Origin of the sequence: Microbacterium sp. NPDC059771 (assembly GCF_042732495.1) — a bacterium.
Lineage (GTDB): Bacteria > Actinomycetota > Actinomycetes > Actinomycetales > Microbacteriaceae > Microbacterium > Microbacterium sufflavum.
Window position 1 is genome coordinate 1463857 of record NZ_JBHWHK010000001.1, and the last position, 113326, is coordinate 1577182.

Here is a 113326-nt window from a genome sequence, read left to right on the forward strand (position 1 = left end):
AGCGGGGTGAGCACCGGGCCGGGGGCGACCGCGTTCACGCGCACGCCCGCGGTGGCGAGCTCGATCGCGGCGGTGCGGGTGAGGGCGTCGACCGCGGCCTTGGTGGCCTCGTAGTGCCCGAGGCCCGGGGTGGGCTGTCGGGCGCCGATGGACGAGATGTTGACGATGCTGCCGCGTCCGGCCGCCGCGAGCAGTGCGCCGAACACGCGGAGCATGAGGAACGTGCCACGCACGTTGACGCGCAGGGCCGCATCGACCGCGTCGACCGGGACCTCCTGCAGCGTGCCGCCGCCCGCGACGACCCCGGCGTTGTTCACGAGCACGTCGAGCCCGCCGGCGGCCGTGACGCGGTCGGCTGCGGCCAGGACGGAGGCCTCGTCGGCGATGTCGAGGGGGAGGGCGGTGGCGCCGATCTCGGCCGCGACCGCGGCGGCGGCGTCGGCGTTCACGTCGCCGAGGAACACCTCGTCGCCCGCGGAGCGGAAGGCGGTGGCGATGCCGCGGCCGAGGCCGGACGCCCCTCCGGTGACCAGGATGCGGCGCGGGGATGCGGTCATGTTCGTCCTCACTGACGGTGCTCTGACGGGATGAGTCCGTTATATTCTACAACCATAGAAAAACACAACCCCGGTTGCTGAGCGGCGAGCGCAGCGACGAGACGAAGCACGCGAAGGAGCGTCATGCCCGATTCGACCCACCCCCGCCGTCCGCTGCAGACGGGCGGTGCCCCGGTGCCGCCCCTCGCCCTCGGCTCCTGGAACACGTGGGACCGCATGGCGCCGGAGGAGGCGGTCGCGCTGATCCGCCGCGCGGTCGAGCTCGACGCCGGGTTCTTCGACGTCGCGTACTACAACATGGGGCCGCACGCCGAGAACTCGACGACCGACATCCTGTTCGGGCAGGCGCTGCGGGCGAGCGGTGTCGACCGCGACGACATCGTGCTGTGCGGCAAGCTGTGGCTGTGGGACTGGCCGAACCAGGGGTTCCGCGCGCAGCTCGTCGAGTCGCTCGAGCGGGCGGGGCTCGACCGGTTCGACACCCTCGTGGTGGGCGACTACCTCGATGCGCCCGACCTCCCGCGGCTCGTCGCCGACGTGAACGCCCTGATCGACGAGGGTCTCGTCGGCTCGTGGGGCATCAACAACTGGCGCATCGCCGACACCCGCGCCGCGCTCGCCGAGGCTCGGACGCGCGGGCTGGCCGGCCCCGCGTTCGCGCAGCTGAAGTACGGCATCGCGCGGCGGTCGATGGCCGAGGGCGACGCGTACGGGCCGCTGTTCGCCGACGGCACCCTCACCCTGCAGGCGTCCGACGTGTTCGAGGGCGGCATCCTCGCCACGGGCCGGACGCCGCAGCGCAAGATCGGCGCCGACGTGGGCGGCATCCGCGAGCAGATCGCGGCCCTGTACCCCGAGGTCGCGCGGGTGGCGGGGGAGTTCGGGGTGACGCCGGCCGCGCTCGGCATCGCCTTCTGCCTCGCGAATCCCGCCACCGCGAACGTGCTGTTCGGCGCCTCACGGCTCGAGCAGCTCGAGCAGAACCACGCCGCGCTCGCGCTCGTCCGCGACCACGGCCCCGAGGTGCGGGCGGCCCTCTCCGACGTCGCCGTGGACCGCGACGTGCGCGCGGACGGGGTGTGGTGACGGGAGTGGCGAGACGGGATGCTGCGCGCAGAGACAAGCCGGGTGCGCCCGGTGGCATGAGCTGTGCCCGTTGCCGCGGGAAACATGCTTGCGCTCTTTTTCCACACATGTAGACTAACCAGCACGACACATCGAGGTGGCGTCGATCCGGTCTCCCGGTCAGCGGCTCTTCGAACCTTCTTCACCACCCCTGCACCCGAGAGAAGGAACCATGAAACGAATGCCCCTCGCGCTCGCCGCAGCCGTGGCCGCGACCCTCGCGCTCACCAGCTGCAGCGGCGGCGGAACGCCATCGCCCTCCGAGGGCGGCGGCGCCGAAGGCCCCGACGCGCTCAACATCGGCAACTTCCTCGACATCACGTCGTGGGATCCGTCCCTGGCCGACATCGGGTTCGACGGCCCGTACCTCTCCGCGGTCTACGACGCCCTGATCGCCCTCGACGCCGACGGCGACCCGATCCCGTCGCTCGCCACCGAGTGGACCGTGGCCGACGACGACCTGAGCATCGACCTCGACCTCCGCACCGACGCCGTGTTCAGCGACGGCACCCCGGTCGACGTCGACGCCGTGCTCGCGAGCCTCGAGTACCTCAAGGCCGGCGCCCGCTCGGGTGAGGCCTACGTCAACGTCGACAGCTTCGAGAAGGTCGACGACGACACCGTCCGCATCAACCTCACGCAGCGCGACGACACGATCCTCTACTTCATGGGCCTCGGGCGCAGCTACATCGCGTCGCCCGCGTCGATCGAGGCCGGAACGCTCGGCAGCGAGCCGGTCGGCTCCGGTCCCTACGTGCTCGACAGCGCCACCAGCGTCCCCGGCGCGGAGTACCACTTCACCAAGACCGAGGACCACTGGGACGCGAAGACCTACCCCTTCGCCGAGCTCGCGATCTACCCGATCACCGACGCGACCGCCCGGCACAACGCCATGCTCAGCGGCCAGATCAACGTGCAGTACGGGGACGTCGCCAACCTGGAGCAGGCCGAGCAGCAGGGCTGGAACACCGCGCAGCGCGTGTCCGGCTGGGCGGGCCTGGTCATCACCGACCACACGGGGGCCAAGAGCGAGCCCCTCGGCAAGCTCGAGGTGCGCCAGGCCCTGAACTACGCGTTCGACGGTGCCGCGATCCTCGCCGCGGTCGGCAGCGGCGCCGGTGTCGCCACCAACCAGGTCTTCCCCGACGGAGGGCCGATCAACGACCCGTCCCTCAACGACGCCTACGCGGTCAACATGGACAAGGCGAAGGAGCTGCTCGCCGACGCCGGGTACCCAGACGGCTTCGCGATCTCGATGCCCATGTCGCCCATCTTCGAGATGTGGAAGCCCTCGGCGGAGCAGGCGCTCACCGAGCTCGGCATCACCGTCACGTGGGACAACATGCAGATGCCGGACTACCAGCTCAACGCGCCGAACTACCCGATGTTCATCTCGTTCCTCGCGATGGACGGCAACGACGTCGCCACGGTGGCCCGCCAGGTCACGAGCGTCCAGTGGTTCAACCCGGAGCCCGACTACGCCGAGAACGACGTCATCGCGCCGCTCGTCGAGAAGGTGCAGACCGAACGAGGCGACGCCCAGACCGCGGCCGTCAAGGAGCTCAACGAGGCCCTCGTCGACCAGGCGTGGTGGTCGGTCTGGTACCAGGCGAACAACATCTACTACACGGCGCCCGGCATCCAGCTGCAGCCCGTCGTGGGCATGATGTTCCCGACCCTGCGCTACATCACCCAGGGCTGATGCCCGCCCGGGGCGGCCACCCGACACCGGCCGCCCCGGCACCCTTCCCCCTCCGACCCTCCTCACCCCGAGAGGCCCCCATGCTCCTGTTCACGGCGAAGCGGGTGCTGTCCGGCATCCTGCTGCTCGTCGCGGTCTCGATCGGCACCTTCTTCCTGGCGCACCTCGCGATCAGCGACCCGACCGCCTCGCTGCTGGGCACCACCGCGAGCCCCGCGCAGCAGCAGGCCCTGGCCGAGAAGATCGGCCTCGACCGCCCCCTGATCGTGCAGTTCTGGGACTGGTTCTCGCACGCCGTGCTCCTCGACTTCGGCGAGTCGTGGCGCAACTTCCAGCCCGTCGGCGCCCAGCTCGCGATCAAGGTCCCCGTGACGCTCTCGGTGGTCACGTTCGCGACGCTCATCACGGCCGTGATCGGCATCGCGTTCGGCATGATCACCGGGCTGCGCCCCGGCACCTGGTTCGACCGGATCATCAAGGGCATCTCGGTCGTGCTGTTCGCGCTCCCCGGATTCTGGGTGAGCCTGGTGCTGGTCATGTGGCTCGCCGTGCAGCTGAAGTGGTTCCCCGCGGTCGGCTACGTGCCGCCGACGCAGTCCGTCGAGGGATGGCTGCGCTCGATCACCCTGCCGGCGATCTCCCTCGCGCTCGGCGGCATCGTCGCCGTGTCGGAGCAGCTGCGCAACGCCGTGATCGCGCAGAGCAGGCAGGACTGGGTGCGTACGCTCCGCAGCCGCGGGCTCTCCGCCGCGCGGGTCAACCTGCACATCCTCCGCAACGCCTCGCCCGCCGCGCTCACCGTGATCGCCCTCATGTTCGTGGGACTGCTGTCCGGCGCGATCGTGGTGGAGCAGATCTTCAGCCTCCCCGGCCTCGGCCAGCTCACGAACCAGTCCTCGCAGAACGGCGACATTCCGATGCTCCTGGGCATCACGGTCATCTCCATCGTGTTCGTCGTCGTGATCAACCTCCTGCTCGACCTCGTGCTCGGCTGGATCAACCCGAAGGTGCGCGTCGCATGACCACGACCGACATCCGCGTCGCATTCGACCGCGCCGCCCAGAAGCGGCGCTCGAGCCTGTTCCGGCGCTTCCTCCGCCACCCCGGCGGCTACCTCCCGCTCGCGATCTTCCTGCTCATCGTGCTGGTCGGCGTCTTCGCGCCGCTGCTGGCGCCCATGGACCCGAACCTCGTCGACCTCGCCGCCGCCAAGGCGCCGCCCTCGCCCGAGCACCTCCTCGGCGGAGACTCCACCGGCCGCGACATCCTCAGCCGCCTCATCTACGGCACCCGGACGACCCTCTGGGGCGCGCTCATCACGATCGTCACGGCCCTCGTGATCGGTGTGCCCACCGGCGTCGCTGCGGGCTACTTCGGCGGCGTGTTCGACCGGGTCGCCACCTGGATCAGCGACGCGCTGCAGTCGATCCCCGGCATGATCATCCTGCTCGTGGTCGCCGCCGGCAGCCGCAACAACTTCGAGCTGCTGATGGCCACGGTCGGCGTGTTCATGGTGCCCGGGTACTTCCGCATCGCCCGGTCGCAGACGCTCGCGGTGCGCGGCGAGCCGTACATCGATGCCGCCCGCGTCTCCGGGCTCTCCGACGGGCGCATCATCTTTCGCCACGTGATCACCGCCGTGTACCCGCCCGTGATCATCCAGACCGCGCTCACCGCCGGCATCGCGATGGGAATGCAGGCGGGACTGCAGTTCCTCGGCATCGGCGACTCGAACGTCCCCAGCTGGGGCGCCATGATGCTCGAGGGCTTCCGCCTGATGCTCACGTACCCGCTGATGCTGCTGTGGCCCTCCGCCGCCCTCGGCCTCACGATCGCGGTGCTCGCGATCATGGGCTCGACCCTCGCGGAGCTCGTGCAGGTGCGCACGCCCCGGGCCCACCGCCGGAAAGACGCCGCGGTGGTCGCCGCCGCCGACGCCCCCGCCCCGACCGGGGCCGCGCAGCACGAGGCCGCCTCGTCGGCGCTGCGCGTCGAGAACCTGCGTGTCGTGCACGCCACGCCGAACGGCGAGACCGAGGTCGTCCACGGGGTCACCCTCGACGTGGCCCCCGGCGAGGTGGTCGGCATCGTGGGCGAGTCCGGATCGGGCAAGTCGCAGACGGTGTTCTCGGTGCTCGATCTGCTGCCCTCCACCGGCCGCGCGACCGCCGACGCGATCTGGGTGGGCGGCACCGACGTGACCGCGGCGACGCCCGCCCAGCGGCACGCACTGCTCGGGCGCACGATCGGCTACGTGCCGCAGGAGCCCATGAGCAACCTCGACCCCTCGTACACGATCGGGCACCAGCTGGTCGAGCCGCTGCGCCGCGTGCACGGACTCAGCCGCGCGGCCGCGACCGAGCGGGCGCGCGCCGTGCTCGTGCGGGTCGGCCTCACCGACCCCGACCGGGTCATGCGCAGCTACCCGCATCAGGTGTCCGGCGGCATGGCGCAGCGCGTGCTCATCGCGGGCGCGATCGCCGGGCGGCCCTCACTGCTCGTGGCCGATGAGCCCACCACGGCGCTCGACGTGACCGTGCAGGCCGAGGTGCTCGAACTGCTGCGCGAGCTGCAGGCCGAGTACGGCATGGCGCTGCTGATCGTCACGCACAACTTCGGCGTCGTCGCCGACATCTGCGACCGCGTGATCGTGATGCGCGGCGGCGACATCGTGGAGTCCGGACCGGTCGACGACCTGTTCGCCGCGCCCGCGGAGCCCTACACGCGCGAGCTGATCGCCGCCTCGCTCGACGACGCCGCCGGCCGCGCCGAGCTCGACCGCCACCGTACGGAGGTGCCCGCATGACCGCCGCGACCGACACCGCGACCCGCCCGCTGCTCGAGGTGAGCGACCTGGTGGTGGAGTACGGGCGCGGGCGCACCGCGTTCCGCGCGCTTCACGGGGTCTCGCTCGACATCGCGCCGGGGGAGTGCCTCGGGCTCGTGGGCGAGTCCGGGTCGGGCAAGTCCACGCTCGGCAAGGCCATCCTCGGCCTGGCCCCGGTGACCGAGGGGAGCATCCGCTTCGACGGCCGCGAGATCAGCCGCCTGGGCGGTCGTGCCCGCCGCGCGCTCGCCGACGACGTGCAGGTCGTGTTCCAGGACCCGTACGGTTCGCTCAACCCCGCCCTCACGATCGGCGACATCCTCACCGAGCCGCTGCTCACGACCGGCCTCGGCGCGAAGGCCGCCGAGGCGAAGGTGCGCGAGATGCTCGACCGGGTGCGGCTGCCCTCGGCGAGCATGGACCGCTACCCGAGCGAGTTCTCCGGCGGTCAGCGGCAGCGCGTCGCGATCGCCCGCGCCCTGGTGCGCGGACCGCGGCTGATCGTGTGCGACGAGCCCGTGAGCGCGCTCGACCTCACCACGCAGGCCACCATCCTCGACCTGTTCATCGAGCTGCAGCGCGACACCGGCGTGGCGTACCTGTTCGTGTCGCACGACCTCGGCGTCGTGCGGCGCGTGTGCCACCGGGTGGCCGTGATGTACCGCGGCGAGCTGGTGGAGGTGGGCGAGGGCGAGCAGGTCACCCGCGCCCCGCGGCACCCCTACTCCGAGCGGCTGCGCCTCGCCTCGCCCGTGGCCGACCCGGTCGCGCAGCGGGAGCGCCGGGCGCAGTGGCTCGCTCTGCGGGAGGTGCCCGATGCGGCGGTACGGTAGCTCCAGGCCGGAACTCGCACTCACCCGGACCCGGCCGGAAGGACGCCATGCCGAAGATCATCGACCACGACCAGCGGCGACGGGACATCGTCGAGGTGGCCAAGAGCATCATCCTGAAGGGCGGCTTCGAGGCTGCGACGATGCGCAGCATCGCCGCGGAGGCGGGGTTCGCGAACGGGGCTCTGAAGCACTACTTCCCCGGCAAGGAGAGCATCGTCGCGGCCACGTTCGAGACGATCCTGCAGCAGATGTCGGAGGGCGTGCAGGCGGCGGGCGAGGAGCCGGTCGCGGCCGACGATGCGCTGCGGGGCTTCCTGCAGGCGACCATCCCGCGCGACCGGGAGCAGATCGCCGCGGGGCGGGTGCTGCTGGCGCTGTGGGAGTACGCGATGGCGAACGAGGCGCTCGCGGAGCTGTATCGCGGGCACCTGGCGTCGTGGCGGCGCTCGCTGATCGAGCGGATGGAGGCGGCCCGCGACGAGGGGTCGATCCGCGAGCAGGACTACGGCTCGCTCGCGGACGAGTTCATCTCGGCGGCGGTGGGCGCGACCGTCATCAATCTCATGTATCCGGACGGCGACCGCATCGCCGACTACGAGAGCTACATCGACCGGTTCCTGGCGCGGCTGCGCTGATCGCGGGGCGCCGGTCCGCACAGGGAGGCGCCGCATGACCGCACAGACAGCTCGACCCGTGGTGTTCCTGCACGGCCTCGCCTCGCGCGGCTCCCAGGACTGGCCGGAGACGGAGTGGACGGGCGTGCTCGGCGACCGCCCGCGCGTCGTGATCGACCTCCCGGCGCACGGTGAGGCGGAGGCGCTCGGCGTGGTCCCGACCTCGGCCGTGCTCGACGCGCTCGCCGAGACGATCGGACCGGACGAGATCGATCTGGTCGGCTACTCGCTGGGCGCCCGGCTCGCCTGGGACCTCGCTCGTCACCCGCGCGTGGCGGTGCGCCGCCTGGTCCTCGGCGGGCTCAGCGCGGGGGAGCCCTTCGCGCTGGTCGACCTTCCGGCTGCCCGTGCCGCCGTCGGGGGAGGGGCGGCACCCGCGGATCCGCTGACCGCGATGATCGTGCACATGGCGACTCTTCCCGGCAACCGCGCCGGCGAGCTGCTCGACCTGATCGAGGGGCTCGCCACTGAGCCGTTCGCGCCCGAGGGTGGCGTGCCCGCGCAGCCGGTGCTGCTGCTGGGCGGCGCCGACGACGCGATGGCGGCGGGCATCGACGGCCTCGCCGCACTGCTGCCCGACGCCCGCGTGCAGCGGGTGCCGGGGGACCACCTCACGGCGCCGCACACGCCGGAGTTCCGCGCGGCGGTCCGCGACTTCCTCGCGGACTGAGCCGGGGCCCGTCGGACGGCCCGCACCCTGACCTTTATTTCCCACGTTCGTAGACAATCGAAAGGCACCCCATGACCGACACCTCCACGCCGGACGCCGCGCGGATCCTCGACATCGCCACCGGCTACATGGCCGCCAAGCAGCTGTTCCAGGCCAGCCGGATCGGCCTGTTCGCCGCCGTCGCCGACGGCGCAGACACGGTCACCGCGATCGCCGAGCGCTGCGGGGTGAGCGAGCGCATCGCGCGCCTGCTCGCCGACGCGATGGCGGCCAAGGCACTGCTCGTGCGCACCGACGGACGCTACGCCCTCGCCGACGACGCCGCGGCCTACCTCACGGGCGACGCCGCCGCGATCGACCTCGCGCCGTTCCTCACCTTCCTCGACGAGATCAGCTACCCGCACTGGCTGCAGTTCGCGCACACCGTGGACACCACCCAGCCGGGTGACCTGCAGATGGACGACGCCCGCTGGGGCACGTTCATGGCGGGCGTCATGACGTACAACCGCCTGCACGCGCAGGAGTTCGGACGCCTCGTCGACCTCTCCGGTGCCACGAACGCCCTCGACTTCGGCGGGCTCTCGGCCGAGTTCGCGCTGTCGGTCATGGCGCGCAACCCGCAGCTGCACACGACCTTCGTGTATGCGCCAGGGTTCGAGGACGGCCTGGCCGAGGCCGTGCAGTCCGCGGGCGTGGCCGACCGCACGACCGTGGAGGTGGGGGAGACCGCGACCGCGACGCCCGAGGGCTCGTACGACGCCGTGTTCGCCAACCACGTGATCCACCGCTTCTCGGCGGAGGAGAACGCGCAGATCTTCCGCAACCTGCGGGCGGCCGCGGCCGACGGGGCGACCCTGACCGTGCTCGACTTCTTCCTCGACGACGACGCCGAGCAGCGCGCGCTCGACGCCCTCCACGCGGGGGAGTACCTGGTGATCGACGGCACCGTGGTGTACCCGGAGTCCGAGGTGCGCGGCTGGCTGAGCGACGCCGGCTGGTCGGTGCGCGACACGATCGCCCTGCCGGGGAGCCCGCGGGTACTGGTGGCCACCGCGGTGTGAGAACCGCGGTCTGAGACTGGTCCGAGGGGGATCAGAGGCGGGCGGCATGCGTGAACATGCCGCCCGCCGTTATCGCGTGTCCCGGTCGCGTGTCGTGCGGGGATGCGGGCGCGAAACCGCGCCTTCCCGGCGGGTTTCCGGCACGTTTTCGATCCCGCTACCGGGGGCCCGGGCGGGGGAGCCGCCGCCTCAGTCGCGCGCGAAGACCGTCCGGCCGTCGACGACCGTGCGCTCCACCGTGACGGAGGTGAACGCCCGCCCTGGTTCGAGCGGATCCTCGTCGAGCACCGTGAGGTCGGCGACGCGACCCGGCTCGAGCGTGCCCTTCCAGTCGGCGGCGCCGTCCTGCCGCGCGGCCTCCACGGTCATCGCGCGCAGGAGTCGTCGCCGCAGCTCCGCGTCGTCCGCCCCGCCCGCCGCGGTCACGAGCCGCAGTGAGGCGTCGAGGCTCGGGCGCCAGTCCGGGGTCGCGATCGGGGCGTCGCTCGTCAACGTGGTGAGGGCGCCCGAGCCGAACATCTCGGCGAGCGGCCAGGCCGCGGCGACCCGTGCCTCGCCGAGCTGGACGGCGGCCCACGAGTGGGTGTGCGCGGCGATCAGTGGCTGGATCGCGAACCCGGCGCCGATGTCGCGCATGCGGGCGATCTGCGCGGGCGTCGCGAGGTCGCCGTGCACGACGTAGTGCGGTCCCGGCGCGGCGGGTGCCGGGTCGAGCCGTTCCAGCACCGCGAGGAACTCGGCGATCGAGCGGTCGCCCGTGGCGTGCACCGCGATCTGCAGGCCGCGCGCGGCGGCGAGCTCGATCATGCGCTGGAACGCCGACAGCGGATCGCCGCCGCCGCGCGTGAGCAGGTGTCCGGTCGTGCCGTCGGCGTAGGGCTCGTCCGTCCAGGCGGTGGCCATCGGCGGGATGCCGTCGGCGAAGATCTTGACCCCGGGGATCGCGAGCCAGCGCGCGTCGGTCGAGGGCGGCGGGGTCTGGAGCCCGCGCTCGAAGTCGTCGAGCGTGCTCTCGCCGTCGATCGTGCCGAACAGGCGCAGCAGCGTGACGCGGGAGGTCTGCGCGCCCTCGCGGTGCAGCTCCACGTAGGCGTCGAGCATGTCGCTGCCGAAGCATCCCGTCTCGCCGTCGTCCTCGCCGGGGCCGATGCCGGGTTCGGTGTAGCTGGTGATCCCGAGCTCGGCGAGCAGCCGCCATGCCCGTCGCAGGGTGGCGCGTCGCTCCCCGGCCGTGGAGACCAGGCGGCCGGACGGCTGCTGCTCCGGCGGGGTGTCGGAGAAGAAGAGGTGGGGCCAGCGGGCGCCGAGCCAGGCGGCGTGCAGGTGGGCGTCGTTGAGGCCGGGCACGACCGTGCGGCCGTCGAGCTCGAGCGTGCTCCGGGCGGGGAGCGCCTCGGCATCCGCACCGGTGGCGACGATCACCCCGTCGCGCACGGCGAGGGCCGACGTGGTGGTGTCGCGCGGGTCGAGGGTGTGGATGCGGCCGCCGCGGATGATCAGGTCGGCGCCGTCGCCGGAGAGTGCAGTGCTCATTATTCCACCAGTGTAGACGAAAAGAACGGACGGGCGGGACCCCGGACACCCGATTCGGCGCTGCCCTCGCCCGGCTTGTACGCTGGGGGCATCCCCCGAATCCACCGGCAACCTCGCGCGAGCCGGCGACCTCGGCGCGCGCTCACACATGCAAGGACGCAGATGAACGATTCCGCGGCACCCCGCGACGAATGGACGGCGAGCGAAGAGCTGGCGGAGCGGATGATCCCGCTCGTCGGAGCGCTCAAGCGGGAGCACGACGTGGTCACGTCGTTGCACGGGCACCGGCTGCTGGGCCTGTCGGCGACCGGTCTCGTCGAGGTGCACGACCGCGTCGCGCAGCTCGGCCACGAACGACTCTCGATCGACGACACCCTCGCCGTGCTCGAGGCCATCCACGCACTCGGACCAGGAGCCTCCTCGCTCGACGTGGCCCGGCTCGCGGAGGGCCACGCGTCGAGCGGCCGCCCGCTCGACGAGTACCTGGCAGAGGCGCTGGCCCCCGCGATCGGTGCCGTGCCCGCCGACCCGACCGACGTGGTGCTGTACGGCTTCGGTCGCATCGGGCGTCTGCTCGCGCGCATCCTCATCGCCCACACCGGCGGCGGCAGCGGACTGCGCCTGCGTGCCATCGTCGTGCGCCGGGGCTCCGACAACGACCTCGTCAAGCGCGCCTCGCTGCTGCTGCGCGACTCGGTGCACGGCCGCTTCGCCGGCTCGGTCACGGTCGACGAGGAGGCCGAGCAGATCATCGCCAACGGCACCCGCATCCAGGTGATCTACTCCGACGACCCCGCCACGATCGACTACACCGCCTACGGCATCCACCACGCGATCGTCGTCGACAACACCGGCCGCTGGCGCGACGAGGCCGGGCTCTCGCAGCACCTGCGGTCCGCCGGGGTCGCGCGCGTGCTGCTGACCGCGCCGGGCAAGGGCGCGCTGAAGAACATCGTGCACGGCATCAACGACGCCGACGTCACGCCGGAGGACCGCATCGTCTCGGCGGCGTCCTGCACCACCAATGCGATCACCCCGGTGCTCGCCGCGATCGACGAGGCCTACGGCGTGGTTGCCGGGCACGTGGAGACCGTGCACTCGTTCACGAACGACCAGAACCTCATCGACAACTTCCACAAGGGCGATCGCCGCGGCCGCTCGGCCGTGCTCAACATGGTCATCACCGAGACCGGTGCCGCGAAGGCGGTCGCCAAGGCGCTGCCGCAGCTGGAGGGCAAGCTCACCGGCAGCTCCATCCGCGTGCCCACGCCCGACGTGTCGCTCGCGGTGCTGCACCTGACCTGCGAGCGCCCCGTGGAGAAGGAGCAGGTCAACGACTACCTGCGGCGCATCTCGCTGCACTCGAAGCTGCGCCAGCAGATCGACTACGTCGAGAGCCCCGACGTCGTCTCCACCGACTTCGTGGGATCGCACAGGGCGGGCATCGTCGACGGGCTCGCGACCGTCGCCCACGGCAACACCCTCATCCTCTACGTCTGGTACGACAACGAGTTCGGCTACTCGTGCCAGGTCATCCGGGTGCTGGAGGTCATGGCCGGGTCGCACCCGATCGTGCTTCCGGAGCGCCGCGAGGTCACGCTGCAGGCCTGACCCGCGAATGGGGGAGGCACCCGCCATGATGGGGGCATGACTCCCGCGGCCCTGCTGTCCGAGCGCCTCCGCTCCCACCGTCTGACCGCGCCGGCGCCGACGGTCGCCGACGCCGCGCGCCACCTGCTGGCCGTGCAGAGCCAAGACCTCACGGCCGGCCGGTGGGCGCTGGCCTGCCGCGCCAGGGGCGCCGTCCGCCTGCGCGATGTGGACGCCGCGTTCGCCCGCGGGGAGCTCGTGCGCGCGTGGACCATGCGCGGCACGCTGCACACCGTGCCCGCGCGCGACCTCGGCTGGATGCTGGAGGTCACGGCCGAGCGGCAGCGGCAGCAGGCGGCCTCCCGGCAGCGGCAGCTCGGGATCGACGCGGAGGTCACGGCGACCGCGGTGAAGGCGCTCGTCCCGCGACTGCGCGACGGCGGGCTCACGCGGGCCGAGGTCTTCGCGGTGTGGGAGGCTGCGGGCATCGACCCATCGGGCCAGCGCGGCATCCACCTCCTGTTCGACCTGACCATCGATGGGCTCGTGTGCCAGGGGCCGATCGTGCCGCGCTCCGGCATCACGCGCGACCAGCGGTTCGTGCTCGTCGAGGAGCACATCCGTGCGCACGAGCGGCCGGACGACCCGCTGGCCGAGCTGTTCGTGCGCTACATCGACGGACACGGCCCCGCGGGCGTCGCGGACTTCGCGTGGTGGTCGGGGCTCACCCTCGGGCAGTCGAGAGAGGCCGCGGCGCGCGCCGCCGGGCGCGTGACCGAGGTCGCCGAGGGCCTGCTCACCGCGGTCGCGCACCCCCGCCGGGCGCCCGCCGCGCCGTCGGTGCAGGCGCTGCCCGCGTTCGACGAGTACTACATCTCCTACGCCGACCGCACGCCCGTGTGCGACCCGGCGTACCTGGGTCGCGTCGGCCCGGGCAAGAACGGCATGGTGCGCGCGACGATCGTGGAGGACGGGCGCGTCATCGGCTGCTGGACCCACGCGGCCGCCGCGCACACGGCCGATCCCGAGCTGTTCACCGAGCCGGACGACCCCGATGCCGTGAGCGCCGCGCTCGCCCGGTTCGCCGCGTTCATCGACGGCTGACCCGCCCGGAGCGGGCCCGGCGTCAGCCCGCGACCGGCACCGGGGCGAGCAGTGCGGCGATCTGCGGTGCGAGCGCGATGAGGCGATCGTTCGCCTCGGTCTCGGCCACGGTGGCCCGCAGGCCCTCGCCGGGGAACGGGCGCACGAGCAGCCCGTGGTGCTCCAGCAGCTCGGCGACTGCGGCGGTCGTGTCGCCCAGCGGCAGCCAGACGAAGTTGCCGCGGCTCTCGGGCACGGTGATCCCGGCGGCGGCGAAGGCGGTGACGACGCGCTCGCGCTCCTGCACGAGGGCGTCGACGCGCTCCTGCAGCTCGTCCTCCGCAGCGAGGGAGGCGACCGCGGCGGTCTGGGCGAGGTTCGTGACGCCGAACGGGATGGCGACCTTGCGCAGCGCGATGCCCAGCTGCTCGGGGGCGATGGCGTAGCCCACCCGCATGCCGGCCAGCCCGTACGCCTTCGAGAACGTGTGCGCGACGGCCACGTTGGGGTAGCGGCGGAAGTACTCGATGCCCACGGGCGAGTCGGCGCGGTCGTTGAACTGCACGTACGCCTCGTCGATCACCACGACGATGTGCGCCGGCACCTGCGACAGGAACCGGTCGAGCTCGGCGTCGCCGACGGTCGTACCGGTCGGGTTGTTCGGGTTGCACACGAGGATCAGGCGCGTGCGGTCGGTGATGGCGGCGAGCATGGCGTCGAGGTCGTGGCGGTGGTCGGCGGTGAGCGGCACCATCACGGGTACGGCTCCGGCGGCCCTGGCCAGCATCGGGTACGCCTCGAACGAGCGCCAGGCGAACAGCACCTCGTCACCCTCGCCGGCGGTGGCCCGCATCAGCTGCGACACGACCTCGACCGAGCCGCTGCCGAGCACCACGTTGACGGGCTCGACACCGAAGCGCGCGCACAGCTCGGTGGTGAGGGCGGTGGCCGCGGTCTCGGGGTAGCGGTTGATGGTGGCGAGCTCGTCGGCGATCGCGGCGGTCACCGAGGGGAGCGGGGGATAGGGGTTCTCGTTCGACGAGATCTTGTGCACGGGCCCGGTGGTCTCGGTCTGCGGTGCCGCCTTGCCCGGCTTGTAGCCGGGGATCGCGTCCAGGTCTCCCCGCAGTCTCAGCTCCGACATCCGATGGCCCTTCTCTCGTGTGCGCTCCTGCGGCCGTGTCCGTTTGACAGGCCCGAGCGGACTTCATACTATCGCAATTGAATATAAAGAATGTTGTCAATCCGATCCGCGGCGATCGGATGCGACGGAAGGAGCGGAGCGAGGGTGCCCCACACTGCGGTCGATTCCCCGGAACAGCGCCTCGCCCTGCGCGTGCGCGCCATGCGCCAGGAGGCGAAGGACGTGCTGTCCCTCGAGCTCGACGACCCCACCGGCGCCGAACTGCCGGCCTGGGAGCCGGGAGCGCACATCGACCTCCGCTTCGCGAACGGCGTCGAACGCCAGTACTCGCTGTGCTCCGACCCCGGCGACCGCACCGCCTGGCGCATCGCGGTGCTCGCCGAGAGCCCGAGCCGCGGCGGCTCCCGCTACGTGCACCAGACGCTGCGCGTCGGTGACCCCGTCACGGCCTCCGCCCCCATCAACCACTTCGCACTCGCGCCGGCGGACGACTACGTCTTCGTGGCCGGCGGCATCGGCATCACGCCCATCCTGCCGATGCTGCAGGAGGCCACCCGCCGGGGCGTCCCGTGGCGGCTCGCGTACCTCGGCTCGGCGGGGGAGCGCATGGCATTCCTCTCCTCGACCCAGCTCGCGGGCGGCGAACTGCTGCTCGTGCGCGGCGACGTCGACGACCGGCTCGACCTGGCCGCCTGGATCGGTGCGCCCTCCGCCGAGACCGGTGTGTACGCGTGCGGTCCGGAGCGCATGCTCGATGCGCTGGAAGAGCTGAGCGCCGGATGGCCGCGCGGGGTGCTGCACGTCGAGCGCTTCCAGGCGAAGACCTTCGGCGAATCGCAGGGCGCCGAGTCGTTCGAGGTGGTCGCCAGCCGGTCCGACCTCGTCGTCACGGTGGACCGCGGGTGCAGCATCCTCGAGATGCTCGAGAACGCCGGTATCGGCGTGCCCAGCTCCTGCCTGGAGGGCGTGTGCGGCACGTGCGAGACCGCCGTCGTCGACGGGGCGCCCGAGCACCGCGACTCGATCCTCACCCCCGACGAGCGCGAGAGCAACGAGACGATGATGATCTGCGTCTCCCGTTCGCTCGGCGACCGTCTCGTCCTCGACATCTGACCCCCCCACGAACGGAGCGACCATGGACACCGGAACCGCATACGGGCTGCGCCTCGGGCAGCCGCTGAACGAGCTCGCCCAGGTGGGTCCTGGCACCCCCTACGGTGAGGTGCTGCGCCGCTACTGGCACCCGGTCGCGAAGGTCGAGGATGCGACGACACGACCCCTCTCGCTGCGCGTGCTGGGCGAGGAGCTCGTGCTGTTCCGCACCCGCAAGGGCAAGGCGGGTCTGCTGCACCCGCGCTGCATCCACCGCGGCGCGTCGCTGTTCTACGGCGGGGTCGAGGACGAGGGCATCCGCTGCTGCTACCACGGCTGGGTGTTCGACACCGAGGGGCACTGCCTGGAGCAGCCGTGCGAGCCCGACCTGGGACTGCACCGCGATCGCGTACGTCAGCCGTGGTACCCCGTCGAGGAGCAGTACGGCCTGATCTGGGCCTACATGGGCCCGCCCGACAAGAAGCCGGTGCTGCCGCGCTACGACACGCTCGAGGAGCTGGCCGCCGACGAGCAGCTCATCGTGAACGACCAGGGCGTGGGCGGAGGCGGCCCGGCACAGCTCGACTTCAACTGGCTGCAGCACTGGGAGAACGTGATGGACCCGTTCCACGTGCCGATCCTGCACGCCCGGTTCAGCGGCAACCAGTTCACGCCGGAGATGGCGCTGATCCCCGAGGTCGAGTACGAGTACACGCCGCTGGGCGTTCGGAGCATCCAGATGCGCGACCTCGGCGACGGCCGGCAGCTGCGCCGCGTGACCGAGGTGATCTTCCCGAACCTGCGCGTGGTGGCGAGCCCCAAGCTCGCCTCCGGACAGACGAACATGATCGGCTGGGTGGTGCCGATGGACGACACCAACTTCCGCATCTTCACGGTCGCGCGCGACAGCGACCCCGACTTCCTCACCAAGCTGCGCTCCACCCACGAGGGCAAGCCGTGGAAGGAGCTCACCGACCTGGAGCACCAGCGGCTGCCCGGCGACTACGAGGCGCAGAAGTCGCAGGGCGCCATCTCGCTGCACTCCGAGGATCACCTCACCACCACCGACCAGGGCATCGCGATGATCCGGCGCATGATGGCCAAGCAGCACCGGGCCGTGGCGGGCGGCGGCGACCCGGTGGGCGTGTTCTTCGACGAGTCGGAGCGGCTGATCCGCATCGAGAGTGGCAACTACTTCGAGGGCGCGCCCGACGCGCCGCTGCTCGCCGACGCGGTGGACGACTGACATGGCCAAGTACACGGCGCGGCCGCCCCGCGGGGACCGTCCGGTCCTCGTGCTGGGCATCAGCGACGTCGTCGTGATCGAGGGCGAGCCGGCCGTGCCGGTGAGCACGCACCACCTGTCGGCGTGGGGGCGGTGGGTGCGCGACGTCGCCATCCCCGACGCCGCGGCGCAGCGGCTGCACGAGCTGGCGGAGCACTTCGACATCGTGTGGGCGTCGGAGTGGGGCCACAACGCGCACACCGCGTTCCGCGAGCCGCTCGAGCTGCCGGAGGAGCCGTGGCCGTTCCTGCCCGTGCAGTTCGACAAGCTCGCGCACATCCGCCGGTACGCGGACGGTCTGCCGTGGATCTGGGTCGACGATCCGCTCGTCGACCTGAGCGGCGAGCCGCCCCGGTGCGACGACGGCATCGTGGTGCGCGTGGACCCGGCCGCCGGCATCCTCAGCCTGGACGTCGACGAGCTGCTGACGAAGACGCGCGAGCTGGTCGAGCGTCGCGCCGAGGAAGACGAGGAGAACGCATGACGGATGCCGTCGCGATCGTGGGAGGGCGGGTCGTCACGGGCCTGGGCGAGGAGATCGAGAGCGGCACCGTGCTGCTGTCCGACGGGCGCATCGAGGCCGTCGGCACAGGGCTCGCCGTGCCCGAGGGCGCCCGGGTGATCGACGCCGCCGGATGCTGGGTGCTGCCCGGCCTCATCGACCCGCACAGCCACATCGGCGCGCACGAGGAGGCCAACGGCCCCGCCGGGTTCGACGGCAGCGAGGTCTCGTCGCCGGTCACCGCCGGCGTGCGGGCCATCGACGCCGTCAACATCGAGGACATCGCCTTCCGCGACGCGCTCGCCGGTGGCATCACCGCCGTGGTCGTGAAGCCGGGATCGGGCAACCCGATCGGCGGGCAGAGCGTCGCCATCAAGACGGCGGGAGGGCGCTCGGTCGACGAGCAGGTGATCCGCGCGGCGCTCGGCATGAAGTCGGCGCTCGGCGAGAACCCCAAGCAGGCCTACGGGGAGCGCAAGCAGCTGCCGTCGACCCGGCTCGGCATCGCCCTCGTCATCCGTCAGGCGCTGCACGACGCGCAGGACTACGCGGTCCGGCGTGACAAGGCCCGCGCCGACGGCACGCCGTTCGCCGTGGACCTCGGAAAGCAGGCGCTCACGGAAGCCCTCGACGGCACGCTCACGTGGGAGCAGCACGCGCACCGGCACGACGACATCGCCACGGCGCTGCGCATCGCCGACGAGTTCGGGCTGCGCCTCGTCCTCAATCACGGCACCGAGGCGCACAAGCTCGCCGGCATCCTCGCCGCGCGCGACGTGCCCGTGATCTACGGACCCATCCTGTCGAGCCGCTCCAAGGTAGAGGTACGCGAAGCCGATCCCGCGAACCTCGCCGCGCTCGCCGCGGCGGGTGTGCGCGTGGCGCTCACCACCGACCACCCGGTCGTGCCCATCGGCCTGCTCGCGATGCAGGCGGCCGTGGCCGTGCGGGCCGGGCTGCCGAGGGAGACCGCGCTCGCGGCGATGACCTCGACGGCCGCGGCCATCGCCGGCATCGACGACCGGGTCGGCGCGCTGGAGCCCGGCCGCGACGCGGATGTGGTTCTGTGGACCGGAGACCCGCTCGACGTCGCCTCGACCGTGCGGGAGGTGCTCATCGACGGGCGCACGGTGTACTCGGCGCCATCCGCGGCGCAGGAGGGGAACGGATGACGCTGCACGACGACGCCGCACGCCTGCAGCCGGAGCTGGTGGAGCTGCGCCGTCGTCTGCACCGCATCCCCGAGCCCGGGTTCGACCTGCCGCTGACGCAGCGCGCCGTGCTCGACGCGATCGACGGCCTGGGCCTGGAGATCACGACCGGATCGGACCTCAGCTCGGTCACGGCCGTGCTGCGCGGCGCGACCGACGGCCCGTCCGTGCTCCTGCGCGGAGACATGGACGCGCTCGCCATCGTCGAGGAGACCGGCCTCGAGTACGCGTCGGCGAACGGGGCGATGCACGCGTGCGGGCACGACCTGCACGTGGCCGGACTCGTGGGGGCCGCACGCCTGCTCGCCGGGCGGCGCGACCGCATCGCCGGCTCCGTCGTCTTCATGTTCCAGCCCGGCGAGGAAGCGGGCGGCGGGGCTCCGCTCATGATCCGCGACGGCGTGCTCGACGCCGCGGGCACGCGGGTCGAGGCCGCCTACGGCATCCACGTGGGTCCGGGCGCGCGCGGCACGTTCCAGCTGAAGTCCGGGACGATCATGGCGGGCGCCAACGTGCTGCGGGTGCGCGTGCACGGGAGGGGAGGGCACGGGTCGAGGCCGCAGCAGGCCGTCGATCCCGTGCCCGTGGTGGCCGAGCTGATCCTCACCCTGCAGTCCTGGGTCACGCGCCGCATCGACGTGTTCGATCCCGTGGTGCTGTCGGTCACGACGCTGTACGCGGGGGAGATCACGAATGTGATCCCCGAGGACGCGGGCTTCGCGGCGACCCTGCGCACGCTGTCCGAGGCGTCGATCGCGCAGGCGCAGGCCGAGCTCCCGCCGCTGATCGAGCGCATCGCCGCGGCGCACGGCTGCACGGCCGACGTCGAGGTGATCGTCGGCTATCCGGTCACGGTCAACACGGTCGAGGAGACGGCGGCGGCGGCAGCGGTGCTCCGCGCCGAGTTCGGCGAGGACCGCGTGGAGGAGATCGATGCGCCCTGGATGGCGTCGGAGGACTTCTCGTTCGTGCTCAGGGAGGTGCCAGGCACGTTCCTGTTCCTGTGCGCGACCCCGCCGGATGTGGACCAGGACGACATCCCGATGAACCACTCGCCGCATGCGCGGTTCGACGACGCGGTGCTGGGCGATCAGGCCGCGGCTCTCGCGGCGCTCGCCTGGCGCCACGTCGGAGTCGGCGACGCGTAGGCGCCCGTCGTCTCGTCGCCGGGGTGCTGCCTGAGTGAGCGGAGCGAGACGAGGGGCGCGCGTGTCAGCGACCGAGCGTGCGGTGGTCCAGCACGGCCTTGCGGCCGACCTTCACATCGCCGGAGCGGATCGCGTCGATCAGGGCCTCGTGGATGCGCAGGCGCTCGTCGGTGTCCTGCCGGAAGCCCGGCACGGCCAGGGCGTCGTCGGTCGCGGCCCCCGCGGTCTCACCCTCGATGTAGTCGACGAGGTTGAGGTAGAACGTGCGCAGCACGGCGTTGGGGGAGATCTCGGCGATCCGCCGGTGCAGCCGCCAGTTGCCGTGCAGGCCCTCGATGGGGTCGTGCCAGTGCTCGGTCAGCTCCGCCATCACGGCTTCGAGATCGGCGATGTCGGCGTCCGTGCGGTGCTGCACCGCGTCCTGCATGACGGCCTCGTCGAGCGCGTCCAGCACCTTGATCACGTCGTTCACCGGAGCGCCGGTCTGCCGCAGCCGCAGCACGCTGTGCGCGAGGCGGATCAGCGGGGACTGGTCGGCGACGAAAATGCCGCCACCGGGACCCGGGCGCAGATCGACCGAGCCGCGCGCCCGCAGCACCCGCAGCGCCTCGCCGAGCGTGGCCGGCGCCACACCGAACTGCTCGCACAGCTCCTGGCGGGTGCCGATGCGATGACCCGGCTCGAGACCCTCCGTCTTGATCATCGCCTCGACCTCGGTGACCACGCGGTCGGCGACGGACTGCGCGGGCGCGACGCGCTGGAACGTGCGCGCTTCTTCCTGGGTGCTGGCCACGGGGATCCTTCGGTCGGAGCGGGGCTGTGGAGCGGATCTCTCACATCCTAAGGAGCGCCTGCCGCGCCGGGGCGGTGGCGGCGGGCGATTCTCCTATTTGCAGTAATTGAATGTATCTAATACAGTCAATCACGCAATGCTGCTCACGAGAGGAAACAGATGACCGACCCCACCGGTGGCGATCTGCTCGCAGACTCCCTCATCAACCAGGGAGTCTCACGGATCTTCGGCATCCCGGGCGTCCAGCTCGATGCCGCCGCAGACGCCCTCCACGCCCGCACCGACCAGGTCGACTTCATCTGCGCGCGCAACGAGCAGGCCACGACCTACATGGCGGACGGCTACGCGCGGAGCACCGGCGACGTCGGTGTCGCGATGGTCGTGCCGGGCCCCGGCGTGCTCAACGCCCTCTCCGGCGTCGCGACCGGCTACTCGGCCAACTCGCCGATGCTCCTGATCGCGGGGCAGATCGACTCGCAGGCCATCGGCCGCGGACTCGGCGCCCTGCACGAGATCCCCGACCAGACGGGCATCCTGCAGCGACTCACGAAATGGACGGGCACCGCCCGCTCCGCCGATGAGATCCCCGGGCTCGTGCGCGAGGCGTTCACGCAGCTGCGCAGCGGCCGCCCTCGCCCCGTCGCGCTCGAGGTGCCGCCGGACGTGCTGGCCGCCACCTCGCGTGCCGTCGCGGCCGAGCGTGTCGCCGACGCGCCCCTCGTGCCGGAGGAGCAGCAGATCCGCGACGCCACCGCCCGCCTGCTCGCGGCCAAGCGCCCGATGATCGTGGTGGGCGGGGGAGTGCTCGCCGCGAACGCATCGGTCGCCCTCCAGGCACTCGCCGAGGCACTGGAGGCCCCCGTGCTCATGACCGAGAACGGCCGCGGTGCGCTCGACGCCCGCCACCGTCTGGCCTTCGACGCGCTCGCCCTCCGCGCGTTCCGGGAGGACGCCGACCTGGTGCTCGCCGTCGGCACGCGCTTCGTCTCGACGTTCGGCACCCAGGTCGACACGAACGGCGCCCCCGTGATCCTCGTGAACGCGGAGGCCGCCGACCTCGAGGGCCCGCGTGCCGCCGCGCAGACGCTGCACGCCGATGCCCGCCTCGCCCTCGCCGCCCTGGCCGCCGAGGTCGGCACCCCGGCGCGCGACTCGCGGGAGAGCGAGTTCGCCCGCGTGCGCACCTGGCTCGCCGCGCAGTTCGCCGACATCGCCCCGCAGCGCGAGTACCTGTCCGCGATCCGCGGCGCGCTCCCCGAAGACGGCGTCTTCGTGAGCGAGTTCACGCAGGTGGGCTACGCCGCCAGCGCCTGCTATCCGGCGTACCAGCCGCGCACCTACATCGGCCCCGGTTACCAGGGCACGCTCGGCTACGGCTTCGCCACGGCCCTCGGCGTCAAGGCGGCCGACCCCGACCGCGCCGTCGTGTCGGTGAACGGCGACGGCGGCTTCTCCTGGACGCTGCAGGAGCTGTCCACGGCCAAGCGCTACGGTCTCGGCCTCGTGACGATCGTGTTCCACGACGGGTTCTACGGCAACGTGCGCCGCATCCAGAAGAACCGGTACGGGGCACGCTACTTCGCCAGCGACCTCACCAATCCGGACTATGGCACGCTCGCGGAGGCGTTCGGCATCCGCTCCGCACGGGCCACCACCCCGCAGGAGCTCTCGGGGGTGCTGGCCGACGCCGTGCCCGCGAACGAGCCGATCCTCATCAACGTGCCGGTCGGCGAGTTCCCGTCGCCGTGGCACCTGATCCACGAGGGTGTGCCGCGCCCGGCGCCGCTCGCCCCCGATGCGCATCTCGTGCGGCAGGCGGGGGTCTGACATGGTCATCGGGCACGACATCGCCGGCATCAGGGAGGATGCCGCAGGGCAGGCCTCGATCGATGTCGTCAGCCCGGCCGACGGCACCGTGATCGGTGCCGTCGTGGCAGGCGGCCCCGCCGATGTGGATCGTGCGGTGGCTGCGGCCGCGGGCGCGTTCGGCACCTGGTCGACGACGCCGATGTCGCAGCGGATCGCTCATGTCGAGGCGCTCGCCGAGGGGTTGGCGCGCCACCGTGAGCTGCTCGCTGCGACGTTGAGCGCGGAGATGGGCTCGCCGATCGCGTTCGCGCGCTCCGCGCAGGTGGGGGTCGCGATCGCCGACCTCGCCCGGCTGGTCGAGGCCGCCCGCGCGCACGTCGAGCGCGAGGCAGTCTCGAACTCCCTCGTGGTCGCGGAGCCGGTCGGTGTGGTCGCCGCGATCACGCCCTGGAACTTCCCCCTGCACCAGATCATGCTCAAGGTGGGCGCCGCGATCCTCGCCGGCTGCACCGTGGTGCTCAAGCCCAGCGAGGTCGCGCCGCTGAACGCCGCGATCGTGGGCGACATCCTCCGCGAGACCGGGCTGCCGGCCGGCGTCGTGAACATCGTGCACGGCGACGGCGCCGGTGTCGGCTCGCCGCTGGTGGCGCACCCCGGCGTCGACATGGTCACCTTCACGGGTTCGCGCCAGGTGGGGGAGCAGGTGGCGCGCGCCGCCGCCGCGACCATCAAGAAGGTCGCGCTGGAGCTCGGGGGCAAGTCGGCGGCGATCGTGCTCGACGACGCGCCGCTGGACGAGTCTGTGCGGGGGGTCCTCGCCTCGTGCTTCGCGAACGCCGGACAGACCTGCGCGGCGCAGACGCGCGTGCTGGTGCCGGAGGGCATGCGGGAGGCGTGGGAGCGCGCGGCCGTCGAGGCCGCGGCGGGCTGGGCGCCCGGCGACCCGCGCGCGGAGGGGACGGCCACCGGGCCGGTCGCCTCGGCGCTGCAGCGCGAGCGGGTGCGGTCGCACATCGAGACGGCGATCGCCGAGGGTGCGCGCGTGCTGACCGGCGGCCTCGATATCGTCGAACCGACGGCCGGCGGCGCCTACGTGCAGCCCACGATCTTCGCCGATGTGACACCCGACATGAGGATCTTCCACGAGGAGGTCTTCGGTCCGGTGCTCACGATCACTCCGTACGCCACGGTCGATGAGGCTGTCGACCTGGCGAACGACAGCGTGTACGGCCTGTCGGGCGGCGTGTGGTCGAGCGACCCTCGACGCGCCCTCGAGGTCGCGCTGCGCATGCGCACCGGCACCGTCGGCATCAACGGCGCCGGGCTCGACGTGGGGGCTCCCTTCGGGGGGTACAAGCAGTCGGGCGTCGGCCGGGAGTGCGGCGTGCACGGCTTCGAGGAGTTCCTCGAGCTGAAGTCGGTGATGGGCGCCGCCGCCCTTCTCGACGACCACTCGTGACCGGTAACAAACCCGAAACACCGCCGACACGAGGCAATAAAGAGCAATTCATAATATTCAATGAGTTGGAACCCGCCCGAGGGTTCCGTGAAGAGAGGACACCCATGAGACGCAGCATCGTAGCCGCGGTCGTCGGCGTGACGGCACTCGCCCTGACCGGCTGCGCCGGCGGGGGAGACGGGTCAGGAGGCGGAGCGGTCGAGAAGGCCACCATCGCCATCGCCGCCGACCCGGGTTCGCTCAACCCGATCACGAACGCGACGCAGGCGGGGCAGGAGGTCTCGGCCTACCTGTACGAGACCCTCATGTCGTTCGCCCACGGCAAGGACGCCGAGGGCCTGCTCGCCGAGAGCTGGACGGAGTCGACGACCGAGGTGTCGTTCGTGCTGAAGGAGGGGATCGTCTGCACGGACGGCTCCGAGCTCACCGCCTCCGACGTCAAGGCCTCGTTCGACTACGCCGCAGACCCCGAGACGGCATCGCCCTACTCCGGCGTCTACTTCCCCGCCGAGGGCCTGACCGTCGAGGCCGACGACGCCTCGCGCACCGTCACGTTCACCAGCGCGCAGCCGCAGAGCTTCCTGCTCAGCAACATCGGCCAGATGCCGGTCGTGTGCGCAGCCGGCATCGAGGACCCCGCGTCGCTCGACTCCACCCCCGTCGGCACCGGCATCTACACGCTCGAGGACTCCTCGCCCGGGCAGACCTACACGCTCGCCCTGCGCGACGACTACACGTGGGGTCCCGGCGACGTCACGAGCGACACCGAGGGGCTGCCGAAGACCGTCGAGCTGGAGGTCGTCGACACCGAGCCCACGCGCGCGAACATGCTCCTGTCTTCCGAGATCAACGTCGCCGAGGTCGGCGGCACGGATCGCGACCGGCTGGAGAGCGGCGATCTGTTCACGATCGACGTGCCCGCCCGTCCCGGCCTGATGTTCTTCAACCAGTCGGAGGGACGCCCGACCAACGACCTGCTGGTGCGGGAGGGCATCGCCGGCGGCATCGACCGCGACGAGGTCGCCTCGGTCTCCACCGGTGGTCGCGGCGAGCTGATGACCTCGCTCGTCTCGTCGTTCACCGCGGTGTGCGTCGGGGCGGATGCCACCACGTCGCTCATCGGCTACGACGCCGACGCGGCGGCCGCATCGCTCGACGAGGCAGGCTGGACCGTGGGCGCCGACGGGGTGCGGGAGAAGGACGGCGCGAAGCTGGAGCTCACCTTCGTCTACCCGTCCACCGAGGCGCAGTCGGTCGTGGCCGGCATCGAGCTCATCCAGCAGCAGTTGGGCGAGATCGGCGTCGAGGTCACTCCGGCACCGTCGTCGTCGTACACCGACGTCATCTTCCAGGGCGGCGACTGGGACCTCATCTGGGCCCCGATCTCCACCACGCTGCCCTCCACCTGGGCCGGCATCCTCTCGGGTCCGTTCCCCCCGGACGGCGGCAACTGGACGTACAACACCAACCAGGAGTTCTTCGACCTGACGGCCGAGGCGCAGCAGCTGGCGGGCGAGGACAGCTGCGACGCGTGGACCGCCGCGCAGGCCTCGGCGATCGGTAACCTCGAGGTGATGCCGTTCGCGGAGTCCACGAGCACGCTGTACGGAGCGGGCGTGGAGTTCGAGGTCACCACCAACGGACTGCTGATCCCGACGAGCCTCCGAGGCTAGGAGCCGCATGCTGGACCACGCGTCCGCCAGGACGGACACCGTGGCGGTGTTTCTTCGGAAGCGCCGCCACGGCAACCCCTGGCTGAGATTCCTCCTCCGCCGCGCGCTGCGCATGCTGGTGGCGATGTTCGTGATCATCGCGGTCGCGTTCTTCGTGCTCAGGGCATCCGGCGGCGACCCCGTGCGCGCCGCACTCGGCGCGACGGCCGACGAGGCCGTGGTCCAGGCCCGGCGCGATCAGCTGGGTCTCAACGACCCGCTGATCGTGCAGTTCTGGAACTATCTCACCGGCATCCTCCAGGGTGATCTGGGCTCGTCCCTCATCACCGGACGGTCGGTGTCGGAGCTCGTGCAGAACCGTCTCCCGGCCACCCTGGAGCTCGCCGGCATCTCGTTCGTGATCGTGCTGCTGGTGGCCGTGCCCGTGGGCCTCGGCATCGCGATCCTCACGCAGGGCAACCGACGCCGCGGCGTCGAGGTGACGTTCACCGGCATCACCGGCGTGATCGCCGCGATCCCGGAGTACCTCCTGGGCGTGGCACTGGTCGTGATCTTCGCGGTGGGGCTGCACTGGTTCCCCGTGGCCGGACGCTCGGGCCCCGCGTCGTACGTGCTGCCGGTGCTGGCCATGACGGTCGCCTCGTGGGCGTCGCTGTCGCGCATCGCCCGCGTCGAGGCGCTGAACACGCTGTCCGACGACTACGTGCGCACGGCCCGCTCCAAGCGCATCCCCGCGTCGTGGGTGTACTTCCGCCACGCGCTGCCCAACATGCTCACCGCCACGCTGACGATCGGCGGCACGCTGCTGTCGACCATGGTCGCCTCCAGCGTGCTCGTGGAGAAGGTGTTCAACTGGCCGGGTCTGGGCTCGGCGTTCGTCGACGCCATCGCCACGAAGGACTACGGCATCGTGCAGGGCCTCGCGCTCGTGTACGCGGCCATCATCCTCGTCATCACCCTCGCGGTCGACATCGTGCTGTCGCTCCTCGACCGGCGCACCACCCTCCTGGAGACGACCTGATGCGCTCGATCCTCACCTTCCTGCGCAACCCGCTCGGCGCGATCAGCACCGTCATGGTGCTCGTGCTGGTGTTCCTCGCGCTGTTCGCCCCGGAGATCTGGGGCGCGCAGGCGAACCAGACCGACACGTCGGCGCTGCTGCAGGGACCCAGCGCCGCGCACCCGCTCGGTACCGACGGCCTCGGGCGCGACCTCCTGCTCCGCACGCTCGTCGCCGCACGGCTGTCGCTGGGGATGGCGCTGATCGCCACCGTCATCGGCCTCGTCTTCGGTCTGCTGCTCGGTGCCCTCCCGTCGGTGCTCGGACCGCGGGTGCAGCGCCTGTTCAGCTCCGTCATCAGCACGTGGCTGGCGTTCCCGGTGCTGCTGGTGGCGATGCTGACCGTGATCCTGCTCGGGCCCAGCTCGTCGTCCGCGGTGATCGCGCTCGGCCTCACGATGGTGCCGTCGTTCGCCCGCCTCGCCCAGACGCTGTCGTCGCGCGTCGGCGGATCGGAGTACCTGGCGGCGGCGCGCATGATGGGCGTCTCGCGCGGACGGCAGTTCACGCGCTACGTGCTGCCGAACATCGCCGAACCCATCATCGTCAACGTCACCCTGTCGATCGGCGGCGGCCTGCTCGCGCTCTCCAGCCTCAGCTTCCTCGGCGTCGGCGTGCAGCCGCCGGACTACGACTGGGGCCGCATGCTCAGCGAGGCGTTCGACCAGGTGTACACCAACCCGACCGCGGTGGTCGGCCCCGGAGTCGCCGTCGTGTTCGCCGGCGTGGCGTTCGGCACGCTGGGCGAGTCGCTCGCCGCGCACCTGCGCAGCCACGGCAAGGGCAGCGTGCTCTCCCGGCGCAAGCTGGGCTCCGCGCCGCGCGTCGAGGCCCGCGAGCGGGTAGCCGACGACGACGCGCTGCTCGTGGTCGACGGCCTGTCGGTCTCGTTCCCCTCGCCGTCCGGGTGGGTGCGTCCCGTGCAGGACGTCTCGTTCTCGGTCGCACCGGGGGAGATCGTCGGCGTCGTCGGCGAGTCCGGCAGCGGCAAGTCGGTGGCGCTGATGGCGGTCGCCCAGCTGTCCGCCGCGGGCGCCGCCGTGACCGCGCAGGAGCTGCGCTTCGACGGCGACGACGTGCTCGACCTGCCGCCCGCCGTGATGAAGAAGCGGCTCGGCACGAAGATCGGCGTCGTGTTCCAGGATTCGCTCACGGCGCTCAACCCGGCGCTGCGCGTGGGCACGCAGCTCGCCGAGATCCCGCGTTTCCACGCCAGGGATGCCCGCGGCGCCGCACATCAGAAGGCCGTCGCCGCGCTGAAGGACGTCGCGATCGACGAGCCGGAGCGGCGCTCCCGGCAGTTCCCGCACGAGTACTCGGGCGGCATGCGGCAGCGCGCGCTCATCGCGATGTCGCAGATCGGCAAGCCGCGACTCATCATCGCCGACGAGCCCACCACGGCCCTCGACGTCACGGTGCAGCAGCGTGTGCTCGCGCTGCTCCGCCGCGAGTGCGAGCAGACCGGGGCGGCCGCGATCGTGGTGTCGCACGACATCGCCGTGCTCGCCGAGCTGTGCCAGCGCATCCTGGTGATGTACGCGGGACGCATCGTGGAGGACGTGGATGTGCGCCTGCTCGCGACGCCCGAGAAGCTCGCGCACCCCTATACGCGTGCGCTCGCCGAGTCGCTGCCCGACCTCGACACCGATCGCACCCAGCCGCTCGCGACGATCCCCGGCGAGCCGCCGGACCTCTCGCTGCCGCTCGTGGGCTGCGGGTTCGCTCCGCGCTGCCCGTTCGCGACCGAGCAGTGCCGCACGGTCACCCCGGAGCCGGTGACCCACGGTCACGGCGGTCGCGTGGCCTGCTGGCACCCGCAGGACGGCGTGCCGATCGAGGGCATCCTCGGGGAGCCGGTCGTGCTCACCGGGTCGCAGACCACGCAGACCACGCAGGAGGTGCGCTGATGGCCGAGCTCGTCGTCGACGATCTGGTGGTGACCTTCGGGCACGGCGACTCGTCGTTCAACGCCGTGGACGGCGTGTCGCTCACGGTGCCGCACGGCAGCATCGTCGGACTGGTCGGGGAGTCCGGCTCGGGCAAGTCCACCATCGCGCGCGTGATCGCCGGTCTCCAGCCGGCCACGGCCGGACGCCTGCTGCTCGACGGCGAGGAGCTGCGACCGGCGACCGGGCGGCAGCGCCTCGCGCGCGCCCGCGACGTGCAGATGATCTTCCAGGACCCGTACTCCTCGCTGAATCCGCGCATGACCATCGGCGACACGCTCGACGAGGCGCTCGCGCTGCACGGCAGCGGCAACGCCAAGGCGCGCGCCGACGGCGTGAAGGAGCTGTTGCGGCTGGTGCGCCTGAAGCCGGGCACGGTCGACCAGTATCCGTCTCAGCTGTCCGGCGGCATGCGGCAGCGCGTCGCGATCGCCCGCTGTCTGGCCGTGAAGCCGCGGCTCATCATCGCCGACGAGATCACGTCGGCGCTCGATGCGTCGGTGCAGGGTGCCGTGCTGAACCTGGTGCGCGATCTGCAGCGCGAGCTGGAGCTGTCGGTGCTGTTCATCACCCACAACCTCGCCGCCGTGCGGTACATCGCCGACACCACGGCCGTGATGCGCAAGGGGCGGATCGTCGAGCACGGCGACGCGGACGAGATCGTGTCGAATCCGCAGCACGCCTACACGCAGTCCCTCGTCGCCGCGATCCCGCGCATTCAGAACGCCGGCACCGACCACCTCCTGCACGCGATCGGACACTGATGACCCTGCTCCACCCCACCACCGGTCTGCGCGACGACGCCCGCGATCTGCTCCCCGGTCTGGTCGGCCTGCGCCGCGCGATCCACGCCGATCCGGAGCTCGGGCTCGAACTGCCGCGCACGCAGCGGCGGATCCTCGATGCGCTCGAGCCGCTGGGCGCCGAGGTGACCCTCGGTGCGGGACTGAGCTCGATCGCCGCCGTCATCCGCGGCGCGCATCCCGGCCCGACCGTGCTGCTGCGCGCCGACATGGACGCACTGCCGCTCACCGAGGAGACCGGTCTCGACTATGCCGCCACCGGGGAGCGCATGCACGCGTGCGGACACGACCTGCACGTGGCGGGTCTCGTCGGCGCGGCGCAGCTGCTCGCCGCCCGTCGCGACGAACTGCACGGCGACGTGCTCCTGATGTTCCAGCCGGGCGAGGAGCTCGGCGACGGTGCCACCCGCATGCTGGCCGAGGGACTGCTCGACGTCACCGGCTCGCGGCCGGTGGCCGCGTTCGGCATCCACGTGGTCCCCGGTGAGTTCGGAATGTTCTCCACGCGACCCGGTGCGCTGATGGCGGGCGCGATCGAGGTGGAGGTCACGATCACCGGGTCCGGGGGACACGCGTCGGCCCCGCACCTCACGCGTGATCCCGTGCCGGTGGCCGCGGAGCTCGTGACGGCGCTGCAGGCGTTCGTCACGCGGCGCTTCGACGTGTTCGACCCGGTGGTGCTGAGCGTCACACAGCTGCACGCCGGCGGACCCGCCCGCAACATCATCTCCGAGACGGCGTCGCTCGTGGCGTCGGTGCGCGTGCTCTCGCACGAGAACAGCGCCCGCGTGCAGAACGAGATCCCCGCCCTGGTGCAGGAGATCGCGGCGGCGCACGGCTGCACGGTCGAGGTCGACGTCACCATCCTGTGCGCGCCCACCGTGAACGACCCGCAGGCCGTCGCGCACGTGCGCAGCACCCTGAGCGGCCTGTTCGGCGAGGAGCGGGTGTGGGAGACCGCACACCCCGTGATGGGGTCGGAGGACTTCTCGTTCGTGCTGGAGCAGGTGCCGGGCGCGTTCCTGTTCCTGCGCGCCACCCCCGACGAGGTCGACCTGGAGACGGCGTCCCCGAACCACTCGCCGACCGTCGTGTTCGACGACGCGGTGCTCGCGGATCAGGCCGCGGCGCTCGCCGCCCTCGCCCTCGGCCGCCTCAGCGCCTGAGACCTGCCTCAGGCCGTCAGGAACGCGCGGAGGTCGGCGTTCAGCTGCGCCGCGACCGCCGGGTCGCTGTACATCATGTGCCCGGCCCGGTACCAGTGCGAGGTGGTGCGTTCGCGGGGCAGGCCGAAGTGCCGCAGCAGATGGTCGGCGGCCCCCACGGTGGTCAGCGCGTCGTACACGCCCGTGCCGAGGAAGAGCCGCGCGTGCGGGTTCTGCTTCATCCACCGCGAGAGCCGCGCCGGGTAGGGGTAGGTGTGGAACGGCGACGGTCGGCCGTAGGTGGGGAACGCGGCGCCGCCCTGCTCCTGCCAGTCCCAGTCACGGCCGGCCTCCGTGTCGACGACCCGGTACGGTCGCGCGGAGCCGTCACCGAACACGTCGAGCCGCAGACGCGACAGCCCGGTGACGTAGCGCGGGGAGAGCGCGGTGTCGGCAGGGTCGTGGCCGAGCTCGCCGACACGGCGGTCGGCGGCGGGGGCGCGGTAGCGACTGTCCGTGACGCCCAGCACCTGGCCCTCGAGCAGCCGTTCGCGGAAGTCGGTCTTGCTGATCCACAGTCGGTCGCGCACGAGCTCGTCGGCGGGGAGGCCGATCATGGCGGACAGCCGCTCGGCGACCGCGTCCCGGTCGCCCGCCGGCAGCTCGTCGCCCTGCAGCATGGCCGCGGCCAGGTCGCCGCGCGCGAAGTCGAGGGCGTCCGCGATGGCGCCCTCGACCGTGGCGTGCCCGCGCGACCCCGTGCCGTGGTACCAGGCGGTGGCGGCCTTGTAGGGCAGGTTGGCGAGGGCGCCGACGATGCTCCCCGGCCGGTCCTGCGTCTCCTGGATGTTCACCGCCTGACCGAGCAGCGCGATCCCGGCCAGCGGCGCCGTGTCCATGCTGTGCGGGTTCGTCGCCAGGAACGCCGCGCGCAGCGTGCCGTAGCTCTCGCCGAGGAAGTACGTGGGCGCGTCCCAGCGGCCGTGCCGGTCGCGCCAGTCGCCGATCGCGGCGGCGACCGCGTCGGCGTCGCCCTCCACGGTGCGGAAGAGCGAGCGGTCGGCGTCGTCCGCGAACGTGCCGAAGCCGGTGCCCGGTGCGTCGAGGAACACGAGGTCGGCGACGTCGAGGATGCTCGACGGGCTCTCCTCGATGCCGTACGGCGGCTGGCCGGCGTCGTCCGGGTCCACCGGGACGCGCGCCCGCCACGGTCCGATGCCGCTCAGGTGCAGGTAGATCGACGAGACGCCGGGCCCGCCGTTGGTGAGGAACAGCACCGGCCGGCCGGGTGCGTCGACCGTATAGCTGAACGCCGACAGCGTGCCCTGCGGCGTGCCGTCGGAGCGCCGCAGCGGCAGCTCCTCCACCCGCGCGACGTACTCCCGCTCTCCGAGTCGGCCCGTCGTCTCGCGTGCGCTCATCAGCGCGCGGTGGCGTCGCGGTAGAAGTCGTCGAGGTCGCTCTTCATGCGCACGACGGCATCTTCGTCCACGAACGTCATGTGGCCGGACTCGTAGAACGCGAAACGGATGTTGTCGCGCAGCGCGGGGGCGAGGTACAGGTGCGCCACGTCGACCTCCGGCCCGAAGAACGGGGTCGCGAGGTCGTAGTACCCGCCCATCACGAACACGCGGAGGTTCGGGTTGCGCCGCACCGCCGCCGACAGGTCGAGCGACACGTCGGGCACGAGCTGGGGGGCGTCGACGCCCGGCGCCTTGTGCTTCCAGTCCCAGGCCCGCGAGATGGGCATGTTGTGCAGGTGCCGGTAGTGCAGGTCGCTGGTGTAGCCGATGTCGTCGACGAGGTGCGCGCGGTAGGTCGACAGGTGCGCGCTGTTCACCCCGGCGGTGGCGGCGTCGTCGGTGGCGGGGTCGTGCGAGCCGCCGCCCACCACGTACTGGTGCTCGGCGGTGAAGCGGGTGTCGAAGCGGCCGATCACGCGACCCTCGTCGGCGAGCAGCGCGTAGCGGTACTGCTCCATGCCGATGCGGAAGTGGTGCTTCTTCAGGTCGTCGGCATCGAGACCGACGAGGGCGCTCATGCGCGCGGCGACCTCGTCTTCGACCTCGGACGGGATCAGGTCGCCCTGCAGCAGGGCGGCCGCGAAGGGTCCCTGCGCGAAGGCCCTGGCCTCCACCAGGAACGGCTCCAGCTCGGTGTGCTCGGTGCGCGCCCTGCCGTGATACCAGGCGGTCGCGGCGAACGAGGGCAGCAGGTTGATGTACTCGCGCGGACCGCCGAGGTTGCTCTCGCCCCAGTTCAGCACGGTGGACAGCAGCACGACGCCGTTGAAGTCGAGGCCCTGGTTCTGCAGGCGGTGCACGAGGGATGCGGCGCGCGTGGTGCCGTACGACTCGCCGAACAGGAACCGCGGGGCGTTCCAGTTGTTCGTGAGGGTGAGCCACCGGGTGATCGCCTTCGCGAACGCGTCGACGTCCTGGTCGACGCCCCATACCTGCGCGGGCGCGGTGTCTCCCAGCAGTCGCGAGTAGCCGGTGCCGGGGGCGTCGATGAAGACGAGGTCGGACTCGGTGAGCAGCGTGTGCGGGTTGTCGCCCCACGCGTAGGGAGCGGGTGGGGTCGCCTTCGGCGTGTTGGTGGGGGTGCGCTTGACGCCGAAGCCGCCGATGTTGAGCCACAGGCTGGCGGAGCCGGGTCCGCCGTTGAACAGGAAGGTCACCGGGCGCGGCGCAGCGCCCTCCTCGCGGTCGGCCACGTAGGACGTGTAGAAGACGCTGGCGAGCGGGGTGTGCTCGTCGTCGCGCACGATCACGGTGCCGGCGCCCGCCGTGTAGTCGAGCGTGCGTCCACCCGCCGTGATGCGGTGGCGGCGCGAGGTGAACGTCTCGGTCGCTGCGGTGTCGGCGGCGGGGGTCTGCTCGGTCACGGGGCTCCCTGGGAGGCTGGCAATGAGTGAATTGAATATATCTTAATCACTCGCTCGCGTGCCGCGCGAGGAAGTCGTACACCTCGTTGTCGTCCACGCCGGGGAAGGCGCCGCGGGGGAGCGGCGAGAACATGTGCGTGTGCACGCGGGCGCTCGGCCACGCCCGCCCCTGCCAGCGCTCGGTCAGCTCGGTCGAGGGGCGCCGGCAGCACGCCTCGTCGGGGCAGGTCGACACGGCGCGGTCGCTCGTCTCCCTGCCCCGCCACCAGCGGGCGTCGTCGAACGGCACGCCGACCGTGACGGAGAACTCGCCGTCGGTGGAGGAGCCGGTCTGGGTGGAGCACCAGAACGTCCCGGACGGGGTGTCGGTGTACTGGTGGTGCTCGACCGTGCGGTTCTGCTGCGTGAAGGCGGAGCGCGCCTGGAACTTGCGGCACACGCGCTGGCCCTCGACGGCGCCGGTGACGTCCATCGGCAGCGGCAGCCCGTCGTTCTCGTAGACGCGGGTGATGGCTCCGGTCGAGTCGACGCGCAGGAAGTGCAGCGACATGCCCAGGTGCTGCGTCATCAGGTTGGTCATCCGCATGCCGGCGGCCTCGTGCGTGACGCCGAAGCCGTCGCGGAAGTCCTCGACGGCGAGGTTGCGGTCCTTCTTCGCCTGCTGCAGGAAAGCGACGGCGGCGGTCTCGGGCATCAGGCAGCAGGCGGCGAAGTAGTTGATCTCCAGGCGCTGCTGCAGGAAGTCGGCGTAGTCGGTGGGCGGGGTGTGCCCGAGCAGGCGGTGGGCCATGGCCTGCAGTGCCATCGAGCGCAGGCCGTGTCCGCCGGGGATGGAGGCGGGCGGCAGGTAGATGCGGCCGTTCTCGAGGTCGGTCACCGAGCGGGTGGAGTGCGGCAGGTCGTTGACGTAGATGAGCTCGAAGCCGAGCTTCTCCGCCATGATGCTCACGGTGCGGTGGGTGAGGGCCCCCTGCGTGTGCCCGGCCGCCTTGAGCTGTTTCTCGGCGAGCTTCTCGATCTCGGGCAGGTAGTTGTTCTGTGCGCGCATCCGCAGCCGCAGCTCGGTGTTCGCACGCCTGGCCTCCTCGGGGGTCGCGATCGCCTCGCGCTCCCTCCGCTGCAGCTCGTTGTGCAGCCCGAGGATCGACTCGATGGTCTCGTCGCTCATGCCCTTCGTGACGCGCACGGGAGCGACGCCGAGCTGGCGGAACACCGGGCTCTCCTGCGCGCGCTCCAGCTCGATCTCGAGCGCCGCACGGCGGTTGGGCGGCTCGCCGGAGATGAGGTCGGTGACCTCGGTGCCCGTGGCGTGCGCGATCGCCTGGAGCAGGGAGAGCTTGGGTTCGCGCTTGCCGTTCTCGATGAGGCTGAGCTGCGAGCCGGCGACCCCGACGACGGCGCCGAGCTCGTCGAGCGTGTACCCCTTCTGCAGGCGGTGGTGGCGGATGCGGTGACCGAGCGTCGTGAGGTGGAGTCCGGAGGGCGGCATGGTTTTGAGTGTAGCGAAAGAACATCGATTCTTTCGGCCCGATTTGTCCGAAAGTCGGGGTGGAGGCGGAAGAAGATAGGTGCAACGCCCCACACTTCTAAGGAGCAGTCATGGCCATGGCCGAAGTCATCACCCCCCGCACGTCTCCCGTCGCGACGATGCGCACGTTCGGCACGGCCCCCTCCTCCGACACCCCCGCGATGGCCGAGCTGCTCGCGTGGGTCGAGGAGATCCGGGCGCTCACCCAGCCCGACGCCGTGCACTGGGTCGACGGCTCCCGCGCCGAGAACGACTGGCTGCTGCGCGGGCTGGTCGACGAGGGCAAGCTCATCAAGCTCAACCCGGAGTGGCGTCCCGGCTCGTACCTCGCCCGCTCGCACCCGAGCGACGTCGCCCGCACCGAAGGGCGCACCTTCATCGCCTCGGAGCGCGAGGAGGACGCCGGTCCCACCAACAACTGGGCGGACCCCGCCGAGATGCGCGCCACCATGACCGAGATCTTCGCGGGCTCGATGCGCGGTCGCACGATGTACGTCGTCCCGTTCTCGATGGGTCGCGTCGGCGGACCGCTCTCGCACATCGGCGTGCAGATCACCGACAGCGCCTACGCGGTCGCCTCGATCGGCATCATGACCCGGGTGGGCGACGCCGTCACCCGCCAGATCGCGGACGGGGCGCCGTGGGTCAAGACGGTCCACTCGGTGGGCGCTCCGCTGGCCGCGGGCGAGCCCGACGTCGAGTGGCCGTGCAACGACGAGAAGTACATCGTGCACTTCCCCGAGACGCTCGAGGTCTACTCGTACGGCTCGGGCTACGGCGGCAACGCGATCCTCGCGAAGAAGTGCTTCGCGCTGCGCATCGCCTCGGTGATCGCCCGCGACGAGGGCTGGCTCGCCGAGCACATGCTGCTCATCCGCGTGATCGATCCGCAGGGCACGGCCTACCACGTCGCTGCCGCGTTCCCCTCGGCGTGCGGCAAGACGAACCTCGCGATGCTGCGTCCGACGATCCCGGGATGGCGGGTCGAGACACTCGGCGACGACATCGCCTGGATCCGTCCGGGCGAGGACGGGCGCCTGTGGGCCATCAACCCCGAGGCCGGCTTCTTCGGTGTCGCGCCGGGCACGGGCGAGTCCACCAACGTCACGGCCGTCGAGACGCTGTGGGGCAACACGATCTTCACGAACGTCGCGCTCCGGCCCGACGGCGACGTGTGGTGGGAGGGGCTGACCGACGAGGCGCCCGCGCACCTGATCGACTGGGAGGGCAACGACTGGACGCCCGACTCGGGTCGTCCGGCGGCGCACCCCAACTCGCGCTTCACGGTGTCGGCGGCGCAGTGCCCGCAGATCTCGGAGGACTGGGAGGAGGCCGTGCCGCTCGACGTGATCCTGTTCGGCGGGCGTCGCGCGAGCAACGTCCCGCTCGTGGTGGAGGCCACCGACTGGACGCACGGCGTGTTCCTCGGCTCGAACATCTCGTCCGAGCGCACCGCGGCGGCCGAGGGCACCGTGGGCGAGCTGCGCCGCGACCCGTTCGCGATGCTGCCGTTCTGCGGCTACAACATGGCCGACTACTTCGGGCACTGGCTGAAGGTGGGCCGCGGCCTGCGCTTCGACCGGGCACCGCGCATCTTCCAGGTCAACTGGTTCCGCCGCGGGGCGGACGGTCGCTTCCTGTGGCCCGGCTTCGGCGACAACTCCCGCGTGGTCGACTGGATCATCCGCCGCATCTCGGGCGCCCTGCCCGCCGTGGACAGCCCCATCGGACGGCTGCCGCGTGCGGAGGATCTCAACCTCGACGGGCTCGACCTGCCGGCGGAAGACCTGGAGGAGCTCTTCTCGGTCGACCCGGAGGCATGGAAGGTCGAGGCCGACCTGACCGAGGAGTTCTACGACACCTTCGGCGACCGCGTGCCCGCGGCGCTGCGCACCGAGCTGGCCTCGCTGCGCTACCGGCTCGCGAAGGCGTCGTAGCCCCCAGACCGGTGCCGGTTCGGGGGAGCCGGCACCTTCGGGCCCCCGTGGCCCCCAGACCCGCGAAGGCGGGGCGTCGGAGACGAACCCATGGCTGAGTGGTCTCCGGCACCCCGCCTTCGCGTTGCCCGTGCGAGTGCGGTCAGGCGAGGAGCTGGTGACGCGCGAGGTCGCGGTACAGCGGCGTCGACTCGACCAGCTCCGCGTGGGTGCCCTGGCCGACGACCGTGCCGTCCTGCAACACGACGATGAGGTCGCTGTCGACGACCGTCGACAGCCGGTGGGCGATCACGACGAGGGTGCGGTCGGTGGACGCCGCCTCGATGGCCTCGCGCATGCGCTGCTCGTTCACGCCGTCGAGCGACGACGTGGACTCGTCCAGCAGCAGGATCGGGGCGTCCGTGAGCAGTGCGCGCGCGATGGCGAGGCGCTGACGCTCGCCGCCCGACAGCATCACGCCGTCCTCGCCGACCGGGGCGTCCACGCCGAGGGGGCTGCGTTCGAGCACGTCGCCGAGGTTCACGGCGCGCAGCACCCGCTCGCAGTCGGCGTCGCTGGCGTCGGGCGACGCGAGGCGCAGATTCTCGGCGAGGGTGCCGGCGAGGGTCGGGGCGTCCTGCTCGACGTAGCCGAACTGCGCGCGCAGCTCCTCCCGCGAATACGTGCGGGCGTCGTGGCCGTGCACGCGGATGGAGCCGCCCGTGGGGTCGTAGAAGCGCTCGATGAGCGACAGGATCGTGCTCTTGCCCGCGCCGCTCGGACCGACCAGCGCCACCCGGGCGCCGCGCGGCACCGCGAACGACACGCCGCGCAGCACCTCGTGATCGGCGGCCTCGGCGTCGGCGGGCACCGGCTCGGCGGAGTCGAGGTGAGCGTCGGCGAGCAGATCCTTGGCCGCCTTCGCCGCGGCCTGTCGTGCGGCCACGACGTTCGCGGGGTAGCGGAAGCGCACATCGCGGAACTCGATCGCGGGCGCCGTGGGGTCGTCGGCCTCGCGGGGGATCGAGGCGGCGGTGGCGGCGTCGTCCTGCGACTCGGTGGGCAGGTCGAGCACCTCCTGGATGCGGCCGAGCGCGCCGAGGGCCTGGTTCACCGAGGTGATCGCCCCGAACGTGGTGGCGAGCGGCATCACGAGCAGGAACAGGAACATGATGAACGCGATCAGCGAGGCGATCGTGATGGCGCCGGCGGCCACACGGAACCCGCCCACGCCCAGCACCACCAAGAGCGACAGCTGCAGGGCGATGCCCGAGACCGGCACCACGAGAGACGAGATCTTGGCGATGCGCACACCGATGCCGTAGGCCTCGGCGGCCCGGTCGGAGACGGCTGCGGTCTCGCGCTCGGTCGCCCCCGAGGCGCGGATGGTGCGGATCGAGCTGACGGCACGCTCGACGCCGGAGGCGAGTTCGCCTACCTTCTCCTGCTGGGCGGTCGACGCGGTGCGGATGCGGCCGCTGAGCGACACCACGACCACGACCGAGACGCCGATCACGACCACGATGAGCAGCAGCAGCACCGGATCGATCAGCAGCATCGCGACCAGGGCGCCCACGAACAGGACCGCGCTGCCGACCGCATCGGCGAGACCCTGCGTGAGCACGGCGTACAGCAGGGTGGTGTCGGTGCCGACGCGCGAGACGAGGTCGCCGGTGCGGCGGGCGTCGAACTCCGCGGTGGGCAGGTGCAGGATGCGCGCGATGAGCTTGCGCCGGCTGGAGTACACCACGGCCGTGCCGGTGCGCTGCAGCAGGTAGTGCTGGAAGCCGGAGATGATCGACGACACGATCACGAAGCCGACGAGCAGCCATACCAGGACCCCGATCGTGCCGTCGGTCTGCACGGCCTCGATGACCTGGCCGACCAGCACCGGCTGCACGAGCGAGGTCGCCGCGCCGATGACGCTGAGAATCGCGACGACGATGAGGGTGCGCTTGTGCTCGAACAGGAAGGGGAGGAGCTGACGGAAGGTGGCGCGCGGGCCGTCGGGCTGTGCGCCCCGGCGGCGTCGGCGTGCTGTCGCCGTGGTGGACATGCGGGACCTCGATCTGGAGAGGGGGGTACTTCGACCGTACTCGGGGGCCGGTCGCTTCCTATGCGGCTGCTGTATGCACTCAGTGGCGCCCGAAGCGGCGATGCGCGGCCTGCTTGGTCACGCCCAGGGCGCTGGCGATCGCCTGCCACGAGTAGCCGTCGTTGCGCGCGCGGCGCACCTGCGCCTCCTCGGCGCGAGCGATCTCGATGCGAAGCCCGGCCAGGCGGTGCAGCTCGGCGAGCGGCTCGCCGCCCTCGGCCTGGGCGATCGTGGTCGTGTTCATCGGACACCTCCTGCGTCAATGATCATTGACGCGCGCCACCGTTGTCAATCTCTGTTGACGCTCGTTGTCGACAGATCGCGAACACCGCGCATGCGCGCCACATGTGATCACGGGGGCATGGGCAGATCATCCGCCACCCGCTGCGCCGCCTGATCCCGCGCATCTGGACGCTGCGCGAGGAGGTCTCCGCATACGACGCCGGCTCCGTCGCGCTGGCGGAGGCGCTCGGCGTCCCGCTGCTCACGCTCGACCGCCGGCTGGCGAAGACCGCGGCGCGGTACTGCGATGTCGTCGTCCTCTGAGCGCTCCCGCGCGCGGACGGCGGCCCGGAGACGCGGAAACGGCCGCACCTCGCGGGGAGGGCGGCCGTTCCGGGGTGCGTCGTCGGGCGCTCAGAGCTCGGCGGAGGCCGCCAGCCCCAGGTCGTCCTCGTAGTCGTGGTCCTTCGTCTCCGGCGTGAAGATCAGCGCCACGAAGGTGAGCACGGCCATCGAGGAGAGGTACACGCCGACCAGCCACGGCTCGCCGCCGACCGCCGCCCACAGTGCCACGGCGATGAACGGGGCCACGGCCGCGCCGAGGATCGACGACACGTTGTAGGCGATCGCGGAGCCCGAGTAGCGCACGTTCGTCGGGAACAGCTCGGGCAGCAGCGCGCCCATCGGGCCGAACGTCGTGCCCATGAGCATGAACCCGAACACCAGGAACGCCTGCGTGAGCGCGCCCGTGAACTTCGGGTCGGCCTGGGGCAGCAGGAAGAGGTTGAACGACAGGCCGAACACCACGATGAGGCCCGTGACCCACAGCAGCAGCTTGCGGCGGCCGATGGCGTCGGCGATCGGACCCGACAGCAGCGTGAAGATGCCGAAGAACACCACGCCGATGATCTGCATCAGCACGAAGTCGGTATAGCCGAAGCCGAGCCCCGGGTAGAACTGGGCCGCGAACGCCGTGGGGTCGAAGTCCTTGCCGGTCGCCTCCGCGGCGGCGCGGGCGGCGGCCGACGCGGTCTCCACGTCGGCGGCCTTGGTGCCGTACGTCAGGGTGAAGTTCGTCATCAGGTAGAACAGCACGTAGGTCGCCAGCATGATGAACGTGCCGAGGATCAGCTGCTTCCAGTGGTGGCGGAAGACGGTGGCCAGCGGCAGCTTGCGGATGGCGCCGGTCTTCTCCGCCTTCTTGAACGTGTCCGACTCGACCAGGCGCAGGCGCACCCACAGGCCGATGATGACCATGACGGCCGAGAACAGGAACGGCACCCGCCAGCCCCACGACAGGAACGCCTCCGACTTCAGCGCCGGGTCCTCGGGGTGGGGCAGGGCGAAGTTGATGGCGAGGAAGATGCCGTTCGCGATGATGAACCCGAGGGGCGCACCCAGCTGCGGGAACGACCCGTACCAGGCGCGCTTGCCCTTTGGGGCGTTCTCGGTCGCGACCAGCGCCGCGCCCGACCACTCGCCGCCGAGCGCGAAGCCCTGGGCGAGGCGCAGCACGAGAAGCAGCAGCGGCGCGACCCAGCTGATCTGCTGGAACGTGGGCAGCAGGCCGATCACGAAGGTCGCGATGCCCATCGTGAGCAGGGACGCGACGAGCGTCGCCTTGCGGCCGAACTTGTCGCCGAAGTGGCCGAACACGACTGCGCCGATCGGGCGGGCGACCATCGCGGCGCCGAACACGGCGAACGACGACAGCAGCGAGGCGGTGTCGTTGGTGCTGGGGAAGAAGAGCGTCGGGAACACCAGGACCGCTGCCGTCGCGTAGACGTAGAAGTCGTAGAACTCGATGGTGGTGCCGACGAGGCTCGCGGTGATGACGCGCGAGCGGGGATTCGCGGGGGCGGGGGCGCTGCTCATGGGGTCTCTTTCTCGGATGTCGCCGCTGGTATACCAGGACCCGGGCGAGTCTACGCCTTCCTGGGAGTTGCCTGAACGCGGATGACGCTGCCCGGTCCCGGCGGCGCGCCACCCCCGTAGAGTCGGAGCACACGACGCGGAACGCACGACGCGGAGCACACGACGCGGGGGAGCCGATATGACGACGCGGATGCTGCTGCTGGCCGACACGCACGTGCCGAAGCGCGCCAAGCGACTGCCCGACGCCGTGCTGCGCGCCGTCGACGAGGCCGATGTGGTGGTGCACGCGGGCGACTGGGTCGACGAGGCCACGCTCGATCTCCTCGCCGAGCGCGCCGCGGTGCTGCACGCTGTGTTCGGCAACAACGACGGCCCCGGTCTGCGCGGCCGGCTGCCCGAGGTCGCCCGGTTCCGGGTGGAGGACACGTCCGTCGCGGTGATCCACGAGACCGGGGGCGCGGCGGGGCGGGAGCGGCGCATGGACGCGGCGTTCCCCGACGACGACCTCCTGGTGTTCGGGCACTCGCACATCCCGTGGGACACGGTGACCCCGCGCGGCCTGCGTCTGCTGAACCCGGGGTCGCCGACCGACCGCCGCCGTCAGCCCGTGTGCACCCTGATGACGGTCGTGATCGACGGCGCCGACATCGACGCGACCCTCGTGCCGCTCTCGTGAAAGAGCCTCCCGCCGCCTCCGGCCCCGAGGTCGTCGCGGAGCCGCTGGCCTACCGCGCACCGATGCGCTCGCGCGACGACGCGGTGCCCGACGGTGCCGGAGCCGAGCGCGGTCTCACACGCGGCCTGGTGGGGATGGGAGGACGGCTGGAGCGGGTGCCCTCGTCGCCGGCAGAGGCGCTGTCGGCGGTGGACGCCCGCTGGGGCGAGCGCGCCGCCCGGCGCCTCGAGCGCTTCGTGGCGCTGCCGGAGGGCACCTTCGTCTGGACCCGTGACGGAGACGGCCTGCTCTGGCTCGGGCGGCTCGACGGCCCGTGGTGGTACGACGGTTCGGCGGAGGCCGCGGCGGTCGACCTCGTGCACGTGCGGTCGTGCGTGTGGCTTCCGGACCCCGTGGACCCCGCCGTGGCTCCCGCCGCCGTCACCGCGACGTTCGCGCGCGGCGGTCGCAACGGTCAGCGCATCGGGACGCCGGGAGCGGGTGCGGCGACCGCAGCGGTGTGGGAGAGCATCGTCGGCGGATGATCCCCGCGGTCGCTCAGACCGCGGAGGTGTCAGGGGTCAGCGCCGGACGGGTCAGCGCCAGATGACGGGTCAGCGCCAGATGACGGCCATGCCGGCGTTGGCCAGCGCGAGGATGCCGATGAGCCAGAACACGGCGGAGGGCACCGCCTCGCCGCGCTTCTGCCGCGCGGAGCCGATGCCCAGGAGCGCACCGATCACGAGGAGCACCACGAGCTTCACGCCGATCTTGACGTAGTTCAGGTCGTACTCGATGCCCCACGGAGCGGCCAGCGCCAGTCCGGCGACACCGGCGATCAGCAGGCCGTAATCCATCAGCCGGGTGATCTGCCGCTTGCCGCCGAACGCCTGGGCCGCCCAGGCGCCGAACAGCACCGCGAAGCCGATGAGGTGGACGAACACGACGATGTGGCGCAGGATCTCCATGCCCTCACCGTACGTGAGGGGGGTACTGCGCCGCTAGCAAGGCCGCCCTGACCTCAGCCGCGCAGCTCCCGGATCACGAGGGCCGTGCGCAGCGCAGCGTCGGCCGCCTCCGCGCCCTTGTCCTCCTTCGAGCCCTCGAGACCCGCACGATCCAGGCCCTGCTTCTCGTCGTCGAGGGTCAGCAGGCCGAAGCCGACCGGCCGCCCTGCGTCGAGCGACACCCGGGTGAGACCGTCGGTGGCCGCGGCGGACACGTACTCGAAGTGGGGGGTGCCGCCGCGGATGATCACGCCGAGCGCGACCACCGCATCGGCACCTCCGGCGAACGCGGCCTGCGCGGCCACCGCGAGCTCGAACGAGCCAGGCACCCGCACGAGCGTGTGCGACGCCTGCGCCTCGTCGAGCACCCGCTGCGCGCCCGCGATCAGTCCGTTCGAGATGGTCTCGTGCCACGTGCCGGCGATCACGACGACGTGCAGTCCCCGCCCGTCGATGCTCCCGGCCTTCGGTGCTCCTGCGCCGCTCATTCCTCGTCCTTCCCGGCCGCGAGGGCCTGGGCGAGCTCTGCCTCGCCGATGATGTGACCCATCCGGTCACGCTTGGTCTCCAGGTACTGGTGGTTGTTCGGGCCGACGCCCACGATCAGCGGCACCTGCTCCACCACGTCGAGCCCCAGCTCGCGCAGCTGGTTCACCTTGTCGGTGTTGTTGGTCAGCAGTCGCACCTTCGACACGCCGAGGTCGGCGAGGATGCCGGCCGCGGCGGCGTAGTCGCGCGCATCGGCGGGCAGCCCGAGCGCGAGGTTCGCATCGACCGTGTCCAGGCCGTCCTCTTGAAGGCTGTAGGCGCGGAGCTTGTTGATCAGCCCGATGCCGCGCCCCTCGTGCCCGCGCATGTAGACCACGACCCCGCCGTCCTGCTCGATCGCGTCGAGCGCGGCGTCGAGCTGCGGTCCGCACTCGCACTTCAGCGACCCGAACGCCTCGCCCGTCAGGCACTCGGAGTGCACGCGCACGAGGGCGGTCTCGCTCAGCTCGCCCGACACGACCGCGATGTGGTCGGTGCCGGTCACGCGATCCTTATAGGCGAGGAACCGGAACGAGCCGTGCTCGGTGGGCACGGTCGCGTCGGCGCGCAGGCTCACCCGGCGACCGCGGTGCGCGGCCGGCGTCGCCCCCGCGGGGTCGATCTCGTTGAGGTGCGCGATGAGCTGCTCGATCGTGATGACGGGCACACCGTCACGCGCGCCCAGCTCGATCAGTCCCGGCAGCCGCATCATGCTGCCGTCCTCCGCCACGACCTCGGCGATCGCGCCGACCGGTCGCAGACCCGCGAGCTTCATCAGCTCGACAGCGGCCTCGGTGTGGCCGCTGCGCTCGCGCACGCCGCCGTCCACCGCGCGCAGCGGCAGCACGTGCCCGGGGCGGATGATGCTCGTCGCGGTCGAGTCGGGGTTCGCGAGCACGTTGAGGGTGCGGGCCCGGTCGCTCGCGCTGATGCCGGTGGTCACGCCGTCGGCGGCGTCCACGCTCACCGTGTACGCGGTGGAGCGGGCGTCCTCGCTCGCCGCGACCATGGGCGGCAGGTTCAGCTGATCGGCCAGGTCGGCGGGCATGGGCGCGCACAGGAACCCGGACGACCAGCGCACGGTCCACGCGACCCACTCGGGCGTCGCCAGCTCCGCCGAGAGCACCACGTCGCCCTCGTTCTCGCGGTTCTCGTCGTCGGCCACGAGGACCGGCCGTCCGGCGCGCAGTGCCTCCAGGGCCTCGGGGATGGATGACAGGCTCATCGCGAGCCCCCTTCCGGTGCGGCGCGGAACGCGAGCAGACGCTCGACGTGCCGCGCGAGGATGTCGGTCTCGAGGTTCACGCGGTCACCGACCGCGCGGGTTCCGAGCGTGGTGGCGGCGAGCGTCTCCGGGATGAGCGACACCTCGAACCACGGCGCCGCCTCGTCGGGCGCGCTCACGGCGCTCACGGTCAGCGAGGTGCCGTCCACCGAGATGGAGCCCTTGTCGACCACGAGCGGCGCGAGATCGTGGGGCAGGCCGATCCGCAGCACGCTCCACTGCGCACCCGGCCGCACCTCCCGCACCTCGCCGGTGCCGTCGACGTGGCCCTGGACGATGTGCCCGCCGAGCCGCGCGCCCACCGGCATCGCCTTCTCGATGTTCACGCGCGTGCCGACCACGGCCGATCCGATCGCGGCGACGTCGAGCGTCTGCTTCATCACGTCGGCGTCGAACGTGTCGGCGGTCGAGTCGACCACGGTCAGGCACACGCCCGACACCGCGATCGACTCGCCGTGCACGGCGTCGGCCGCGGCCCTCGGCGCGCGCACGGTGAGCCGCCAGCCGTCGCCGGACTCCGCGATCGCCGTGATCTCGCCGATCTCCTCGATGATTCCGGTGAACATCACCAGGCACCTTCCTGCTCGGGGGCGTGGGGGTCTGTGAAGCGGGCGACGGCCAGGAGGTCGGCGCCGAGCGGCACCCACTCCTCGACGGTCAGCCGGCGCGCCTCGTCGATGCGGGAGACGCCGATGTCGGTGAGCGCGAGGCGGCCCCCGCCCAGCAGCACCGGTGCGACGTACGCGAGCACGCGATCCGCGAGTCCCGCCGCGACGAACGCGCTGGCCAGGGTCGGCCCGCCCTCCACGAACACGCTGTGGTGGCCGCGATCGTGCAGGTCGGCGAGCACCGCGGGCAGCTCGTGGGTGTCGTAGAAGAGGGGAGCGTGCGGGTGCCGGTGCACCGCCGCGTGTGCGGGCGTCGCGCGGGCGCCGATCACGACCGGCACGGGCTGCCGCGGGTGGAGGGCGTCACCGTCGCGCGCGGTCAGAGCCGGGTCATCGGCCAGCACGGTGCCGGTGCCCACGACGATCGCGTCGGCCTCGGCACGACGGCGGTGCACGTCGGCGCGCGCCTCGGGGCCGGTGATCCATCGACTGGAGCCGTCGTCCGCGGCGGCACGGCCGTCGAGGCTCTGCGCCCACTTGACCGTGACGTGCGGGCGGCCCAGGCGCTTCGCGGTGAGCCAGGAGGCGATCAGCGCCTCGGCCTCCGCGGCGCGCACGCCCGACTCCACGTCGACCCCGGCGGCGCGGAGCCGCTCGGCCCCGCCGCCGGACACCTCGCCCGGATCGTCGAGGGCGTAGACCACGCGGGCGACCCCGGCCTCGATGAGAGCCACGGCGCAGGGACCCGTACGGCCGGTGTGGTTGCACGGCTCGAGCGTCACGACCGCGGTCGCCCCGCGCGCGGCACCCGGCGAGAGCTTCGACAGCGCATCGACCTCGGCGTGCGCGGTGCCGGAGCCGCGGTGCCACCCCTCGGCCAGCACCTCACCGGCGGGGGAGAGGAGCACGGCGCCCACCTGCGGGTTGACCCCGCGGGGGCCGCGGGCGGCGAGCTCGAGCGCACGGTCCATCGCACGCTGCTCGATCGCGGTCACTGCCATCCGTCGTCCTCTCTGCGGCCTCGGGGCTCTCGCAGGGGTGGCGGAACGGACGCACACGCGTGCGCCTCGTGCTGCCTCCCTTCCGGACTAGCGAGGTCACCCTCGCATCACCGTCGGTCCCGGAGTTCCACCGGATCGGCATCCCGATCACTCGAGACGCTCGCGGACTGTCACCGCCGGTTCGGATTCCCACCGACCCCGGAGCACGTTGCTGCTCTGAGTGTACTCAACACGGTCGGCGCGATTTCATTCCGTGGCATGGATCCGCGCGCAGCGCCGATCTCACTTCAGCAGGCGCGAGAGGCGGCGGTCGGCGAGCACCTTGCCGCCCGTCTGGCACGTGGGGCAGTACTCGAGCGACCGGTCGGCGAAGAACACGCTGCGCACGATGTCTCCGCACACCGGGCACGCCTCGCCGCGGCGCGCGTGCACCTGCATGCCGCGCCGCTTGGCGTCTTTCAGGTCGGCGGGCGGCTTCCCGGCGGCCGCGGCCACCGCCTCGCGCAGCGTCTCCTGCATCGCCGCGAACAGCCGGTCGACCTCGGCGTCGTCGAGCGTCGCGGCGATCGCATAGGGCGACATGCGTGCGGCGTGCAGGATCTCGTCGGAGTAGGCGTTGCCGATCCCCGCGATCACGCCCTGGTCGCGCAGCAGCCCCTTGATCTGCATGCGCCGCCCCTCCAGCAGGCCGGCGAAGTCCGCCCGCGTGAAGGCCGGGTCGAGCGGGTCGGGACCGAGGCGGGCGATGCCGGGCACCTCCTGCGGATCGCGCACGACGTACACCGCGAGCGACTTCTTCGTACCGGCCTCCGTCAGGTCGAACCCGCTGCCGTCGTCGAGCGCGACACGCAGGGCGATGGGCGTCTTCCCCGGCTTGATGAGCGTGGTCGGCAGGGTCTCGTACCAGCGCAGCCAGCCCGCCTTCGCCAGGTGGAACACGAGGTGCAGCTCCGCACCGCACGACAGCACGACGAACTTGCCGAGCCGCGCGGCCGCGGTGATCTCCGCGCCGTGGAGCGCCGTGATGGGCGGGTCGTACGTCTTCAGCGCCGCGATGGCCGAGACCGACGCGCGGGTGATCGTGCGTCCGACCGCGCGCTCGCCGAGGAACGCGACGAGTCCTTCGACCTCCGGCATCTCGGGCATGCAGCCATCCTGTCACCGGCCTCCGACGCTGTCACGCCTCGCCGGCAGCCGTCACAGCACGGGCCACTCGACCGGGGTGCGGTCGTCGGTGGCGAGCAGCCCGGCGACCCAGCCGTCGTCGCGGCCGCGCTGACTCGTGAGGGCCTGGCGCTGCGTGCCCTCGAACCGGAAGCCGAGGGCGCGGGCGGCCCGTGCCGACGGCACGTTGCCCACCACGGCCTGCCAGCGGATGCGCGCGAGCCCGAGCTCGGCGAACCCCCAGTCCAGCACCGCGCGGGCCGCCTCGGTCAGGTAGCCCTGCCCGCGGGCGTCCGCGACCATCCAGTAGCCCAGTTCGGCACTGCCACCCGCGGCATGGCCCGCGACGTGGTGCAGGCCGATGACGCCCACGAGCACGCCGTCCGCGAAGATGCCCCACACGGTCTGGGAGCCGTCCGCCCACCAGTCGGCGACGAGCGCGACGAAGTCCTCCGCGTCCTGCCGGAAGTACGGGTTCGGGACGGTCGTCCAGCGGGGGATCTCCGGGTCCTGGCAGGCCGCGGTGATCGCGTCGACGTCCGCCTCCGTCGGGGCATGCAGGACGAGGCGGGCGGTGGTGAGGGTGACCGGAGGCATCCCTCCAGCCTAGGACGGCCGAGCCGGTCGCCCGGTCGGCGAGGGGGACGTCGACCGCGGTGTCGGTGGGCGCGATTAGGCTTGTCCGGTGACTGTTCCGGGGATTCTGCGCGCCTTGGAAGAGGCGTCTCTGTTTCGTGACGCTCTCGCCTGGGCGCATACCGACGCCGACCTCGGACTGGTCGACGGCCTCGATGCGCCCACGCTCGCCGGGCTCCTCGCCAAGCGCGCCGCGGCCGGGCACCCCGCCGCGTTGCTCGCCGTGGTGCCGACCGGGCGCCGGGCCGAGACGCTCGCCGCGGCAATGTCGGCCTACGTGCCCGATGCCGAGGTGCTCACGTTCCCGGCGTGGGAGACCCTGCCGCACGAGCGGCTGAGCCCGAGCCCCGACACCGTCGGGCAGCGCCTGCAGACCCTGCGCCGCATCGCCGAGTGGTCGGGCGACCACCCCCTCGTGGTCGTCGCCTCCGTGCGCGCCGCGCTGCAGCCGATCGCCGGCAACCTGGGCGAGATCGCCCCGCTCGACCTCGCCGTCGGCAGCCGAGGGCACGAGCTCGACCACGTCGCGGAGCAGCTGGTCGAACGCGCATACTCCCGCGTGGACATGGTGTCGCGGCGCGGTGAGTTCGCCGTGCGCGGCGGCATCCTCGACGTGTTCCCTCCCACGTCGGAGCACCCCTACCGCGTGGAGTTCTTCGGCGACGAGATCGACCAGATCCGGGCGTTCTCCGTGGCCGATCAGCGCTCGCTCCCCGGCGACGTCCCCGCGGTCGACCTGCCGCCCAGCCGCGAGCTGCTGCTCACCGCCGACGTGCGCGACAGGGCGCGCGCGCTGATCGGCGGGTTCCCGGCCATCGCGGGCATGCTCGAGAAGATGGCCGAGGGCATCCCGGTCGAGGGCATGGAGTCGCTGCTGCCCGCCGTGGCCGGTCCACTGAAGTCGCTCGTGGAGTACCTGCCGCCCGGCAGCGCGACCGCGGTGGTCGACCCCGAGCGGGCGACCGCGCGGGCGATCACCCTCGGCGACACGAACCGCGAGTTCCTCGACGCCGCGTGGAGCGCGGCGACCTCCGGGGCCTCGGCTCCCATCGACCTCGGCGCGGGCGACTTCCTCACGGTCGCCGACCTGCGCGACGTGGTGCGCGACCGCGGCGGCGTGTGGTGGCGGCTCAGCCCGTTCGGCATCGGCGACGCCGACCCGGAGAGCGTCGAGGCGTCGGCGGTCATCCCGTCGTTCCACGGCAACGTCGACGGCGCGATCGCCTTCGTCGACGCGAAGGTCGCCGACGGGTGGCGCGTCGTGGTGATCGCGACCGGACACGGGCTCGTCGACCGCGCGCGCGACGTGCTGTCCGACCGGGGCATCGCGGCCCGCGCGGTGGAGTCGCTGACCGAGGCCCCCGACCCCGGGGTCGCGACGCTCGTGACCGGTGCGGTCGAGGCGGGGTTCCAGGTGCCGGAGGCGAAGCTCGCCGTCCTCACCGACAACGAGTTCTACGGCCGCACGATCGGCGGCGACCAGCGCGTGGTGAAGAAGCTCGCCTCGCGCCGCAAGAACGTGGTCGACCCCCTCCAGCTCAAGCAGGGCGACTTCGTGGTGCACGCCACGCACGGCATCGGCCGCTTCGTGGAGATGACGCAGCGCGAGGTCTCGACGGGCGGCCGCCACGCCGCGAAGTCCGTGCGCGACTACCTCGTGCTGGAGTACGCCCCGTCCAAGCGCGGCTACCCGGGTGACAAGCTCTTCGTGCCCACCGACCAGCTCGACCTGCTCTCCAAGTACGTCGGCGGTGAGGCCCCGACGCTGTCGAAGATGGGCGGCAGTGACTGGGCGCAGGCCAAGGGCAAGGCCCGCAAAGCCGTGCGCGACATCGCGGTCGAGCTCGTGAAGCTCTACTCCGCGCGGATGAGCGCCAAGGGGCACGCGTTCGGTCCGGACACCCCGTGGCAGCGCGAGCTGGAAGAGGCGTTCCCGTTCGCCGAGACCCATGACCAGCTGCAGACCATCGACGAGATCAAGGCCGACATGGAGCGGCCCATCCCGATGGACCGGCTGCTGTCGGGCGACGTCGGCTTCGGCAAGACCGAGGTCGCGGTGCGCGCGGCGTTCAAGGCCATCCAGGACGGCAAGCAGGTCGCGATGCTCGTGCCGACGACGCTGCTGGTGAAGCAGCACCTGGAGACCTTCACGGAGCGCTTCGCCGGCTTCCCGGTGAAGGTGCGGCCGCTGTCGCGCTTCCAGACCGACAAGGAGGCGAAGCTGACGCTGCAGGGCCTTCTCGACGGCACGGTCGACATGGTCATCGGCACGCACCGCATCCTCACCGATCAGGTGATGTTCAAGGACCTCGGCCTGATGATCATCGACGAGGAGCAGCGCTTCGGCGTGGAGCACAAGGACGCGCTGAAGAAGATGAAGACCAACGTCGACATCCTCGCCATGAGCGCGACCCCGATCCCGCGCACCCTGGAGATGGCGGTCACCGGCATCCGGGAGATGTCCACGCTCGCGACGCCGCCGGAGGACCGGCACCCGATCCTCTCGTTCGTCGGGCCGCGCAGCGACAAGCAGATCGCCGCCGCCATCCGGCGCGAGATCCTGCGCGAGGGCCAGGTGTTCTTCGTGCACAACCGTGTGCAGTCCATCCAGCGGATCGCGGCCCAGCTCGCCGAGCTCGTGCCGGAGGCGCGCATCGCGGTCGCGCACGGGCAGATGGGGGAGCATGCGCTGGAGCAGGTGGTCGACGACTTCTGGGAGCGCAAGTTCGACGTGCTCGTCTCGACCACCATCATCGAGACCGGCCTCGACATCTCCAACGCCAACACGATCATCATCGACCGCGCCGACAAGTACGGCCTGAGCCAGCTGCACCAGCTCCGCGGACGCGTGGGCCGCGGACGCGAGCGCGCCTACGCGTACTTCCTCTACGACGACCTGAAGCCGCTGAGCGAGACCGCGGCCGACCGCTTGCAGACCATCGCGGTCAACAACGACCTCGGCTCGGGCATGCAGGTGGCGCTGAAGGACCTGGAGCTGCGCGGGGCGGGCAACCTGCTCGGCGCGGAGCAGGCGGGGCACATCGCCGGCGTCGGCTTCGACCTGTACCTGCGCATGATCGGTGAGGCCGTCGCGACGTTCCGCGGCGAAGAGGTCGAGACGGGGCAGGAGCTGCGACTGGAGCTGCCGCTGGACGCGCGCATCCCCGAGGACTACATCGACAGTGAGCGCCTGCGCCTGGAGGCGTACCAGAAGCTGTCCGCCGCCTCGGCCGCGACCGCCAAGGACGATGCGATCGACCTCGTGCAGGAGGAGCTCATCGACCGCTACGGCACCCCGCCGGAAGAGGTCGCCGGGCTCTTCGCGATCGCGCGACTGCGCCGCAGGGCCGCCCGCGCCGGGCTCACCGACGTGGTGGCGATGGGGTCGAACCTCCGCATCGCCCCGGCGCGGCTGGAGGACTCCATCAAGGTGCGTCTGCAGCGGCTCTACCCGAAGGCGAAGCTCGTGGCCGGGGGAGAGGCGCTGGTGGTGCCGATGCCCACCGTCGCCGCGGCCGTCGGCGTCGGCGTGGAGCCGCTGCCCGACGCGCAGCTGCTGGAGTGGGTCGGCCAGCTGTTCACCGCGATCTTCCCGGAACCCGCCACGACCCCGTAGCGGACGGCGGGGGCCCCGGGGCTAGTCTGGCCGCATGTTGTACGAGCACCTCGGGGCTCGCCCCCGCATCCATGACACCGCCGTCGTCGCCCCCACCGCCGTGATCTCCGGCGATGTGGAGGTCGGTCCGGGCTGCCAGGTGCTGCACGGCGCCGTGATCACCGCCGAGGGCGGCCCGATCACGCTCGGCGCACACGTGATCGTGATGGAGAACGCGCTGATCAGGGCGACCGCGGCGAACGCGGTGCACATCGGCGACCACACCCTCGTCGGCACGCTCGCGAGCATCGCCGGCGCGACCGTGGGCGAGGAGGTGTTCTTCGCCTCGGGCGCCCGCATCTTCAACGGTGCTCTGGTGGGCAGCCGCTGCGAGGTGCGCGTCAACGCGATCGTGCACCGGCGCGCGGTGCTGCCCGAGGGGACGGTCGTGCCGATCGGATGGGTCGCGGTCGGCGATCCGGTGCAGCTGCTCTCGCCGGACCGGGCGGAGGAGATCGCGGCGGCGCAGCCCGAGCTCGACTTCCCCGGGCACGTGTTCGGGGTCGACCGGGACACCCCCGACCTCATGGTGCAGCTCACCGAGCGCTACGGGAGCTCCCTCGCGCGGCACGCGGACGACCGCCCCGTCGGTCCGTAGCCGCGCGGGCGCGCAGAGACGAAGCCGAGCACCCCGCCGATGCCCGGCTTCGCCGGCTCGATGTCAGATGACGCCCTGCGCGAGCATGGCAGCGGCGACCCTCTCGAATCCTGCGATGTTGGCCCCCGCGACGTAGTCGCCGGGAACCCCGTACCGTTCCGCGGCGTCGAACGCGGCGCCGTGGATATCCGCCATGATCTCACGGAGCTTGCTCTCGCTGTCGGCGAAGGTCCACCGCTGGCGCGAGGCGTTCTGGCTCATCTCCAGCGCGGAGGTGGCCACACCGCCCGCGTTGGCCGCCTTGCCGGGGGCGAACAGCACACCCGCCCGCTGGAACGCCTCGACGGCCTCGGGCACGCACGGCATGTTGGCGCCCTCGGAGACCGCCTGCACACCGCCGGCGATCAGCGCCTCGGCGTCGGCCAGGCTCACCTCGTTCTGCGTGGCGGACGGCACGGCGATGTCGACCGGCACCTCCCACACGCTGCCGCCCTCGACGAACCGTGCGCTGGGGCGGCGGCGGGCGTACTCGACGATGCGGGCGCGCTCGACCTCCTTCAGCTGACGCAGCAGGTCGAGGTCGATGCCGGCGTCGTCGACGACGTAGCCGGAGGAGTCGGAGGCGGTGACCGCGGTCGCGCCGAGCTGCGCGGCCTTCTGGATCGCGTAGAGGGCGACGTTGCCGGAGCCGGAGATGCCGACGCGCTTGCCCGCCAGCGAGTCGCCGCGGACGGCGAGCATCTCCTGCGCGAAGAACACGGCGCCGTAGCCGGTGGCCTCCGTGCGCACCTCGGCGCCACCCCAGCCGGTGCCCTTGCCGGTGAACATGCCCGACTCGTGGCGGTTGGTGACCTTGCGGTACTGGCCGAACAGGAAGCCGATCTCGCGGCCGCCCACGCCGATGTCGCCCGCGGGGACGTCGGTGTGCTCGCCGAGGTGGCGGTACAGCTCGTTCATGAACGACTGGCAGAAGCGCATGACCTCGGCGTCGGACTTGCCGTGCGGGTCGAAGTCGGAGCCGCCCTTGCCGCCGCCGATGCCCTGACCGGTGAGCGCGTTCTTGAAGATCTGCTCGAAGCCGAGGAACTTGATGATCGACAGGTTCACCGAGGGGTGGAAGCGCAGTCCGCCCTTGTACGGGCCGAGCACGGAGGAGAACTGGATGCGGTAGCCGCGGTTGACCTGCAGCTTCCCCGCGTCGTCGACCCACGGCACGCGGAACAGGATCTGCCGCTCGGGCTCGACCAGGCGCTCGAGGATGCCGCCGTCGACGTATTCCGGGTGGCGCTCCAGCACGGGGGCGATCGAGTGCAGCACCTCGTGCACGGCCTGGTGGAACTCCGGCTCGTGCGGGCTGCGGGAGAGCACCGTGTCGAACACGGGCTGCACGGAGTCGGCGAGCGGATGGAAGTCGGCAATGGTCGTGACGGTCACGCGGGAAGGACTTTCTGGTGGGGGATGGAGTGCTGGCGATCGTGTCGCGTCAGGGCGGTGCCGGTTGGGCCGAGCTCTCACTCTAGCGTCGGCGCCCGAGGGCCCCGCGCCACGCGACGGGCGGCCGCGGCTCAGCCGGTGTTCTGCAGTCCGGCCGCGACGCCGCTCACCGAGAGCAGCAGGAGGCGCTGCTGTTCCGCGTCGGCGCCCGAGCCCTCCGGCTGCGGCGCGGCCGAGCGCAGGGCACGGAGCGCGCGCAGCTGCAGCAGCGACAGCGCGTCGACGTAGGGGCTGCGCAGCTGCACGGCGCGCTGCAGCACGGGCTTGTTCTCGAGCAGGCCGTCGCCGCCGGTCAGCCGCACGACCCACTGGCGCGTGAGCGCGAGCTCGTCGAGCACGAGCGCCGCCAGGTCGTCGCGGTCGCCGAGGGCCAGGTACTGGCGGGCGATGCGCTCGTCGGTCTTGGCGAGGCTCATCGCGACGTTGTCGACCATGGTGTGCAGCAGCGGCCACTCGCGGTACGCCTCACGCAGCAGGTCCTGGTCGCCGACGGCCTCCAGGGCGGTGCCGAGACCGAACCAGCCGGCGAGGTTGATGCGCGCCTGGGTCCACGCGAACACCCACGGGATCGCCCGCAGGTCTTCCAGCGACTCGACCGACAGTCCGCGTCGGGCGGGGCGGGAGCCGAGTGCCAGCAGCCCGATCTCCTCCATCGGGGTCACCGTGGCGAACCACGGCGCGAAGCCCTCGGCCTTGACGAGCGAGAAGAAGCGCTCGCGGGAGGCCGCGTCCATCGTGGCGGCCACCTCGGCGTAGCGCTCGGCCGCGCGGCTGGTGCGCTCCTCCACCGTGGGGGAGGAGGCGAGCAGCGTGGCGGCGGTGACCTGGTCGATGTGCCGCATGGCGATCGCGGGCTCGCCGTAGCGCGCGAAGATCACCTCGCCCTGCTCGGTGAGCTTGAACCGGCCGTCGACGGAGTGCGGCGGCTGGGCGAGGATGGCGGAGTTGGCGGGGCCGCCGCCGCGCCCGAGGGCGCCGCCGCGACCGTGGAACAGCGTGAGCTCGATGCCCGACTCCTGCGCCCAGTGGGCGATGGTGGCCTGCGCCGCGTACAGCGCGAGGTTCGCGGCGACCGGGCCGACGTCCTTCGACGAGTCGGAGTAGCCGAGCATCACCTCGAGGCGGTTGCCGGTCGCGGCCATCCGCTCGCGGAACTCGGGGAACGTGACGACCTCGGCGAGGATCGCCGGCGCGGCCTGCAGGTCGGCGAAGGTCTCGAACAGCGGCACGACATCGAGCACCGGGGCGTCGTCGCCGAGGGCGTACCGGGCGAGGCGGTGCACGTTCGCGAGGTCGGACGCGGCCTGGGTGAACGAGACGACGTAGCGCCCTGCCGCCCGCAGCCCGCGGTCGCGCTGGATGTCCGCGATCGCACGGAACACCTCCAGCACCTCCTCGGTCTGGGCGCTGATCGGGCCGCCCGCGTCGAGCTCGGCGAGGGCCGTGGCGTGCACCTGGGAGTGCTGGCGCACCTCGAGCTCGGTCAGGTGGAAGCCGTAGGTCTCCACCTGCCAGATCAGGTGCTGCACCCCGCCGAACGCGTGCCGACGGGCGCCGGCCGCGGCGAGCGAGGACTGCACGGCACGCAGGTCGGCCAGCAGCTCGTCCGGTCGGGTGTACGCGTGCTCGCTGTCCCCGAGCCGGGTCGCGGCCACCCGCCGCGCGAGCACGAGCAGCACGCGGCGGTGCGGCTCCTCCGGCGACCGGGCGGCGAGCTCGGCGGCGACCTCGGGCTCGGCGGCCGCGAAGGCCTCCCACAGCGCGACGACCTCCGCGCTCGGGGGCGTGTCGTCGGCCGAGAGCGTGAGCGTGCGGCCGATCCGGTCCAGCGCGCGCTCGAGTCCGCGCAGCACATGGTCGGAGGCGATCTGCGAGGCCTCGCGCGTGACGGCCGCGGTGACGAACGGGTTCCCGTCGCGGTCGCCGCCCACCCACGAGCCGATGCGCACGAAGGAGGGCACCACGGGCGCGCTGGCTCCGGACTCCTCGCCGCGCAGTGCGTCGTCGATGCGGCGGTACACGTGCGGCACCGTCGTGAAGAGCGTCTCGTCGAACACGCCCATGACGGTGCGGACCTCGTCGGTCGGGGAGGGCTTCTGCGCGCGCAGCGGGGCGGTGCGCCACAGCGTGTCGATCTCCTCCAGCATGCGACGGCGGGCGCGGTGCTCCTCGGCACCGCCCGCGCTCGCGGCGTCGTGCTGCGTGAGCAGGTCCGACAGGCGGCGGATGCTCGACGACACCGCACGGCGGCGGGCCTCGGTCGGGTGCGCCGTGAACACCGGGTGGAAGCGCAGACCGGCGAGACGGCGGCGCGCCTCGTCCTCGCCGACCTCGTCGCGCAGGCGCGCGTAGGCCGTGGCGACCGTGTCGCTCGCGTCCTCCCGCCCCGGCTGGCCGGCCCGCTCGCGCAGCACGCGCACGCGCTGGTGCTCCTCGGCGAGATTCACCAGGTGGAAATAGCAGGTGAACGCCCGCGCGACCTCGTCGGCGCGGGCGATCGTGAACGACTCGGCGATCGCCGCGGCCCGCTCGAACGCGTCGGAGGTCTCGTCCTCGTAGGCCTGGATCGTCGCGAGGCGCAGACGCTCGACGTCGTCGAACAGGTCGTCGCCGCCGGCCTCGCGGAGCACCTGGCCGAGCAGCTGGCCCAGCATCCGCACGTCGGACCGCATGGCATCGGGAATGCCGCGACCGGCTTCGAAGCGACCGATCACGCGGATGGCCTCGGTGGGCGTCGGCTCGGAGAAAGCGGGGGAATCGGGGGTCACCCTCCGAGAGTATCCCGGGGTGAGAACGCCTCTTGCACGCATGACGGCCGGAGGACACCGCCGCCTACGATGGAGACGATGCGCATCACAGCGAACCCCCTCCGCGGTCAGCAGTTCCCCGCCGTCCTCCTGCTCGTCGCGGCCGGACTGGGGCTCCTCCTCGCGAACCTGCCCACCCACGACGCGATCGCGGGGCTGCTGGACGCGCACCTCGCGGTGCCGGGCACGGCGCTCGACCTGTCGATCGCGCACTGGGTCTCGGACGGTCTGCTGGCGGTGTTCTTCCTGGTGGTCGCGATCGAGCTGCGCCACGAGCTGACCCACGGCGAGCTCGACTCCCCGCGCAAGGCCGTGCAGCCGGCGATCGCCGCGACCGGCGGGGTGCTGGTCCCCATCCTGGTGTACCTGCTGATCGCGGGCGGCCCGGAGACGGCGTCCGGCTGGCCGATCCCCACCGCGACCGACATCGCCTTCGCGCTCGGTGTGCTGGCGATGTTCGGCCGCGGCCTTCCGTCGCGCGTGCGGGTGTTCCTGCTGGCGCTCGCGATCCTCGACGACATCATCGGCATCGTGTTCATCGCGGTGCTATTCGCGCACGACGTGCAGTGGCTCCTGTTCGTGCTGGCCCTGGTCGGTGTGGCCGTGTTCTGGGTGCTCAGCCGGCTCCTGCACGCGAAGGGGCATCCGCTGATCGCGGTCGCGATGACCGTGGTCGGTGTGGTGACGTGGGCGCTCGTGGCGTCGTCCGGCGTGCACGCCACGATCGCGGGGGTCATGCTGGGGCTGGTGATGGCGCCGGTGCCCGCCGGCCGTACGCGGCACGCGCTCGAGCCCACGGTCAACGGGGTGATCCTGCCGGTGTTCGCATTCGTCGCGGCGTTCGTGGTGATCCCCGCGGTGGCGCCGACGGAGCTGTCGCCCGCGTTCTGGGCCATCGTGGTGGCCCTCCCGGTCGGCAAGATCGTCGGCATCACGGTGTTCGGCTGGTTCGCGATGCGCATCCGCCCGCGGGGAGCCGATCCGGCGCTGCCCTTCGCCGACATCGTCGCGGCGGGAGCGCTCGGCGGCATCGGCTTCACGGTGTCGCTGCTGCTCGCGAACCTCGCGTTTGCCGCCGACGCGGGCCTGCGCGACCAGGCGATCCTCGGGGTGCTGGTCGGCTCGCTCCTGGCACTGCTGCTCTCGGCGGTGATCGTGTCGCTGCGGGCCCGCTGGTACCGTCGCCTCGCCGGTGCCCCGTCCGGAGAGCGGGTCGCATCGGACCGAGGAGCGGAGGACGCATGAGCGGGTCTGCCGACGAGTCGCGGCCTGACGTGGATGCGCTGCGGGCCGCGGCCGACACCATGCGGGCCGTGCGCGAGCGCTGCGTGTGGTCGCAGCGCATCACCCACCGCGACCTGGTGCCGTACCTGATCGAGGAGTCGCACGAGGTGATCGACGCCGTGGAGTCCGGCACCCGCGACGATCTGCGCGAGGAGCTGGGCGACCTGCTGTGGCAGGTGCTGTTCCACGCCGCGATCGCCGCGCAGGACCCCGACGATCCGTTCGACATCGACGACGTGGCCGCCACGCTCACCGAGAAGATGGTGCGCCGTCATCCGCACGTGTTCGGCGACGAGGTCGCCACCACGCCGGAGGAGGTGCTGATCCACTGGAACGCGGCGAAGGCCGCGGAGAAGCGCACGCGGCGCAGCGTGCTCGACGGCGTGCCACGGGGGATGCCGGCGCTCGCCCTGGCGCAGAAGCTGGTCGGGCGGGCCGCGGGGGCGGGTGTCACGGTGCCGCAGAGCCCCGTCGCGGCCACTCCGGCGTCCGAGGCGGAGGTCGGCGACGCGCTCCTGGCGCTGGTCGCGACCGCGCGCGCCGAGGGGTGGGATGCCGAGCGGGCGCTACGCGAGCGGCTGCGGCTGCTGGAGGACGAGGTGCGCGGGGCGGAGGCCGACTGACCCGACGCGCGGGTGCCGCCGACGACCTGGGAAGATGGACGGGTGGCTACTGTGAACCCGCCGCGCGGCATGCGCGACTTCCTCCCCGCCGACAAGGCCCGCCGTGAGCGCGTGCTCTCCGTGATCCGCGAGCGCTACCGCGCGCACGGGTTCGACGAGATCGAGACGCCCGTGGTGGAGGAGTACGAGCGGCTGCACGCGGGCATCGGCGGCGACAACGAGAAGCTGTCGTTCGCGATCCTGCGCCGCGGTCTCGACGCCGACGCGATCCGCGCCGCGGCCGACGACCCCGCCGCGCTGTCCGACCTGGGGTTGCGCTACGACCTGACGGTGCCGCTGGCGCGCTTCTACGCCAGCAACCGCGGGCAGCTCCCCGGTGTGTTCCGCTCCGTGCAGATCGCGCCGGTGTGGCGGGCCGAGCGGCCGCAGAAGGGCCGCTACCGCCAGTTCGTGCAGTGCGACATCGACATCATCGGGGATGCGTCGGGGCGGGCCGAGGCCGAGCTGCTCGTCGCATCGCTCGACGCCGTCGACGCGCTGGGGCTCGAGGGTGCCACCGTGCGCATCAACGACCGCCGCCTGCTCGACTGGATGCTGGGCCACCTGGGCTTCACGACCGAGGAGCGCCCGCAGGTGCTGATCACGATCGACAAGCTCGACAAGATCGGGCCGGAGGGGGTCGCGGCCGAGCTGCGCGAGCGCGGGGTCACCGCGACCGCCGTCGCCGCGTTCGAGGAGTTCCTCCGCCGCCCGCAGACGCTGGAGTACCACCCGTACGGGGAGCGGCAGATCCGCAAGGCGCTGCCCGAGGGCGTCCCTGATGAGCTCATCGCGCACCTCACCGGCATCGGCGAGGCCGTGGCGGCCGCACGCCCCGTGGTCGCGGAGCACGTCGAGATCCCGCTCGTGTTCGACCCGTTCCTCGTGCGCGGCATGGGGTACTACACGGGCACGATCTTCGAGCTCGCGCACCCCTCCGTCGGGTACTCGCTCGGCGGGGGCGGGCGCTACGACGGCATGATCGGCCGGTTCCTGAAGCAGGACGTTCCCGCGGTGGGCTTCTCGCTCGGGTTCGAGCGGCTGGTCGACCTGGTCTCCGCCGACCCCGACACCGAGGCGCAGGCGATCGTCCTGGTCCACGATGCCGACGTGCCGGTGGGCGAGCTGGTCGCCCGCAAGGCCGAGCTCGTGGCGAGGGGGGCGCGCGTGCGGCTCGAGCAGCGCACCAAGAACCTCAAGGCGCTGCTGGAGCGTGCGGCCGCCGACGGCTACACCCACTTCGCGAGCGTGCGGGCGGGCTCCGACGAGCTCGAAGTCAAGACGCTCGGCTGATCCGGGGCTCGGTGGTGTTCACCGGGCGTTCACGGCGGTCGACTCGAATCGGGTCGTGCGTCGCCTCCGTCCCGTGTTCGCCGCCGTGTCCGCCGTCGCCCTGCTGACTGCGGTGCTGCGCCTCGTGCTGGTCCGTCAGGCCGCGCTCGCGCGACGGCGCATCGGCAAGCCGCTCGGGGAGGTGTCGCTCGATGCCGACCGGCTCTGGCGGCCGGGGCTCGACGGCGCCCCGCTCGACCTGCTGCTGGTGGGAGACTCGCTCGCGGCGGGGCTGGGGGCGCAGCGCCCCAAGCAGACCCTGGGCGGACGACTCGCCAAGGCGCTCGCGCGTGGTCTGGGGCGTCCCGTGCGCCTGCGTACGGTGGCGAGGGTCGGCGCGGAGTCGCGCGACCTCGCGACGCAGCTGGACGCGTTGCCGCCCGGTTACCGTCCGCACGTCGCGGTGGTCGTGGTGGGCGGGAACGACGTGACGCATCGCCTGCCGGTCGCCGAGTGCGCGCGGCACCTGGAAGACGCGGTGCGGCGGCTGCGCGACCTCGGCGCCGGGGTCGTGGTGGGCACCTGCCCGGATCTGGGGGCGCTCCGCGCGGTGCCGCAGCCGCTGCGCCGCATCGCCTCGAGCCTGTCGCGTCGGCTCGCCGCCGTGCAGGCGGAGGCGGCCCGCCGCGCGGGGGCCGAGCCGGTCGATCTGCGCCGCGCCGTGGGGCCGTTGTTCTTCGACGAGCCGGAGGCGATGTTCAGCCTCGACCGGTTCCACCCGAGCCCGCTCGGCTACCGGCGCACCGCGGAGGCGCTGCTTCCCGCCGTGCAGCGGGCGACCGTCGTCGCGCTCAGCTCGCGTCGGCCTGCCCCGCGCTGAACGACGCCGCCCATTCGGCGACGCGGCGCGCGCTCTCCTCGTCCGAGAGGTCTTCGACCCTGGTCATGATCGACCATCGCACGCCGAAGGGGTCGCGGATGCTGGCGAAGCGGTCGCCCGACACGAAGTGCATCGCGGGCTCGCGCACGGTGGCGCCGGCGGCCACGGCGCGCTCGACCACGGCGTCGACGTCGGGCACGTAGAGGCCGAGGGAATAGCAGGCGTCGTCGCCGGCGGGCGGCGGCACGAGGTGGTAGTCGGGACTGGGCTCGCCCAGCTGCAGTCGACCGGTGCCGAAGTCGAGGTCGGCGTGGGCCACGACATCGCCGAACTCGGTCACGTCGATCACGCGGGCTCCGAACACGTCGCGGTAGAACGCGAGCGCACCGGCGGCGTCGGGGATCGCGAGGAACGGGGTGAGCGAGGTCACGCCGTGCGGGCGGCCGTCGGTCGTGTGCGCACCGGTCACGCCGGTGACGGGCAGGTCTGCGGGTGTCTGATCGGTCATGTCGCCACGGTAGATCGCGCGGCGCGCCGGGCGCTTGAAGATGCGCGACACGGGCGCCACGGCGTCGCGTCGGCGGTGCCCCCTACGCTGAGCGCATGGTGAATCCGACCAGGGGTGTGCTGTATCCCGCGCGATTGCCGCAGTTCCACCGCCTGCCCGCTCCGCCCGAGGTCCGGCACCTCGTGGCGTGGTTCTGGATCCCGGAGTGGGACATCGAGCCCGGACGCTCCTCCCGGCAGGAGGTGGTGTCGTATCCGGCGCTCAACCTCGTGGTCGAGCCCGACGCCGTGACGCTGTCCGGCGCGACCACGCGCCTCTTCCACCGCGACCTGAGTGGGCGCGGGTGGGCCGTCGGCGCCCTCCTGCGTCCGGCAGCGGTGCCCGCGCTCGAGCCCGATCCGGCAGCCCTCGTCGACACCGCCCGCGCGGTCGCGGCACCGGAGCTGCACGACGGGGTGTCGGCGGCGATGCGCGCGGGGGAGGGGCACCGGGAGCGCGCGGTCGCGGCGTTCTCCCGCTGGCTCGTGGCGAACGCGCCGGCGGACGACGACGATGCCCGAGGTGCGAACGCCGTGTTCGACGCCCTGTTCGGCGACGGGGCGGCGCTGACCCCCGATGAGGCCGCGACGCGCCTGGCGGTGTCGGTGCGCACCCTGCAGCGCCTCACCCGACGGCACGTGGGGCTGTCGCCCGCGGCCATGATCCGTCGCCGACGGTTGCAGGAGGCCGCGCAGCGCGTGCGCGATGAGCCCGCGGTCGACCTGGCGTCGCTCGCGGCGGAGCTCGGGTACGCCGACCACGCGCACCTGACCCGGGACTTCCGGGCCGTGCTGGGCATCGCTCCGCGGGGCTACCGTTCCGCGCTGCGGGAGTGATCGGCGCGCCGTTCGAGCCGCAGCCGCACGAGTCGATAGGCCACCCCGGCGACCACCACGGCCGTTCCGATGAGGGACGCCGCCACGGGCAGCGTGTTCACGAGCACCAGGCAGCCGAGCGCGCCGACCACCTGGAGCGCGCGCGGCGACCGCCGGGCGGCACCGCGCTGACGGAAGGCCGCGGCATTGGCGATCAGGTAGTAGAGCAGCACCCCGAACGAGGAGAAGCCGATCGCGGTGCGCAGGTCGGCCGTCAGCACCAGCGCGATCACGAGCGCCGCGAGCACGAGTTCCGCGCGCTGGGGCACCTGATGCCGGGCGTCGATGCGGGACAGGAACCGCGGCAGATCGCCCTCCCTGGCCATCGCGAGCACCGTGCGTCCGATGCCGGTGAGCAGCGCCAGGAGCGCCCCGAGGGACGCGGCCGCCGCGGCGATCCGCACCAGGGGCGTCGCCCACGACCAGCCGGCGGCGACGAGCACGTCCGCCAGCGGCGCGGTCGCGCCCCGCACCTCGGCGCCGAGCACCAGCACCACGGTGAGGCCGACCAGCGCATAGACGACCACCGCGCCGCCGAGGGCCAGGGCGATCGCGCGGGGGATCGTGCGCGCGGGGTCGGCGACCTCCTCGCCCATCGTCGCGATCCGGGCGTAGCCGGCGAATGCGAAGAACAGCAGCCCGGCTCCCTGGAGCACGCCGTACGCGGTCGCGTCGGGCAGCGGGGCGGGGGTCGAGGTGGGAGCGGCGCCGAGCCCGAGGATCACCACGACCGCGAGCCCGAGCAGGGAGCAGGCGACGAGGATCCGGGTCAGCAGCGCGGTGCGGGTGACGCCGAAGCAGTTGACGACCGCGAGCGCCGCGACGGCGAGCACCGCGACCGGCGTCTGCCAGGCGGGCGGGACGGCGTAGGCGGCGAACGTCATCGCCATGGCCGCGCAGCTCGCGATCTTACCGATCACGAAGCTCCAGCCGGCGACGAAGCCCCACCACGGGCCGATCTCGGCGCGCGCGTAGGCGTACGTGCCGCCCGCGACCGGGTGGACGGCGGCGAGCTGTGCCGACGCGGTGGCGTTGCAGTAGGCCACGACGGCGGCGATCGCGAGGGCGATCAGGATGCCGCTGCCCGCGACGCCGATGGCCGGGGCCCACACGGCGAACACGCCGGCGCCGATCATCGAGCCGAGGCCGATCGCGACGGCGTCGGCGAGGGTCAGGCGTCGGGCGAGGGGCACGCGGCCATCGTCCCACGTGCCGGTGAACGGCCGGTGTCGCGTCAGCGGCGGGCGGCGGTGACGCGCTTCTTCTCGCGGATGTACACCTGGCGCCGCACGCTCGCCACGGTGTCGCCGTCGCGGTCGGTGATCACGGTCTCGAACCACTCGAGCACCTTGCCGCCGCCGTGGGCGCGCTGCCGCAGCTCCTCCGCCTTCTCCCGCGGCACCGAGAACTCGGCCGTGAGCACGCCGCGTCCCGGCTTGAGGAACTCGATCTCGCCGCGGGTGTCCCACACCACGTAGTCGCGCCCGAGCTGGTGCATCACGAGCATGAAGAAGTACGGGTCGGTCATGGCCGACATGGAGCCGCCGAACGCCGTCTTGACGTAGTTGCGGGTGAAGACGTTGACGTGCAGCTCGACGGTCGCGTGGGTCCAGTCCTCGCTGAACCGGCGCACGCGGATGCCGCTGAACAGGTTCGGGATCCACAGGCTCATGCCGACCGCGAGGCGGCGGGGGGTGATGCGCATGAGGTCAGTGTGGAGGATGCGGCGGCGACCGGCGAAGACGTCTGGAGGGTTGGCACAGTTGTTCTAGTTGACATAGAATAAGTAGCGATAGGAGGTCGCCATGCTGATCCGCGTCGACGTCGACAGTCCGCACGCGCTGTACGACCAGGTCGCCGCGTCCATCCGGGCCGACATCCTGGCGGGCGCGCTCACCCCGGGCGACCGGCTGCCCGCGGCGCGCGACGTCGCGAGCGCGCTCGACATCAACCAGCACACGGTGCTGCACGCCTACCAGCGGCTGCGCGACGAGGGTCTCGTCGACCTCCGGCGCGGCAGGGGCGCGGTGATCGCGGCCTCCGCGGCCCCGCTGGTCGAGCTCGCGCACGAGATCGACGGACTCGTCCGTCGTGCCGCCGCGGTGGGGGTCTCCGCCGAGACGCTCGCCGGCATCGTCCGCACCCACCGCGCTCCCGTCGACGACCGGACCGCCCGCGCCGCACAGCGGACCACACCGCGCACCACACCGCGCACCACAGAGGAGGATTCGCCATGACGACCCACGACCTCACCCGCACGCCGCCCGCGCTGCTGCGGCGGGCGCGCCTCCTCTTCGTCCTGGTCGCGGTCGCCGCACCCGTGGTCATCACGGCCATCGCCGCCGCGGTGCTGCTGTCCTGGCTGCCCTCGCTCCCCGGCACCGTCGCGGTGCACTGGGGTCTCGACGGCGCCGACCGCTTCGGTGCCCCGATCGTCTACCTCTGGCTGCTCCTCGGCGTCGGGCTCGGCCTCCCGCTCCTGATGGCCGCGACCACGCTCGCCGCGGTGGCTGCGCACTGGGGCGGAGCCGCCCGGCTGATGGGTGCGCTCGCGGCCGGCATGTCCGGGTTCGCGGCGGTGCTGAGCCTCGGGTCGCTGTGGATCCAGCGCGACCTCGCGTCGACCGCCGAGGTCCCGGGCATCGGCGTCGTGACGGCGCTCGCGTTCGCCGCTCTCCTCGTCACCGGAGGTGTCGCCTGGCTCATTCAGCCCAGGGTGAGGCCCGAGCCCGGGCGCACGCTCGAGCCGCGGCACGTCGTGCGGGTGGCCGACGGGGAACGGGTGGTCTGGGTGGGCACCACAACCATGCCCCGCGGGGCCCTGGCCTTCCTTCTGGTCGTCCTCCTCGGGCTGATCGCGCTGGCGGTGTGGATGCTCGCGGGCGGCATCACCGGGGCGTGGATCGCGGTCCTGGTGACCGTGGTGGTGGCGTTCGCCGTGGCCGCGACGGCGTCGTTCCGGGTGCGTGTGACACCCGAGGGCCTCACGGCGCAGGCTCCGCTCGGCTGGCCGCGTCAGCGCATCCCGGTCGACCGCATCGTGTCCGCGCGAGCCGTGACCGTCTCGCCGTTCGGGGAGTTCGGCGGATGGGGGTGGCGCTTCTCGCCGGACGGCCGCAGCGGCATCGTGATGCGACAGGGCTCCGCGATCGAGGTGGCGCGCCGCGACCACGGACCGTTCATCGTGACGATCGACGGGGCGGAGGAGGCCGCGGCACTGCTGCAGGCCTACGTCGATCGGGCCGCCGCGCGGACGGACCACGGGGGAGGGCCCGACGGGGCGACCGAGAGGAGCGGACGATGACCGTCGACGACACGACACGCGACGCGGAGGGAGCCGTGACGCGCGTGCCGTGGGCCGCGGTGATCGTGTTCATCGCGACAGCCTGCGGGCTCGCCTGGCTGGTCGCCCTGCCGCTCTGGCTGGGTGCGGGGCTCGCCGAGCCGATCTCGACGCTCCTGCTGCCGGCCATGATGCTGACGCCCGCCCTCGCGACGGTGCTCGTGGTGTTCGTGATGCGGGTGCCCAGGCCGGGTGCGCGCCTGCGCTTCCTGGGGCTCTGGCCGCTGCGCCCGGCGAAGCGCGTCGTGTGGCTCCTGGTCGCGGCGTGGCTGATCCCCCCGCTGCTGGTGGGGCTCGGCATCCTGGTCTCCGCCGCCCTCGGCTGGGTGCGGCTCGACCCGACGTCCGGGGCGTTCGCGGCCGAGCTGGCACGGGCGCTCCCCGCCGGCACGCCGATGCCGCCGGTCGAGGTCGTGGTGTTCGCGCAGCTCGCGATGATCCCGCTCGGCGCGCTGGTCAACGCGGGGTTCGCGTTCGGTGAGGAACTGGGGTGGCGCGGGTGGCTGCTGCCCGCCCTGCGTCCGCTGGGCACCTGGCCGGCGCTGCTGCTCAGCGGCGTCATCTGGGGTCTCTGGCACAGTCCGGTGATCCTGCTCGGCTACAACTTCGGTCGCACCGACGTCACCGGCGTGCTGTTCATGGTCGGCGGGTGCGTCGCGTGGGGTGTGCTGTTCGGCTGGCTGCGCCTGCGCTCCGGGTCGGTGTGGCCGGCGGTCGTCGCGCACGGTTCGCTGAACGCCGCAGCCGGGATGGTGGTGCTGTTCGCCGCGACACATCCCGACCTCGCGCTGGCGGGACCGCTGGGTGTCGCGGCCTGGCTGGTCGCGGCGGTGGTGATCCTCGTGCTGCTGCTGACCGGGCAGTTCCGGGTGCAGCCGCCGCTCGCGCCGCGGCGAGCCGGAGCAGCGGCGGCGACGCTTGACGCGCCGCGTGCGCCGGGGGTTGGCTGAGCGCATGGACTCCACCCCCGCCGCCTGGGCCGACGCCGACACCTTCCTCGCCGAGCAGCTCCTGGAGCCCGATCCCGCGCTCGACGCGGCGCTCGCCGCCCAACGGGCCGCGGGGCTGCCCGAGATCGAGGTCGCGCCCCTGGCGGGCAAGCTGCTGAACCTGCTGGTGCGGTTGAGCGGGGCGCGGCGGGTGCTGGAGATCGGCACGCTCGGCGGCTACTCCACGATCTGGCTCGCACGCGCCGTGGGGGAGGAGGGACGGGTCGTGACGGTCGAGGCCGAGGCGGACAACGCCGCGGTGGCCAGGGCGAGCCTCGATGCGGCCGGTGTCGGCGAACGGGTGGACATCCGCATCGGCCGCGGCGCCGACGTGCTCCCGACGCTGGTGGGCGGGTTCGACCTGGTGTTCATCGACGCCGACAAGGAGTCCAACACCGTGTACCTGGACTGGGCCGCGCGGCTCGGTCATCCCGGCACCGTGGTCGTGCTCGACAACATCGGCCGCGACGGTGAGATCGTGCGCGAGGACTCGACCGATCCGAAGGTCATCGGCACCAGGGAGGGCCTGCGGATGCTGGCGGAGGACCCGCGGTTCGACGCGACCGCGCTGCAGACCGTGGGGCTGAAGGGCTGGGACGGCGTCGCACTGGCCCTCGTGGTCTGACCCGGCCCGCGCGCGGCATCCACTCGGCGCCGCCTGTCACCCCGGCGCCGTCCGAGCCCGGGGCTAGACTGGGGCGCGGATCGACGACGCTCCACACAACCTTTTCCCTGAGCAAGGAGCACATCAGTGGCACTGATCGAGGCTGTAGGCGCACGCGAGATTCTCGACTCGCGCGGAAACCCGACCGTCGAGGTGGAGGTGCTCCTCGACGACGGCATCGTGCAGCGTGCGGCCGTGCCGTCCGGTGCGTCGACCGGCGCCTTCGAGGCGTACGAGCTGCGCGACGGCGACAAGAGCCGCTACGGGGGCAAGGGCGTGCGCAAGGCCGTCGAGGCCGTGATCGACGAGCTCGGCCCGGCGCTCGAGGGCGTGGAGGCGAGCGAGCAGCGCATCGTCGACGAGATCCTGATCGAGGTCGACGGCACCGAGAACAAGAAGCGCGTCGGCGCGAACGCCATCCTCGGCGTCAGCCTTGCGGTCGCGAAGGCCGCCGCCGACTCCGCAGACCTCCCGCTGTTCCGCTACCTGGGCGGCCCCAACGCGCACGTGCTGCCCGTGCCGCTGTTCAACGTGATCAACGGCGGCGAGCACGCCGACAACGGCATCGACATGCAGGAGTTCTTCCTCGCTCCGATCGGCGCCGAGACCTACTCCGAAGCGCTGCGCTGGGGCGTCGAGACCTACCACGTGCTGCGTGCCGAGCTGAAGGCCGCCGGCTACGCCACGGGCCTCGGCGACGAGGGCGGCTTCGCCCCCGACCTGCCCAGCAACCGCGAGGGCCTCGATTTCCTGGTCAAGGCCATCGAGAAGGCCGGGTTCACCCCGGGCACCGACATCGCGCTGGGCCTCGACGTCGCCGCCACCGAGTTCTTCAACGACGGCGTGTACCGCCTCGACAACAAGGACTGGGACGCCGCGGCGCTGACTGAGTACTACGTCGGCCTGGTGAACGACTTCCCGATCGTCACCATCGAAGACGCGCTCGCCGAAGACGACTGGGACAACTGGAAGCACCTCACCGAGGCGCTCGGCTCGAAGGTGCAGCTGGTCGGCGACGACCTGTTCGTCACCAACCCGCAGCGTCTCGCCGACGGCATCGCCCGCGGCGTGGCCAACTCGCTGCTGGTGAAGGTCAACCAGATCGGCACGCTCACCGAGACGTTCGACGCGGTCAGCCTGGCGCAGCGCTCCGGCTACACGGCCATGCTGTCGCACCGCTCCGGCGAGACGGAGGACACCACGATCGCCGACCTCGTGGTCGCCACGAACGCGGGTCAGATCAAGGCGGGTGCCCCGGCGCGCAGCGAGCGCGTCGCGAAGTACAACCAGCTGCTGCGCATCGAGGAGGAGCTCGGCGACGCCGCGGTCTTCGCCGGCCGCTCTGCGTTCCCGCGCTACCGGGCCTGAGCGCACACACAGTGACAGAGCCGCGTGAGCCGCGGCAGGACGACGCCGCCGAGGCGGCATGACGGAGGAGGAGCCGTGGCACGACGACCGGCTCCTCCTCCGTCGTTGTCGAACGCGTCTCCGCGCCCCGCGACGGCCAAGACCGCACGGCCGGCACCGTCCGCGAAGCCGGGGCGTCGAGCGCCACGGAGCGCGGAGGGCGCCGCGCCGCGGGTGGACGTGCGGGAGTGGGCGTCGGGGATCCGACTGTCCGCATTCTCTGCGATCATGCTGTCGCTCGTGGTGCTCGGCGCCTGGGTGCTGGTCCCCACGCTCGGGACGTTCATCGACCAGCGGCAGAAGATCGCGGCGCTGGAGGCCTCGGTGCAGGTCAGCGAGGCCGAGATCGCCGCGCTCTCCGCCGAGCGCGATCGGTGGGACGATCCCGCCTACATCACGACCCAGGCGCGCGAGCGCCTGTATTACGTCAAGCCCGGCGAGGTCGTGTACCTGATCGACAACGACCTCGATCCGTCGGCGCTGCCGCGGGAGCAGGAACCGGTGAGCGACACCCTGGAGGAGCGCCCCGCGGACTGGATGCCGCAGCTGCTGCGCACGCTCGTGTCCGCCGGCCTCAGCGACACCGTGGCCGTCACCCGCTGAGCTTCCGCTCCGAGCATCCTCCCTGGAGCCTCCCCTACGCTGGTGTGGTGACGACGCCCCCGTTCCCCGCCCCCACGCCCGCCGAACTCGCCGTCGTGTCCGCGCAGCTCGGCCGCCCCGCGCGGGGAGTGGTCGGGATCGCGGCGCGGTGCCGCTGCGGCAACCCGACGGTGGTCGCCACCACGCCGCGGCTTCCGGACGGGACGCCGTTCCCCACGTTCTACTACCTGACCCATCCCGCGGCGACCGCGGCCATGTCGACGCTCGAGGCCACGCATGTGATGCCGGAGCTCGCCGCTCTGCTGGACGACGATGCGGAGGTCGCCGAGGCGTATCGCGCGGCGCACGACGCGTACCTGGCCGATCGCGCGCAGTTCGGTGAGGTTCCGGAGATCGACGGCATCTCGGCGGGCGGCATGCCCACCCGCGTCAAGTGCCTGCACGCTCTCGCCGGGCACGCCCTCGCGGCCGGCCCCGGTGTGAACCCGATCGGCGACGCGGCGCTCGAGCGCTCGTCCTGGTCGCCCGAGGTCTGCCGCTGCGAGGACCCCGGTGCGGCTGTGCGCGAGGCGGCGCGCTCGGCATGACCGGACGGCGGATGCTGCGCAGCGTGGTCGCCGCCGCCGCGGTGGCGACGACGGTGCTGCTGCTGGGGTCGAGCGCGACGGCGGCGACGCCGCCGCCGATCCCGGACGACCCCGCCGACCCGGTGCGCGCGGCGGAGTACTGGCTCGACGGCGCGCGGATCCGCGAGGCGTGGCAGACGACGCGTGGCGAGGGTACGACCATCGCGGTGATCGACACGGGCATCGGCAAGGTCCCGCAGACGTTCGGCGACGCGGTGGTCGGCGGCACGGACGTCTCCGGCACGGGCACGCCGGATGGACGGACGCCGCTGGGCGCGATCGACGGCAACCACGGGTCCTGGGTGGCGTCCCTCGCCGCCGGTCGCGGCGCCCCCGACGGCACCGGCATGATCGGCGTCGCCCCGGAGGCCAAGCTGCTGTCGGTGTCCGTGGGCTTCGGCGCGGCGGCCGCCGTGCCCTTCACGGAGCAGGTGGCGAAAGCGATGCGGTGGGCGGTGGACAACGGGGCCGACATCATCAACCTCTCGTTCACCACCAACACCCTGGACTGGGACGAGAGCTGGGACGACGCGTTCCTCTACGCGTTCGAGCACGACGTGGTCGTGGTGGTCGCGGCGGGCAACCGGGGGAGCGGCACGAACATCATCGGCGCTCCCGCCACGATCCCCGGTGTGCTCACGGTGGGCGGTGTCGATCAGACGGGGACCGCGAGCATCGAGGCATCGACGCAGGGCATCACGATCGGGATCTCGGCGCCCAGTGAGGGCCTGCTCGGTGTCTCGGCCGACGGGGAAGTCGTCAAGTGGAACGGCACGAGCGGTGCGGCACCGATCGTGGCGGGGATCGCCGCGCTCATCCGGTCGGCACATCCCGACATCTCCGCGAACGACGTGATCAACCGCATCATCAAGACGGCGATACCCGTACCCGATGCGCAGAAGCCCCGCGATCCGCTCTACGGCTACGGGCTGGTCGATGCTGCCGCGGCGATCTCGGCCACCCTTCCCTCGGTCGACACGAACCCGATGGGCGACCTGGCGGAGTGGATCCGGCTGTTCCGCCGAGCCGAGAGCGAACCGGCGCCGCAGCCCGAGCTGACCCCGGTCGCCGTGCCTCCGCTTCCCGATGCGGATCAACCGAGCGAGGCCGGCTCACCGCTGCTTCCCAGCGCCGAATCACTGCGCTACGGTACCCTGCCGCTCGTCGCACTCACGGTGCCTGGTATCCTGATAGCGCTTGGCGTCACCGCAGCTGCCCGGCGCATCCGATCGGCGCGCGTTCCCGTACGCCACAATCCCGACTCCGAGGAGTAGTTCTTCTGTGCCTCAGAACAGCACTGTGCCCAAGATCCTGATCGTCGGCGGGGGCTACGCAGGTTTCTACACCGCGTGGAAGCTCGAGAAGCACCTGCGCAAGGGTGAGGCCGACGTGACCATGGTGGACCCGCTGCCGTACATGACGTACCAGCCGTTCCTTCCCGAGGTCGCCGCCGGTTCGATCGAGGCACGTCACTCGGTGGTCGCCCACCGCCGCCACCTCAAGCGCACGCGCGTGCTCACCGCCAAGGTGACCAACATCAACCACGCGCAGAAGACCGTGACGATCACGCCGCCCGTCGGCGAGCCGTACGAGTTCGCGTACGACCAGATCGTGGTCACCGCGGGTGCCGTCTCGCGCACGTTCCCGATCCCGGGCATCGCCGACAACGCGATCGGTCTCAAGACCATCGAAGAGGCCGTGGCGATCCGCGACAAGGTCATGTCGAACTTCGACAAGGCCGCCTCGCTTCCCGCCGGTCCCGAGCGCGACCGTCTGCTGACCGTGGTCGTCGTGGGTGGTGGCTTCGCCGGCATCGAGGTGTTCGCCGAGCTGCGCTCGCTGGCCTCGTCGCTCGTGAGCAAGTACCCGCAGATCCACTTCGAGGACACGCACTTCCACCTGATCGAGGCGATGGGGCGGATCATGCCCGAGGTGTCGCTCAAGACCAGCGAGTGGGTGCTCAAGGACCTCGCGAAGCGCGGCGCCAACGTGCACCTCGACACGCAGGTCACGGGTGCGATCGACGGCAACGTCGAGCTCTCGACGGGCGAGGTCATCCCGACCGACGTGATCGTCTGGACCGCGGGCGTCATGGCCAACCCGACCGTCGTGCGCGGCGGCGACCTGCCGATCGAGGAGCGCGGTCGCATCCAGACCCGCGCCGACCTGCGCGTTGGCACCCCGGAGGCCTTCGTCGAGGGCGCCTGGGCTGCCGGTGACGTCTCGGCCGTGCCCGACCTGTCGGGTGGTGGCGTCGGCGGATTCTGCGTGCCGAACGCGCAGCACGCGGTGCGTCAGGCCAAGCTCCTCGCGAAGAACCTGGTGGCGGTGCTCCGTGGCGAGGCGCCCAAGGAGTACTTCCACAAGAACCTCGGGGCCGTGGCCGGTCTCGGCCTGTACAACGGCGTCTTCCAGTCCGGCAAGATCGCCCTCAAGGGCTTCATCGCCTGGGTCGCGCACCGCGGGTACCACGGACTCGCGATGCCGACGTGGGAGCGCAAGTGGCGCGTGCTGTGGGGCTGGTGGAACAACCTGTGGCTCGGCCGCGACCTGGTCAACCTCGAGACCGTGCAGAACCCGCGCTACGTGTTCGAGGAGTTCGCGGCGCGTCCGCGTCCGGCGGCACCGGCCGACGCGGCCCCGGCGGCTGCTCCGGCGAAGTCGGCTCCGGCCGCGAAGGGGGCTCCCGCCGCGGAGACCCCGGCCGATGTGAAGCCCGCTCCGAAGAAGGCGGCGGCGAAGAAGCCCGCCGCGAAGGCTTCGGCGACAGCGGAGACCGCGCCCGTCAAGTGACGACGACACCGAACGGCCCCGTACGCGAATGCGTGCGGGGCCGTTCTCGTTCCGGGCCGGACGTATGAGGGTGGAGACGCCGCAAGAGTTGGCCACGTAACATGTCAGATTGTACGCTTTCCGGGAGCGTGGACAAGGCCGTGTGGGCGGCCGTGTGGATCGTGCGCGATGCGAGGAGACCAGGTGGCGACGCGGAGTGGGGGTTCGATGCCGACGCTCAGCGTCTCGATCCGCGCCCTGCCGGGGCTCGAGAACCGGGCGGTCGCCCTGGCGCACGAGCTCCGCAGCGCTCCCGTCCAGATCGTCTCCGACGGGATCGAACCGTCGGCGCGTCGCGGTTCCCCGCGTCCCGTCTGGCAGCCGTGGAGCCGCCGGGCGACTCATCATCTCGTGCTCTCGGGTGACGTGGACGCGCATCCGGCGCTTCTCGCTCAGGTCCGCGACGCGGTGAGGCGTCAGCCCGCCGCGGTGCTGAGCTTCTTCTCGGGGTGGGACACCTACGCGTCGCACGCGGTGCGGATCGCTGCCTTCGCCGGGCGGCCGTGGGTCGCCCCGCCGGGGAAGACGGCGTCCGTCGTCGCCACCGTTTTGCCGGTCGCGGTCGCCGCCGAGCTCGCCGCCGCCGACGACAGCGCTCCCGTCGACGATGGGGAAGCGCTGTTCCGAGTCATCCGATCCCGCGGCCTGTCCCACTTCGCCAGCAACCCCAGCCTCGTGCAGGTCGCCGACCTCCGCCCGGATGGCGCGGGGGCGGCGCGAGCAGAGCGCGCGACAGCGTTCCTTCCGACGGCGGAGGCACCGGCGGCGTGGTGGGCAGGGGATCCGCTTCCCACACCGATGCAGGTCCCGGCGATCCATGTGAGCGACGGCGAGCCGGTGTCATACGAGGCGCCCCTGGACGGAGATGATCGCTGGCGCATCCGGTCGAGGCGGGCGATCCCCGCTCCGCATTCGCGGCGGCTCACCCGCATCATCCGCGACCGCCTGCTGTGCACCGAGGTCGCCCGCAGCGATCTGCGTGCCGCGGCGTCGCTCCTGGGCGCGGCCTCGGTGCTGTGCGATCAGCTCCTGCTCGCGGCGCGCGCGGGGTCGTCGCCTCCGGAGGGCTTCGGGGAGCTGAGCGCTCGGGAGTCCGCCGGGACGCTCCCCCTCGGGGCGCTGGGACGCACGGTCGCGGCGCTCTCGGAGGACGGCGGGCGCACCGAGGTGCATGCGGCGTTCCTCGCCATCCGCGACGACGTGCTCGAGGTGCTCGACGATCTCGGCTGAGCGGGCAGTGGAGAGGATCCATAGCCCTGCCCGCTAGGGTTTCGAAGTGCAAGGGGAGTACTCCCGTCTGCAGCGTCGTCGTCACTACGGACATGACATCGTGTCCCGGCCCGCTGGCCCTTCCGGGCGGAGGAGACCTTGGCACCCGTTCGCGGGCTGCCCGGAGACCCCTGCCGATGCTGGACGTCGACCCTCCCGGTGGCCCGCCCCACGAAGGGATCACCATGGGAAAGCTCTCCCGACTCATCCGCCTCGCCTCCGACGCGCTCGACACGGGCGGCGCGACATCCTCGCGGCGGCCCGGGGACACGGGGCGGGAGTCCACCGATTGGGGCGGAATGATCCGCGGTGCGGTCGACCAGGTGCGCGGCACCCGCGACGCCTCGCCGTCCGCTGCACGACCGGGCGACCCGTACGCGCCGCCGCCCGCGCACGACGCGACCGCCCGTCGCGTCCAGGACCGGACACGACCCGCGGGGGCCTTCGCGCAGCCGCCCGCACCGCACCGCGGCGGATCCGCGCTCTCCCCGCAGGATCGTGCCGCGATCGCCCGGTACGACTACCTGATGCAGACGGCCGATCCTCAGCGCATCGAGCAGCTCCACCGCGAGGCGTTCGCGCGGCTCACCCCGCAGCAGCGCGAGGTCGTGGCGGCGCGCATGCAGCGGGAGCTCCCCGCGGGTGAGCGGCCGCGGTCGTCCGCCCCCGACGATCTGGCCAGGGCGGCCGGGCGGGCGGAGGCGATGCGACCGGGACGGATGCGCGGTCTGCTGTCCCGCGCGCGCGGCGTCGGGGCCGGCGGGGCTGCCGTCGCGGCGGGTGGTGCCGCCGTCGGTCTGCTCGGCGTCGTGGCCGGCGGTGCGGTGGTCAGCGCGGTCGCCGCGCCGCTGCTCGACCAGGCCGCATCGCTCGGCGTGGACTTCGGCGCCCTCGCAGAGGGCCTGGACGTCGAGGCGCTGGTATCCGGCGTCGATGTCGAGGCGCTGACGGGCGGCGCCGGAGATCTCCTGGGATCGGCGGGGGACGCGGTGTCCGGCCTCGGAGAGACCGCGACGGGCTGGGGCGACCGCCTGGGCGACCTGGGCGTCCCCGGGATCGGTGACCTGTTCGGGCGCTGACCCTCGGGTCCGGTGCCCCCGCTGGGACTCGAACCCAGACTGAGGCGATTTTAAGTCGCCTGCCTCTGCCATTGGGCTACGGGGGCCGCGTCGCCAGCCTAGCGCCGGCGAACGGCGGCCCCCGCACCCTCTGCGACGCGGTGTCAGGAGGGGTGAACCCGAGTGCGCTCAGGCCGTAGGGTGGGGGAGTGCTCGACCTCACCGATGAACTGAGCCCCGTCCAGGGCACCGCCGCGGTCGCCCCCGAGTGGGAGGATCCCGGCCGATACTGGCCCCGACTCTCGGCCGCCACGGGCCATCTGCCCGCCCCGGTCGCGGTGATCGACCGGGAGGCCCTCCGCTACAACGCGATGGATCTCCTCGTGCGGTCGGGCGGTCTGCCCATCCGCGTCGCCTCCAAGTCGGTGCGGGTGCGGGAGGTGCTGGATGCCGTACTGCGGCTGCCGGGCTTCCGGGGCATCCTCGCGTTCACGCTGGAGGAGGCGCTGTGGCTCGCCGAGACGCACGACGACATCGTCCTCGGCTACCCGACGGTCGACCGCGCCGCCCTGGAGCGGCTCGTCGCCGATGAGGCCGCGGCCCGACGGATCACCCTCATGGTGGACGATCTGGTGCACCTCGACCTCATCGACAGTATCGCCGGGCCGGGCTCTCGTCCCGAGCTGCGTGTCGCGATCGACGTCGATGCCTCGTGGCGCTCGCCGCTGCTGGGGCACATCGGCGTGCGGCGTTCGGCCCTGTTCTCCGCGGGTGAGGTGGCCGCGTTCGCGAGGAAGGTCGCGGCCCGTCCGGGGTTCCGGCTCGTCGGCCTGCAGATGTACGACGCGCAGATCGCCGGTCAGGGGGACGACGCGGGTCCGGACGCCCCGCTCATCCGTCTCGTGCAGTCGCGCTCGCGGGAGGAGCTGCGCGAGCGCCGGGCGGCGATCGCCGCGGCGGTCAGCGCCGTCGCACCCCTGGAATTCCTCAACGGGGGCGGCACCGGGTCGCTCGAGTTCACGGGCAGCGACGAGTCGCTGACCGAGGCGAGCGCGGGAAGCGGGCTGCTCGGCGGGCATCTGTTCGATGGCTACCGCTCGTTCCGGCCCGCGCCGGCCGCCGCGTTCGCGTTCGACGTCGTGCGGCGCCCGGCGGCCGACATCGCGACCGTGCTCGGCGGTGGCTGGATCGCCTCCGGGCCCGCGGTGGCCTCGCGGCAGCCGCTCCCGGTGTGGCCGGCGGATCTCCGCACGCTGCCTCGGGAGGCCGCGGGCGAGGTGCAGACCCCCCTCCGCGGGCCGAACGCCGCGACGCTCGGCGTGGGCGATCGGGTCTGGTTCCGCCACGCGAAGAGCGGCGAGCCGGCCGAGCGGATCGACCGCTATCACCTGGTGTCGGGCGACGAGGTCATCGACGAGCTGCCGACGTACCGCGGCGAGGGGAAGGCGTTCCTGTGACGCGCATCGGCGGCACCTGGCAGAACTGGGGCCGCTCGGCGTCGGTGCGTCCCGTCCGCGTCGAGCGCCCGCGCAGCCCCGAGGGCGTGCAGCGCGCCGTGCGGGCCGCCGCGAAGCAGGGCCTGACGATCAAGGCGGTCGGCGCCGGCCACAGCTTCACCGGGATCGCCGTCGCCCCCGGCGTGCTGCTCGAACTGGACGACCTGCAGGGGCTCGTGTCCGCAGACGCCGCATCCGGACGTGTGAGCCTCCTCGCCGGTACCCGCCTGCACCGGATCCCCGGGCTGCTCGCGCCGTACGGCCTGGCGATGCAGAACCTCGGCGACATCGACCGGCAGTCGATCTCCGGGGCCATCTCGACCGGCACGCACGGAACCGGTGCGACGTTCGGCGGGCTCGCGACCCAGGTCGTCGGCGTCACGCTGATCACGGCCGCGGGCGAGTTCCTCCGGATCGACGAGCAGCACCAGCCCGAACTTCTGCCCGCGGTGGCCGTGGGTCTCGGGGCTCTGGGCATCATCGTCGAAGTGACGCTGCAGTGCGTCCCGTCGTTCGTCCTGCACGCGATCGACGAGCCCGTGCCGCTCGACGACGTGCTGTCGTCCGTGCACGAGCGTGTCGCCGCGTCCGACCACTTCGAGTTCTACTGGTTCCCGCACACCGACGTCGCCCTCACCAAGCGGCAGACGCGGCTTCCGGAGTCGACGGTCCGCAAGCCGCTGCCCGTCGTGGGCCGGTGGGTGGACGAGAGTCTGCTCTCCAACGGCGTGTACCGCGTGGTGTGTGCGGCCGGTCAGCTGGTGCCGGCGGTCACGCCGCCGTTCAGCCGCCTGGCCGTCCGGCTCACGGGCGATCGCGAGTACACCGATCTGTCGCACCGGGTGCTCACCCAGAGCCGCACGGTGCGGTTCCGCGAGATGGAGTACGCGATCCCCGCGGACGCGGTCGTCCCCGCCTTCCGCGCGGTGCAGCAGCTGATCGCGGACCGCGGCTGGCGGATCGAGTTCCCGATCGAGGTGCGTTTCGCCGCCGCGGACGACCGCTGGCTCTCCACGGCACACGGGCGCGCCAGCGCCTACATCGCCGTGCATCGCTATTGGCGCGCCGATCCCACGGCGTACTTCGAGGCCGTGGAGCGGATCATGAGGGAGCACGGTGGCCGGCCGCACTGGGGGAAGCTGCACACGCAGGACGCGGAGTCGCTGCGCGCGGTGTACCCGCGGTTCGACGACTTCGTGGGGCTGCGGGACCGGCTCGACCCCGAACGGCGCTTCACCAACCGCTACCTGGACCGGGTGCTCGGCGCGTGATGCGGCCGGCGGCTGACGCGCCCAGTCCACGCGCAGCCTGCGCGTCTAGGATGAGAGAAACACGAGGAAGGGTGGGGCTCTGATGGAATGGCTCGTGCCGGTACTGATCGTCGTCGGGGTGATCCTGCTCGTCGGCATCTATCTCTGGGCCACATACAACTCGCTCGTGCAGCTCAACGTGCGCGTGGACGAGGCGTGGAGCGGCATCACGGTTCAGCTCAAGCGCCGAGCGGACCTCATCCCCAACCTGATCGAGACCGTCAAGGGCTACGCCTCGCACGAGAAGGCCGTGTTCGAGAACGTCACGCGGGCGCGTGCCGAGACCCTCACCGCGAGCGGCCCCGGTGAGGCCGGCATCGCCGAGGGACACCTCCAGCAGGCGCTGCGCAGCCTGTTCGCCGTGGCGGAGGCCTATCCGCAGTTGCAGGCGAGCCAGAACTACCTCCAGCTGCAGCAGTCGCTGGTCGACACGGAAGACAAGATCCAGGCGGCTCGACGCTTCTACAACGGCGGCGTGCGCGAGCTGAACACCAAGATCAAGGTCTTCCCCAACAATCTCTTCGCGAAGGGCCTGGGTTTCACCGAGCGCGAGTTCTTCGAGGTCGCCGACAGCGGCGCGATCTCCGAGCCCCCGCGCGTGCAGTTCTGACGCACGCGCTCACCACACCGTCAGCCGCAGCCCCTCCGCGGTGAAATCGACGTCGCCCCGCAGACTCCAGTCGTCGGTGCGGTAGGTGGTGGTGCGGGGCGCTCCGTCCTGTCCCGTCCCGGTCACGGTGGCGACGAGCACGCCGCCTGCCGCGGTGAAGCCGTCCGTCATGAGCGTGACGGTGGGCTGCTGCTCGATCCGATACCGGACCTCGCTCACGTCGCGGAACTCGAGCCCCCACGGGAGCCGGATGCCGCAGCCCGGGGGCGGAGAGGGCGCCGGAGTCGTGCACGCCGTCAGGTGGTCGTCGAGGTGCTGTTGCGCGGCCTCCGTGGCCTCGGGTCGAAGGGAGGCGTCCACCTCGACCGCGGTCGTCTCGCCGGGAAGCACCGTGACCTCGCTGGTCCCCTCGAGCAGAGCGGCCGGGGCCGCCGCGACCGCGTAGGTGCCCGGCAGCAGGACGGTCTCGTCGCCGGCGGGGAGCGTCGCTGCGCCGATCGCGACCGCGGTGCCGGCCGTCGTGCTCGGTGTGACCGCACCGAGCCACGAGCCGTCCACGACCCAGCGACCGTTCACCGCGCTCATCGACAGGGTCGCGTCGTGCTCCTCACCGCCGAGTCGGAAGGACACCTCGACGCGCCGGTTCTCGCCGGTCCCGTGGGTCCCGGTCACGGCGGGCCGGGCGATGCGTTCGGTCGCCCCATCGAGCGCCGCGAGCGCCGTCGCGCTGACCTCCGCGCCCGTCGCCTCGACCGCCTTCGGGTCGCCCGACTCCACCGCGTGCAGGTAGGCGAGGGCCGCCTCATCCGGTGACGGCGACCGCAGCGACGCGAACACGATCCAGCCTCCGACGGCGGCCACCACGACCGCCGCGGCGATCGCCGCCGCCCACCGGAGGCGCCTGCTCACGCCGCGCCCTCCCGCTCGTGCACGTGCCGCCGCACCGGTGCCCCGTCGCTCGTCGCCAGGGCGTCGTGCAGCGCGGAGGTGGCATCTCCCCAGCCCGACACCGACACGTGCTCGAGCCCCTGCCACGCGGCGGCGAGCCGCAGTTCCCGCGCGATCGCCTCCGCGTCGTCGGGCCGTGCCTGCGGCTCCCACCACGCCGACTGCACCTGCAGCGTGGAGCCGGCGCGCTCGGCCTTGAGGTCGACCCGCGCCACGATGCGGTCGCCCACCAGGACCGGGAGGGAGTAGTAGCCGTAACGGCGCTTGGCCGCCGGCACGTAGATCTCGATGCGGTAGTCGAGCTCGAAGGCGCGGAGCGCGCGCTCGCGGAACCACACCACGGGGTCGAACGGCGTGAGGATCGCGGCCGCCTCGACGCGGCGGGGGAGAACGGCATCGCGGTGGCGCCACGCGGGGAGCGGGCGACCGGCGCGTTCCCATCCCCGCACGCGCACCGGCAGCAGCTCGCCCGTGTCCTCCAGCTCGGCGATCGCCCTGCCGATGGTGGCGCGGTCTCGGATGCGGTAGTAGTCCGCGAGGTCGGACGTGGTCGCCACGCCGCTCGAGCGGGCCGCGCGGCGGATGAGCTCGCGGATCGCGTCGTCGCGGGAGACGTCGCGCGCGCGGATGTGCTCCGGGATGACGTGCTCCGCCAGGGCGTACGTGCGCTCGAAGCCGCGCCGCCCGCTGACGGCCACGTCTCCCGTGCGCCACAGGTGCTCGAGGGCGAGCTTGACCTCGTCCCAGTCCCACCATGTGCCGCGCTCGCGGGGAGCGTCGGCGCGCAGGTCGGCGGGGCGGAGCGGGCCACGGTCGCGCAGTTCCGCCTGCACCCACGCGACCGTGCGGGCGTTGGTGCTGAGCCACGAGTCCTCGCCGGCCCAGCGATGGCGGAACGCGTCCATGCGGAACCGCCAGAGCGGCCAGTCCTCGACCGGGATGAACGTGGCCTCGTGAGCGAGGTACTCGACGTAGTGCGTGGTGCGCGACAGGAAGAGCCGGTCGAGCAGGGCCGGATCGTACGCGCCGAGCCGGGAGAACAGCGGCAGGTAGTGCGACCGGGCGAACACGTTGACCGAGTCGATCTGCAGCACTCCGAGCCGCTCCATCACGCGGTGCAGGTGGCGGTTGGAGACGGCAGCGGGTCGCGCGCGTGTGAACCCCTGCGCGGCGAGTGCCATGCGGCGTGCCTGCGCGGAGCTGAGGGAGTCGGTCACGCCGCCAGCGTAACGCCGGTGTCGGACATCTCTCTCGCGGGGTAGATGCGCCGAGCGGCATACCGCATGACCGTAGACTGAGGCGATGAGCGAGGACCAGCGACCCCGGCTGCGCGATCTGTTCCGTCCGCGCCCCGTGTCCACCGACCGGACCGTGACCACCGAGGCCGACGAGGCCGTGCCTCTGCCGCTGCGCATCACCGCGAGCTACGCCTGGCGCCTGTTGCTGATCGCGGCAGCCATCGGCGTCTTCATCTGGCTCGTGATGCTGCTGAAGCTCCTCGTCATCCCGCTCATGGTCGCGATCCTCATCACGGCGCTGCTGTGGCCGGCCTTCTCGTGGATGCTGCGGCGCGGCGTGCCGCGCTGGCTCGCGATCGCGATCTCGCTGATCGGCACGGTCGCGATCGTCACGGGTCTCATGTGGCTCGTGGTGTGGCAGGTCAGGGAGCAGCTGCCCGACGTCCAGCAGCGCACCACCGAGGCGTTCGATCAGTTCCAGGTCTGGCTGCACGACGGGCCGCTGAACCTCTCCGACACCCAGATCGCCGACTATCTCCAGCAGGGTCTCGACCTCATCTCCGAACAGGCGCAACTGCTGTGGACCGGCGCCCTCGCGATCGGCACGACCGTCGGTCACGTGGCCACGGGCGCGTTGCTGGCGCTGTTCATCCTCATCTGCCTGCTCGCGGATGGCGCCGGCATCTGGCGCTGGACGCTCAAGGTCTTCCCGCGTCGCGCTCGTCCCGCGGTCGACGGGGCCGCGCGCAACGGCTGGGCGACCATCGTCAACTACGCCCGCACGCAGCTGTTCGTGGCGACGATCGACGCGATCGGCATCGGACTCGGCGCGTTCCTGCTCCAGGTGCCGCTCGCGCTTCCGGTCGCCGTGCTCGTCTTCCTCGGCTCGTTCATCCCGATCGTGGGTGCGGTCGTCACCGGCGCCGTCGCGGTGTTCCTCGCGCTCGTCTACAACGGCCCGTGGATCGCGCTGTGGATGCTGGTGGTCGTCCTGGCGGTGCAGCAGATCGAGGGACACATCCTGCAGCCGATCATGATGGGCTCGGCCGTCAAGGTGCACCCGCTCGCCGTCGTGCTCGTGGTCGCGGGTGGAGCGATGATCGCGGGTATCCCCGGCGCCCTGTTCGCCGTACCGCTGGCGGCGTTCGTGAACGTCGCCGCGGTCACCATCAGCTCGGGCTCGTGGCGCACCGGCGTCGGTCCGAGCGGAGACCTGATCTGGAGCACAGTCCCGCGACAGCGGACACGGAGGAATCGATGAGCCAAGTCCCCAGCCTGACCGAGTTCGAGCACGCCGCTCAGAGTCTGGCTGAGGTGATTTCGCACACGCCGACCCTGCCCTCCCGGGCCCTCTCCGACGCCCTCGGCGCTCCCGTGCTGCTGAAGATGGAGAACCTGCAGCGCACCGGGTCGTTCAAGATCCGCGGTGCGGCGTACCGGCTCTCCCGGCTCAGCGCGGAGGAGCGCTCGCGCGGCGTCGTCGCGGCATCGGCGGGCAACCACGCGCAGGGGGTCGCGCTGGCCGCCCAGGCGCTCGGCATCCCCGCCACGATCTTCATGCCGCTGGGCGTGCCGGTGCCCAAGCTCCTCGCCACGCGCGGCTACGGTGCCGAGGTCGTGCTGGAGGGCGAGACGGTGGCGACCTCGCTGCGCCTGGCCGCGGAGTTCTCCGAGCGCACCGGGGCCGTGCTCATCCACCCGTTCGACCACCGCGACGTCGTGATCGGTCAGGGCACGCTCGGCCTCGAACTGCTCGCCGACGCGCCCGAGGTCGACACGGTCGTGCTCGGCATCGGCGGCGGCGGCCTCATCGCGGGCGTCGCGGCGGCGGTCAAGGCGCGCGCGGCGGAGCTCGGCCGCACCGTCCGGGTGATCGGGGTGCAGGCCGAGAACGCCGCTGCCGTGCCGCCGTCGCTGGAGGCGGGGGAGCCGGTCGACATCGTCACGCGGCCGACCATCGCCGACGGGATCCTGGTCGCGCGTCCGGGCGACGTGCCCTTCGGGATCATCCGCGATCTCGTGGACGAGGTCGTGACGGTGTCCGACGACGACCTGGCGCGCGCGATCGTCCTGCTGCTGGAGCAGGCGAAGGTGGTCGTGGAGCCGGCGGGGGCCGCGGGGGTCGCGGCGATCCTCGCGGGCAAGGTGTCGCCGAACGGCACGACCATGGCCGTCCTGTCCGGCGGCAACATCGACCCGCTCCTGCTGCAGCGCGTCGTGGCCCACGGCCTCGCCGCCTCGGGGCGCTACCTCACGATCCGGATCCCTCTGCCGGACCGGCCGGGCCAGCTCGCCCGCGTGTCGGAGCTGATCGCCGAGGCGGGAGCGAACGTCATCGAGGCCATGCACACCCGGCACGGCCACGGTCTCCAGATCAGCGACGTCATCCTCGAGCTGAGCGTGGAGACGCGCGGACCGGAGCACTCCGAGCACACGCTCGACACGCTGCGGCGCGCGGGCTTCGCCCCCCTCGTCGTGCTCGACTGAGCCACCCGCGCACACGACAGCGCCCCTCGTCCGTGTGGACGAGGGGCGATGTGTCGTTCGCGGGGGCTCAGCCCGTGTAGGTCTCGACGTTGACGATCTCGACGCTGATGGCGCGACCGTTCGGCGCCTCGTACGACGACTTCTCGCCGACCTTGAGGCCCAGGATGGCCTGTCCGAGCGGGCTCGCCTCGCTGTAGACGTCGAGGTCGCTGCCCGCCGCGATCTCGCGGCTGCCCAGCAGGAAGACCTCTTCGCCGCCGGCCACGACCGCGGTGACGACCGTACCGGGCTCGACGATGCCGCGGCTGGCGGGCGCCTCGCCGACCTTCGCGGTCTTCAGCAGGCTCTCCAGGGTGCGGATGCGCGCCTCCTGCTTACCCTGCTCGTCCTTCGCGGCATGGTAGCCGCCGTTCTCCTTGAGGTCGCCCTCCTCGCGGGCGGCCTCGATGCGCTTGGCGATCTCGTCGCGGCCGACGGTGGAGAGGTGCTCCAGCTCGGCGACGAGCCGGTCGTACGCTTCCTGCGTGAGGAACGGAACCTGAGCGTCCGTGGACATGACGAAGCTCCTTCTATCGGGATCCCGCCGAGCAACCGCGGGGGATATGCCAAGACGCCCCGGCACGGGCCGGGGCGTCGTCTGTCTGCCCCCAGTCTAGGCGACCCAGCAGGTGTTCACCAAACCTGTCGTGGCCTCCGCGACCGTGGGGATGCGCTCCGAGCGGGTCTGCGAGTGACGATCCGTGGCGGGCAGCTCGACCACCTTCCAGCCGACCACTCCGAACTCCTCGTCGAGCGCCTCGAGTACGCAGACGACGTCCTTGCCCTGCACGCCGGTCACCTGGAAGCGCACGTCGACCGCGTGCTCGTCGACGAGCTCGAAGCCCAGGTCGTCGGCGTCGACGGAGCTCATCGACTGCGCGACCGTCATCCAGGCGAAGGCGCCGACGACGACCAGGGCGATCGCTCCGGCGATGATCCAGGGGAGCCGGCGGCGTCGGGTTCGGCCGTAGCGTTCGTCGAGCTCGGTGGCGGTCGTCACAGGGAGGGTCTTCCGGTCGTTAGGCTGGTGATACCAGGTTATGCGACCTGCGTACGAAAGGCCGATTCATGCGTGCTCTGTCCGAGACTCCGATGCCCACGCCCTCCATGACCGTGGCGCCGGAGGCCGTGACCCCGGGATTCGTCGGCTTCGCCGCGATCGTCGTGGTGGTCCTCGCGGTCATCCTGCTCATCTGGGACATGAACCGCCGCATCCGCCGCGTGCGGTATCGCGAAGAGGTGCGCGAGGAACTGGATGCCGAGCAGGCCGCGCAGGCGGCGCAGGCCGGACCCGACGCGGACGACGCGTCGACCGCGGCGCCGGAGGACGCGAGCGACGACGGGCGACCGGACGGCCGCTGACGCCTCACTGCGGCGTCACGGGGCGCCGAGCGAGGGGGAGAGCGGCTCCAGCGCGATGAGCAGGCACGCGGTCCAGTGGCACAGGAACGCCAGCACCGTGCACACGTGGAAGATCTCGTGGAAGCCGAAATGGCCGGGCCACGGATTGGGCTTCTTCAGCGCGTAGACGATCGCCCCGCCCGTGTAGAGCAGGCCGCCGACGATCACCAGCACCATCATCGCCACGTTCGCGTTGAGCAGGTCGACGATGTACATCACCGCCGCCCAGCCCAGCAGCAGGTAGAGCGCGACATACAGCCACCGGGGCGCGTTGATCCAGAAGACGCGGAACAGGATCCCGAGGAGGGCCCCGCTCCACACCAGGATCAGCAGGAGCGCGCCCTTGTCCGGGGGAAGGGCGAGCGTCGCGATCGGCGTGTACGTGCCGGCGATGAGCAGCAGGATGTTCGCGTGATCGATGCGCTTGAGGATCACCTTGACCCGCGGCCGCCAGTTGAAGCGGTGGTACATCGCCGAGTTGCCGAACAGCAGCAGCGACGTGGCCATGAAGACTGCCGCGGCCCACTTGGCCGGCGCGCCGTGCGACAGGACGATCAGCACCACGCCGGCCGCGATCGCCACGGGGAACGTGCCCGCATGGATCCACCCGCGCCAGGTGGGCTTGATCTCGGTCGCCGCATCGGCGGCAGCCGCCTCGAGGAGCGGCAGTTTGGGGACATCGGTGCCGGGCTCGTCGGAAGTGCTCACGCCCTCACTCTAAGCCGCGTCGCATGCCGTCGACGGCACATGCCCGCGGGATCCGCACGCCGCGCGCCGGCGCACGGCAGGGTAGCGTAGGTGGGTGATGTCACGCGAGAGCCCGGGCCGCGGGCCGCTGTACCGGCTGTACACCAGCCGGCTGCGTCGTCACCTCGATCCGGCCTCCGTTCCGCACCACGTCGCCATGATGATCGACGGCAACCGTCGTTGGGCGCGCCAGCTCGGCTTCGCCACCCCGGCGGAGGGACACCGCGCCGGTGCCGCCAAGATGCACGAGTTCCTCGGCTGGTGCGACGAGCTCGGCGTGCGGGTCGTCTCCCTTTACCTGCTCTCCAGCGACAACCTGCGCAAGCGCGACTCGGCGGAGCTCGCGGATCTCATCGAGATCATCGCCGAGCTCGCGGAGGCGCTGTCGCGGGAGGGCAACTGGCGGGTGCAGCACGTGGGCCGTTCCGACATCCTTCCCGCGGAGCTCGCGGCCGTCCTCGCCGCTGCGGAAGAGCGTACGAAGGACCACACCGGGCTCCATGTGAACCTCGCGGTCGGATACGGCGGTCGTAACGAGATCGTCGACGCGGTGCGCAGCATCATCACGAAGCACGAGGCCTCCGGCGGCACGATGGAAGACCTCGCCGCACACCTCACGCCCGAGATGATCGGCGAGCACCTCTACACGGGCGGGCAGCCCGATCCCGATCTCGTGATCCGCACCAGCGGAGAGCAGCGCCTGAGTGACTTCCTGCTGTGGCAGAGCGCGCACAGCGAGTTCTACTTCGTGGAGGCGCTCGGCCCCGATCTGCGCCAGGTCGACTTCCTCCGCGCGATCCGCGACTATGCCGACCGCGACCGCCGCTTCGGTCGCTGAGGCCGTGGCACCGCACCGTGCCACAATGACGACGTGAGCGCACTCGAGGACTACGTCGGCACGTTCGACACCGAACCCGGCTATCTGAACTGGGCGGCCTTCGGACCCCTCTCGCCCTCGGTGCGCGAGGAGGTGTTCGCGGATGCGGATCTCCTCGCGAGCGGGCGACCGTCGTCCCTCGCGCTCGTCGCGGAGCGCATCGGCCAGGCGCAGGAGACGGTCGCGGAGCTGCTGGGAGCGGACGCCGCGGACGTCACCCTGCAGCCGTCCTCCACACACGGGCTTCAGCACGCGCTGTACGGCCTCACCGGCACCGTCGTCGCGTCCACCGCGGAGTTCCCGAGCGTCAGCCTCACGCTGGAGCGCGCATCGGCCGCGTCGGACCGGGCCCTGACGCCGCGGTGGATCACACCCGCCGACGGCCGGGTCTCACCGGAGGCCGTGCCCGCGGCGCTGGACGACGAGGTCACCGCGCTGGCCGTCAGCCACGTCGACTTCCGGACGGGGTACCGGGTCGACCTCGCGGCGCTGCGCGACGTGCTCGGGCCCGACCGGCTGCTGATCGTGGATGCGGTCCAGTCGTTCGGCGTCGTCGACGTGGACTACACCGCAGCCGACGTGGTGATCGGCCACGGCTACAAGTGGCTCAGAGCGGCCAGGGGGAGCGGCTTCGCCTGGTTCTCTCCGCGCGCCAGAGAGCGCATCACCCCGGTCCTCTCCGGCATCACCGGCACAACGGCGACCGGGCTGGTGGTCGACGCGCTCCCCGGTCCCGCCGAGTCCGCGCGCGCCTACACCGTCAGCGTGCCCGACACCCTGGCTGCAGGGCGCCTCGCGATCGGAGCACGCGACGTGCGCGACGCCGGGGTCGCGGCGATCGAGTCGCGGCTCGCGGAGCACGTCGACACCGTGATCGAGATCGCGGACCGACACGGCATCGAGGTCGTGTCGCCGCGCGAACGCGAGCACCGCGCCGGCATCGTGGCCCTCGCGCCCGAGGAGCCCGCGCGACTCGCCGCCGCCCTCGCGAACGCCGGCATCGTCGTGACCGCCCGCGGATCGTCGATCCGGATCGCGCCCCACGCCGGGACCGACGCCGAGACGCTCCGCCTGCTGGACGAGACCCTGCAGGCGTTCGGCCAGACGACGTTCATCAGCTCTTAATATTCGCTGGCGTGTCGAGCCCGTGTTAATCCGGGGAGCGGTCGTACGGTCAAGGCATCGGGCAAGGCGCCCGGTCGGGTCGGCCTCCAGGTTCGCGACTCGTGACCCCCTGGTCGACTCGTTCGCATAGCCGGGAATCCCCGGGTCGGGAGTGGGTCGTGACCACACGTTCAGCGCAGCACACCGCCAGCACCGCGCAGCAGTCCACCCGTCAGTCCTCGAGAAGCACCTCGGCCGCGCAGCCCGATCAGGACCTGCGCACCTACGTGCTCGACACGTCGGTGCTGCTGAGCGATCCGCAGGCATTCTTCCGATTCGCGGAGCACTCGATCGTGCTGCCCGTCGTGGTCATCAGCGAGCTCGAGGGCAAGCGGCACGACCCCGAGATCGGCTACTTCGCCCGCCAGGCGCTCCGTCACCTGGACGACCTCCGGGTCGAGCACGGGCGTCTGGACTTCCCGGTCGAGGTCGGCGAGGGCGGCACGCTCCGCGTCGACCTCGGCAACACCGACCTCTCCGTGCTGCCCGTCGGCATCCGCCTGAGCGACAACGACAGCCGCATCCTCTCCGTCGCCATGCACCTCGCACAGGACGGACAGGACGTCACGATCGTCTCGAAGGACCTCCCGATGCGGGTCAAGGCCGCGTCGCTCGGCTTGCGCGCCGAGGAGTACCTCGCCGAGCAGGCCGTGGACTCCGGGTGGACCGGCATCGCGAGCCTCGACCTGTCCGGCGACGACATCAGCGACCTCTATGAGAGCGAGGTCGGGATCAGCGAAGACGTCAACGGGCTCCCCGTCAACACGGGTCTCATCATCCACTCGGAGCGCGGATCGGCGCTCGGACGCGTCACCGGCGACGGCGAGTTCCGGCTGGTGCGCGGCGACCGCGACATCTTCGGGATGCACGGCCGCTCGGCCGAACAGCGCATCGCCATCGACCTGCTGCTCGACCCCGAGGTGGGCATCGTGTCGCTCGGGGGTCGCGCCGGAACGGGCAAGTCGGCCCTCGCCCTGTGCGCCGGACTGGAAGCGGTGCTCGAGCGGCAGCAGCAGAAGAAGATCATCGTCTTCCGGCCGCTGTTCGCCGTGGGCGGCCAGGAGCTGGGGTACCTCCCCGGCGATCAGGGCGAGAAGATGAACCCCTGGGGTCAGGCGGTGTACGACACCCTCGGATCGGTCGTCTCGGGCAACGTGATCGACGAGGTCGTCGAGCGGGGGATGCTCGAGGTGCTGCCGCTCACCCACATCCGCGGACGCTCGCTGCACGACGCGTTCGTGATCGTCGACGAGGCGCAGTCCCTCGAGCGCAACGTGCTGCTCACGGTGCTCAGCCGCATGGGTCAGAACTCCCGCGTCATCCTCACGCACGACGTCGGTCAGCGCGACAACCTGCGCGTCGGACGCCACGACGGCATCGCCAGCGTGATCGAGACGCTCAAGGGACACGACCTCTTCGGCCATGTGACCCTCACCCGCTCGGAGCGTTCCGCGATCGCGGCCCTCGTCACCGAACTCCTGGAGGGCGGAGAGCTCAGCTGACGAGGCCGGGAAAAAGCGGATGCCGCGGGGACCAGGTCCTCGCGGCATCCGTCGTCTCAGCGACCGGTGATCATCCGGGGTGCGTCATCGACAGCAGGTCGAGCTTCTCGTCCAGCTGCTCCAGCGTCAGGTCGCCGCGCTCGACGTAGCCCAGGTCGATCACCGCGTCGCGCACCGTGATGCCCTTCGCGACAGAGTGCTTCGCGATCTTCGCGGCGGCCTCGTAGCCGATCAGCTTGTTCAGCGGCGTCACGATCGACGGGCTCATGCCCGCGAACGCGGCGGCACGGTCGAGGTTCGCCTGCAGGCCGTCGATCGTCTTGTCGGCCAGCACGCGCGAGGCGTTCGCAAGGAGGCGGATCGACTCGAGCAGGGCGGTGCCCATGACCGGGATCGCCACGTTCAGCTCGAATGCGCCGGACGCACCGGCCCACGCCACGGTCGCGTCGTTGCCGATGACACGGGCGCACACCATCAGCACGGCCTCGGGAACGACCGGGTTGACCTTGCCCGGCATGATCGAGGAGCCCGGCTGCAGATCGGGGATGTGCAGCTCGCCCAGACCCGTGTTGGGGCCGGAGCCCATCCACCGGAGGTCGTTGTTGATCTTGGTGAGCGACACCGCGATCGTGCGCAGCGCGCCGGAGGCTTCGACCAGGCCGTCGCGGTTGGCCTGCGCCTCGAAGTGGTCCTTGGCCTCGGTGATGGGCAGCTCGGTCTCGGCGGCGAGCAGCTCGATGACCTTCTGCGGGAACCCGAGCGGCGTGTTGATGCCGGTGCCGACGGCCGTGCCGCCCAGCGGGACCTCGGCCACGCGGGGGAGGGCGGACTGCACGCGCTCGATGCCCAGGCGGATCTGACGGGCGTAGCCGCCGAACTCCTGTCCGAGGGTGACCGGCGTCGCATCCATGAGGTGCGTGCGGCCGGACTTGACCGCGTCCTTCCACAGCTCGGCCTTGGCCTCCAGCGCGACGGCGAGGTGGTCGAGCGCGGGGATCAGCGTGTCGATCAGGGCCTGCGTGACCGCGATGTGCACGGAGGTGGGGAACACGTCGTTCGACGACTGCGAGGCGTTGACGTGGTCGTTCGGGTGCACCGTCGCGCCGAGGATGCGCGTGGCGAGCGTGGCCAGCACCTCGTTCATGTTCATGTTCGAGGACGTGCCGGAGCCGGTCTGGTACGTGTCGACCGGGAACTCGCCGTCGTGGGAGCCGGACGCCACCTGGTCGGCGGCCTGGGCGATCGCGTCGGCGATAGCACCGTCGAGCGTGCCGAGTTCCTTGTTCGCCAGCGCCGCCGCCTTCTTGATGCGCGCGAGCGCGGCGATCTGCGCCGACTCCAGGCCTTTGCCGGAGATCGGGAAGTTCTCCACGGCGCGCTGCGTCTGCGCACCGTAGAGCGCGTTCACGGGCACACGCACCTCACCCATCGTGTCGTGTTCGATGCGGTAGCCCTGCTCGTTCGCGCCGCTGAGCTGGTTGGCGTCGGTCATTCCGAACCCTCCTTGGTTGCGGGGACGGTCCCCTCGGTGTCGATCCCGACCGTGATGACGGGCACAGCCTCGCCCTCGGCCAGACGGTAGTTGGCGCCGACGATCCCGAGGCGGCCCTCGGCGACGGCGTTGCTGATGATCTCCGACGACTGCAGCAGGTCGTGCACCGTGTTGCGCAGGTGCTCGCGGCCGACCAGCTCGGCGTCGATGTCGGCGACCGTGGCGCCCCCGCTCTCCGCCAGCACCTTGCGGGCGGCGGGCACGATCGGCGCGATCAGCTTCCAGATGTGCGGGGGGAGCGGTGCCGCGTCGATCGCGGTGCCGTCGATCGCGGCTCGCACCGCGCCGCACGAGTCGTGCGCGAGCACCACGATGAGCGGCACCTCCAGCACCGCGACCGCGTACTCCAGGCTCGCGACGATCGACTCGCCCATCACCTGACCGGCGTTGCGCACCACGAACAGGTCGCCGAGGCCCAGGTCGAAGATGATCTCCGCCGCGAGGCGGGAGTCGGCGCATCCGAAGAGCGTGGCGACCGGGTGCTGGGCGGCGGTCAGGTCTTTGCGGCGGGCGACGTTCTGGTTCGGGTGCTGCGGCTCGTCGCGGACGAAGCGGCGGTTGCCTTCCTGCATCTGCGTCCAGGCGGCGGAAGGAGTGAGCGGGTGGGTCATCGGGCCTCCGTGACGGTGCGGATCTGAGGGACGAGCGACTCGGCGAGCTCGGCGGTCGAGTCCGCCGAGCGGGAGCCGTAGAGGAGCACGTAGTCGTCGCCGGCCTGCGTGCCGATGGCGTACGAGATGTTGGCGTCGGCGCCGGCGTTTCCTGGCTTGTACACGTCCCACTCCAGCCCGCCGATGCGGATCGTGTCGGTGGGGGCGATGCCGTTCAGGCGCTGCGGGGCCCAGGAGGCGTCGGCGTCGAAGGCCTGCGCGAGCTTGATGAACCCGCGCTCGTCTTGGGCCGCGGGGGCGAGCGTGACCTCCCAGACGACCGTGGCTCCGCTCTGCAGTTCCGCGGCGTTGACGCGCCAGAACTTCCCGGTCTCCGGCACGATCACGGGTCCGCCCATGGACGACTCGACATCGGCGGCGATGCCCGCGACGTCGATGGGCTTCTGCGCCACCGGCTCGCCGCGCGGGACCACGAGCACGATGACGAGCACGACCGCGAGGGTCACGAGGAGCGCGGCGACCAGGTTGCGGACGGTCTGGCTGGATCGATACGCCTTGCTGGATGCGGCCTTGCGGGCCGCGGTCTCCTCCGCCGTCTCCGGACGGCCGAGGTCGGCGTTGATGGCGGGGCCCTTGCTCATGACGCCCCGTCCGTCTCGGCGTCACCGGCGGCGGCGCGTGCCGCTTCCAGGCGGCGCTTGGCGCCCAGCAGCCATTCCTCGCAGCGGGCGGCGAGCGCTTCTCCGCGCTCCCACAGCGCCAGCGACTGCTCGAGGGTCGGAGCGCCCTGCTCCAGCTCGGCGACGACGCGGACGAGCTCGTCCCGGGCGGCCTCGAACGACAGCGTGTCCACAGGGGTGTCGTTCAGCGCGCTCACTCCTCCATCCTACGTCGTGGCACGGACGCGCCCGGTTCAGGCGCCTTCCGCGATCTCGCCCTCCGAGCGCGCGGCGACCGACCCGCGGTCGACCGTGATCGTCAGGGCGCTGCCGGCCGGGGCGTCCGCCGCATCCCGCAGGATCACGCCCCCGTCGAGGTGTGCGATCGCATAGCCGCGGGCGAGGGTCGCGGCGGGGGAGAGGGCACGCAGCGACGCCCGCAGCTCGCTGGTGCGACGGCTGGCGTCGTCGAGCTGACGCTGCACGGCATCGCGTCCGCGCGACACCAGCAGCCAGGACTCCTGTGCGCGGGTGTCGATGATCGGATCGGGCGAGCGCAGGACCGGTCGCGACCGCAGCTGCTCGAGCTGAGCGATGTCGTGGGTGAGGCGCTGCGTGACCCGCGTGGTCGCGCGCGACCGGAGCTGGGCGATCAGCGCGCGCTGCTCGCCGACGTCGGGCACCACGCGCTTGGCGGCGTCCGTCGGGGTGGAGGCGCGGAGGTCGGCCACGTCGTCGAGCAGCGGGTGGTCGTTCTCGTGCCCGATGGCGCTGACGACCGGGGTGCGCGCGGCCGCGACCGCGCGCACCAGCCGCTCGTCGCTGAAGCCCAGGAGCGTCTGGGGGTCGCCGCCGCCGCGGGCGATGATGATCACGTCCACGTCGGGGTCGGCGTCGAGCCGGGCGAGTGCGGCCAGGGTGTCGGGCACGCAGCGGTCGCCCTGGACGGCCGCGTACTCGGTGCGGAAGCGCACCTGCGGCCACCGCAGCTCGGCGTTGCGGTGCACGTCCTTCTCGGCGTCGGAGCGCTCGCCCGTGATGAGTCCGATCACGTGCGGGAGGAAGGGGAGGCGCAGCTTTCGGCCGGCGTCGAAGAGCCCCTCCTGCCGCAGCTGCACGCGCAGCTTCTCCAGGCGCTCGAGCTGATCGCCGAGGCCGACGTGCTTCATGGTCGAGACCGCGAAGCTGAAGTCGCCCGACTTCACGAAGTAGTCCGCCTTGACCGCCGCGACCACGTGGTCGCCGACGCCGAGATCGGCAGGGATGCGCCCGCGCACGCTCGACCAGATCCGGATCGAGATCTGCGCGTCGGAGCGCGTGTCCTTCAGCCGGGCGAACACGTTCCCGGCGCGCTGGTTCCACGACGTGATCTCGCCCTCGACCCACACCGTGTTCCAGCGGGCGACGAAGTCGCGGATGGTGGCGTTGAGCCGGGCGACGGAGGTGGGCGCCTGTGCGGTGGAGTCACGCGGGGCGACGGCGTCGGCGGGCGGGGTCTCACCCGGTCCGGTCGTCGCTTCGAAGACTGTCATCTGCTCCCGTTCCCGCCCGGGCTCTCCCCGGCCTCGCACAGCTGTACGGCGATAGAATTCCGGTGTGACCTCGACAGCCGTGCATCTTCCCGTCCCCCGCCTTCCTCGCGTGCGTGCGGCGGCAGGGCGGCTTCAGGATAACCCGGTGCCAGGACGCAAGCGCGTGCTGCTCGCCGCGCCGCGCGGATACTGTGCCGGCGTGGACCGCGCGGTGGTGGCGGTGGAGAAGGCCCTCGAGCGCTACGGCGCCCCGGTCTATGTGCGCAAGCAGATCGTGCACAACATCCACGTGGTCACCGAGCTCGAGGCGAAGGGGGCGATCTTCGTCGAGGAGGTCGACGAGGTGCCCGAGGGAGCCCACGTCGTCTTCAGCGCGCACGGGGTCTCTCCCGCCGTGGTGAATGCCGCGTCCGACCGGGGACTGCACGCGATCGACGCGACCTGCCCGCTCGTGACGAAGGTGCACCGCGAGGCGGTGCGGTTCGCGCGCGACGACTTCGAGATCCTCCTGATCGGGCACGACGGGCACGAGGAGGTGGAGGGCACCGCGGGCGAGGCCCCCGACCACGTCACGGTCGTCAACTCTCCTGAGGAGGCCGACACCGTCCAGGTGAAGGACCCGTCGAAGGTGGTGTGGCTGTCGCAGACGACGCTCTCGGTCGACGAGACGATGGAGACCGTCAATCGTCTGCGCACCCGCTTCCCCGAGCTGCACAACCCGCCGTCCGACGACATCTGCTACGCCACTCAGAACCGCCAGGTCGCGATCAAGAAGGTCGCGGCGGGCGCGGATCTGGTGATCGTGGTCGGATCGGCCAACTCCTCCAACAGTGTGCGCCTGGTCGAGGTCGCGCTCGAGTATGGGGCGAAGGCGGCGTACCGGGTGGACTACGCCGAGGAGATCCAGCAGGAGTGGCTCGACGGCGTCGAGACCGTCGGCGTCACCAGCGGCGCCTCGGTGCCGGAGGTGCTGGTGCGCGAGGTGCTCGACGCGATCGGCCACGCGGGGTACCGCGACGTCGAGGAGGTGCGCACCGCGGAGGAGGACCTCATGTTCTCCCTGCCGAAGGAGCTGCGCCAGGACCCGTCCGGCCAGCGCGACGCCCGCGCCCTCGGAGGCCGTGCCTCCGCCGGAGGAGGCGCGTAGCGTTGAGCGCGGCGGAGGCGGAGCCGACCCTCATCGGGTCGGTGCAGCGCGCGCTCCGCCTCGTCGACATCGTCGCGAACTCCCCGCGACCGCTGCCGCCCAAGATGCTAGCCGCGATCACGGGTCTCACCCCCGGCACCACGTACAACCTGGTGCGTACGCTCGTGCACGAGGGCTACCTGAGCGCGGAGCCCGACGGCCTCGTGCTCGGCACCCGGTTTCCGGCGTTCCAGCAGCAGGGCGACTCGCGCGGCGTGTTCCTGGCCCGTGTGCGCGCAGCGCTCCGGGCGGTCACCGAGGACCTCGGCGCGACGGCCTATCTCTCGCGCTTCGCGGACGGCGAGCTGCATCTCGTGGACATCGTCGACGCGGAACGCAACCCCCGGGTCGAGCTGTGGGTCGGGCTGCACTCCAGCGCGCATGCCACGGCCCTCGGCAAGCAGATCCTGGCCGAGCTGCCCGACGAGGAGCGTCGCGACTACCTGTCGCGTCACCGCCTGGAGGAGCTCACCCCGCGGACCATCAGCGACCGGCGGACGCTGCTCACCCAGCTGGAGCAGTCGCCGGGCTGGGCTGTCGACCAGGAGGAGTACGCGATCGGCGCGACGTGCGTGGCGGTGCCGGTGATCGCCCCCGGGGTGACGGCCTCGCTCGCGATCTCGCTGCCGGCGGACCAGGCGGTGGTGGATCGCCGGCTCGTCTCCCGCCTGCAGCGCTCCGCCCGCAACCTGTCGCTGCAGCTCGGGGCCGACGCGCTCGGCAGCGGGCAGGGCGACGAGTTCACTATCTGAATTCCGACCCCTGGTTCTTCCGGCCGCGGGTTCCTACCATGGAAGAAGCAGCGCGATACAGAGCGCTGCCGATCGCCAGAGGCGTCCCCAGCGCCGGCGACCGACCTGGATGAGGAGCGTCCCCAGTGCTCCTCTCCCGCGGCCCCCGAGGAGTCCCCACTTCTCCGGGGCCGCCACCGTCTCCGGAGGTCTTCGGCTGGGAGCCGGTCGGAGACACGCGCGTTAGCATGGCGGCATGACAGATCAGCGCCCGCGCTACGGTGAGATCGCGACGCCGGAGGAGCAGCGCCTGGCCCGCGGTCTGCCGCTCATCGACGAGGCCGTGCCGGCGCCCACGGCTCCGGCGTTCCCCGCCCCGGCACACGCGCCGGCCCCGGCGGTGGACGCCCCGCGCCGCCGGCCCGTCGACCGGATCGTGACCATCGCGCTGCTCGCCTACGGCCTCGTGAACGTCGTGGTGACCGGACTGTCCTACCTCGATATCGGCCGCGTCATGAACGAGACCATGTCGATCCTCGGGATCGAGGGGGAGTTCACCAACTACGCCATGGGTCGTCCCTGGGGGACGATCGCGGCGATCGTGCTGGTCCTGGGCTGGTGCATCACGGCGGCGCTGTCGATCCGGCGCCTCCGCCGTGGTCGCCTGACGTGGTGGCTGCCGGTCGTCGGCGCGATCGTGACGGTGATCGTGGTGTCGCTGTGCCTCGCCGTGCCGATGATGAACGACCCGGCCTTCCTCGCCTACCTGGAGCAGACGGCCGGCACCGTCCGCTGATCTCCCGTGAACGAGAAGGGGCCCGGCACAGTGCCGGGCCCCTTCGTTCGTGATCCTGCGATCAGCTCTTCGACTGACCGTGCGAACCGAGCTGACGCGTCGACTCGACCACGCGAGCGGCCATCGCCGACTCGGCGATCTTGCCCCAGGCGCGGGGGTCGTACTGCTTCTTATTGCCGACCTCGCCGTCGACCTTCAGCACGCCGTCGTAGTTCTTGAACATGTAGTCCGCGATCGCGCGGGTGTAGGCGTACTGGGTGTCGGTGTCGATGTTCATCTTGACGACGCCGTTGGCGACCGCGAGCGCGATCTCCTCGTCGGTCGAGCCGGATCCGCCGTGGAAGACGAGGTCGAGCGGCTTGGGTCCGGTGTTGTACTTCGCGGCGACCTCGGCCTGGATCTCGCCCAGCAGCTCGGGGCGCAGCTTCACGCCGCCGGGCTTGTACACGCCGTGCACGTTGCCGAACGTGAGCGCGGCGATGTAGCGGCCCTGCTCGCCGAGGCCCAGCGCCTGCACGGCCTGGTCGACATCGCCGAACGTTGTGTAGAGCGCCTCGTTCGAGCCCTCGTGCGCGACGCCGTCCTCCTCGCCGCCGACGACGCCGATCTCGACCTCGAGGATCGCGTTGATCGCCTTCATGCGGGGGAGGAGCTCCTTGGCGATCTCGATGTTCTCCGCCAGCGGCACGGCCGAGCCGTCCCACATGTGCGACTGGAAGATCGGGTTGCGGCCGGCCTTGACCTCTTCCTCGGAGGCGGCGATCAGCGGCTCGACGAAGCCGGCGAGGGCGTCCTTCGGGCAGTGGTCGGTGTGCAGCGCGACGGTGACCGGGTAGTTCTTGGCGACCTCGGTGGCGTAGCGCGCGAAGGCGAGGGCGCCGGTCGCGCGGGCCTTCACCGTGTGACCGGCGAAGTAGTCGGCACCGCCCGTGGTGACCTGGATGATGCCGTCGGAGCCGGCCTCGGTGAGTCCCTGCAGGACGGCGTTGATGGTCTGCGAGCTGGACACGTTGAACGCGGGGTATGCGAAGCCGCCGGCCTTCGCGCGGTCGAGCATTTCGGCGTACTGATCCGGGGTGGCGACGGGCATGAGAACTCCTGCGGTAGGTGAAGCCGGGACAGGTGCCACTCTATCGGGGCGCCTGTCCGGCTCGTGCAGGCGAGCGGAGCGTTCGGCGGCGCACGATCTGCCGTGCTGTTAAGAAGTGCGATTCCTTCGCGAGATACCGGCGGAAAGGAGGGCTGTTCGCGCGCCCACGTAGCTAGGCTGGCCGCATGGTGAGTCTGACTGCCGACCTGAGCCCGCTCCGTCCCGACCGCAACCTGGCGATGGAGCTCGTCCGCGCGACGGAGGCGGCAGCGATCCGCGCCGTGCCCTTCATCGGTCGCGGCGCGAAAGAGGCGGCCGACGGTGCCGCGGTCGACGCGATGCGCGCGTTCCTCGGCACGGTCGACTTCCAGGGCCGCGTGGTGATCGGCGAGGGGGAGAAGGACAACGCCCCGATGCTGTTCAACGGCGAGGTCGTGGGCACCGGGCAGGGCCCGCTGTGCGACATCGCGGTCGACCCCATCGACGGAACGTCCCTCACCGCCGCCGGACGACAGAACGCCCTCTCCGTGATCGCGGTGTCCGACCGCGACACGATGCTCGACGCGTCCAGCGTCTTCTACATGGACAAGCTCGTGACGGGACCGGCGGGCGTGGGCGTGGTCGACATCCGGCTCCCGATCGGCGAGAACATCCGCCGGCTCGCGGGCGCGCTCGACAAGCCGGTCGACGAGATCGTGGTGTCGGTGCTGAACCGTCCACGGCACGAGCAGCTGATCCAGGACATCCGCGACGCGGGCGCAGGCACCCGGCTGATGAGCGACGGCGATGTGGCCGGCGGGATCAACGCGGCCCGCCACGATGCGCGCACCGACATGTGCGTGGGCGTGGGCGGGAGCCCCGAGGGCATCGTCACCGCGTGCGCGATCAAGGCCCTCGGCGGTCACATCCAGGGGCGGCTGTGGCCGCGGGACGACGACGAGCGCCAGCGCGGGATCGACGCGGGACTCGACATGGACAGGGTGTACGAGGCGGACGACCTCGTGCGCGGCAACAACACGATCTTCGTGGCGACGGGCGTCACCGACGGACAGCTCGTGGCGGGGGTGCGCCGGGAGCGCGGCTACGTCTACACGGAGAGCGTCGTGCTGCGCGGGGCCTCGGGAACACTGCGCCGCATCGCCTCGGAGCACCTCGTGTCGAAGTGGCTGTGACATTTCCTTCCGCGGCTGATCGACTGCTCTGAGCTCGAAGGCTGCCCGTGTCGGGCGACGCCATCGTTATCGAGCCGGTACCGGCGCGCGCGAACCGTGGCACCGGTCGCGCGAGGCGTCGTGTCACAATTGTCACTGGGTTTGTCGCCGTCGACGGAGCCGCCAGGCACCGCAGGCACAGGAGGGCGAACGCATGACAACGCAGCACACGAGTGGCTCGACCAGCGCCGCACCGACCAAGATCATCACCACCAACACGGGACGCATCCTCCGGGTGAGCGCCGATGCCGAGGCCGCCGTGACCACACCGGCCGCCCCCGCGAAACCGCAGGTTGACCCGGCTCGTCGGGCCGACGTGCTGTTCCGCGTTCGACGTGACGAGGGCCACGAGATCAGCGCCTGGTGGATGATCGGCGCCTTCCTCGCCACAAGCGGCCTCGTCATCCTGCTGCTCAGCGGCGTGCCCGGCGTCGCCTGACGCGTCCTCGTCCTGGCCGTTCCGGCTCATTCGTGGCGGGACGTCTGCGCCTCATCCAGGCGTCGTCGCACCTCGCCGACGTCGGCCCTGAGGCCGTCCAGGAGGTCCGGGGTCTCGCCCGGCGGTGCCGCGGGCTCCGCTGCTCCGGAGGCCGTGCGTGACACGCCGCTGTCCACCGGCACGGCCGTGAATGCGGGTTCGACCGCCGCCGCGGCTTCGGAGGTCGGCGCGGCATCGACGGTCGGCCCGGCCCCACCGGTGCCGATCAGCTCCGCCGCGGTGAAGCGACGACCGTCCGCTGTGACGACGGGCGGAGCGCTGAGCGCGGACGCGTCCACTCCGGGGAACTGCCGCGCCGTCACGAGCACACGCGACTCGAGGGACCCCGCGAACCGGTTGTAGCTGTCGACCGTGCGCTCGAGCGCCCGGCGCAGATCGTCGGCATGACCGGCGAGCGTGCCGAGGCGCTCGTACAGCTGCGTGCCCAGGGTCAGCAGACGACGTGCTTCGGTCGACACCTCCTGCTGCGTCCACGTGTAGGCGACGGTCTTCAGCACGGCCCACAGGTTGACGGGGGAGGCGAGGGCCACACGGCGGCTGAAGGCGTAGTCGAGCAGCGTCGGGTCTTCGTCGATGGCCGTCGCGAGCAGCGACTCGCTCGGCAGGAAGCAGATCACGAACTCGGGACTCGCGTCGAGGCCCGACCAGTACGCCTTCTTCGCCAGGGCGTCGACGTGTGCGCGCACGGCCTTCACGTGCTTCTGGAGGTGTGCGCGACGCTGCGCCTCGTGCGCGTCGCCAACGGGCAGCGCCGAGGCCTCGAGGTAGGCGTCGAGCGGAACCTTCGCGTCGACCGCGATCGACGTGCCGCCGGCGAGCCGCACGACCATGTCGGGGCGCCCCTGCCCGCGGTCCGAGGAGATCGTGGTCTGCAGATCGAAGTCGACGTGGCGCGTGAGCCCGGCGGCCTCCACCACCCGGCGCAGCTGTGCTTCGCCCCACACCCCGCGCGTCGCGGTCGACTTCAGCGCTCCGGCGAGCGACTCCGTGGTCGCGCGCAGGGCCTCGTCGGACTCCTGCGCACGCCGCAGCTGCTCCGCGAGGGTGCCGAACTGCTCGTGCCGCTCGTGCTCGATGGCCGCGACCTTGGACTGCATCTGCTGCAGACTCTCGCGCACCGGGGCGAGCGCCTGCAGCACGGCGTTCTGCTGCTGCACACGCAGCGCCTCGGCGCGCTGCTCCGCGCGGCCGTGCTCGACCGCGTCGCGATACAGGTCGTACTGCCGGTCGCGGTCGTCACGGGCGGCCGCGAGCTCGGCCTGGGTACGGGCGAGGTCGGCGGCGCCCCGACTCGCGCGCAGGAACCAGCCCAGGGCGACGCCCGAGGCCACGGCCACGAGGAGCAGAACGATCGTCAGCGCATCCATGGGCCCATCGTGCCCCCGGGGTCGGACATTCGTCGGGAGGCACCGCTGAGCGGTCTCAGGCGACCGCGCGCTCCAGGACGGGGAGGGCGGGCTCGGTCACACGCAGGCTCAGGGCGTCGGCGAGGGCGAAGACGTCGGCGGCCGCGGCGCGCCGAGCGGCGTCGACCACGATGTGCGCGCACGCCCGCGCGTCGGCGAGGGCATCGTGATGGGAGAACTCGTCGTACCCGGCGGCGGCCGCGGCGAGCGGGAGCCGGTACGAGTCGAGCTGGTAGGTCTTGCGGGCCACCTGGAGGCTGCACAGCGAGCGGTAGGGCGGGCAGATCTGACCCGTGGCCTCCGCCGCACGGCGCAGCACGTTGAGGTCGAATCCGGCGTTGTGCGCCACGAGCACGTCGGCACCGGCGAAGGCGCACAGACGGTCGAACTGATCCGCCCAGGAGGAGGCCGTCGCGACGTGCTCCGGCCGGATGCCGTGGATGCGGACGTTCCACTCCATGAACTCGTCGTGACCGGGCGGCGGCTGGATGAGCCAGCCCGCGGTGGCGACGACCTCGCCGCCGCGCACGCGGACGAGTCCGACGGCGCAGGCGGAGGCCGGGCTGGAGTTCGCGGTCTCGAAGTCGATCGCAGTGAAGTCCAGTGGCACGTCTTCACTCTCTCCCGGGCCTCCGACGTCGGGTCGCAGACTCGCCGTAGGCTGGCCACATGAGCGACGAGCAGGCGACCTCCTTCGGCGGCCAGGCGGGCAGCTACGAGGTCGGTCGCCCCGAATACCCGTTCGAGGCGGTCGCGTGGATGCTCGACCGCGCGGCGGCAGGAGCCCGCCGTATCGCCGACGTCGGCGCGGGCACCGGCAAGCTCACCCGTGCCCTCGTCGCGGGGGAGGGCACGGAGGTCGTCGCGGTGGATCCGGATCCCGCGATGCTCGCCGCCCTGCGCGACGCGGTGCCCGGGGTGCCCACCTTCGTCGGCACGGCCGAGCGCCTCCCGCTGCCGGACGCGAGTCTCGACGCGGTCGTGCTGGGACAGGCGTGGCACTGGGTCGATCCGGTCGCGGCCTCCGCGGAGATCGGCCGCGTCGTCCGCCCCGGAGGGGTGCTCGGGCTGGTCTGGAACCTCCGCGACGAGCGCGTGGACTGGGTGCGTCGCCTGACCGACATCATGCACGGCAGCAACGCCGAGATCATGCTCGCCGCGGGCGACCCCGTGGTGGCCGCGCCGTTCGGCGGTGTGGAGCAGGAGCGCTGGGAGTGGGTGCGTCCGGTGACGCGCGAGGTGATGCACCGCATGGCGTCGTCGCGCAGTTACGTCATCACGGCCGACCACGCGGAGAAGGCGCGCATCCGCCGCGACATGGACGCCCTGTTCGACGAGCTGGGATTGCACGACGACGCCACGATCGAGCTGCCGTACGTGACGAAGGCGTTCCGCGCCGTGCGCGACTGACCCCGCGCGGCAGCATCACGGCCCGCAGGTAGACTCGTACCCCGTGGCTCTCACTATCGGTATCGTCGGCCTGCCCAACGTCGGCAAGTCCACCCTCTTCAACGCCCTCACCAAGAACGACGTGCTCGCGGCGAACTACCCGTTCGCGACGATCGAGCCCAACGTCGGCGTGGTGAACCTGCCCGACCCGCGGCTCGAGAAGCTCGCCGAGATCTTCGGCAGCGAGCGCATCCTCCCCGCGGCCGTGTCGTTCGTCGACATCGCGGGCATCGTGCGCGGGGCCAGCGAGGGAGAGGGGCTGGGCAACCAGTTCCTGGCGAACATCCGCGAGGCGGACGCGATCGCCCAGGTCGTGCGCGGCTTCTCCGACGACGACGTGGTTCACGTCGACGGTGCGGTGAACCCGGCGTCCGACATGGAGACCATCAACGCCGAGCTCATGCTCGCCGACCTGCAGACCGTCGAGAAGGCGATCACCCGGTACGAGAAGGAGGTGCGCGGGAAGAAGATCGACCCGTCCGTCCTCGAAGCGGCGCAGGCGGCGAAGGACGCGCTGGAGCGCGGCGTGCTGCTGTCCACGAGCGGCCTCGACCTCGCGCCGATCCGCGAGCTCGGCCTGCTGACCGTCAAGCCGGTCATCTTCGTGTTCAACGTCGACGAAGCGGTGCTCACCGACGACGTGCGCAAGGCGGAGCTCGCGGCCCTGGTCGCGCCCGCGCAGGCGATCTTCCTCGACGCCAAGATCGAGTCGGAACTGAAGGACCTGGACCCGGAGGACGCGGCCGAGCTGCTCGCCTCGACGGGCCAGGAGGAGTCCGGCCTCGACCAGCTCGCACGCATCGGCTTCGACACCCTCGGGCTGCAGACGTACCTCACCGCCGGACCGAAGGAAGCGCGGGCGTGGACGATCGGCAAGGGATGGAAGGCCCCGCAGGCCGCCGGCGTGATCCACACCGACTTCGAGAAGGGCTTCATCAAGGCCGAGATCGTGTCGTTCGACGACCTCGTCGCCACCGGCTCCGTGCAGGAGGCCCGCGCGAAGGGCAAGGCCCGGCTGGAGGGCAAGGACTACGTCATGCAGGACGGCGACGTCGTGGAGTTCCGTATCGGAAACACATCTGGCGGGTCGAAGTAAGCCGCTAGACGACGTCATTCAAGGGCAGGCGACGATGCGGTCGTCGGTTCAAGAGTGCGCCAACGGGGTGTTTACATCCTCCGAATCCATGGCGGTACGAATGACCCCCGCGCCCAGTCCGACGAGCGATCCAAGTGCTCCGCCGACAACCGCAAACGCGGCGCTCCATGCAACGCCCGACGTTCGAGGATCAACGAACTGGGGATTCTCCGAATAGGTCACCATCGCTCCTGGCAACCAGGCAAGCACGACCAGGACGCCCACTAGCGCACCGCACGCGAACCCAACCGCGACAAAGACCAGCATCCGGCGTCCGACGGAGAATATCTTGCGGGTTGAGGGAGCCATCAGTCAAAGATATGGCGTATGAGCGCAGTCTGGAAGCGGAACGACCTGCGCAGGACGGCGACGTCGTGGAATTCCGCTTCAACAACTGATGCGAGAAGTGGTCGTCGGTGTTCCTGGGAACGCTTAGAGTTCGATCATGGGAAAGCTGGAGTACAACAGCTCGCGGCCGCCGATCGAGGTCGACGACGACGTCCTGGTGCATCTGAAGATCGTGATCTCGACGAAGCTCCGCCGTCAGGAGAGCTTCATGATGACGTGGCCCTCGGGGAAGAAGCATCCCGGGCGCCTCTCGGCGTGGATGCACCCGAGCATCCCGCTGGTCCTGGAGTTCGACGAGGAGCCGCCGCCGAAGATCGACCCGGCGCGGCTCGAGCGCATGATGGAGCGCCTGAACGCCCGGGGCGAGCTCGTGCTCGACGAGCTCAGCGACGAAAGCTCGGCCTGACACGAGGTCGCGCGCGCGGGCTCACCCCTCCTCGCGCGCTTCGCCGGGCTCTCGCCAGCGCGGCTGCGACGGCTCGGGGGTGAGCGGGGACTCCGGTGGCGGCGTGGGCAGGGTCACGGGCTCGCCCGCGATGAGCTGCACCGCTCGGCCCGCGTGCCGCACCGTGACGGGGTCGCCCGCGCTCAGGCGGTAGGTCGTGTCGTCGGGCGTGATGTCGACATGCAGGATGCACCCGTGCAGGCGCACCCCGAACCCGAGCCGCGTGATGTTGCGGGGGAGCCGGGGGTGGAACGAGAGGCCGGCGTCGCTGTCGCGCATGCCCCCGTAGCCCGCGGTGATACCGGTCCAGATGCCCGCGAGCGCCGCGATGTGCAACCCCTCGGCGGTGTTGCCGTGGAGGTCGTCGAGGTCGAGCGCGGCGAGCTCCGCGAGGTACGCCGCGGCGAGGTCGAGGTGCCAGAGCTCCGCCGCGATCACCGCCTGCGCCATGGCCGAGAGTGAGGAGTCGCGCACCGTGAGGGCCTCGTAGTACGCGAACGCCCTGGCCTTCTCCTCCCGCGTGAACTCCTCGTGCTCCGTGTACAGCGCGAGCACCAGGTCGGCCTGCTTCGCGACCTGCTTGCGGTACAGGTCGAAGTACGGGAAGTGACTGTGCAGCGGGTACTGCTCGGGTCGCGTGGCGTCGAAGTCCCACACGGCATGCCGCGTCGACCCCGCGAACTGCTCGTGCACGCGGCGCCGCTCGTCGAACGGCACCGTCATCGCGTCAGCGGCGTCGTTCCAGCGCGAGACCTCGGCGTCGTCGACCCCGAGCCGCTCCGCGACCTCGATGTGGCGTCGGGCCGCGGCCACCGCACCGCGCAGGTTCCGTCGCGCCGCCAGGTTCGTGTAGGTGTTGTCGTCGACGATCGCGGAGTACTCGTCAGGGCCGGTGACCCCGTCGAGATGGAAGCCGCCGTCGTCGTCCCAGCGGCCGAGCGACAGCCACAGCCGCGCGGTCTCGATCAGGATCTCCGCGCCGGCGTCGCGCTCGAAGTCGCGGTCTCCCGTCGCCCTGACGTACTGCATCACGGCGCCGGCCACCGCCGCGTTGATGTGGAACGCCGCCGTGCTGGCCGGCCAGTAGCCGGAGCTCTCGCGTCCGTCGATCGTGCGCCAGGCGAAGGTCGCCCCGTCCAGGTGCAGAGTGCGCGCGCGTTCGCGGGCGTGATCGAGCGTCGCGTACCGCCAGCGCAGCGCCTGCAGGGCCGCGTCGGGCGCGGTCGAGGTGAGCACGGGGAGCACGAACGCCTCGAAGTCCCAGAACGTGTGCCCCTCGTACCCGGAGCCCGTGAGCCCCTTGCCCGGCACGGAGCGCACCTCGGCACGCGCCGCCGCCTGGAACACCTGGAAGAGCGCGTACCGCACGCCCTGCTGCAGGCGGGGGTCGCCATCGACCCGCACGTCGCCGCACTCCCAGTACGCGTCGAGCGCCTCGCGCTGTCCCGTCGCCACCGCCTCCCATCCGAGGCGCACGGCCTCCTCGACGGCCTCGTCCGCGCGGTCGCGGAGCGTCTGCGGCGAGAGCGAGTCCGACCACTCGTGGCCCACGAACTTCACGACCTCGAGCTCCTCGCCCGCCGCCAGCGCCACGTGGACGCGGGTGCGCGCCAGGTCGCGGTCGGCCTCCACGGTGACCGTGGGCGCGGTGGTGGCGGTCGAGGAAACCGTGTGATCGGTGCTCACCGCCACGTGGATGCCGCTGCGCCTGGTGCGGTGCAGCAGCGTGGCGCGCGACCCCAGCACCGCGGAGTCCACGGCCTGGAGCGGGCGGGAGAGCAGCTCCTGCACACGGGGATCGGCGTGCGGCGACGGCAGCGGCTCGTTCGCCAGCACCTCCGGCAGGACTGTGACGGCCACGGGCTCCAGGGCCGTCACGCGATACCGGACAGCGGCGAGCGAGCGGTGTCGCAGCGAGACGAGCCGGGTGGACGCGACCTGCACGCGCCGACCCTCCGCCGACTCCCACTCCAGCTCGCGGTGCAGCGTCCCGTCCCGCAGATCGAGGCGCCGCTCATGCCGGTGCACCGTGCCGTGCTCCACATCGAACGGCTCATCGTCCACGAGCAGACGGATGAGCTGCCCGTTGGGCACGTTGATCACGCTCTGCCCGGTCTCCGGATAACCATAGCCGTCCTCGGCGTACGGCATCGGATGGTCCTCGAAGACCCCGTTGAGGTAGCTGCCGGCGACCCCGCGCGGGTCGCCCTCGTCGAGGTTGCCGCGCCAGCCGACGTGCCCGTTGGAGAGTCCGAACACCGACTCCTCCTGCGCCAGATGCTCGACATCCACTCCCGTGACGCTCACCGACCACGGTTCGACGCGGAACGCCGCCGTCATGCCCGTGCGGTCCGGACGTCTCGCGGACGGCGGGGCCGTTCGGGGAGGTGCGGGGCGGGGCCGACGTGGAGCATGGCGTTTCCTTCTGCCGAGGACCGGGAGCTGCGACGCTAGCGCGGGGTCCTCACGGGGACGAGGGAGTTGCGCCGAGCCCGGCGCGTCGGGTAGACGACGGCCCCCCGCGCTCGCGCCTCGGGCGACGGCGAGCGGATAGCCGGTGCTCGCCCCCGCCGTCAACCCCTGGTCCCCGCCCCGTGGTGCAGACCAGGGTGGTCGCATGGCGGAGGATTCTCAGGAGAACACGGACCCGATCGCTGGCTTCCTGCGCGCGAACCTCGATGAGATCGTCGACCGGCTCTCCGCCTGGGTCGCGATTCCCTCGGTGTCGGCGGACCCTGACAGGCGGCAGGACATGGAGCGCTCCGCCCGATGGATCGCGGGGGAGCTGCGCGACGCGGGACTGCGCACGACCCTCCTTCCGGTCGGCGAGTCCGTGACGGTGTACGGCGAGAGCGCGCCCGTCCCTGGGGCTCCCACCGTGCTGGTCTACAGCCACCACGACGTACGCCACGCCAAACCGGAGGAGTGGAGCGAGACCGCGCCGTTCACCCCCGTGCGCCGCGACGGACGACTGTACGGCCGCGGGGCGTCGGACGCGAAGGGACAGGTGCTCGCGCACGTCTGGGCGCTGCGCGCCGCTGCCGCTGTCGACGGCGCGCTCCCGCGCGTGAACCTCAAGCTGCTGATCGACGGGGAGGAGGAGATCGGATCGCCGAACCTCCGCCGTCTGCTCGACGAGGAGCCGGAGCGCTTCGCCTGCGATCTCGTCGTCTTCTCCGACACGATCCAGTGGCGGGTGGATGCCCCCGCCCCGGTGACCTCGATGCGCGGCACCCTGACGGCGACGCTCACGATCAGGGGACCGGAGCGCGACGTGCACAGCGGTGTCGCGTCCGGGGTCACGCTCAACCCGGCGCTCGTGCTGTCCCGCGTGCTCGGCGGACTGCATCACCCGGACGGGCGCATCGCGATCCCCGGCTTCCATGACCGCGTCGCCGAGACCTCCGCCGAGCGCAGGGCGGAGTTCGCCGCCCTGCCGTTCGACGAGCAGGACTGGATCACGCGCACCGAGACCCGGGCGATCGTCGGCGAGGACGGGTTCACGCCGCTGGAGCGTCTGTGGACGCGTCCGGCGATCGAGGTCATCTCGCTGCTCGCCGGCGATCCGGACGGCATCGAGCGATCGGTCATCCCGCGCGAGGCCACGGCATCGCTCAGCGTGCGGACCGTGCCCGACCAGCGCATCCCGGACATCGCGGACCTGCTCCGCTCCCACGTGGCCGCCGTGATGCCCGACGGGGCGACCTACACGCTCGAGGTCGACGAGGACATCGCCCAGGAGCCGTACGTCTCGCCCCCTGGCGAGGTGACTGACGCGCTCGAACGGGCCCTCGGCCGCGGATTCGGCATCCCGGTGCAGGGTCGCATGGGCAACGCCGGGGGAGGCCCGGCCGACTGGCTGTCGCGACACCTCGACGCTCCCGTGCACTTCCTCGGCACGGGTCTTCCCGAGGACCACTGGCACGCGAGCGACGAGAGCCTCGACCTGCGGATGTTCGTGGCCGGTGCCGCGACGCTCGCTCACCTGTGGCGTGAACTGGGGCGCCCACGATGACTCCGCCGGGGGTCGCGAGGAGGAGGCGCGGCCCCCGGCGGGCTACGCTGGACGCAGGCGGTCTCGGCCGCGGCGCGGGTCGCAGGAGCCCGGCGTGGACGACCGCCTGCGTTCCTGACACCGACGGCACGAGGAGACCGACGCCGATGACCGACACCCAGATCTTCGAGCCAGACGGCCGCGCCATCCCCTTCGTGGACGAGGGCGACGGACCCGTCAAGCTGGTGCTCATCCAGGAGCGCGACCTGGCCGCCGACGTGCTCGGCGTCGTGGGGCACTACCTCGCCGAGGAGGCCGGATTCCACGTGCTGCGCATCGGCCACCGCGCGGACGGCGTCGACGCCTCGCTCGACGACCGCGTGGCGGACGCGCTCGCCGTGATCGACCACGTGGGCCTCGAAGACACCTGGATCGGCGGACACGGCTTCGGAGGCACGGTCGCCCGCTCCTTCGCCGTCGCGCACCCCGACCGGGTGAACGGGCTGGCGCTGCTGGGGGTGGAGGACGTGGAGGTTCCGCTGGCTCCGGTGATCCCGGTGCTGCTGATCCAGGGGACCGACGACACGGACACCCCGGAGGCGAACGCCGAGCGCCTGCAGGCCGCCGCTCCCGAGCGTGCGAGCATCAAGCGGATCGACGGCGGAGGCCACCTCTTCCCCATGACGCACCCGATCGAGACCGCCGTGGTGCTGGAGGAGTACCTCGACTGGGACTGAACGCACGGATGCCGCGACCGAGTCGGCCGCGGCATCCGGAGTCCGTGGGTCAGGCGACCTGCGGGAGCACCGCGAAGGAGACGGAGCCCTCGTCGTCGACTCCCGCGTCGAGGATCTTGTCGTCGAGAGCGGCCGCGGCCGCATCGTCGAGGAACAGGCGCGTTCCCTGGATCTCCACCACCTGATCCGCCGGTTCCGGGTCGGCCGTCACGGCGACGGCGAGGTGCGCCGCCCCTGCGTCATCCTGAGCCGGGGCGGAGTGGATCCGCAGACCCGCGTCCGGCGCGTCGTTCTGTCGACTCACGAGGGTCGAGACGATGGCGGTGGCGTTGTCGGTGAGGGTGAGCACGAAGCTCTCCTTTCCGGTCGGGTCGTGCCGCGGTCGCGACACGTGCTTCCACGATCCCCGTCACCGCCGCGAGCCTCCACCCCCTTGCGTCATCCGAGCCTCGCGTTTACTCTCGCAGCCGCTTGCGCAGGAACACCTGCGCGGTGCCGTCCCCGTCGGGCACGCGCTCGTGCTCGACGTAGCCGCACGACTCGTACAGCCGGATGTTCGCCTCGCTGAGGCTCCCCGTGAACAGCTCGGCGACCGGTGCCCGCGACGCCTGCTCCGCGGCTTCCAGCAACCGGCGGCCGATGCCCTCGCCCTGCATGTCGGGCGCGATGGCGATGCGCCCGATGAGCAGCAGGTCGTCCTTCTCGACGTACCGGATCGCGCCGACCAGCCGTCCGTCGATGCGAGCCGTGAAACCGGACTCGGACCGCAGCTCGGCCTCCAGCTCCGCGAGCGTCTGGGTCAGCGGCGGCATGTCCACGCTGCCGTAGATCGCCGCTTCCGACACGAAGGCCGCGCGCTGGACGGTCAGCACCTCGCCCGCGTCGGCGTCGCTGATAGGCGAGATCACGATCTCGGGGCCCTCGTTCTGTTCGGTGCTGGTCACGGTTCCGCCTCTCTCTGCGTCCGGGGGACTCCGCCACGTTCGACCGTGAGCCCGGCGAGTGTCAACCCCCTCGATCCGGCCAGGCGCGGGCGGCTACGGTCGCGGCAGGAGGTCACACCATGGCAGACACCAAGACGAAGAAGACCGGCGGCGCGAAGAGCGGCGCGAGCACGCGGGCCAAGACCACCCGGCAGCAGAACGCGGAGAAGGGGTTCACCGCTTCGCCCACGCTCGCCGCGAACCTGCAGGCGGTGCTCGTCGACCTGATCGAGCTCTCGCTGCAGGGCAAGCAGGCGCACTGGAACGTCGTGGGCAGGAACTTCCGCGACACGCACCGCCAGCTCGACGAGATCATCGAGGACGCGCGCACGTTCAGCGACACCATCGCGGAGCGGATGCGCGCGCTGCACGCGGTGCCGGACGGTCGCAGCGCCACCATCGCGAAGACCACCACGCTGCCCGAGTTCCCCACCGGCGAGGTCTCGACCACCGAGACGATCGACCTCGTGACCGAGCGGCTCGAGGCGACGGTGGCCACGCTGCGCGGGGTGCACGATGACGTGGACGAGGAGGACCCCACCTCGGCCGATCTGCTGCACGCCGTGATCGAGCGCCTGGAGCAGTTCGCCTGGATGGTGAGCGCCGAGAACCGCAGCCCCGCCGGCCGCTGAGGACCGGAGTGGAGAGCCATCGCCGTCGCCGTCGCGCACCCGCGCGCGGCGGCGGCGATCAGGTGTCGGCGCGAGCCCTCGCACGCGCGCGACGCAGGAATCCCGGCAGCGCCATCCACAGTCCCGTGACCAGCACGAGCGCCGCGATCAGCGCGACGAGTCCGGCGGTGCGGTTCACGGTGAAGTCGACGATGAGCGTCGTGACACCGATCGTGAGCGCACCGATCACCACCAGGTCCACCTTCACGATGCGCGCCGCGATACGGACGAGCTCCGGCTTCTGCCGGGTGCCGAACAGCGCCCGGTGCATGCCGACCGGAGCGAGGGCGAGGATGGTCGCGATCGCGGCCAGGGCCACCAGCACCACGTACAGATCGCGCTGCAGCTCGTCCATGTCGGTGAAGCGCGGCTGGAACGCCACGGCGAGCAGGAACCCGGTGAGGATCTGCGTGCCGGTCTGCATCACCCGCAGCTCCTGCAGCAGCTCATCCCAGTTGCGGTCGGCGCGCTCGTTCGGGGTCTCGTCACGGCCGTCGTCGCGGTCATCCCGATCGTCCGGGCCACGGCGTGCATCTGCTGTCATAGCCTCAGTCTCGTGGCGCGGCTCCGGTCGTGTCCAGAAGGTTGCGCCCCGGCTCGCCGCCCCCTCTCGAAAGGACTCGAAATGACGCTTCCCCCGATCGACGAGTGGTGGCCGGAGCTGTCCGACGACGCGCGCCGTGCGGTCATCGGCAGCGGCTCCCGGCACCTGGACGAGGATGTGCGCGAGGAGATCCGGGAGATCACGGGCGCCGTGGTCGGCATGATCGAGACGCTGTCCGAGGACGACCTCGCGTACGCGCGGAGGCACGCGCCGGACGACGAGTGAGCGCGCGGGAGACCCGGGGCGGTCAGGCGCTCTCGGTCTCCTCGCGCAGCCGCGGCTCGGTCCGCCGCTCGGGACGGACGCCGTGCTTGTCGGCGTAGAACGCGCGGATGCGGTCCATGTCGGCGGAGACGTCGCCGGTCAGCTCCATCGTGGGGCCGAGCCCGGTCGTCATGGTCGCGCGGTCCACGAAACCCAGGGTCACGGGCATGCCGGTCTCCCGTGCGATGCGGTAGAAGCCCGACTTCCAGTACGCGTTCCCGCCGCGGGTGCCGTCGGGCGTCACCACCAGGCCGAACACGGTCCCGGCGTGCACCTGCGCGACCACCTCGCCCACGACCCTCGCTGGGTCGGCGCGATCCACGGGGATGCCGCCGAGGCGTCGCATGATCGGGCCGCGCCAGCCGTGGAACAGGCTCTTCTTGCCCAGCCAGTGCACGTCGATGCCGAGCCGCCAGGCGATGGCGAGCATCAGGACGAAGTCCCAGTTGGAGGTGTGCGGGGCGCCGATCAGCACGGTGGGGCGGTCCGGCGCGCGGCCGCCGGCGAGCGTCCAGCGGCTGAACGCCCAGAACACGCGGGCGAGGAGTCGTCTGAGCATCCGTCCACGCTAGGGGAGCGGCCTATCGATCGGCTGGCGGTGCAGAGCCATCGGTCCGCCTCGCCGCGGTGCCACCGGTCAGGGCTTCGGTGACCGCGACGCTCAACCCCGGCATCGGATCCACCGGCACAGCGAGGGCCTGCAGCGCCCGGCTGAAGTAGTTGCGCGCCGCCGCGGCGAGGGTGATGTCGACGATCTGCCGGTCGGAGAACCCCGCGTCGCGCAGGCGCTGCGAGTCGGCGTCGGTCATGGCCTCCGGCTCGCGGGAGAGCCGCTCGGCGTACCGGATCACCGCCTGCTCCGCCGGGTCGAAGGCGCTGTCGTCGCCCTCGCCGAACGCGGCGAGCCCGGTCTCGTCGACCTGGCCGATGCGCACCGCGCGGCGTCCGTGCGCCAGGAGGCAGTGCGGCGACCCGATCGCGCGGGCGGCGCCGAGCGTGGCCGCCTCGTACACGCGGACGCCGATCGACGGCACCACCGCGTGGACGAGGGCCTCGAAGGCCGCGTAGGCCTCCGGGTTCACGGCCATCGCCTGGGTGTGGGCGAAGACGAAGCCGTCCTCGGCGATGTCGCTGTCGTACATGGCGGCGACGGGACCTTCGGCGGTGGCCGCCATCGGGGTGCGGATGATCATGTCGACTCCCTCGTCCGGGCCCGCCGGAGGGGCGTTGACCCGCATCACCCGGAAGGATACGCCCGACTGCGCACCGCGGGTAGGGCCGCGGAGCCGTCCCTCTCCGGCGGGCGTACCATCGAAGGATGACCGAGAAGACGCCGCGCAACGCCGAGCAGGAGACCGCGCCCGTGCTGCAGCCGCTCCCCGCCGCGCTCGAGGTGCTCGACGGGGATGCCGTCGGCTTCTGCAGCAACGGCGTCTGCCACCTCCCCGCGCCGTCGACGCGGTAGGCGACAGACGCCGTCACACCCGGGCGGTGTCAGTGGCCCCCGTGGCCGCCCTCACCGGCATCGTCGGCGGGCTTGCGCACGAACGGGCTGAGCGCCACCGCCGCGAGCGAGATGATCGCCGCGATGAGGAACGCCATGCGTGCACCGGGTGCCCCCGCGACCGCCCGCGACAGACCCTCGTCTTCTCCCGCGTGCAGGATCGCCGAGTACGTGACCGTGAGCAGCGCGACTCCGGCCGCACCGCCCACCTGCTGCAGCGTGTTGAGGACGGCCGAGCCGTGCGAGTACAGCGACCGGTGCAGCGAGCCCAGCGACGAGGAGAACAGCGGGGTGAACGACATCGCGAGTCCGACCGACATGGCCGCCTGCACGATGATGAGCAGCCACCACACGGTGTGCTCGCCCACGGTGGAGTAGAAGAACAGCGCCGCCGAGACCAGGATCGTGCCGGGGATGAGCAGCGGGCGCGTGCCCTTCGCGTCGTACACGCGGCCCATCACCGGACCGAGCAGGCCCATCAGGACGGAACCCGGGAGCAGGATCAGCCCCGACTCCAGAGCCGTGAGACCCGCCACGTTCTGCAGATACTGCGGGAGCAGCGTGAGCGTGCCGAACATCGACAGCGCCAGGATGGTCATGATGATCACCGCGAGCGAGAAGTTGCCGACGCGGAACACCCGGAGGTCGAGCAGGGCGTCGTCCACGCGCTGCAGCACCAGCTGACGCCACACGAACAGCGCGAGCGACACGGCGCCGACCGACAGCGCGATCACGCCCGCCGTGCCGCCCGAGCCGCCCTCGCCGCCGAACTGGCTGAGTCCGAACACGATGCCGCCGAAGCCGAGCGCCGCGAGCGGGATCGACAGCACGTCGAGCGGAGCCTTGCGGGTCTCGCCCAGGTTCGTCATCCACTTCACGCCCATGCCGAGCGACACGAGGGCGATGGGCAGCACGATCGCGAACAGCGCCCGCCAGTTGAACGCATCGAGCACGGCGCCGGCGAGCGTCGGGCCGATGGCGGGGGCGAGCGAGATCACGAGGCCGACCCGGCCCATCATGCGGCCGCGCGACTGCGGCGGCACGACGTTCATGATCGTCGTCATCAGCAGCGGCATCATGATGCCGGTGCCCGCGGCCTGGAT

General features: G+C 71.7%; 107 protein-coding genes and 1 tRNA gene (2 of these 108 running past the window's edge). 65 read left to right on the plus strand and 43 right to left on the minus strand.

What is annotated here, in order from left to right:
• Positions 1-557, minus strand: the 5' portion of a protein-coding gene (locus ACFV3I_RS06985; protein WP_378822617.1) for an SDR family NAD(P)-dependent oxidoreductase. It extends 178 nt beyond the left edge of the window; 557 of the gene's 735 nt are visible here — the first part of the coding sequence; it begins with the start codon at positions 555-557; its stop codon lies beyond the left edge, outside the window.
• Positions 558-680: 123 nt separating this feature from the next.
• On the opposite strand from ACFV3I_RS06985, the gene ACFV3I_RS06990 reads away from it, so the two are divergent.
• The 8 genes from ACFV3I_RS06990 (at position 681) to ACFV3I_RS07025 (ending at position 9449) form a co-directional block, all read left to right on the plus strand.
• Entirely contained in the window at positions 681-1643 is a 963-nt protein-coding gene (locus tag ACFV3I_RS06990; RefSeq protein ID WP_378822619.1) for an aldo/keto reductase, read from the plus strand.
• A 211-nt stretch (positions 1644-1854) separates the two neighbouring features.
• Positions 1855-3384 (plus strand): ABC transporter substrate-binding protein, encoded by a 1530-nt coding sequence (locus ACFV3I_RS06995; RefSeq protein WP_206251570.1) that lies wholly within the window; start codon positions 1855-1857, stop codon positions 3382-3384.
• Positions 3385-3464: 80 nt separating this feature from the next.
• On the plus strand, positions 3465-4406 hold the full coding sequence (locus ACFV3I_RS07000; RefSeq protein WP_136029033.1) for an ABC transporter permease: 942 nt from the start codon (positions 3465-3467) through the stop codon (positions 4404-4406).
• Positions 4403-6190, plus strand: a complete 1788-nt coding sequence (locus tag ACFV3I_RS07005; protein WP_378822620.1) for a dipeptide/oligopeptide/nickel ABC transporter permease/ATP-binding protein — start codon at positions 4403-4405, stop codon at positions 6188-6190. The genes ACFV3I_RS07000 and ACFV3I_RS07005 overlap by 4 nt, the downstream gene beginning before the upstream one ends.
• The gene (locus ACFV3I_RS07010; RefSeq protein ID WP_136029037.1) at positions 6187-7044 is read left to right on the plus strand and encodes an ATP-binding cassette domain-containing protein; all 858 of its coding nucleotides are present in this window, start codon (positions 6187-6189) and stop codon (positions 7042-7044) included. The genes ACFV3I_RS07005 and ACFV3I_RS07010 overlap by 4 nt, the downstream gene beginning before the upstream one ends.
• Positions 7045-7091: 47 nt before the next feature.
• Positions 7092-7679, plus strand: a complete 588-nt coding sequence (locus tag ACFV3I_RS07015; RefSeq protein ID WP_136029039.1) for a TetR/AcrR family transcriptional regulator — start codon at positions 7092-7094, stop codon at positions 7677-7679.
• A 34-nt stretch (positions 7680-7713) separates the two neighbouring features.
• Complete coding sequence (locus tag ACFV3I_RS07020) at positions 7714-8388, plus strand: alpha/beta fold hydrolase (RefSeq protein ID WP_247638516.1); 675 nt, start codon at positions 7714-7716, stop codon at positions 8386-8388.
• Between the two features lie 71 nt (positions 8389-8459).
• Positions 8460-9449 carry a methyltransferase dimerization domain-containing protein gene (locus tag ACFV3I_RS07025; RefSeq protein WP_378822621.1) on the plus strand — a complete coding sequence of 330 codons (990 nt, stop codon included), beginning with the start codon at positions 8460-8462 and terminating at the stop codon, positions 9447-9449.
• A gap of 189 nt (positions 9450-9638) precedes the next feature.
• Here ACFV3I_RS07025 and ACFV3I_RS07030 read toward each other — a convergent pair whose 3' ends face one another.
• On the minus strand, positions 9639-10982 hold the full coding sequence (locus tag ACFV3I_RS07030) for an amidohydrolase (protein WP_136045709.1): 1344 nt from the start codon (positions 10980-10982) through the stop codon (positions 9639-9641).
• A 162-nt stretch (positions 10983-11144) separates the two neighbouring features.
• Between ACFV3I_RS07030 and ACFV3I_RS07035 the strand changes: the two genes are divergently transcribed.
• Positions 11145-12593, plus strand: a complete 1449-nt coding sequence (locus ACFV3I_RS07035) for a glyceraldehyde-3-phosphate dehydrogenase (protein WP_378822623.1) — start codon at positions 11145-11147, stop codon at positions 12591-12593.
• A gap of 36 nt (positions 12594-12629) precedes the next feature.
• On the plus strand, positions 12630-13676 hold the full coding sequence (locus ACFV3I_RS07040; protein ID WP_378822624.1) for a winged helix DNA-binding domain-containing protein: 1047 nt from the start codon (positions 12630-12632) through the stop codon (positions 13674-13676).
• 22 nt (positions 13677-13698) lie between these two features.
• Here the strand turns inward: ACFV3I_RS07040 and hisC are convergent, their stop codons facing one another.
• A complete protein-coding gene (gene hisC, locus ACFV3I_RS07045; protein WP_378803528.1) occupies positions 13699-14799 on the minus strand; it encodes a histidinol-phosphate transaminase in 1101 nt (366 codons plus the stop codon).
• Positions 14800-14943: 144 nt separating this feature from the next.
• On the opposite strand from hisC, the gene ACFV3I_RS07050 reads away from it, so the two are divergent.
• The 5 genes from ACFV3I_RS07050 to ACFV3I_RS07070 are packed head-to-tail and all read left to right on the plus strand — an operon-like array spanning position 14944 to position 20037.
• The gene (locus ACFV3I_RS07050; protein ID WP_240753157.1) at positions 14944-15912 is read left to right on the plus strand and encodes a PDR/VanB family oxidoreductase; all 969 of its coding nucleotides are present in this window, start codon (positions 14944-14946) and stop codon (positions 15910-15912) included.
• A 22-nt stretch (positions 15913-15934) separates the two neighbouring features.
• Complete coding sequence (locus ACFV3I_RS07055) at positions 15935-17137, plus strand: Rieske 2Fe-2S domain-containing protein (protein WP_378822625.1); 1203 nt, start codon at positions 15935-15937, stop codon at positions 17135-17137.
• Position 17138: 1 nt separating this feature from the next.
• A complete protein-coding gene (locus ACFV3I_RS07060) occupies positions 17139-17660 on the plus strand; it encodes a hypothetical protein (RefSeq protein ID WP_136035537.1) in 522 nt (173 codons plus the stop codon).
• A complete protein-coding gene (locus ACFV3I_RS07065) occupies positions 17657-18850 on the plus strand; it encodes an amidohydrolase (protein WP_378822626.1) in 1194 nt (397 codons plus the stop codon). The genes ACFV3I_RS07060 and ACFV3I_RS07065 overlap by 4 nt, the downstream gene beginning before the upstream one ends.
• Positions 18847-20037: a M20 family metallopeptidase gene (locus ACFV3I_RS07070; RefSeq protein ID WP_378822628.1), complete on the plus strand. Its 1191-nt coding sequence runs from the start codon at positions 18847-18849 to the stop codon at positions 20035-20037. The genes ACFV3I_RS07065 and ACFV3I_RS07070 overlap by 4 nt, the downstream gene beginning before the upstream one ends.
• 64 nt (positions 20038-20101) lie before the next feature.
• Here the strand turns inward: ACFV3I_RS07070 and ACFV3I_RS07075 are convergent, their stop codons facing one another.
• The gene (locus tag ACFV3I_RS07075; protein WP_136029061.1) at positions 20102-20830 is read right to left on the minus strand and encodes a FadR/GntR family transcriptional regulator; all 729 of its coding nucleotides are present in this window, start codon (positions 20828-20830) and stop codon (positions 20102-20104) included.
• Positions 20831-20989: 159 nt separating this feature from the next.
• Here ACFV3I_RS07075 and ACFV3I_RS07080 point away from each other — a divergent pair, with 159 nt between their 5' ends.
• From ACFV3I_RS07080 to ACFV3I_RS07110, 7 genes are all read left to right on the plus strand, one after another.
• Positions 20990-22657, plus strand: coding sequence for a thiamine pyrophosphate-dependent enzyme (locus tag ACFV3I_RS07080; protein ID WP_378822629.1), 1668 nt, complete (start codon positions 20990-20992; stop codon positions 22655-22657).
• 1 nt (position 22658) lies between these two features.
• Positions 22659-24098 carry an aldehyde dehydrogenase family protein gene (locus ACFV3I_RS07085; protein WP_247638523.1) on the plus strand — a complete coding sequence of 480 codons (1440 nt, stop codon included), beginning with the start codon at positions 22659-22661 and terminating at the stop codon, positions 24096-24098.
• A 104-nt stretch (positions 24099-24202) separates the two neighbouring features.
• The gene (locus ACFV3I_RS07090; protein WP_378822630.1) at positions 24203-25771 is read left to right on the plus strand and encodes an ABC transporter substrate-binding protein; all 1569 of its coding nucleotides are present in this window, start codon (positions 24203-24205) and stop codon (positions 25769-25771) included.
• 7 nt (positions 25772-25778) lie between these two features.
• A complete protein-coding gene (locus ACFV3I_RS07095) occupies positions 25779-26792 on the plus strand; it encodes an ABC transporter permease (protein ID WP_136044970.1) in 1014 nt (337 codons plus the stop codon).
• Positions 26792-28738 (plus strand): dipeptide/oligopeptide/nickel ABC transporter permease/ATP-binding protein, encoded by a 1947-nt coding sequence (locus tag ACFV3I_RS07100; RefSeq protein ID WP_378822631.1) that lies wholly within the window; start codon positions 26792-26794, stop codon positions 28736-28738. The genes ACFV3I_RS07095 and ACFV3I_RS07100 overlap by 1 nt, the downstream gene beginning before the upstream one ends.
• The gene (locus ACFV3I_RS07105) at positions 28738-29541 is read left to right on the plus strand and encodes an ABC transporter ATP-binding protein (RefSeq protein WP_136029073.1); all 804 of its coding nucleotides are present in this window, start codon (positions 28738-28740) and stop codon (positions 29539-29541) included. Before ACFV3I_RS07100 ends, ACFV3I_RS07105 begins: the two co-directional genes overlap by 1 nt.
• Positions 29541-30746, plus strand: a complete 1206-nt coding sequence (locus ACFV3I_RS07110) for a M20 family metallopeptidase (RefSeq protein ID WP_378822632.1) — start codon at positions 29541-29543, stop codon at positions 30744-30746. Before ACFV3I_RS07105 ends, ACFV3I_RS07110 begins: the two co-directional genes overlap by 1 nt.
• Positions 30747-30754: 8 nt before the next feature.
• Here the strand turns inward: ACFV3I_RS07110 and ACFV3I_RS07115 are convergent, their stop codons facing one another.
• The 3 genes from ACFV3I_RS07115 to ACFV3I_RS07125 are packed head-to-tail and all read right to left on the minus strand — an operon-like array spanning position 30755 to position 35101.
• On the minus strand, positions 30755-32146 hold the full coding sequence (locus ACFV3I_RS07115) for a hypothetical protein (RefSeq protein ID WP_378822633.1): 1392 nt from the start codon (positions 32144-32146) through the stop codon (positions 30755-30757).
• On the minus strand, positions 32146-33612 hold the full coding sequence (locus tag ACFV3I_RS07120) for a S10 family peptidase (protein WP_205812662.1): 1467 nt from the start codon (positions 33610-33612) through the stop codon (positions 32146-32148). Before ACFV3I_RS07120 ends, ACFV3I_RS07115 begins: the two co-directional genes overlap by 1 nt.
• A gap of 46 nt (positions 33613-33658) precedes the next feature.
• Positions 33659-35101 (minus strand): XRE family transcriptional regulator, encoded by a 1443-nt coding sequence (locus tag ACFV3I_RS07125; protein WP_136029081.1) that lies wholly within the window; start codon positions 35099-35101, stop codon positions 33659-33661.
• Positions 35102-35211: 110 nt separating this feature from the next.
• On the opposite strand from ACFV3I_RS07125, the gene ACFV3I_RS07130 reads away from it, so the two are divergent.
• The gene (locus ACFV3I_RS07130; protein WP_378822634.1) at positions 35212-37077 is read left to right on the plus strand and encodes a phosphoenolpyruvate carboxykinase (GTP); all 1866 of its coding nucleotides are present in this window, start codon (positions 35212-35214) and stop codon (positions 37075-37077) included.
• 142 nt (positions 37078-37219) lie between these two features.
• On the opposite strand, the gene ACFV3I_RS07135 is transcribed toward ACFV3I_RS07130, so the two are convergent.
• The 3 genes from ACFV3I_RS07135 to ACFV3I_RS07145 form a co-directional block, all read right to left on the minus strand.
• A complete protein-coding gene (locus tag ACFV3I_RS07135; protein ID WP_378822635.1) occupies positions 37220-39112 on the minus strand; it encodes an ABC transporter ATP-binding protein in 1893 nt (630 codons plus the stop codon).
• Between the two features lie 79 nt (positions 39113-39191).
• On the minus strand, positions 39192-39395 hold the full coding sequence (locus ACFV3I_RS07140) for an AsnC family protein (protein ID WP_136044963.1): 204 nt from the start codon (positions 39393-39395) through the stop codon (positions 39192-39194).
• Positions 39396-39787: 392 nt separating this feature from the next.
• On the minus strand, positions 39788-41248 hold the full coding sequence (locus ACFV3I_RS07145) for an MFS transporter (protein ID WP_136029087.1): 1461 nt from the start codon (positions 41246-41248) through the stop codon (positions 39788-39790).
• 178 nt (positions 41249-41426) lie between these two features.
• Here ACFV3I_RS07145 and ACFV3I_RS07150 point away from each other — a divergent pair, with 178 nt between their 5' ends.
• A complete protein-coding gene (locus ACFV3I_RS07150; protein WP_136029089.1) occupies positions 41427-41924 on the plus strand; it encodes a metallophosphoesterase in 498 nt (165 codons plus the stop codon).
• A complete protein-coding gene (locus tag ACFV3I_RS07155) occupies positions 41921-42448 on the plus strand; it encodes a GAF domain-containing protein (RefSeq protein ID WP_378822637.1) in 528 nt (175 codons plus the stop codon). Before ACFV3I_RS07150 ends, ACFV3I_RS07155 begins: the two co-directional genes overlap by 4 nt.
• A 69-nt stretch (positions 42449-42517) precedes the next feature.
• On the opposite strand, the gene ACFV3I_RS07160 is transcribed toward ACFV3I_RS07155, so the two are convergent.
• From ACFV3I_RS07160 to ACFV3I_RS07190, 7 genes are all read right to left on the minus strand, one after another.
• Entirely contained in the window at positions 42518-42871 is a 354-nt protein-coding gene (locus ACFV3I_RS07160; RefSeq protein ID WP_136029091.1) for a Fe-S protein, read from the minus strand.
• 53 nt (positions 42872-42924) lie between these two features.
• Entirely contained in the window at positions 42925-43398 is a 474-nt protein-coding gene (gene ribH, locus ACFV3I_RS07165) for a 6,7-dimethyl-8-ribityllumazine synthase (protein ID WP_136044544.1), read from the minus strand.
• Positions 43395-44663 (minus strand): GTP cyclohydrolase II, encoded by a 1269-nt coding sequence (ribA, locus tag ACFV3I_RS07170; protein ID WP_136029095.1) that lies wholly within the window; start codon positions 44661-44663, stop codon positions 43395-43397. The genes ribH and ribA overlap by 4 nt, the downstream gene beginning before the upstream one ends.
• The gene (locus ACFV3I_RS07175) at positions 44660-45289 is read right to left on the minus strand and encodes a riboflavin synthase (RefSeq protein ID WP_136029096.1); all 630 of its coding nucleotides are present in this window, start codon (positions 45287-45289) and stop codon (positions 44660-44662) included. The genes ribA and ACFV3I_RS07175 overlap by 4 nt, the downstream gene beginning before the upstream one ends.
• Positions 45289-46332: a bifunctional diaminohydroxyphosphoribosylaminopyrimidine deaminase/5-amino-6-(5-phosphoribosylamino)uracil reductase RibD gene (gene ribD / locus ACFV3I_RS07180; protein WP_378803537.1), complete on the minus strand. Its 1044-nt coding sequence runs from the start codon at positions 46330-46332 to the stop codon at positions 45289-45291. Before ribD ends, ACFV3I_RS07175 begins: the two co-directional genes overlap by 1 nt.
• Before the next feature lie 282 nt (positions 46333-46614).
• Entirely contained in the window at positions 46615-47478 is an 864-nt protein-coding gene (locus tag ACFV3I_RS07185; protein WP_378822638.1) for an Fpg/Nei family DNA glycosylase, read from the minus strand.
• Positions 47479-47529: 51 nt separating this feature from the next.
• Entirely contained in the window at positions 47530-48093 is a 564-nt protein-coding gene (locus ACFV3I_RS07190) for a GNAT family N-acetyltransferase (protein WP_378822639.1), read from the minus strand.
• An 88-nt stretch (positions 48094-48181) separates the two neighbouring features.
• Here ACFV3I_RS07190 and mfd point away from each other — a divergent pair, with 88 nt between their 5' ends.
• Positions 48182-51748: a transcription-repair coupling factor gene (gene mfd, locus ACFV3I_RS07195; protein ID WP_247638534.1), complete on the plus strand. Its 3567-nt coding sequence runs from the start codon at positions 48182-48184 to the stop codon at positions 51746-51748.
• A 34-nt stretch (positions 51749-51782) separates the two neighbouring features.
• Complete coding sequence (locus ACFV3I_RS07200) at positions 51783-52385, plus strand: gamma carbonic anhydrase family protein (protein WP_136036014.1); 603 nt, start codon at positions 51783-51785, stop codon at positions 52383-52385.
• A gap of 63 nt (positions 52386-52448) precedes the next feature.
• On the opposite strand, the gene gdhA is transcribed toward ACFV3I_RS07200, so the two are convergent.
• Positions 52449-53819 carry an NADP-specific glutamate dehydrogenase gene (gene gdhA, locus ACFV3I_RS07205; protein WP_378822640.1) on the minus strand — a complete coding sequence of 457 codons (1371 nt, stop codon included), beginning with the start codon at positions 53817-53819 and terminating at the stop codon, positions 52449-52451.
• Positions 53820-53950: 131 nt separating this feature from the next.
• On the minus strand, positions 53951-56551 hold the full coding sequence (locus ACFV3I_RS07210) for a phosphoenolpyruvate carboxylase (protein ID WP_378823210.1): 2601 nt from the start codon (positions 56549-56551) through the stop codon (positions 53951-53953).
• A gap of 174 nt (positions 56552-56725) precedes the next feature.
• On the opposite strand from ACFV3I_RS07210, the gene nhaA reads away from it, so the two are divergent.
• From nhaA to ACFV3I_RS07230, 4 genes are all read left to right on the plus strand, one after another.
• Positions 56726-57931, plus strand: a complete 1206-nt coding sequence (gene nhaA / locus ACFV3I_RS07215) for a Na+/H+ antiporter NhaA (RefSeq protein ID WP_136044974.1) — start codon at positions 56726-56728, stop codon at positions 57929-57931.
• Positions 57928-58593, plus strand: a complete 666-nt coding sequence (locus ACFV3I_RS07220; RefSeq protein WP_378822641.1) for a MazG family protein — start codon at positions 57928-57930, stop codon at positions 58591-58593. Before nhaA ends, ACFV3I_RS07220 begins: the two co-directional genes overlap by 4 nt.
• 69 nt (positions 58594-58662) lie before the next feature.
• The gene (gene hisS, locus ACFV3I_RS07225) at positions 58663-59925 is read left to right on the plus strand and encodes a histidine--tRNA ligase (protein WP_240744635.1); all 1263 of its coding nucleotides are present in this window, start codon (positions 58663-58665) and stop codon (positions 59923-59925) included.
• 55 nt (positions 59926-59980) lie between these two features.
• Complete coding sequence (locus ACFV3I_RS07230; RefSeq protein ID WP_378822642.1) at positions 59981-60784, plus strand: SGNH/GDSL hydrolase family protein; 804 nt, start codon at positions 59981-59983, stop codon at positions 60782-60784.
• On the opposite strand, the gene ACFV3I_RS07235 is transcribed toward ACFV3I_RS07230, so the two are convergent.
• A complete protein-coding gene (locus ACFV3I_RS07235) occupies positions 60756-61292 on the minus strand; it encodes a glyoxalase/bleomycin resistance/extradiol dioxygenase family protein (protein WP_136033413.1) in 537 nt (178 codons plus the stop codon). The genes ACFV3I_RS07230 and ACFV3I_RS07235 overlap by 29 nt on opposite strands.
• A 95-nt stretch (positions 61293-61387) precedes the next feature.
• Here ACFV3I_RS07235 and ACFV3I_RS07240 point away from each other — a divergent pair, with 95 nt between their 5' ends.
• Positions 61388-62167, plus strand: a complete 780-nt coding sequence (locus ACFV3I_RS07240; protein ID WP_378822643.1) for a helix-turn-helix domain-containing protein — start codon at positions 61388-61390, stop codon at positions 62165-62167.
• On the opposite strand, the gene ACFV3I_RS07245 is transcribed toward ACFV3I_RS07240, so the two are convergent.
• Positions 62143-63399 carry an APC family permease gene (locus ACFV3I_RS07245; protein ID WP_378822644.1) on the minus strand — a complete coding sequence of 419 codons (1257 nt, stop codon included), beginning with the start codon at positions 63397-63399 and terminating at the stop codon, positions 62143-62145. The two genes, ACFV3I_RS07240 and ACFV3I_RS07245, sit on opposite strands and share 25 nt — an antisense overlap.
• A 41-nt stretch (positions 63400-63440) precedes the next feature.
• Entirely contained in the window at positions 63441-63911 is a 471-nt protein-coding gene (locus ACFV3I_RS07250) for a PaaI family thioesterase (RefSeq protein WP_136033419.1), read from the minus strand.
• A 100-nt stretch (positions 63912-64011) separates the two neighbouring features.
• On the opposite strand from ACFV3I_RS07250, the gene ACFV3I_RS07255 reads away from it, so the two are divergent.
• The 11 genes from ACFV3I_RS07255 (at position 64012) to ACFV3I_RS07305 (ending at position 75018) form a co-directional block, all read left to right on the plus strand.
• Positions 64012-64443: a GntR family transcriptional regulator gene (locus ACFV3I_RS07255; protein WP_378822645.1), complete on the plus strand. Its 432-nt coding sequence runs from the start codon at positions 64012-64014 to the stop codon at positions 64441-64443.
• The gene (locus tag ACFV3I_RS07260; RefSeq protein ID WP_378822646.1) at positions 64440-65510 is read left to right on the plus strand and encodes a DUF1648 domain-containing protein; all 1071 of its coding nucleotides are present in this window, start codon (positions 64440-64442) and stop codon (positions 65508-65510) included. The genes ACFV3I_RS07255 and ACFV3I_RS07260 overlap by 4 nt, the downstream gene beginning before the upstream one ends.
• The gene (locus ACFV3I_RS07265) at positions 65507-66499 is read left to right on the plus strand and encodes a CPBP family intramembrane glutamic endopeptidase (RefSeq protein ID WP_378822647.1); all 993 of its coding nucleotides are present in this window, start codon (positions 65507-65509) and stop codon (positions 66497-66499) included. Before ACFV3I_RS07260 ends, ACFV3I_RS07265 begins: the two co-directional genes overlap by 4 nt.
• A 4-nt stretch (positions 66500-66503) precedes the next feature.
• Positions 66504-67163: an O-methyltransferase gene (locus ACFV3I_RS07270; RefSeq protein WP_378822648.1), complete on the plus strand. Its 660-nt coding sequence runs from the start codon at positions 66504-66506 to the stop codon at positions 67161-67163.
• Positions 67164-67289: 126 nt separating this feature from the next.
• Positions 67290-68570, plus strand: a complete 1281-nt coding sequence (gene eno, locus ACFV3I_RS07275) for a phosphopyruvate hydratase (protein ID WP_136033431.1) — start codon at positions 67290-67292, stop codon at positions 68568-68570.
• Between the two features lie 75 nt (positions 68571-68645).
• Entirely contained in the window at positions 68646-69212 is a 567-nt protein-coding gene (locus ACFV3I_RS07280; RefSeq protein ID WP_378822649.1) for a septum formation initiator family protein, read from the plus strand.
• Between the two features lie 47 nt (positions 69213-69259).
• On the plus strand, positions 69260-69799 hold the full coding sequence (locus tag ACFV3I_RS07285) for a DUF501 domain-containing protein (RefSeq protein WP_136033433.1): 540 nt from the start codon (positions 69260-69262) through the stop codon (positions 69797-69799).
• On the plus strand, positions 69796-71112 hold the full coding sequence (locus tag ACFV3I_RS07290) for a S8 family serine peptidase (RefSeq protein ID WP_136033435.1): 1317 nt from the start codon (positions 69796-69798) through the stop codon (positions 71110-71112). Before ACFV3I_RS07285 ends, ACFV3I_RS07290 begins: the two co-directional genes overlap by 4 nt.
• A gap of 25 nt (positions 71113-71137) precedes the next feature.
• The gene (locus tag ACFV3I_RS07295; RefSeq protein ID WP_378822650.1) at positions 71138-72631 is read left to right on the plus strand and encodes an NAD(P)/FAD-dependent oxidoreductase; all 1494 of its coding nucleotides are present in this window, start codon (positions 71138-71140) and stop codon (positions 72629-72631) included.
• Positions 72632-72838: 207 nt separating this feature from the next.
• On the plus strand, positions 72839-73900 hold the full coding sequence (locus ACFV3I_RS07300) for a hypothetical protein (protein ID WP_378822651.1): 1062 nt from the start codon (positions 72839-72841) through the stop codon (positions 73898-73900).
• Positions 73901-74124: 224 nt separating this feature from the next.
• The gene (locus tag ACFV3I_RS07305; RefSeq protein ID WP_378803548.1) at positions 74125-75018 is read left to right on the plus strand and encodes a cation-transporting ATPase; all 894 of its coding nucleotides are present in this window, start codon (positions 74125-74127) and stop codon (positions 75016-75018) included.
• 13 nt (positions 75019-75031) lie between these two features.
• Here ACFV3I_RS07305 and ACFV3I_RS07310 read toward each other — a convergent pair.
• Positions 75032-75104: transfer RNA gene (locus ACFV3I_RS07310), tRNA-Leu, on the minus strand.
• 102 nt (positions 75105-75206) lie between these two features.
• On the opposite strand from ACFV3I_RS07310, the gene ACFV3I_RS07315 reads away from it, so the two are divergent.
• The 3 genes from ACFV3I_RS07315 to ACFV3I_RS07325 all read left to right on the plus strand — a co-directional run bounded on the left by ACFV3I_RS07315 (position 75207) and on the right by ACFV3I_RS07325 (position 78413).
• The gene (locus ACFV3I_RS07315) at positions 75207-76454 is read left to right on the plus strand and encodes an alanine racemase (RefSeq protein WP_378803549.1); all 1248 of its coding nucleotides are present in this window, start codon (positions 75207-75209) and stop codon (positions 76452-76454) included.
• Complete coding sequence (locus ACFV3I_RS07320) at positions 76451-77764, plus strand: D-arabinono-1,4-lactone oxidase (protein ID WP_247638548.1); 1314 nt, start codon at positions 76451-76453, stop codon at positions 77762-77764. The genes ACFV3I_RS07315 and ACFV3I_RS07320 overlap by 4 nt, the downstream gene beginning before the upstream one ends.
• A gap of 82 nt (positions 77765-77846) precedes the next feature.
• Entirely contained in the window at positions 77847-78413 is a 567-nt protein-coding gene (locus tag ACFV3I_RS07325) for a LemA family protein (RefSeq protein WP_136033446.1), read from the plus strand.
• A gap of 9 nt (positions 78414-78422) precedes the next feature.
• Here the strand turns inward: ACFV3I_RS07325 and ACFV3I_RS07330 are convergent, their stop codons facing one another.
• Positions 78423-79322, minus strand: coding sequence for a hypothetical protein (locus ACFV3I_RS07330; RefSeq protein ID WP_247638549.1), 900 nt, complete (start codon positions 79320-79322; stop codon positions 78423-78425).
• Complete coding sequence (locus ACFV3I_RS07335; RefSeq protein WP_247638550.1) at positions 79319-80578, minus strand: winged helix-turn-helix domain-containing protein; 1260 nt, start codon at positions 80576-80578, stop codon at positions 79319-79321. The genes ACFV3I_RS07330 and ACFV3I_RS07335 overlap by 4 nt, the downstream gene beginning before the upstream one ends.
• An 85-nt stretch (positions 80579-80663) precedes the next feature.
• Between ACFV3I_RS07335 and ACFV3I_RS07340 the strand changes: the two genes are divergently transcribed.
• Together ACFV3I_RS07340 and ilvA are read left to right on the plus strand one after the other, a co-directional pair.
• Complete coding sequence (locus ACFV3I_RS07340) at positions 80664-81860, plus strand: AI-2E family transporter (protein ID WP_136033452.1); 1197 nt, start codon at positions 80664-80666, stop codon at positions 81858-81860.
• Positions 81857-83086 carry a threonine ammonia-lyase gene (gene ilvA, locus ACFV3I_RS07345; RefSeq protein ID WP_136036902.1) on the plus strand — a complete coding sequence of 410 codons (1230 nt, stop codon included), beginning with the start codon at positions 81857-81859 and terminating at the stop codon, positions 83084-83086. The genes ACFV3I_RS07340 and ilvA overlap by 4 nt, the downstream gene beginning before the upstream one ends.
• Before the next feature lie 67 nt (positions 83087-83153).
• Here the strand turns inward: ilvA and greA are convergent, their stop codons facing one another.
• Positions 83154-83642 carry a transcription elongation factor GreA gene (gene greA, locus ACFV3I_RS07350; RefSeq protein WP_136033456.1) on the minus strand — a complete coding sequence of 163 codons (489 nt, stop codon included), beginning with the start codon at positions 83640-83642 and terminating at the stop codon, positions 83154-83156.
• A gap of 96 nt (positions 83643-83738) precedes the next feature.
• On the minus strand, positions 83739-84125 hold the full coding sequence (locus ACFV3I_RS07355) for a DUF4307 domain-containing protein (protein WP_136033458.1): 387 nt from the start codon (positions 84123-84125) through the stop codon (positions 83739-83741).
• Positions 84126-84193: 68 nt separating this feature from the next.
• On the opposite strand from ACFV3I_RS07355, the gene ACFV3I_RS07360 reads away from it, so the two are divergent.
• A complete protein-coding gene (locus tag ACFV3I_RS07360) occupies positions 84194-84487 on the plus strand; it encodes a hypothetical protein (protein WP_136033460.1) in 294 nt (97 codons plus the stop codon).
• A gap of 15 nt (positions 84488-84502) precedes the next feature.
• Here ACFV3I_RS07360 and ACFV3I_RS07365 read toward each other — a convergent pair whose 3' ends face one another.
• Entirely contained in the window at positions 84503-85234 is a 732-nt protein-coding gene (locus tag ACFV3I_RS07365) for a hemolysin III family protein (RefSeq protein WP_136033462.1), read from the minus strand.
• A gap of 97 nt (positions 85235-85331) precedes the next feature.
• Between ACFV3I_RS07365 and ACFV3I_RS07370 the strand changes: the two genes are divergently transcribed.
• From ACFV3I_RS07370 to ACFV3I_RS07380, 3 genes are all read left to right on the plus strand, one after another.
• The gene (locus tag ACFV3I_RS07370; protein ID WP_136033529.1) at positions 85332-86111 is read left to right on the plus strand and encodes an isoprenyl transferase; all 780 of its coding nucleotides are present in this window, start codon (positions 85332-85334) and stop codon (positions 86109-86111) included.
• Between the two features lie 33 nt (positions 86112-86144).
• The gene (locus ACFV3I_RS07375; RefSeq protein WP_247638551.1) at positions 86145-87275 is read left to right on the plus strand and encodes an aminotransferase class V-fold PLP-dependent enzyme; all 1131 of its coding nucleotides are present in this window, start codon (positions 86145-86147) and stop codon (positions 87273-87275) included.
• A 158-nt stretch (positions 87276-87433) separates the two neighbouring features.
• The gene (locus tag ACFV3I_RS07380; RefSeq protein ID WP_136033466.1) at positions 87434-88816 is read left to right on the plus strand and encodes a PhoH family protein; all 1383 of its coding nucleotides are present in this window, start codon (positions 87434-87436) and stop codon (positions 88814-88816) included.
• A 70-nt stretch (positions 88817-88886) separates the two neighbouring features.
• Here the strand turns inward: ACFV3I_RS07380 and ACFV3I_RS07385 are convergent, their stop codons facing one another.
• The 5 genes from ACFV3I_RS07385 to xseA are packed head-to-tail and all read right to left on the minus strand — an operon-like array spanning position 88887 to position 93170.
• The gene (locus ACFV3I_RS07385; protein ID WP_136044595.1) at positions 88887-90308 is read right to left on the minus strand and encodes an aspartate ammonia-lyase; all 1422 of its coding nucleotides are present in this window, start codon (positions 90306-90308) and stop codon (positions 88887-88889) included.
• Entirely contained in the window at positions 90305-90979 is a 675-nt protein-coding gene (locus ACFV3I_RS07390) for a carbonic anhydrase (protein WP_136033470.1), read from the minus strand. Before ACFV3I_RS07390 ends, ACFV3I_RS07385 begins: the two co-directional genes overlap by 4 nt.
• Positions 90976-91620, minus strand: coding sequence for a DUF4245 family protein (locus ACFV3I_RS07395; RefSeq protein WP_136036901.1), 645 nt, complete (start codon positions 91618-91620; stop codon positions 90976-90978). The genes ACFV3I_RS07390 and ACFV3I_RS07395 overlap by 4 nt, the downstream gene beginning before the upstream one ends.
• The gene (locus ACFV3I_RS07400) at positions 91617-91856 is read right to left on the minus strand and encodes an exodeoxyribonuclease VII small subunit (protein WP_136033474.1); all 240 of its coding nucleotides are present in this window, start codon (positions 91854-91856) and stop codon (positions 91617-91619) included. Before ACFV3I_RS07400 ends, ACFV3I_RS07395 begins: the two co-directional genes overlap by 4 nt.
• Before the next feature lie 36 nt (positions 91857-91892).
• The gene (xseA, locus tag ACFV3I_RS07405; protein WP_247638553.1) at positions 91893-93170 is read right to left on the minus strand and encodes an exodeoxyribonuclease VII large subunit; all 1278 of its coding nucleotides are present in this window, start codon (positions 93168-93170) and stop codon (positions 91893-91895) included.
• A 64-nt stretch (positions 93171-93234) separates the two neighbouring features.
• Here xseA and ACFV3I_RS07410 point away from each other — a divergent pair, with 64 nt between their 5' ends.
• The 3 genes from ACFV3I_RS07410 (at position 93235) to ACFV3I_RS07420 (ending at position 95883) form a co-directional block, all read left to right on the plus strand.
• On the plus strand, positions 93235-94317 hold the full coding sequence (locus ACFV3I_RS07410; protein ID WP_205814401.1) for a 4-hydroxy-3-methylbut-2-enyl diphosphate reductase: 1083 nt from the start codon (positions 93235-93237) through the stop codon (positions 94315-94317).
• A gap of 2 nt (positions 94318-94319) precedes the next feature.
• The gene (locus ACFV3I_RS07415) at positions 94320-95108 is read left to right on the plus strand and encodes an IclR family transcriptional regulator (protein WP_136033480.1); all 789 of its coding nucleotides are present in this window, start codon (positions 94320-94322) and stop codon (positions 95106-95108) included.
• 235 nt (positions 95109-95343) lie between these two features.
• On the plus strand, positions 95344-95883 hold the full coding sequence (locus ACFV3I_RS07420) for a DUF6264 family protein (protein WP_136044592.1): 540 nt from the start codon (positions 95344-95346) through the stop codon (positions 95881-95883).
• Positions 95884-95944: 61 nt separating this feature from the next.
• On the opposite strand, the gene fbaA is transcribed toward ACFV3I_RS07420, so the two are convergent.
• Positions 95945-96973, minus strand: coding sequence for a class II fructose-bisphosphate aldolase (fbaA, locus tag ACFV3I_RS07425; protein WP_136033484.1), 1029 nt, complete (start codon positions 96971-96973; stop codon positions 95945-95947).
• A gap of 185 nt (positions 96974-97158) precedes the next feature.
• On the opposite strand from fbaA, the gene glpX reads away from it, so the two are divergent.
• On the plus strand, positions 97159-98145 hold the full coding sequence (glpX, locus tag ACFV3I_RS07430; RefSeq protein WP_136033486.1) for a class II fructose-bisphosphatase: 987 nt from the start codon (positions 97159-97161) through the stop codon (positions 98143-98145).
• 193 nt (positions 98146-98338) lie between these two features.
• Positions 98339-98623: a hypothetical protein gene (locus ACFV3I_RS07435; RefSeq protein ID WP_136033488.1), complete on the plus strand. Its 285-nt coding sequence runs from the start codon at positions 98339-98341 to the stop codon at positions 98621-98623.
• 26 nt (positions 98624-98649) lie between these two features.
• On the opposite strand, the gene rmuC is transcribed toward ACFV3I_RS07435, so the two are convergent.
• Positions 98650-100050: a DNA recombination protein RmuC gene (gene rmuC, locus ACFV3I_RS07440; RefSeq protein ID WP_378822652.1), complete on the minus strand. Its 1401-nt coding sequence runs from the start codon at positions 100048-100050 to the stop codon at positions 98650-98652.
• Between the two features lie 55 nt (positions 100051-100105).
• Positions 100106-100699, minus strand: coding sequence for a 3'-5' exonuclease (locus ACFV3I_RS07445; RefSeq protein ID WP_247638555.1), 594 nt, complete (start codon positions 100697-100699; stop codon positions 100106-100108).
• A gap of 59 nt (positions 100700-100758) precedes the next feature.
• On the opposite strand from ACFV3I_RS07445, the gene ACFV3I_RS07450 reads away from it, so the two are divergent.
• The 3 genes from ACFV3I_RS07450 to ACFV3I_RS07460 all read left to right on the plus strand — a co-directional run bounded on the left by ACFV3I_RS07450 (position 100759) and on the right by ACFV3I_RS07460 (position 103427).
• Entirely contained in the window at positions 100759-101499 is a 741-nt protein-coding gene (locus tag ACFV3I_RS07450; protein WP_378803552.1) for a class I SAM-dependent methyltransferase, read from the plus strand.
• A gap of 43 nt (positions 101500-101542) precedes the next feature.
• Positions 101543-102634 (plus strand): redox-regulated ATPase YchF, encoded by a 1092-nt coding sequence (ychF, locus tag ACFV3I_RS07455; protein ID WP_247638557.1) that lies wholly within the window; start codon positions 101543-101545, stop codon positions 102632-102634.
• 484 nt (positions 102635-103118) lie between these two features.
• Positions 103119-103427, plus strand: a complete 309-nt coding sequence (locus ACFV3I_RS07460; RefSeq protein WP_136033498.1) for a hypothetical protein — start codon at positions 103119-103121, stop codon at positions 103425-103427.
• 21 nt (positions 103428-103448) lie between these two features.
• Here ACFV3I_RS07460 and ACFV3I_RS07465 read toward each other — a convergent pair whose 3' ends face one another.
• Positions 103449-105806, minus strand: a complete 2358-nt coding sequence (locus ACFV3I_RS07465) for a glycoside hydrolase family 65 protein (protein WP_378822653.1) — start codon at positions 105804-105806, stop codon at positions 103449-103451.
• Positions 105807-106083: 277 nt separating this feature from the next.
• Between ACFV3I_RS07465 and ACFV3I_RS07470 the strand changes: the two genes are divergently transcribed.
• Together ACFV3I_RS07470 and ACFV3I_RS07475 are read left to right on the plus strand one after the other, a co-directional pair.
• Positions 106084-107481, plus strand: a complete 1398-nt coding sequence (locus ACFV3I_RS07470) for a M20/M25/M40 family metallo-hydrolase (protein ID WP_247638559.1) — start codon at positions 106084-106086, stop codon at positions 107479-107481.
• Positions 107482-107627: 146 nt separating this feature from the next.
• On the plus strand, positions 107628-108197 hold the full coding sequence (locus ACFV3I_RS07475; RefSeq protein ID WP_136036941.1) for an alpha/beta fold hydrolase: 570 nt from the start codon (positions 107628-107630) through the stop codon (positions 108195-108197).
• Between the two features lie 49 nt (positions 108198-108246).
• Here the strand turns inward: ACFV3I_RS07475 and ACFV3I_RS07480 are convergent, their stop codons facing one another.
• The gene (locus tag ACFV3I_RS07480; protein WP_136033504.1) at positions 108247-108546 is read right to left on the minus strand and encodes a Fe-S cluster assembly protein HesB; all 300 of its coding nucleotides are present in this window, start codon (positions 108544-108546) and stop codon (positions 108247-108249) included.
• 106 nt (positions 108547-108652) lie between these two features.
• Positions 108653-109141 (minus strand): GNAT family N-acetyltransferase, encoded by a 489-nt coding sequence (locus ACFV3I_RS07485; RefSeq protein WP_205814405.1) that lies wholly within the window; start codon positions 109139-109141, stop codon positions 108653-108655.
• 119 nt (positions 109142-109260) lie between these two features.
• Between ACFV3I_RS07485 and ACFV3I_RS07490 the strand changes: the two genes are divergently transcribed.
• Positions 109261-109812: a Dps family protein gene (locus tag ACFV3I_RS07490; protein ID WP_136033507.1), complete on the plus strand. Its 552-nt coding sequence runs from the start codon at positions 109261-109263 to the stop codon at positions 109810-109812.
• A gap of 58 nt (positions 109813-109870) precedes the next feature.
• Here ACFV3I_RS07490 and ACFV3I_RS07495 read toward each other — a convergent pair whose 3' ends face one another.
• Positions 109871-110395 carry a DUF6328 family protein gene (locus ACFV3I_RS07495; RefSeq protein WP_136033509.1) on the minus strand — a complete coding sequence of 175 codons (525 nt, stop codon included), beginning with the start codon at positions 110393-110395 and terminating at the stop codon, positions 109871-109873.
• A gap of 81 nt (positions 110396-110476) precedes the next feature.
• On the opposite strand from ACFV3I_RS07495, the gene ACFV3I_RS07500 reads away from it, so the two are divergent.
• The gene (locus tag ACFV3I_RS07500; RefSeq protein ID WP_247638560.1) at positions 110477-110680 is read left to right on the plus strand and encodes a hypothetical protein; all 204 of its coding nucleotides are present in this window, start codon (positions 110477-110479) and stop codon (positions 110678-110680) included.
• A 22-nt stretch (positions 110681-110702) separates the two neighbouring features.
• On the opposite strand, the gene ACFV3I_RS07505 is transcribed toward ACFV3I_RS07500, so the two are convergent.
• Positions 110703-111278, minus strand: coding sequence for a 1-acyl-sn-glycerol-3-phosphate acyltransferase (locus ACFV3I_RS07505; protein ID WP_136036939.1), 576 nt, complete (start codon positions 111276-111278; stop codon positions 110703-110705).
• Between the two features lie 22 nt (positions 111279-111300).
• Complete coding sequence (locus ACFV3I_RS07510; RefSeq protein WP_247638561.1) at positions 111301-111912, minus strand: carboxymuconolactone decarboxylase family protein; 612 nt, start codon at positions 111910-111912, stop codon at positions 111301-111303.
• A gap of 125 nt (positions 111913-112037) precedes the next feature.
• Here ACFV3I_RS07510 and ACFV3I_RS07515 point away from each other — a divergent pair, with 125 nt between their 5' ends.
• Positions 112038-112184 carry a hypothetical protein gene (locus ACFV3I_RS07515; protein ID WP_168387113.1) on the plus strand — a complete coding sequence of 49 codons (147 nt, stop codon included), beginning with the start codon at positions 112038-112040 and terminating at the stop codon, positions 112182-112184.
• A gap of 29 nt (positions 112185-112213) precedes the next feature.
• On the opposite strand, the gene ACFV3I_RS07520 is transcribed toward ACFV3I_RS07515, so the two are convergent.
• Positions 112214-113326, minus strand: the 3' portion of a protein-coding gene (locus ACFV3I_RS07520; protein WP_136036937.1) for an MDR family MFS transporter. It continues 363 nt past the right edge of the window; the window shows 1113 of its 1476 coding nt (coding positions 364-1476); its start codon lies beyond the right edge, outside the window; it ends in the stop codon at positions 112214-112216.

Coding starts and splice junctions, on each gene's coding strand:
- ACFV3I_RS06990 (WP_378822619.1), top strand. CDS start 681: ATGCCCGATTCGACCCACCCCCGCCGTCCGCTGCAGACGGGCGGTGCC.
- ACFV3I_RS06995 (WP_206251570.1), top strand. CDS start 1,855: ATGAAACGAATGCCCCTCGCGCTCGCCGCAGCCGTGGCCGCGACCCTC.
- ACFV3I_RS07000 (WP_136029033.1), top strand. CDS start 3,465: ATGCTCCTGTTCACGGCGAAGCGGGTGCTGTCCGGCATCCTGCTGCTC.
- ACFV3I_RS07005 (WP_378822620.1), top strand. CDS start 4,403: ATGACCACGACCGACATCCGCGTCGCATTCGACCGCGCCGCCCAGAAG.
- ACFV3I_RS07010 (WP_136029037.1), top strand. CDS start 6,187: ATGACCGCCGCGACCGACACCGCGACCCGCCCGCTGCTCGAGGTGAGC.
- ACFV3I_RS07015 (WP_136029039.1), top strand. CDS start 7,092: ATGCCGAAGATCATCGACCACGACCAGCGGCGACGGGACATCGTCGAG.
- ACFV3I_RS07020 (WP_247638516.1), top strand. CDS start 7,714: ATGACCGCACAGACAGCTCGACCCGTGGTGTTCCTGCACGGCCTCGCC.
- ACFV3I_RS07025 (WP_378822621.1), top strand. CDS start 8,460: ATGACCGACACCTCCACGCCGGACGCCGCGCGGATCCTCGACATCGCC.
- ACFV3I_RS07030 (WP_136045709.1), bottom strand. CDS start 10,982: ATGAGCACTGCACTCTCCGGCGACGGCGCCGACCTGATCATCCGCGGC.
- ACFV3I_RS07035 (WP_378822623.1), top strand. CDS start 11,145: ATGAACGATTCCGCGGCACCCCGCGACGAATGGACGGCGAGCGAAGAG.
- ACFV3I_RS07040 (WP_378822624.1), top strand. CDS start 12,630: ATGACTCCCGCGGCCCTGCTGTCCGAGCGCCTCCGCTCCCACCGTCTG.
- hisC (WP_378803528.1), bottom strand. CDS start 14,799: ATGTCGGAGCTGAGACTGCGGGGAGACCTGGACGCGATCCCCGGCTAC.
- ACFV3I_RS07055 (WP_378822625.1), top strand. CDS start 15,935: ATGGACACCGGAACCGCATACGGGCTGCGCCTCGGGCAGCCGCTGAAC.
- ACFV3I_RS07060 (WP_136035537.1), top strand. CDS start 17,139: ATGGCCAAGTACACGGCGCGGCCGCCCCGCGGGGACCGTCCGGTCCTC.
- ACFV3I_RS07065 (WP_378822626.1), top strand. CDS start 17,657: ATGACGGATGCCGTCGCGATCGTGGGAGGGCGGGTCGTCACGGGCCTG.
- ACFV3I_RS07070 (WP_378822628.1), top strand. CDS start 18,847: ATGACGCTGCACGACGACGCCGCACGCCTGCAGCCGGAGCTGGTGGAG.
- ACFV3I_RS07080 (WP_378822629.1), top strand. CDS start 20,990: ATGACCGACCCCACCGGTGGCGATCTGCTCGCAGACTCCCTCATCAAC.
- ACFV3I_RS07085 (WP_247638523.1), top strand. CDS start 22,659: ATGGTCATCGGGCACGACATCGCCGGCATCAGGGAGGATGCCGCAGGG.
- ACFV3I_RS07090 (WP_378822630.1), top strand. CDS start 24,203: ATGAGACGCAGCATCGTAGCCGCGGTCGTCGGCGTGACGGCACTCGCC.
- ACFV3I_RS07095 (WP_136044970.1), top strand. CDS start 25,779: ATGCTGGACCACGCGTCCGCCAGGACGGACACCGTGGCGGTGTTTCTT.
- ACFV3I_RS07100 (WP_378822631.1), top strand. CDS start 26,792: ATGCGCTCGATCCTCACCTTCCTGCGCAACCCGCTCGGCGCGATCAGC.
- ACFV3I_RS07105 (WP_136029073.1), top strand. CDS start 28,738: ATGGCCGAGCTCGTCGTCGACGATCTGGTGGTGACCTTCGGGCACGGC.
- ACFV3I_RS07110 (WP_378822632.1), top strand. CDS start 29,541: ATGACCCTGCTCCACCCCACCACCGGTCTGCGCGACGACGCCCGCGAT.
- ACFV3I_RS07115 (WP_378822633.1), bottom strand. CDS start 32,146: ATGAGCGCACGCGAGACGACGGGCCGACTCGGAGAGCGGGAGTACGTC.
- ACFV3I_RS07125 (WP_136029081.1), bottom strand. CDS start 35,101: ATGCCGCCCTCCGGACTCCACCTCACGACGCTCGGTCACCGCATCCGC.
- ACFV3I_RS07130 (WP_378822634.1), top strand. CDS start 35,212: ATGGCCATGGCCGAAGTCATCACCCCCCGCACGTCTCCCGTCGCGACG.
- ACFV3I_RS07135 (WP_378822635.1), bottom strand. CDS start 39,112: ATGTCCACCACGGCGACAGCACGCCGACGCCGCCGGGGCGCACAGCCC.
- ACFV3I_RS07140 (WP_136044963.1), bottom strand. CDS start 39,395: ATGAACACGACCACGATCGCCCAGGCCGAGGGCGGCGAGCCGCTCGCC.
- ACFV3I_RS07145 (WP_136029087.1), bottom strand. CDS start 41,248: ATGAGCAGCGCCCCCGCCCCCGCGAATCCCCGCTCGCGCGTCATCACC.
- ACFV3I_RS07150 (WP_136029089.1), top strand. CDS start 41,427: ATGACGACGCGGATGCTGCTGCTGGCCGACACGCACGTGCCGAAGCGC.
- ACFV3I_RS07160 (WP_136029091.1), bottom strand. CDS start 42,871: ATGGAGATCCTGCGCCACATCGTCGTGTTCGTCCACCTCATCGGCTTC.
- ribH (WP_136044544.1), bottom strand. CDS start 43,398: ATGAGCGGCGCAGGAGCACCGAAGGCCGGGAGCATCGACGGGCGGGGA.
- ribA (WP_136029095.1), bottom strand. CDS start 44,663: ATGAGCCTGTCATCCATCCCCGAGGCCCTGGAGGCACTGCGCGCCGGA.
- ACFV3I_RS07175 (WP_136029096.1), bottom strand. CDS start 45,289: ATGTTCACCGGAATCATCGAGGAGATCGGCGAGATCACGGCGATCGCG.
- ribD (WP_378803537.1), bottom strand. CDS start 46,332: ATGGCAGTGACCGCGATCGAGCAGCGTGCGATGGACCGTGCGCTCGAG.
- ACFV3I_RS07185 (WP_378822638.1), bottom strand. CDS start 47,478: ATGCCCGAGATGCCGGAGGTCGAAGGACTCGTCGCGTTCCTCGGCGAG.
- ACFV3I_RS07190 (WP_378822639.1), bottom strand. CDS start 48,093: ATGCCTCCGGTCACCCTCACCACCGCCCGCCTCGTCCTGCATGCCCCG.
- ACFV3I_RS07200 (WP_136036014.1), top strand. CDS start 51,783: ATGTTGTACGAGCACCTCGGGGCTCGCCCCCGCATCCATGACACCGCC.
- ACFV3I_RS07210 (WP_378823210.1), bottom strand. CDS start 56,551: ATGCGGTCCGACGTGCGGATGCTGGGCCAGCTGCTCGGCCAGGTGCTC.
- nhaA (WP_136044974.1), top strand. CDS start 56,726: ATGCGCATCACAGCGAACCCCCTCCGCGGTCAGCAGTTCCCCGCCGTC.
- ACFV3I_RS07220 (WP_378822641.1), top strand. CDS start 57,928: ATGAGCGGGTCTGCCGACGAGTCGCGGCCTGACGTGGATGCGCTGCGG.
- hisS (WP_240744635.1), top strand. CDS start 58,663: ATGCGCGACTTCCTCCCCGCCGACAAGGCCCGCCGTGAGCGCGTGCTC.
- ACFV3I_RS07235 (WP_136033413.1), bottom strand. CDS start 61,292: ATGACCGATCAGACACCCGCAGACCTGCCCGTCACCGGCGTGACCGGT.
- ACFV3I_RS07240 (WP_378822643.1), top strand. CDS start 61,388: ATGGTGAATCCGACCAGGGGTGTGCTGTATCCCGCGCGATTGCCGCAG.
- ACFV3I_RS07250 (WP_136033419.1), bottom strand. CDS start 63,911: ATGCGCATCACCCCCCGCCGCCTCGCGGTCGGCATGAGCCTGTGGATC.
- ACFV3I_RS07255 (WP_378822645.1), top strand. CDS start 64,012: ATGCTGATCCGCGTCGACGTCGACAGTCCGCACGCGCTGTACGACCAG.
- ACFV3I_RS07260 (WP_378822646.1), top strand. CDS start 64,440: ATGACGACCCACGACCTCACCCGCACGCCGCCCGCGCTGCTGCGGCGG.
- ACFV3I_RS07265 (WP_378822647.1), top strand. CDS start 65,507: ATGACCGTCGACGACACGACACGCGACGCGGAGGGAGCCGTGACGCGC.
- ACFV3I_RS07270 (WP_378822648.1), top strand. CDS start 66,504: ATGGACTCCACCCCCGCCGCCTGGGCCGACGCCGACACCTTCCTCGCC.
- ACFV3I_RS07290 (WP_136033435.1), top strand. CDS start 69,796: ATGACCGGACGGCGGATGCTGCGCAGCGTGGTCGCCGCCGCCGCGGTG.
- ACFV3I_RS07300 (WP_378822651.1), top strand. CDS start 72,839: ATGCCGACGCTCAGCGTCTCGATCCGCGCCCTGCCGGGGCTCGAGAAC.
- ACFV3I_RS07305 (WP_378803548.1), top strand. CDS start 74,125: ATGGGAAAGCTCTCCCGACTCATCCGCCTCGCCTCCGACGCGCTCGAC.
- ACFV3I_RS07325 (WP_136033446.1), top strand. CDS start 77,847: ATGGAATGGCTCGTGCCGGTACTGATCGTCGTCGGGGTGATCCTGCTC.
- ACFV3I_RS07340 (WP_136033452.1), top strand. CDS start 80,664: ATGAGCGAGGACCAGCGACCCCGGCTGCGCGATCTGTTCCGTCCGCGC.
- ilvA (WP_136036902.1), top strand. CDS start 81,857: ATGAGCCAAGTCCCCAGCCTGACCGAGTTCGAGCACGCCGCTCAGAGT.
- greA (WP_136033456.1), bottom strand. CDS start 83,642: ATGTCCACGGACGCTCAGGTTCCGTTCCTCACGCAGGAAGCGTACGAC.
- ACFV3I_RS07360 (WP_136033460.1), top strand. CDS start 84,194: ATGCGTGCTCTGTCCGAGACTCCGATGCCCACGCCCTCCATGACCGTG.
- ACFV3I_RS07370 (WP_136033529.1), top strand. CDS start 85,332: ATGTCACGCGAGAGCCCGGGCCGCGGGCCGCTGTACCGGCTGTACACC.
- ACFV3I_RS07385 (WP_136044595.1), bottom strand. CDS start 90,308: ATGACCGACGCCAACCAGCTCAGCGGCGCGAACGAGCAGGGCTACCGC.
- ACFV3I_RS07390 (WP_136033470.1), bottom strand. CDS start 90,979: ATGACCCACCCGCTCACTCCTTCCGCCGCCTGGACGCAGATGCAGGAA.
- ACFV3I_RS07395 (WP_136036901.1), bottom strand. CDS start 91,620: ATGAGCAAGGGCCCCGCCATCAACGCCGACCTCGGCCGTCCGGAGACG.
- xseA (WP_247638553.1), bottom strand. CDS start 93,170: ATGACAGTCTTCGAAGCGACGACCGGACCGGGTGAGACCCCGCCCGCC.
- ACFV3I_RS07420 (WP_136044592.1), top strand. CDS start 95,344: ATGACAGATCAGCGCCCGCGCTACGGTGAGATCGCGACGCCGGAGGAG.
- fbaA (WP_136033484.1), bottom strand. CDS start 96,973: ATGCCCGTCGCCACCCCGGATCAGTACGCCGAAATGCTCGACCGCGCG.
- glpX (WP_136033486.1), top strand. CDS start 97,159: ATGGTGAGTCTGACTGCCGACCTGAGCCCGCTCCGTCCCGACCGCAAC.
- ACFV3I_RS07435 (WP_136033488.1), top strand. CDS start 98,339: ATGACAACGCAGCACACGAGTGGCTCGACCAGCGCCGCACCGACCAAG.
- rmuC (WP_378822652.1), bottom strand. CDS start 100,050: ATGGATGCGCTGACGATCGTTCTGCTCCTCGTGGCCGTGGCCTCGGGC.
- ACFV3I_RS07450 (WP_378803552.1), top strand. CDS start 100,759: ATGAGCGACGAGCAGGCGACCTCCTTCGGCGGCCAGGCGGGCAGCTAC.
- ACFV3I_RS07460 (WP_136033498.1), top strand. CDS start 103,119: ATGGGAAAGCTGGAGTACAACAGCTCGCGGCCGCCGATCGAGGTCGAC.
- ACFV3I_RS07465 (WP_378822653.1), bottom strand. CDS start 105,806: ATGACGGCGGCGTTCCGCGTCGAACCGTGGTCGGTGAGCGTCACGGGA.
- ACFV3I_RS07470 (WP_247638559.1), top strand. CDS start 106,084: ATGGCGGAGGATTCTCAGGAGAACACGGACCCGATCGCTGGCTTCCTG.
- ACFV3I_RS07475 (WP_136036941.1), top strand. CDS start 107,628: ATGACCGACACCCAGATCTTCGAGCCAGACGGCCGCGCCATCCCCTTC.
- ACFV3I_RS07490 (WP_136033507.1), top strand. CDS start 109,261: ATGGCAGACACCAAGACGAAGAAGACCGGCGGCGCGAAGAGCGGCGCG.
- ACFV3I_RS07495 (WP_136033509.1), bottom strand. CDS start 110,395: ATGACAGCAGATGCACGCCGTGGCCCGGACGATCGGGATGACCGCGAC.
- ACFV3I_RS07500 (WP_247638560.1), top strand. CDS start 110,477: ATGACGCTTCCCCCGATCGACGAGTGGTGGCCGGAGCTGTCCGACGAC.
- ACFV3I_RS07505 (WP_136036939.1), bottom strand. CDS start 111,278: ATGCTCAGACGACTCCTCGCCCGCGTGTTCTGGGCGTTCAGCCGCTGG.
- ACFV3I_RS07510 (WP_247638561.1), bottom strand. CDS start 111,912: ATGATCATCCGCACCCCGATGGCGGCCACCGCCGAAGGTCCCGTCGCC.
- ACFV3I_RS07515 (WP_168387113.1), top strand. CDS start 112,038: ATGACCGAGAAGACGCCGCGCAACGCCGAGCAGGAGACCGCGCCCGTG.